Source organism: Streptomyces sp. NPDC029164, assembly GCF_055563995.1.
Window position 1 is genome coordinate 1 of sequence record NZ_JBVHWW010000010.1, and the last position, 113,029, is coordinate 113,029.

Below are 113,029 nucleotides of genomic sequence, written 5' to 3' on the forward strand. Positions count from 1 at the left end.
GAACACAACAAGGCCGATCTCTCCGACCCCCCGACACGTTCGGCGCCCGAGGAGACACCCCGGCGCGCGCCCGACCCCGGCACAACCGGCCCCCCGTACCCCCGGCCCGAGCGGCGCAGCCAACCGGCGGCGCAGCCAACCGGCCCCCGCACAGGCAGCGCCCAACCCAGCCCCGCCGGCGTTTGAGGCGCGGGGGCACGGGGGCAGCGCCCCCGCGACGGCGCCGCACGGGCCACGGAACGGCACGCCCGCCCCCCGCCAAGGCCAGCGCCTAGCGAACCGGCAGTACCGCCGACACCCTGAACCCACCCGCCTCCGTCGGCCCGGACACGAAAACCCCGCCCAGCCCGAGCACCCGCTCCCGCATCCCGACCAGCCCGTTCCCCCCGCTCGGCAGCCCGACCCCGTCCGCCTTCCCCTCGCACGGCCCGTTCTCCACCTGCATCGCCACCTCCCCGTCCCGATGCGCGAGCCGCACCACGACCCGCGCCCCCGGAGCGTGCTTGTGGCAGTTGGTCAGCGCCTCCTGCACCACGCGGTACGCCGTCTGCTCGACCTCCGCCGCGTACGCCGCCCCCTCGCCCTGGACCAGCATCTCCACGATCATCCCGGCCGCCCGCGACTGCCCGACCAGCACGTCCAGCTCGTCGAGCGAGGGCCCGTCCTCGGCGCCTCCCACGAGCGCGACCGAAGCCACCGGGACAGGGGCCACGGCGGCCGCACGCGCGGCGCCCGCCACCGCCACCGCCTGCTTGGGCGCGGCCCTGAGCACGCCGAGCATCTCGCGCAGTTCCGTCAGCGCCTGCCGCCCCATGTCACCCACCAGGGCGGCGTTCTTCGCCGCCCGCGCCGGGTCCTTGACCGCCACCGCCTCCAGCGCGGCCGCGTGCACCACCATCAGCGACACGCGGTGCGCGACCACGTCGTGCATCTCCCGCGCGATGCGGGTCCGCTCCTCCGTACGGGCCCACTCGGCCCGTTCCTCCGCCCGGTCCGCCAGCAGCGACAGCTCCCGCTCCAGCGAGTCCGCCCGCTCCTGCAGGCTCTCCATCAGCCGCCGCCGGGCCCCGATGTAGAGCCCGAGCAGCAACGGCGGCACGGTCAGCGCCACGGCGACGAACCCTGAGAGCGCGACCACGAGCTTCGGATCGGCCTCGACGTCCCCGCGGGTCTGCAGGTACATCACCACGAAGGTCGCGGCCAGCGACATCGAGGCCAGGGTGGCGATGATCCGCCGGGGCACCTCGGAGGAGGCGAGCGAGTACATCCCCACCACCGAGAGCAGGAACCCCATCGCGGCCGGGGCCACGGCGATGCCCACGAGCACCACGGCGATCGGCCAGCGCCGCCGCAGCACGAGCGTGGCCCCCACCACGAACCCGAACGCCACCCCGACCGCGGCCGGCAGCCCCGCCTCTCGGGCGAAGGTCACGCCCTCCCACGCGCACTCCACGGCCGACACCGCGGCGAGCGACACGTCCGCCACGGCATCCCGTCGCCGCGCCCACCACAACGGCGGCCCAGCGCGGCCTTCCACTTCCCCCGTACTGGTCATGCCGTCCAGCGTACGGGCGGCCTCCGCGGGGGCCCCGGCATTCCCCGCCTCCGAAACGGCGGACACGAGTACCGTCGCATTGAGGCCGGGTGGTACGGCATAGTAGGGACGGCCAGCTTGATCGGATCGCGGAATGGTCCGATTCGACCTGACTTACCATGATCCATCCCCTGTGGTGTAATTGGCAGCACTGAGGCTTTTGGTGCCTTATGTTCGGGTTCGAGTCCTGACAGGGGAGCTGCGCAGCCCCTCGGGTCCTGACCATCGGTCGGGACCCGCCTTCATGCCTGCTCCTTTACCCGCCTTCATTTCCGCTCCTTTACCCGCCCTCGTTTCGGCTCCTTTGCACCCCGGTATCCTTCACGGGTCCACCCCCGAAGCCGAAGGGCATCCCCGTGAGCGCCAACCGCCCGGCAGCCGTCGTCGTACTCGCAGCGGGTGAAGGCACCCGCATGAAGTCGGCCACTCCCAAGGTTCTGCACGAGATCTGCGGGCGCTCGCTCGTCGGTCACGTGGTCGCCGCCTCCCGTGAGCTGGACCCCTCCCACCTCGTCGTGGTCGTCGGGCACGCCCGGGAGCAGGTCACCGCGCACCTGGCCGGAATCGACGCCGGCGTCCGCACCGCCGTCCAGTACGAGCAGAACGGCACCGGGCACGCCGTCCGCATGGCCCTCGAAGAGCTCGGCGGCCCGGTCGACGGGACCGTGATCGTGGTCTGCGGCGACACCCCGCTGCTGACCGGCGAGACGCTGGCGCGGCTGGCGGCGACGCACGAGGCCGACGGCAACGCCGTCACCGTGCTCACCGCCGAGGTGCCGGACTCCACCGGCTACGGGCGGATCGTCCGGGACGCCGGCGGCGCCGTGACGGCCATCGTCGAACACAAGGACGCCACCGACGCCCAGCGGGCGATCCGTGAGATCAACTCCGGCGTCTTCGCCTTCGACGGCAGCCTGCTCGCCGACGCGCTCGGCAAGGTCCGTACCGACAACAGCCAGGGCGAGGAGTACCTCACCGACGTCCTCGGCATCCTGCGCGAGGCCGGGCACCGCGTCGGCGCGGCCGTCGGCAGCGACCACCGCCAGATCCTCGGGATCAACAACCGCGTCCAGCTGGCCGAGGCCCGCGCGCTGCTGAACGCGCGCCTGCTGGAGCAGGCCATGCTCGCGGGCGTGACGGTCGTCGACCCGGCGAGCACCTTCGTGGACGTGACCGTCACCTTCGGGCAGGACGCGCTCGTGCACCCCGGCACCCAGCTCCTGGGCGCCACGCACATCGCCGAGGGCGCCGAGGTCGGCCCGAACAGCCGGCTGAAGGACACCACGGTGGGCGCGGGCGCCCGGGTGGACAACACGGTCGCGGAGAGCGCGGTCGTGGGCCCGCAGGCAAGCGTGGGGCCGTTCGCGTACCTGCGTCCGGGCACGAACCTCGGCGCGAAGGCCAAGGCCGGCACGTACGTGGAGATGAAGAACGCGACGATCGGCGAGGGCACCAAGGTGCCGCACCTGTCGTACGTGGGCGACGCGACGATCGGCGAGTACACGAACATCGGCGCGGCCAGCGTCTTCGTGAACTACGACGGTGAGCACAAGCACCACACCACCGTCGGCTCACACTGCAAGACGGGGTCGGACAACATGTTTGTGGCTCCCGTCACGATCGGGGACGGCGCCTACACGGCGGCCGGATCCGTGATCACCAAGGATGTGCCGCCCGGTGCGCTGGCCGTGGCCCGTGGCCAACAGCGGAATATCGAGGGCTGGGTGGCCCGCAAGCGTCCGGGAAGCGCGTCCGCCACGGCGGCGCAGTCGGCGGCCTCGGAGGATTCCGAGCGCCACTGAGGTGAACTGACCGGAAACAGGTACGCCCGCGACGGCGTACCGTGATACGTGCACGCAATTCGGCTGGCTCACCGTGTGCGGGACGGACGCACATGGGGGCGAGCAGCTTCAACACGTCTGAGGAGACAGTGCTGTGACCGGGATCAAGACGACCGGCGAGAAGAAGCTGATGCTCTTCTCCGGCCGCGCCCACCCCGAGCTGGCCGAGGAGGTCGCGCACCAGCTGGGAGTCGGCCTCGTGCCGACCAAGGCTTTCGACTTCGCGAACGGTGAGATCTACGTTCGCTTCCAGGAGTCGGCTCGCGGCGCGGACTGCTTCCTGATCCAGAGCCACACGGCTCCGATCAATAAGTGGATCATGGAACAGCTGATCATGATCGATGCGCTGAAGCGCGCGTCGGCGCGCTCCATCACCGTGATCATCCCGTCCTACGGGTACGCCCGCCAGGACAAGAAGCACAAGGGCCGCGAGCCGATCTCGGCCCGCCTGGTCGCGGACCTGCTGAAGACCTCGGGTGCGGACCGCATCCTCACGGTCGACCTGCACACGGACCAGATCCAGGGCTTCTTCGACGGCCCGGTGGACCACCTTTCGGCCCTGAACGTCCTCGCGGACTACGTGGGCGCCAAGGTGGACCGCACCAAGCTGACGATCGTCTCCCCGGACGCCGGCCGCGTGCGCGTCGCCGACCGCTGGTGCGACCGCCTGGACGCGCCGCTGGCCATCGTGCACAAGCGCCGCGACAAGGACGTCGCCAACCAGGTGACCGTCCACGAGGTCGTCGGCGAGGTCAAGGGCCGCGTCTGCGTCCTGGTCGACGACATGATCGACACCGGCGGCACCATCTGCGCCGCGGCCGACGCGCTCTTCGCGCACGGCGCCGAGGACGTCATCGTGACGGCCACGCACGGCATCCTGTCGGGCCCGGCGGCCGACCGCCTGAAGAACTCCAAGGTCAGCGAGTTCGTGTTCACGAACACCCTGCCGGACCCGTCCGACCTGGAGCTCGACAAGATCACGGTGCTCTCGATCGCCCCGATGATCGCGCGCGCGGTGCGCGAGGTCTTCGAGGACGGTTCGGTCACGAGCCTCTTCGAGGAGCAGCAGTAACCGCTCCGCGGTAGATCCTTTTTGGTACGGCCTCCCCTGCCGGGTACACTCCACGAGTTGCTCGGCGAGGGAGGCCGTACCAGTTTCCGGTACGGATGCTCCGTTATCGACGCGCTCTTCGTAGCAGGCCGTTCCGGCCGGGTGACTCTGTCCGTTTTCCGTCACCCCACGAGGAGTGAGCATGTCCGAGATCAAGCTTTCCGCCAAGGTCCGCACCGACTTCGGCAAGGGCGCTGCCCGTCAGGCCCGTCGTGACGCCCTGACCCCCGCCGTCATCTACGGCCACGGCACCGACCCGAAGCACGTCAACGTCGACGCCCACGCCCTGCAGCTGGCGCTCCGCACGCCGAACGTCCTGATCTCCCTGGACATCGACGGCGCCGCCGAGCTGGTCATCCCGAAGGCCGTGCAGAAGCACCCGCTGAAGCGCTCGGTCTCCCACGTCGACTTCCTGATCGTCAAGAAGGGCGAGAAGGTCACCGTCGACGTCGCGATCGTCACCGAGGGCGACCTGGCCGCCGGCGGCAACATGCTGGAGACCCTCCAGAACACGATCTCCGTCGAGGCCGAGGCCACCCACATCCCGACCGAGGTCACCGTCTCCATCGCGGGCCTCGAGGCCGGCGCCACCATCCACGCCAAGGACCTGGTCCTCCCGGCGGGCACCACCCTGGCCGTCGACGGCGACATCGCCGTTCTGCAGGTCGTGGCCCCGCAGGCCGAGGAGCCGGCCGCCGAGGCCGCCGAGGGCACCGAGGCCTGAGCCTCGCCTTCCCCCCTCAGCAGTTGCTGACCGACCGCCGTCCGGCTCCACTGGAGCGGGACGGCGGTCGTCTTCGTTCAAGGCCTTAAGGAGCTTTTGATGTCGGACGACGCGGCACCCTGGCTGATCGTCGGCCTCGGCAACCCCGGACCGGAGTACGCGGGCAACCGCCACAACATCGGCTTCATGGTCGCCGACCTGCTGGCGGAGCGGATCGGCGGGAAGTTCAAGGCGCACAAGGCCCGGGCCCAGGTGGTCGAGGGCCGCATCGGCGCGCCGGGACCGGCGAACCGCCGGGTGGTGCTGGCGAAGCCGATGACGTACATGAACCTCTCCGGCGGCCCGGTGACGGCCCTGCGCGACTTCTACAAGGTGCCGCTGGACCGGATCGTCGCGATCCACGACGAGCTGGACATCGACTACCCGACGCTGCGCCTGAAGCTGGGCGGCGGGGACAACGGCCACAACGGCCTCAAGTCGATGACGAAGTCGATGGGCCCGGACTACCACCGGGTCCGCTGCGGCATCGGCCGGCCGCCGGGCCGGATGCAGGTCGCGGACTTCGTGCTGAAGGACTTCTCCTCCACGGAGCGCAAGGAGCTGGACTGGTTCGTGGACCGGGCCGCCGACTCGGTGGAGTGCCTCGTCCAGGAGGGCCTGGAGCGCGCGCAGTCCACGTACAACTCCTGACGGACGACTCCTGACGGACATGACGGAGCCCCCGCACCGGCCGGTGCGGGGGCTCCGTCATGTCCGGGTCCCGTGGCTCAGCCGGTGTTGCGCAGGCCCGCGGCCACGCCGTTCACGGTGAGCAGCAGGGCGCGGGCGAGGAGCGGGTCGGCCTCCTCGCCGCGGGCGGCGGCCGCGCGCTGGCGGGCCAGGAGGGAGACCTGGAGGTAGGAGATGGGGTCCAGGTAGGCGTCGCGGACGGCGAAGGTCTGCTGGAGGACCGGGTTGGAGTCCAGCAGGCGGCTGCCGCCGGTGATGCGCAGGACCTCGTTGACGGTGAGCTCGTGCTCGGCCTCGATGCGCGTGAAGACGTGCTTGAGGTGGTCGGGCACGAGGGTGTCGACGTAGTGGCGGGCGATCCGCAGGTCGGTCTTGGCCAGCGTCATCTCGACGTTGGACAGGAAGTTGCGGAAGAAGTGCCAGCGCTCGCCCATCTCGGTGAGGGCGTCCTGCTGTCCGGCCTCGCGCAGGGCCTTGAGGCCGGAGCCGACTCCGTACCAGCCGGGGACGATCTGGCGGGACTGGGTCCAGCCGAAGACCCACGGGATGGCGCGCAGGCCGTCGAGGCCGGCGCCCGAGTCGGGGCGGCGGGAGGGGCGGGAGCCCAGGTGGAGGTCGGCGAGCTGGTCGACGGGGGTCGCGGCGAAGAAGTACGACGGGAGGTCCGGGTCCTCGACGAGCGCGCGGTACGCGGCGTGGGCGGCGTCGGAGACGGTGTCCATGGCCGCGTCCCAGCGGGCGAGGGCCTCGTCGGACTGGCGGGGCGCGGTGTGCAGGGCGGAGGCCTGCAGGGTGGCCGCGACGGTCAGTTCGAGGTTCTCGCGGGCCAGCGACGGGACGAGGTACTTGTCGGAGATGACCTCGCCCTGCTCGGTGACCTTGATCTCGCCTTCGAGGGTGCCCCAGGGCTGGGCGAGGATCGCGTCGTGCGAGGGGCCGCCGCCGCGGCCGACGGTGCCGCCGCGGCCGTGGAAGAGGCGCAGGCGCACGCCGTAGCGGTGGGCCACGTCGCGCAGCCGGCGCTGGGCGCGGTGGATCTCCCACTGGCTGGTGGTGATGCCGCCGAACTTGCTGGAGTCGGAGTAGCCGAGCATGACCTCCTGGACGTCGCCGCGCAGGGAGACGAGGCGCCGGTAGGAGGGGTCGGCGAGCATCTCGTCGAGGATGACGTCGGCGGCGCGCAGCTCGTCGGTGGTCTCCAGGAGCGGGACGATGCCGATCTTGGCCCAGCCGCCGTGCAGGTCGATGAGGCCGGCCTCGCGGGCCAGCACCGCGGCGGCGAAGACGTCGTCGGCGCCCTGGCACATCGAGATGATGTACGACTCGATGACCTCGGGGCCGAACTTCTCGAAGGCGTCCTTGATGGCGAGGAAGACGCCGAGGGTCTTCTGCCCGGCGGCGTCGAGGGGCGCCGGGGTGGGGGCCAGCGGGCGGCGCGAGCGCAGTTCCTTGGCGAGGAGCTTGCCGCGGTAGTCGCGGGGCATGTCGGCGTAGCGCCAGGACTCCTCGCCGAGGCGGTCGAAGAGCTGGCCGAGCGCGTGGTGGTGGGCGTCGGCGTGCTCGCGTACGTCCATGGTGGCGAGCTGGAGGCCGAAGGCGGCCAGGGTGCGGATGGTGCGGTCCATGCGGCCGTCGGCGAAAAGGGCGCCGCGGTGTTCGCGCAGGGAGGTCTGGATGAGGGTGAGGTCGGTGAGCAGCTCGGCGGTGCCGAGGTAGTCGCGGCCTTCCTCGTGCGGGGTGCCCTTGGCGAGGCGCTCGCGGGTGTTGAGGAGCTTCTGCCGGATGCAGGTGGCCTTGAGGCGGTACGGCTCCTCGGCGTTCAGCCGCTTGTAGCGCGGGCTGATCTCGGGGAGGCGTTCCAGGTCGGCCTGGAGGGAGGCGAGGAGTTCCTCGGTGGCCCCGGTGTAGCGGATGGAGTTGGACAGCAGGCCGCGCAGGAAGTCGATGAGTTCGAGTGCGTCGGTGATGCCGTGCTCGTGCTGGAGGATCAGCACGTCGCGGGTGACGTCGGGGGTGACGTTGGGGTTGCCGTCGCGGTCGCCGCCGATCCAGGTGCCGAAGGTGAGCGGGCGGGTGCCGGCGGGCAGCTCGACGCCGACGCGCTGGAGCTCGGCGGCGAGGTCCTCCAGGACGTCGCCGACGGCGCCGGCGTGCAGCTCGTCGAGGTAGTAGATGGCGTTGCGGGCCTCGTCGGCGGGCTCGGGGCGGACCACGCGCAGTTCGTCGGTCTGCCAGACGAGGTCGATGTTCTCGGCGAGCCGCAGGTCGTGGCGGCGGCGGTCGCCGGCGCCGGTGACGGGCTCCTCCAGGAGGGCGGCGATGCGGCGCAGCTTGTTGAGGACGCTGCGGCGGGCCGCCTCGGTGGGGTGCGCGGTGAAGACGGGGCGGACGTTGAGGTTCTTGACCGTCTCGCGCAGGTGTTCGGGGTCGGCGTCCTTCAGCATGTCGGCGGTGCGGGCGAGGAGCCCGCCCTCGGCGGCACGGTGGGCGCGCAGCTCCTTGCCGCGGTGCACCTGCTCGGTGACGTTGGCGAGGTGGAAGTAGGTGGAGAAGGCGCGTACGAGCTTGGCGGCGGTCTCCAGGTCGGTGTCGCCGAGCAGCTCGGCGGCGGCCTCGCCGTCCGTGCGGGTGAGGGCGCGCACCTTTTCGACGAGGTCGAGGAGTTCCTGGCCCTCCTGGCGTACGAGGGTCTCCCCGAGGAGGTCGCCGAGGCGGCGGATGTCCGCGCGCAGCTCCGCGTTGGCGGTGGCGGCCGGGGTGACGGGGGCCTGGCCCTGGGGGGCCTGGTCAGCACTGCTCACAGGTGCGGCTCCTTGCAGTGTTCGAGCGCTACTGGGCGGTGGGCTGCCGGCCGCGCGCTCCGATGCCCCCGCGGACTGCGTCCGGGGGATCGTCGCTCCTGATGCGCAGCTCGGGCTGCCCGTGCGGACCGCGCTGTCCGACGGGACCAGGATAGGTGTCCCACGCGTGTGCCCGGGCAGACGTCTCACCAGGCGGCGCGCGCCCCGTCGGCGTGCGCGTCGTGAGCCCGGCCGCGCTCCTCTTGCCTCGGGACCCGGTTTTGCCATACTTACGATGCCGTAGGTTACGGGTCCGTAGGGTCCGCGACCGGGAGCCTGCCGACTTCTCTCACCCCCCAGGGGACACCCATGACCACCAGTCCCGATCTGATCGAGGGTGCCTCGGCATCCTCCGAGACAACTGCGCCGTCCGCGACTCTCGGCGGCGAGAACAAGCGGTCCATCGAGCAGATCGCTCTGCTGCTGTTCATCACCGTTCCCTTCGTGGCCCTGCTGGCTGCGATCCCGCTGGCGTGGGGCTGGGGGGTGAGCTGGCTGGACGTGGGCCTGATGGTCTTCATGTACTTCCTGGCCTGCCACGGGATCACCATCGGTTTCCACCGCTACTTCACGCACGGTTCCTTCAAGGCGAAGCGGCCGCTGCGGATCGCCCTGGCCGTGATGGGTTCGATGGCGGTGGAGGGGCCGCTGGTGCGCTGGGTGGCGGACCACCGCAAGCACCACAAGTACTCGGATCACGAGGGTGACCCGCATTCGCCGTGGCGGTTCGGTGAGACGCTGCCGGCGCTGATGAAGGGGCTGTGGTGGGCGCACATCGGCTGGCTCTTCGACGAGGAGCAGACCGATCAGCAGAAGTACGCCCCCGACCTGATCAAGGATTCGGCGATCCGGCGGATCTCGCGTGACTTCATCTTCTGGACGATGCTGTCGCTGGCGATCCCGCCGCTGGTCGGCGGCCTGGTGACGATGTCCTGGTGGGGCGCGTTCACGGCGTTCTTCTGGGGCTCGCTGGTGCGGGTCGCGCTGCTGCACCACGTGACGTGGTCGATCAACTCGATCTGTCACGCGGTGGGCAAGCGGCCGTTCAAGTCCCGGGACCGCAGCGGCAACGTGTGGTGGCTGGCGGTGCTCTCCTGCGGGGAGTCCTGGCACAACCTGCACCACGCCGATCCGACCTCGGCGCGCCACGGTGTGCTGCGCGGCCAGGTCGACTCCAGCGCGCGGCTGATCCGCTGGTGCGAGCAGCTGGGCTGGGCCACGGACGTGCGCTGGCCGTCGGCGGCCCGCATCGATGCCCGGCGCAGGGAAAGCGACGCGAAAGCGGCATGATGGGGGGCGTGGCGATCGACGGCGGTAATTCCAGCAGTGACAAGCCCCGGCGCGGCCGCCGGGTGCGGATGACGGGCGCGGAGCGGCGCCAGCAACTGCTGGACATCGGCCGGACCCTGTTCGCGGAGAAGGGCTTCGAAGGCACGTCGGTGGAGGAGATCGCGGCGAAGGCCGGGGTGTCCAAGCCGGTGGTGTACGAGCACTTCGGCGGCAAGGAGGGGCTGTACGCGGTGGTCGTGGACCGGGAGATGCGCCAGCTGCTGGACGGGGTGACGGGGGCGTTGACGGCCGGGCATCCGCGGGAGCTGCTGGAGCAGGCGGCGTTCGCGCTGCTGGACTACATCGAGTCGTACACGGACGGTTTCCGGATCCTGGTCCGGGACTCCCCCGTGGCGCAGTCGACCGGCACCTTCGCCTCGCTGATCAGTGACATCGCCACGCAGGTCGAGGACATCCTGGGTCTGGAGTTCAAGGCGCGGGGCTTTGATCCCAAGCTGGCACCGCTGTACGCGCAGGCGCTGGTCGGGATGGTGGCCCTGACCGGGCAGTGGTGGCTGGACGTCCGCAAGCCGAAGAAGGCGGAGGTGGCCGCGCACCTGGTCAACCTGGCCTGGCACGGGCTGGACGGCCTGGAGTCGAAGCCGCAGCTGGTGGGCCGTCGCAAGAGCTGAGCAGCGCGGCGCGTACGACGGCGCCCCGTCACCGGACACTCGGTGGCGGGGCGCCGTCGTGTGGTGCGGGCCGGGTCAGCCGCACTCTTCCAGGGCCTGCGGTTCCAGGGCGTGCTCTTCAAGGAATTCGAGCCGGTTGCCGACGGGGTCCTCGGAGTGGAAGCGGCGGTGGCCGGGCAGGTCGTCGTCCCAGACGACCTTGGCGCCCCGTTCCTCCAGTCTGTTCGCGTACGCCTCGATCCCGGTCACCCGCAGTCCGGGGTGGGCCTTGAGGGCGGGCCGGAAGTCCTCCTCGATGCCGAGGTGCAGCTGGACCGGCCCGGCGGCGAACCAGCAGCCCCCGCGCGTGGCGAGGACGGGCGGTTTGGGGATCTCGGTCATGCCGAGGACGTCGGTGTAGAAGGCGCGGAGCCGGTCCTCCGAGTCCGGCGGCGCGGCGAGTTGGACGTGGTCGACGGCGGTGAGCACGGTCAGGCCTCCTTGCGGGCGACGGCGAAGATCCGGCGGAACGGGAAGACGGTGCCGCGTGGCCCGCTCGGGTAGGCCACGCGCAGCCGGTCGCGGTATTCGGTGAGGAAGGCGTCCGCGGCGTCCTTGTCCTCGCCGAGGGCGGTGAGGACGGGCCGCAAGGCGGTGCCCTTGACCCAGTCGAGAACGGGGTCGGGGCCCTGGAGCAGTTGGTGGTAGGTGGTCTCCCAGACGTCGGCGGCACAGCCGAGCGCGGTGAACCGGGCAAGGTATTCGGCAGGTTCGAGGAGATGGATGTAGCGGGCGCCGTGGCCGGCGAGCCGGGACCGCCAGCGCGGGGTGTCGCACAGTTCGGCAAGCAGGGCGTGGCTGGGGGCGGTGAAGTTGCCGGGAATCTGGAAGGCGAAGGTGCCGCCGGGGCGCAGGCCGTTGATCCAGGCACCGAAGGAGCCGGCGTGGCCGGGGACCCACTGCAGGGCGGCGTTGGAGACGATCAGGTCGTAGGGCTCCTCGGGGAGCCAGCCGGCGAGGTCACCGTGGCGGAAGTCGAGGCTGCCGCCGCCGGTGGTGGGACCGGCGTGCTCCTGGGTGGCGCGGCGGAGCATCTCCGGGGAGAGGTCGAAGCCGGTGATGCGGGCGCCGGGCCAGCGGTCGGCGAGGAGCGCGGTGACATTGCCGGGGCCGCAGCCGAGGTCGGCGATGCGGGCGGGCCGGTTGGGGAGCTCGGGTATGCGGGTGAGGAGGTCGAGGAAGGGCCGTGTGCGGTGGCCTGCGTGCCGGAGGTACTGCTGGGGATCCCAAGTGGGAGCGGAGGGCGCGGTGGACGTGGGGGTCCCCGAGTGCGCGGTATCGGAATACATGTTCGAGCCTCCCTGCTGGCGGGGCGGTCGGAAGCGGAATCTGTTCCGGCCCCCTCCATGCCCCATGCTCGCGCGATTTATATCTCGATGTCAAGATACTTGTGGTCAAGATACTTGGTATGAAGAGACTTCACATCGACAGACCCCTTACACTGATCGGCATGGAGGACGAGGTCGACCGACTGGTGGCGGCATGGCGGCGGGAGCGCCCTGACCTCGACGTGGAACCGCTCGAGGTACTGAGCCGCGTCAGCAGGCTCGCGCGCCACCTCGACCGCGCCCGCCGGCTGGCCTTCTCCGAGCACGGCCTGGAGCCGTGGGAGTTCGACGTCCTGACGTCCCTGCGCCGGGCCGGCGCGCCCTACCAGCTCTCCCCCGGCCAGCTCCTGACCCAGACCCTGGTCACCTCCGGCACCATGACCAACCGCATCGACCGGCTCGCCAAGAAGGGCCTCGTCGAACGGCTCCCGGACCCCAGCGACCGCCGCGGGGTCCTGGTGCGGCTCACCCCCGAGGGCCGGGACCGTGCGGACCAGGCCCTCGCCGGGCTGCTGGCGCAGGAGCGGGCGATCCTGGCCCAGCTCTCGCAGAACCAGCGCGGTGATCTCGCCGGGCTGCTACGCCAGTTGACCGCTCCGTTCGACAACATCCCCGGCTAGGTCGGCCGGTCGTACGCCGGCCCGCCGGGCCAGCGCCACCGCCGCCAGCGTGGAGTGCACGCCGAGCTTGCCCAGGACGTTCTGCATGTGCGTGCGGACGGTGTGCGGGGACAGGAACAGGCGCGCGGCCACGTCCTTGCGGCCCAGTCCCGCCACCATGCAGCGCAACACCTCGTGCTCGCGCGGGGTGAGCGACTCCACGAGCCGTTCGCTGTCCGTGCGGTGCTTGCGCGCCGCGGTCAACTCCCGGAGCACTCCGGTCAGCAGCGCGGGCGGCAGGTGGGTCTCCTCGCGCAGCACCCCGCGGATGACGGCCAGCAGCCGCGAGAGCGAGCAGTCCTTCGCCACCCAGCCCGATGCCCCGGCCTGCAGCGCGTGCGCGGCCCGGCGGGGGTCGTCGCGCTCGGCGAGCACGACCGTACGGACCCCGGGGTGGGTCACCCGCACCCCGGCGACCAGCGCGATCCCGTCCGAACCGGGCGGCGGTGGCCCCGAGCCCGGCTCCCGCTGGGCGGGCACTGCCCCGGCGACCGCGCCGAGGTCGGCGTCGACCAGCAGGACGTCGAAGCGGCGGCCCTCGGCCACCGCGCGTTCGAGGCAGCGCAGGGCGGCGGGGCCGCTGCCGGCCGCGGACACGTCCACGTCCGGCTCGGCCGCGAGCGCGGCTGCGAGCGATTCGGCGAAGATGCGGTGATCGTCGACGACGAGAACCCGGATACGAACCACAAAACCCCCAAGGGTAGGGGAACGGACGACGGCGGGTACGGCGCCCGGACCGGGTGATCCGCAGCTGCCCCGGCCGCCGCCGTGACACCTCTGCACTACCCCGGACCGGACGTCGTACCCGACTTGTCTCGACCCCTGAATCAACACCGGCCCCCACCGGTGTCACGCATCAGCGTAGGGCCCAGCGCCGCTCACGGTTGGCCGAATAGCAGAAGTTTTCCCAGCGATTTTCCGGCGCAGGCGTTCTGAACCGCCTTTGTAGTGGCTTGAAATCACCTGTACCACCGGTCCGGATGGCGGCTTCCGTACCGGCGTGTGCCACGGGCAGTTGCACGGTGGGCAATTCACCCGGCGTGTGCACGCCGGGCGCCCGCGCACAGCGCCCGGCAGCAGCGCATGGCCCACACGCACGCGCCCCCCGCACCGGACAGGTGCGGGGGGCGCGCAGGACAGCGGTGTTCCGGGGGGATACCCGTGGGTCAGGCGGTGTGCGTGCGGGCGAAGTTCCACGCGTCCGAGATGATGCCGGTCAGGTCCGAGCGGCTCGGGGTCCAGCCGAGGCGCTCGTGCGCCGTGCGGGCGGAGGCGACCAGCATCGCGGGGTCGCCGGCCCGGCGCGGGGCGACGACCTCGGGGATCTCCCGGCCGGTGACCTTGCGGACCGTCTCGACGACCTCGCGGACCGAGAACCCGCTGCCGTTGCCCAGGTTGCAGATCAGGTGCTCCCCGCCGGCGGCGGCCTTCAGGGCGGCCAGGTGGGCCTCCGCCAGGTCGGCGACGTGGATGTAGTCGCGCACGCAGGTGCCGTCCGGGGTCGGGTAGTCCTCGCCGAACACCGAGATCGACTCGCGCTCGCCCAGCGCGACCTGGAGGACCAGCGGAATCAGGTGCGTCTCGGGCGTGTGCCGCTCGCCGAACTCGCCGTAGGCCCCGGCCACGTTGAAGTAGCGCAGGGACACCGCGGCCAGGCCGTGCGCCACGCACTCCCCCGCGATCATGTGGTCGACGGCCAGCTTCGAGGCACCGTACGGGTTGGTCGGCGCGGTCACCGAGGCCTCGGTGAGCAGGCCCTCCGTCGGCTCCCCGTAGGTGGCGGCGGTGGAGGAGAACACCAGCTTGCGCACGCCCGCCTCGCGCATCGCGCCGAGCAGGGCGAGCGTGCCGCCGACGTTGTTCTCCCAGTACTTGCCCGGGTTCACCACGGACTCGCCGACCTGCGAGGAGGCCGCGAAGTGCAGCACCGCCTCGTAGGAGGAGTCCAGGTGGCGGGCGGCGTCCTGGATGCGGCCCTCGATGAAGGCGGCGCCCGCCGGGACGCCGACGCGGAAGCCGGTGCTGAGGTCGTCGAGGACGGTGACCTCGTGGCCGGCCTCCAGGAGGTGGGCCGCGACCACGCTGCCGACGTATCCGGCGCCACCGGTTACCAGGTACTTGCTCACTCGCCTACTGCCTCTCGCGGGGGAGCACGCGCGGGAGCGTGCGCGTGCTAGGACACTGGCTTACCCGATTCGACGCCCGCGGGGAAATCGGCGGCCGCGGACGGCCGCACCGGCAGCGCCCGGTCCAGCAGGCCGGTACGGGCGGCCAGCGCGGCCGCCTCCAGCCGCGATCCCACGCCCAGCTTCATCAACACCCGCTGCACGTGCGTACGGGCGGTGCTCGGCGCGATCTCCATGCCCGCGGCGATCAGCCGGGTGTCCTCGCCCTCGGCGACCCGCACCAGCACCTCCACCTCGCGCGGGGTCAGCAGCCGCAGCAGCCGGCTGCCCTCGTCGTCGGGCTGGGCGGCCGGGTTCAGGAGCTCCGCGAACGCCCCCTGCAGCAGCTGCGGGGCGATCGCCACCTCGCCCGCCCGCGCCTTGGCCAGCGCCCGCTCCACGCCCTCGATGCGCTCGTCGTGGCGTACGTACCCGGAGGCTCCGGCGGCGAAGGCGGCCGCGATCCCGCGCGGGCTCGGCACCGGCCCGAGGACGACGACGGCGATCTGCGGGCGCTCCCGCTTGATGCGGGCCACGGGCTCGAAGACCCCGGCCTCGGCGGGGCTCGCCGTCCCGAACAGGCAGACCTCGGGGGCGCGTCCGATGACCAGCTCGGCGGCGCCCGCGGCCGGGGCCGCGGCCGCCAGGACCCGGTGGCCGCGCAGTTTCAGGGCAGAGGCCAGCGCCTCGGCCAGGAGCCGGTGCTCGTCGACCACCACGACCCGTACGCCCATTGCGGAACCCACCCCCCACCCTTCTGCCCCGGCAAGCTACACGCTTGTTCGACGGTGCGCGGGGGTTACCGCGCAGAAGCCCCCGGAAGGCGGACCTTCCGGGGGCTTCTGCGGCTCGGCGCGGCGCGCGGCACGTCGTGCGGGCGGATCAGCTCGCGGTGAAGGAGGTGAAGATGAACTCCGGGTCGGACGTGGCGGAGTACGGCTTCTTGACCGAGGTGCGGGCGAGGAACAGCTTGCCGTTGTGGTAGCGGTACTCGTGGAATTCGGGCGAGTAGGCCGTCTCGATGCGCTGGGTCGTCTTGTCCGACGGGTTCTCCATCAGGACGGTTTCCTTCATCGTCTTGCCGTCGATGCTGACGATCTGGCCGCCCTTGTCGTACGGGGGCTCCTTGTAGGCGATGACGTTCGACCCGTCCATGCGCAGCGGGTACAGCTTGTACCGCTCGCCCGCGTCGGCGCGGTCGGTGGTCTGCTTGCCGGTCTCCAGGTCGAAGGAGAGCAGCTCGTTGGTCTTGCCGTAGGCGTCCTTGCCCTGGTGCTCGTACGAGGGCAGGTAGAGCTTGCCGTTGCCGACGATCATCCCGGAGCACCGCTCGACCTCGGTGTGGCACTCACCGCCGAAGGTGCCGGAGGAGAGCGAGATGCGCGTCTTCAGCTGGCCCGCGTTGTCGATGACGAAGAGGTCGCTGACGCCGCTGGCGTTCTTGGCGGTCTTGCCGACGTCGGCGGAGACGATCAGGGGCTTGGTGGAGACGATGCCGGCGGTCTCGATGCCCGCGGAGAGCTTGTACGAGTACTGCGGCGCTCCGGTGTTCGGGTCGAGGGCCTGCGCGTACAGGGTCTGGTTGGAGCTCTGGCCGCACCTGCGGATGACGGCGAGGGCCTCGCCGCCGCCGTAGCCGACGTCGCGGCAGCCTTCGCCGTCGACCTTGGGCAGCCACAGGGACTTGCCGTCGGCGAGGCTCCAGGCGGCGCCGCCCGAGGGGCCGCCGGCGGCGACGGTCTGCCCGCTGACGGTGACCTCGTAGTAGGACGCGGGCTTGTCACCGCTGGTGGCGCCCTTGGCCTGGCCGGTCCAGAGGAGCTTGCCGGCGTTCATGTCGATGACGCCGACCTCGGTGCACGACGGGTACTTGACCTCCGGCGTGGGCTTCGTGGGCCGGAAGATCACCGCGGCCTTGTTGTCGGTGACGTGCCGGGACGCGCCGCAGAGCTCACCGGGGAGGGGAACCTCCCACTTCTTGCCGCCGTCGACGACGTTGTAGCCGACGATCTTGTACACGTCGGACTTGACGTAGGTGGAGTCGGTCAGCCAGGACCCGGGGACCTGGACCATCTCGTCCGGCGTCGGGCTCGGCTGGTTGACCAGCACCTTCGACTTGACGTTGGAGGGCACCTTCTCGCTGCCGCCCGCGCCGGGCTGGGACTTGTCCTCCCCCGGCTTGTCGGGACCGCTGTTCGCGGTGTCCGTCTTGCCGTCACCGTCACCGTCACCGTCGCCGGAGGCGTACCAGAGGCCGCCGCCGACGATGAGGACGATGGCCAGCAGGGCCGCGCCGACGATCATCAGCTGGGTGCGCTTGTCGTTGCCGCCGCCGGCCGGGCCCTGGGCGGCGGGCGCCGGGGCACCGGCCGAGCCGAAGGACGACGGGGCGCCGGGAGCACCGTAGGGCGGCGGGGTGCCGGGGGCGCCGAACGGCGGCGGGGTGCCGGGCTGCTGCGGGTAGCCGTAGCCGGGGCCGGTCTGCGGGTACCCGTACGCGGGCGGCGCGGCCGGCTGCTGCGCGGGCGCGGGCGGTCCGGCCGGCGGCGTGGGCGGTCCGGCGGGCGGGGCGGGGGGTCCGGCGGGCGGCGTGGGGGCGCCGAATCCGCCCGGCGGAGGGTCCTGCGGCGCGCCGAAGCCGCCGGAGGGCGGCTGGCTGGGGGGCGGCGGGGTACTCATGGGTTGCTCTTGCCTCTCACTGGGCTGCTCGTTGGACGCGTTGTCACTTGCCGAAGACCATCAGGAGCTTCTCGTCCGTGCCCTTGGCCTGCAGGCGGGAGGCGGAGATGAAGAACCGCCCGTCCACGTAGTCGAGCTTCGGGGTGCGGAAGGAGCTCTCGATCGGCGCGGCGGGGCCCGACGGGTGGCGCAGGAGTGCGGTGGGGGTGCCGCCGCCGGCCGGGATGGAGATGACCTCGCCGCCCTGTTCTTCCTCTGCCTTGCGGTAGGCGATCAGCTGGCCGTTGGCGGCCTTGAGCGGGGTGAGGGTGCGCTTGTCGCCGGCCGGGGTGCGCCACTTGGTCGTGCCGGTGGCCAGGTCGAAGGCGACGATCTCGTTGGCCTTGCCGGTCTGCGCCGCGGTGGGGAGGTAGAGGGTGCCCGCGTCGACGACGGCCGAGGCGCAGGTCGTCAGGGCCCGGAAGAGGCCGGTGTCACCGCAGCCGACGGCGAAGCTGCCCTCTCCGGCGAGGGTGGCGGTCTGCTTCCCGTCGGGTCCAAGGACCACGATGGAGCGCTGCTTGGCCTCCTCGTTGCCGATGTCGAGGACGAGCGGGTCGACCGAGTAGATGCTGGTGACCTTGTACTTCTTGGGGAGCCGGAAGGCCCAGCTCTTCTGGCCGGTGACGGGGTCGACCCCGTGGACCTCGGCGGAGGCGTCCGCGTCGCTGCAGGTGGCGAGGGCGATCATCTTGCCGTTGCCGGCTTCGTAGCCGTCGGGCTTGCAGCCGGTGCCCATGGCGCTGCCGAAGAGCTTGTCACCGTTGCTGATCTTGAAGGCGCTGGCGGTGCCGCCGCGGCTGACGGCGACGGTGTCGCCGGTCATGGCCAGGGTGGGGCTGGTGAAGATGTCGAAGAGCCCTTCCTTGGGCACCTCCTTCGACCAGACCTCCTTGCCGGTCTTGAGGTCGACCACGCGCATCTGGGTGCAGGAGGAGTTCTCCCCCTCGCCGTCGCGGTACATGACGACCGTCTTGCCTTCGGCGGTGGTGTCCCGGGCGACGGAGCAGATCGCGGCAGGGAAGGCGAGCGTCCACTTCTCCTTGCCGTCGGTGACCGAGTAGCCGTTGAGGGACTTCCAGACGCTCTTGACGACGGTGTCGCCGACGACCCACTGGGCCGCGGACTCGACGCCCATGCCGGGACCGTCGACCTTCGCGGTCTTGAACCAGAGGACCTTGTCCTCGCCCTGCTTGCGGCCGGAGTTGTAGTCGACCCCGTCACCGCCGGCGCCGTTGCCGTTGCCGTCGCCCTTGTCCACGGAGGGCGAGCCGGAGGGCTTGGCGTCGGTGGACTCCTGCGCGACGGGCGGCTTCGGGTCCTCGTCGGACCCGGAGAAGCCGAAGTAGCCGATCACGGCCACGGCGAGGACGGCCGCGGCGGCCGAGGCCGCGATCAGCGCGGTCCGCTTCTTCTTCGGCGGCAGGCCGGGGCCGCCGGGCGCACCGGGCATGCCGGGCATCCCGGGCGGCGGGTAGCCGTAACCCGGCGGCTGCTGCTGGACGGTGGGCGGCTGCTGCGCGTACGGGGCCTGCTGCGCGTACGGGTTCTCGCCCTGCGCCGGGTATCCGTACCCCGGCTGCGGCGGGCCGGGCAGGTGACCGTAACCGGAGTGAGTCGGTGGCTGGTTCGGCGGCTGGGGCGGCTCGGTCATCAGCGCACGCTTTCGGCTTCGGCGGGTCGGGAGGATGACCTTTCTATCACTGACGGCCCTCGAACACCGGGCCGGTCCGCCCCCTGTTCCCAAGGGAGGACCGGCCCGTGATGCCGTCGTTATCCCGCCAGTTGGCCCGGCCGGGTGAGGGGGGTCTAGGCCTCCTCGGCCAGCTCCAGCCAGCGCATCTCCAAATCGTCGCGGTCCGCGAGCAGTTCGCGCAGCTCCGCGTCGAGCTTGGCCACCTTGTCGTAGTCGGTGGAGTTCTCGGCGATCTGGGCGTGCAGGTTGCCCTCGCGGTCGGCGAGCTTGTTCAGCTGCCGCTCGATCTTCTGGAGTTCCTTCTTCGCGGCGCGGGAGTCCACCGAGGCGGCGGTCTTCGCCGCCGCGGCGGCGGTGGCCGGGACGGCCGCCGGGGCGGCCGCGTCGATCATCCTCCGGCGGCGCTCCAGGTACTCGTCCAGGCCCCGCGGCAGCATCCGCAGGCTCTCGTCGCCGAGCAGCGCCATCACCGTGTCGGTGGTGCGCTCGATGAAGAACCTGTCGTGGGAGATCACGATCATCGAGCCGGGCCAGCCGTCGAGGAGGTCCTCCAGCTGGGTCAGGGTCTCGATGTCGAGGTCGTTGGTGGGCTCGTCGAGGAAGAGGACGTTCGGCTCGTCCATCAGCAGGCGCAGGATCTGCAGCCGGCGCCGCTCACCGCCGGAGAGGTCGCCGACCGGCGTCCACTGCTTCTCCTTGGTGAAGCCGAACTGCTCGCACAGCTGGCCCGCCGTCATCTCGCGGCCCTTGCCGAGGTCGACGCGGTCACGGACGCGCTGCACGGCCTCCAGGACCCGCAGGGACGGGTCGAGTTCGCCGACCTCCTGCGAGAGGTAGGCCAGCTTGACGGTCTTGCCGACGGTGATCTTGCCTGCGGCGGGCTGTACGTCGCCCTGGGTCCGGGCGGCCTCGGCGAGCGCGCGCAGCAGGGAGGTCTTGCCGGCACCGTTGACGCCGACGAGGCCGACGCGGTCGCCCGGGCCCAGGTGCCAGGTGAGGTGCTTGAGCAGTTCCTTGGGGCCGGCGTGCACGCTGACGTCCTCGAGGTCGAAGACCGTCTTGCCGAGGCGGGCGTTGGCGAACCGCATCAGCTCGGACTTGTCGCGCGGCGGCGGCACGTCGGCGATCAGCTCGTTGGCGGCCTCGATGCGGTAGCGGGGCTTGGAGGTCCGCGCGGGGGCGCCGCGGCGCAGCCAGGCCAGCTCCTTGCGCATCAGGTTCTGCCGCTTGGACTCCTCGGTGGCGGCGATGCGGTCGCGCTCGGCGCGGGCGAAGACGTAGTCGCTGTAGCCGCCCTCGTACTCGTGCACGTCCCCGCGCTGCACGTCCCACATGCGGGTGCAGACCTGGTCGAGGAACCAGCGGTCGTGGGTGACGCAGACGAGCGCGGAGCGGCGGTCCTGGAGGTGCTGGGCCAGCCAGGAGATGCCCTCGACGTCGAGGTGGTTGGTGGGCTCGTCGAGGATCAGGAGGTCCTGGTCGGCGATGAGCAGCTTGGCGAGGGCGATGCGGCGGCGCTCGCCGCCGGAGAGCGGGCCGATGACGGTGTCGAGGCCCTGGCCGAAGCCGGGCAGGTCGAGGCCGCCGAAGAGTCCGGTGAGGACGTCACGGATCTTGGCGTTGCCGGCCCACTCGTGGTCGGCCATGTCCCGGATGATCTCGTGGCGGATGGTGGCCTTGGGATCGAGGGAGTCGTGCTGGGTGAGGACGCCCATGCGCAGGCCACCGGACTGGGTGACCCGGCCGGTGTCGGGCTCCTCCAGCTTGGCGAGCATGCGGATGAGGGTGGTCTTGCCGTCGCCGTTGCGGCCGACCACGCCGATCCGGTCCCCCTCGGACACGCCGAGGGAGATGCTGTCCAGCAGGGTACGTGTGCCGTACACCTTGCTGACTGCCTCGACATTGACCAGATTGACGGCCATCAGACGCGCTCCAGGTGGGGTACCCCCGGACGGACTCTGGGGGAGGGTGTGGATCAGCTGCCCAGCCTAACGCTCCGCGCCGGGGCTGACCGTTCCACGAGCAGGGCGCCCGCGAGGGCCATCCCGATGGCGACCGGAGCGGTGACCGGGAAGGCGATCAGGGTGGCGCTGTGGCCGTCGAGCAGACCGCCGAGTCCGGTCATGGACAGGCCCAGGATGCCGAGCAGGCACAGGGTGATGCCGAGGGCGGCGAGGAGGCCGCCGGCGCCGCCCGCCGTGCCGGTGCGCGACTCGGCGGGGGCGGCCGGGGCGGCCGGGGTGGCGGGCGTGGCGGGGGCGGCGGGGGTGGCCTCGAAGCGGCGGAACAGCGCGACGAAGCCGGCCGTCAGGGCGGCCGCCACCAGGATCCGTACGGGGACCTGCGCCCACCAGGCGGCGCCGGCCGGGGCCGGCAGGTCCAGGCCGAGGGCGAGCTGGGCCCCGTACACGCCGAGCATGGCGGTGAGGTGCCACAGGAAGGCGGTCATGGCCACGCCGTTGGCGGCGACCACCCCGCGCCAGACGCGGGGCCGGTCCAGCCAGGCGGCGGCGGGCCGGGCGAGCAGCTGGACGGCGCCGACGAGCCACATGCCGTGCGCGAGCAGGGCGAGGGTGGGCGGCGCCATGTTGGACACCTTCTCGCCGGGCATCCCGACCATGGACAGCGGGTACGGGCCGTACGCCACCAGGAGGACGGCCCCGGCCAGACCCGCGGCGGCGAGGAGGGCGGGCCGGCGGATCCGGCCGTCGGCGCGCAGGAAGCCGAGCTGGTGGACGGCGAGCCAGACGAGGGCGAAGTTCAGGAACTCGACGTAGGGCACGCCGAACGCGAAGCGCAGTACGTCGACCAGCGCGGCCGACCCGGCCAGCGCGGCGAAGGCGCCCCAGCCGTGGCGCTCGTGCAGCTTCAGCAGGGGCGGGGTGAAGGCGACCATCGCCAGGTAGATGCCGATGAACCACAGCGGCTGGGTGACCATCCGCAGCGCGGCCCCGGTCAGCCGGCCGTCGCCGTGCCCGGCGAGCTGCACGGCGAGCGCGGCGGCGGCCCACACCAGGACGAAGACGAGGGTCGGGCGCAGCAGCCGCCGGAGCCGGGCCCGGAGGAAGGCGGCGTAGACGGAGGCCGCGGGGGCGCTGCGGCGGGCCAGGGAGCGGTAGGACAGGGCGTGCGAGAACCCGCCGACGAAGAAGAACACCGGCATGACCTGCAGCCCCCAGGTGAGCACCTGAAGGCCGGGCACGAGGGCGAGCAGGTTCCCTATCCCGTCACCGCTGACGGCGGCCATCAGCCAGTGCCCGCCGATGACGGCGCCGAGCGAGGCGGCGCGCAACAGGTCGACGTACCGGTCCCGGCCGGGTGGGGTGGCGAGGGCGAGGTCGCGTGCGCTGGCTGTCATGGCACCACGGTCGCCCGCGCGGGCCGCCTCCCGACAGGGCGCGGATACTCAACTTCTGCCTGGGTACCGGTCCTCCGCGCGGGGGTTCGGGGGCCGGCCCCCGACAGCGGCCGCCGCAGGGTCAGGACGGCAGGACCGTGGCGCCCGGGGCCGGGCTGGACGCCACGCGGGTGGCCCGGCAGGTGCCCGAGGCGTCCAGCGCGGCAGCGACCTTGGCGGCCGACTCCTGGTCCGCGACCAGGAAGGCCGTCGTGGGGCCCGAGCCCGAGACCAGCGCGGCCAGCGCCCCACCCTCCACACCCGCGGCCAGCGTCCGCGCCAGCTGCGGCCGAAGAGAAAGCGCGGCCGCCTGAAGGTCATTGGCCAGCGCAGCGCCCAGCGCGTCCGGATCACCCGACGCCAGCGCCGCGAGAAGCGCCGGGGAGGCTTCGGGGGCCGGGACGTCCCGCTCGGCGGTGAGCCGGTCGAACTCGCGGAACACCGCCGGGGTGGACAGCCCCCCGTCGGCCACCGCGAACACCCAGTGGAACGCCCCGGCGGCCACCGGGGTCAGCAGCTCACCGCGGCCCGTGCCGAGCGCGGCCCCGCCGACGAGGCTGAAGGGGACGTCGCTGCCGAGCTCCGCGCAGATGTCGAGGAGTTCGGCGCGCGGGGTGTCCAGGCCCCACAGGGTGTCGCAGGCCAGCAGGGCCGCCGCACCGTCCGCGCTGCCGCCCGCCATGCCGCCCGCCACCGGGATGTTCTTCGCGATGTGGAGGTGGACGGCGGGCTCGATGCCGTGGCGGGCGGCGAGGACCTCGGCCGCCCGCGCCGCGAGGTTGGTGCGGTCCAGCGGGACCTGGTCGGCGTCGGGTCCCTCGCACGTCACCGTCAGCGTGTCGGCCGGGGTGGCCGTGACCTCGTCGAACAGGGACACGGCGAGGAAGACGTTGGCCAGGTCGTGGAAGCCGTCGGGCCGGGCCGCGCCCACCGCCAGCTGCACGTTGACCTTCGCGGGGACCCGTACGGTCACACCCGTCGTGCGCGCGCTCACAGTGCCGGCCTCTGCGCCGCGGGCTTGTGCTCGGCGATCGCGGCGAACTCCTCCACCGTCAGGGACTCGCCGCGCGCCTGCGGCGAGATGCCGGCGGCGACCAGCGCGGCCTCCGCGCCCGCCGCCGAGCCGGCCCAGCCGGCCAGCGCGGCGCGCAGCGTCTTGCGGCGCTGCGCGAACGCGGCGTCGACGACCGCGAAGACCTCCGCCTTCGTGGCGGTGGTCTTGATCGGTTCGGTGCGCCGCACCAGCGAGACGAGACCGGAGTCGACGTTCGGGGCGGGCCAGAAGACCTTGCGGCCGATGGCGCCGGCGCGCTTGACGTGTGCGTACCAGTTGGCCTTGACGGAGGGGACCCCGTAGACCTTGTTGCCGGGCTCGGCCGCCAGCCGGTCCGCGACCTCCGCCTGCACCATGACGAGGGTCCGCTCGATGGTGGGGAAGCGGTCGAGCATGGTCAGCAGGACGGGCACGGCCACGTTGTACGGCAGGTTCGCGACGAGCGCGGTCGGCGGCGGGCCGGGCAGTTCCGTCACGAGCATCGCGTCGGAGTGGACCAGCGCGAAGCGGTCCTTCTTCGCCGGCATGCGGGCCTCGATGGTGGCGGGCAGCGCCGCGGCCAGGATGTCGTCGATCTCGACCGCGACGACCCGGTCGGCGGCCTCCAGCAGCGCGAGCGTCAGCGAGCCCAGCCCCGGGCCGACCTCGACGACCACGTCGTCCGGCCGGACCTCGGCGGTCCGCACGATCCGACGGACCGTGTTGGCGTCGATGACGAAGTTCTGCCCCTTCTGCTTCGTCGGGCGTACGCCGAGTGCTGCGGCCAGCTCCCGGATGTCGGCCGGCCCGAGGAGGGCGTCGGGTGTGCCGGGGGTACTGGAGGAGGGGTTCTCGGGCTGCTGCTCTGCGGTGCTCACCGGTAAAGCCTACGGCCGCAGTGGGGCCAGGGGCTCGCCCCCCGCTGCACGTAGAGCTTCTTGGCCCGGTAGGTCTGTTCCGTGCCCGAGGCGTCCTGGGGGCGGCCGCTGCCGCCGAGGCCCTGCCAGGTGCGGACGTCGAACTGGTAGAGGCCGCCGTACGTTCCCGAGGCGTCGGTGGCCGAGGGGCGGCCGCCGGACTCGCACTGGGCGAGGGCCGCCCAGTTGAGGCCGTCGGCGCCGGCGACTGAGCTGGGCAGCGGTTTGGTGCCGACCTTGACGAGCTGGGTGACGGGCTCGCGGACGATCTCGTCGGCGATGGCGCGGGGCGTCTGGCGGACCCCGTTGACCGTGCGCAGGGTGTAGGTGACCCGGCGCGCCCCGGGCCGGCCGGCGCGTTCGACGACCTCGGTGCCGGCGAACAGGTCGGGGTCGTTGACCTTCTCGGTCTCGAACGGGATGCGTTCCTCGCGGACCTCTCGGGTGCCGGTGATGCGGAGCACGGTCACGGTCTGGCCGTCGCGCGGGAACGCGGTGGCGGGTACGGAGGTGGTGTCCTGGCCCTGGAGGGTGATGCCGGCCTGGTCGAGGGCCTCCTGGACGGTGGCGGCGTTGGTGCGGATGGTGCGTTCGCGGCCGTCGGCCATGAAGGTGACGCTGCGTTCGGTGCGCACGCTCAGGGCGAGGCCGGCGCGCGGGACGGGCGCGGTGCGGGGGGCGGAGAGGTAGGCGCCTTCGGCGCGGATGCCGAACTGGCGCAGCGCGCCTTCGACGGTGCGGGCGGTGGTCCACATCTGGCGGTGCTGCCCGTCGAGGCTCAGGCGCAGGGGGCGGCCGTAGCGGACGACGATCTCCTCGCCGTCTTCGAGGGGTTCGCCGGGGGCGGGGGCGACGAGGTCGTGGGGGCCGACGCCGAGGCCTTCGGCGGCGAGCAGTTCCTCGACGTCGTCGGCGAAGGTGTGCAGGTTCCTCGGGACTCCGTCCACGGTGAGCCGTACGGACTTGTCGGCGGCGACGAACGCGGTCGTGCCGCCGGCGAGGAAGGCGACGACCAGGGCCTGCGGAACGATCCGCCGCCAGTTCCCGCCGGGTGCGGCGGGGGCCCCGCGGGCGGCGCGGCGGCGGCCGGTGCCGGGCGGCGGGACCGGGGCGTCGGCGGGCGCGCCGCGGCCGCGGGCGCGCCGGCCGGTCCCGGGGACCGCCGGGGCGGCGGGGGCGGGTGCCACGGCGGCGCCGGCCGGGCTCGCGGCCCGGCGGCGGCCCGAGCCGGGGGCGGCCAAGGTGTCGGCCTCGGAGAGCCTGGCCCGGTCGGCGAGCTCGGCCAGCTCCTCCAGTGCGGCCAGCCCGGCCAGCCCGGCCGGTTCGGCGAGTTCGGCCGGTGTCCCGGCGCCGTGGAGGCCGGGGCCGGGGGCGGTGTCCGCGGCCCGGCGGCGGCGCCCCGCCCGCCGGCTGCCGGGGCGGGGGGCGGGGACCCCGGGGCCGGGGTCGGGGTCGGGGTCCCGCAGCGTGTCCCCGGGATCGCCCGTACCGGCCGTCCAGGCCTGGGGCTCGGCCCCGTACACCCCGGGGACGGGATCGCCACGGCGGTGACTGCCCTGCGTATCGCTCACGACGCTCGCTCCACTGGTGATCCGGCACCCCGGTTCGGGCACGGCACCCTAGCGGAGGAGTCGTCACGCTCCAAAGCCGCACGGACACTCAGCGTGTCGAACGGGGGTGGTGCGACGCCGGTGGATCACCCGTGGAAGGGCGGATTCAGTAGGCGAAGGCGCGTGCCGTGTTGGCGGCCAGCGCGGTGGCCATCGCGTCCTCGTCGATGCCGCGGACCGCGGCCATCGCCCGGACCGTCAGCGGAATGAGGTACGGCGCGTTGGGCCGTCCGCGGTACGGCGCCGGGGTCAGGTAGGGCGCGTCCGTCTCGACGAGTACGAGCTCCAGCGGGGCCACGGCCAGCGCTTCGCGCAGCGGGGCGGCGTTCTTGAAGGTGACGGTCCCGGCGAAGGACATGTAGTACCCGGCGGCGGCGCACTCGCGGGCCATGTCGGCGTCCCCGGAGTAGCAGTGGAAGACGGTCCGCTCCGGGGCGCCCTCCTCGCGCAGGACGCGCAGCACGTCCGCGTGGGCCTCGCGGTCGTGGATGACCAGCGCCTTGCCCTGCCGCTTGGCGATCTCGATGTGGGCGCGGAAGGAGCGCTCCTGCGCGGCCATCCCCTCCGGGCCGGTGCGGAAGTAGTCCAGCCCGGTCTCGCCGACCGCCTTCACGTGGTCGAGGGCGGCCAGCGCCTCGATCTCGGCGAGCGCCTCGTCGAGCGCGCCCTCGCCGGCGCCGGCCCGGGCGCCCTGCCGCGACCAGCCGTCGGGATCCCCGAGGACGATCCGGGGGGCTTCGTTCGGGTGAAGGGCGACGGCGGCGTGGACGTTCTCGTACGCGGCGGCGGTCTCGGCGGCCCACCGGGAGCCCTTCACGTCGCAGCCCACCTGGACGACGGTGCTCACGCCGACCGAGGCGGCCTTCGCGAGGCCCTCCTCGACGGTGCCCGCCTGCATGTCGAGGTGGGTGTGCGAGTCGGCCACCGCCACCCGGAGGGGTTCGGGCAGCGGGGGCAGTGCGTCCGTGGAAGCGGAGGAAGGGCTCATACGGCCGATCTTATGACCGGCGGAAGAAGCCCATCAGGCGGGAGAGCGGGCCCCGGCGCTCCTGGACCTGGTCGACGGCGACGGGTCCGGGGGAGTCGTGCGTGCCCTTGCGGGGCTTCGGGGTCCGGGGGACGTCCGCCCCGGCCGGCACCGGTCCGGCGATCCCGGGGGCGATGCGGTGGTGGTAGAGGTGGTCGATCATGCCGAGCACCGAGGAGACCTGGCCCGCGCGCATGATCCGTACGACGTGTCCGCCGCAGTTCATGCAGGTCGGGTTGGACAGGGGGGAGGGCACCCGCTCGCCGTTGACCGTGTACATGATGAACGGCTCGCCCCTGCCGTCCACGTGGTGCTCGATGGCGTACGCCTGCTCCCACGCGTATCCACACCTCATACAGGCGAAGGAGTAGGCCTCGTGCACGGTCTGCACGTCGGGGCGGGAGACGGCGGCGGGGACCGCGGCGGGGACGGGTACCGGGGTGTCAGCGATCTCACTCATGCCAGCTCCTCTTGTTCCACTGGTGCCACTGCCAGTGGACGCCTCTTCGGGCGGGAGCGCATCAGGTCCTGTCCAGTGTTGGACGGTCTTTGGGCGAGTCCATGCCCAAAGCGCCCGGTGCCCGGTCTGAGCTTTGCTTTTCAGGTTAGCTCTTTACCGACTTACGGCATCTTCTGTGCCGCATTCTTTGCCGCCACCACGGCGTCGAACACCTCGCGCTTGGGTACCCCGGCCTCGGCCGCGACCGCCGCGATGGCCTCCTTGCGCCGCTCCCCCGCCTCCTCGCGCACCTGCACCCGGCGCACCAGCTCCCCGGCGTCCACGTCTCCGGGTCCGGCGGCCGGGGCGCCCTCCACGACGACGGTGATCTCCCCGCGCACCCCCTCGGCGGCCCAGGCCGCGAGCTCGCCGAGCCCGCCGCGCTTGACCTCCTCGTACGTCTTCGTCAGCTCGCGGCAGACCGCGGCCCGCCGCTCGGCGCCGAAGACCTCGGCCATCGCGGCGAGGGTGTCGTCGAGCCGGTGCGGGGCCTCGAAGTAGACGAGGGTGCGCCGCTCGGCCTCGACTTCGCGCAGCCGGCCGAGGCGCTCGCCCGCCTTGCGCGGCAGGAACCCCTCGAAGCAGAACCGGTCCACGGGCAGCCCGGACAGGGCGAGCGCGGTGAGCACCGCGGACGGCCCGGGGACGGCGGTGACCCGAATGTCCTTCTCGACGGCGGCGGCGACCAGCCGGTAGCCGGGGTCGGAGACCGAGGGCATGCCGGCGTCGGTCACGAGCAGGACGCGCGCGCCGCCGGCCAGGGCCTCGACCAGCTCGGGGGTGCGCGCCGACTCGTTGCCCTCGAAGTACGACAGGACGCGCCCGGTGGTGTGCACGCCGAGGCCCTGGGTCAGCCGGCGCAGCCGCCGGGTGTCCTCGGCGGCGATCACGTCGGCCCGCTCCAGCTCGGCCGCCAGGCGCGGCGGGGCGTCGGCGAGGTCGCCGATGGGGGTGCCGGCGAGGACGAGCGTGCCCGTCGGGCCTTCGGCCGCGGCGGCGCTGGGAGTGGGCTGGGTACCGCGGGGCTGGTCGTTTGTCACCCGCCCATCCTCTCAGTCCCGCGCCCCGCCGCCCCCCGTCAGGCCCCGGCCACTGGGGCGCACACGGTTCTCTTCCCTACGATGTGCCGGTGACCAGTACCGCGACGCCGTCGCCCAGCCCCGCGGGGGCCCCTGCCGCCTCGCCGGTGGGGCGCGAAGAAGAGCCGCCCACCTGGCTGCGCCGGCTGCGCGGCTTCGGCTACGTGCCGGCCGCCGCCGCGTCGCCGCGCGCGGACGTCCGCACCCGGCTGGTGCCCCCGTACGCCAAGCCGTCCCGGCAGCTGTGGCTGACCTTCGGTCTGCCGCCGGAGGTGTGGGGGACCTGGCAGCGCATCGTCGGGTGGGTGGGGCCCCTGCTGGTGGCGCTGGTCGCCGGGGTGCTGCGGTTCGTGCACCTGGGCAGCCCGAAGGCGGTGATATTCGACGAGACGTATTACGCCAAGGACGCGTGGGCCACGGTCCGGCAGGGCTACGAGGCGAGCTGGCCCAAGGACATCGACTCGTCGATCCTCGCCAACCCGGACGGGGTCGCGCTGCCGGTGGATCCGGGCTACGTGGTGCACCCGCCCGTGGGCAAGTGGGTCATCGGGCTCGGTGAGTGGATGTTCGGCTTCACCCCCTTCGGCTGGCGGTTCATGACCGCCGTGCTCGGCACCCTGTCGGTGCTGATGCTGTGCCGGATCGGGCGGCGCCTGTTCCGCTCGACGTTCCTGGGCTGTCTGGCGGGCACGCTGCTCGCGGTGGACGGCCTGCACCTGGTGATGAGCCGCACCGCGCTGCTGGACCTGGTGCTGATGTTCTTCGTGCTCGCCGCGTTCGGGGCGCTGCTCATCGACCGGGACCGGGCCCGGCTCAGACTCGCGGACGCGCTGCCCGTCGATCCGGAGGGCCGGACCCGGCCCGACATGAAGATCGCCGAGACGCTGCGGCTGGGCTGGCGGCCGTACCGGATCCTGGCCGGGGTCTGCCTGGGCCTGGCCGCGGGGACGAAGTGGAACGGTTTCGTCGTCCTGGCCTTCTTCGGGGTCCTGACCGTGCTGTGGGACGCGGCCGCGCGCCGCACCGCGGGTGCGGGGGCCCCGTACGCGGCGATGCTGCGGCGCGACGCGCTGCCCGCGTTCGTGTCCACGGTGCCGGTGGCGATCGTGACGTACGTGGCCTCGTGGTCGGGCTGGATCTTCAGCCCGGCCAACGGCAAGGGCGGCTATCTGCGCGACTGGGCGGCCAAGAACGACCAGCACAGCGCGCTGTCGTTCCTGCCGGAGTGGCTGCGCAGCCTGTGGCACTACGAGACGGAGGTCTACCGGTTCCACGTCGGGCTGACCTCGGGGCACACCTACGAGTCGAACCCGTGGAGCTGGCTGGTCCTGGGCCGGCCCGTCTCCTATTTCTACGAGTCCCCCGCGCCCGGCACCGACGGCTGTCCGGCGACCGAGGCGGGCAAGTGCGCCCGCGAGGTGCTGGCGCTGGGCACCCCGCTGCTGTGGTGGGCGGGCTGCTTCGCGCTGCTGTACGTGCTGTGGCGGTGGTTCTTCCGCCGTGACTGGCGGGCGGGTGCGATCGCGTGCGCGGTGGCCGCGGGTCTGCTGCCCTGGTTCAACTACCAGGAGCGGACGATCTTCTACTTCTACGCGGTGGTCTTCGTCCCGTACCTGTGCCTGGCGGTGGCGATGATGATCGGCGCCCTGCTGGGCCCGGCCGGCTCGTCGGAGCGCCGGCGGGCACTGGGCGCGATCGGGGCGGGAGTGCTGGTCCTGCTGATCGTGTGGAACTTCATCTACTTCTGGCCGATCTACACGGGCCAGACCCTCCCCATGGACTCCTGGCGCGGCCGCATGTGGCTGGACACCTGGGTCTAGCAGGCGAAACGGCGGCCCCGACGCCCACCGGCGTCGGGGCCCTCGTCGTTGCTTCGGCGGTGTTACTTCGGGGCCACCTGGCAGGCGTTGGCCGCGTCCTCCTTGGAGACGCCGGCCTCGGTGAGGCTGGCGCTACAGCTGGTCTGGTTGCCGATCTGTCCCTCGTAGCAGGCCTGCCGGACATCGTCCGTGACCTGCACCTTCTTCTGTTCGAGGGACTGCTCGCAGGCCTTGCTGTCCGCGTGGGCAGCGGGGGCGACGAAGACGGCGCCGCCAACGGCGAGGGCGAGGCCGGCGAGGATGCCGGGGATACGGGCGGACGGACGCATGCGCTGCACCTGCTCTCTCGGTCGGTCGGTCGCGCGATCGGCGGGTGCGCCGGACCACGGGCGGGGGCGGCGGCGCAGGGCGGGCGCTGGGAGGGGCGACCGTACTTCGAACGCGGCGGTCACCCTCGCCCTTTCGACGCTAGAGCACGGCCCCGGGGCGCGCACTTCAGCTCAGGAGGGCCGCGATCCGGTCCGCGCTCCAGTGGCCGGCCGCGCCGGGGCAGCGGGCGAGGTAGCCGGCGACGGAGCGGGCGTCCCAGGCCCCGGACTCCAGCAGCCCGGCCGCCAGGTGCGTGACGTACGCGGCGGCGGGGCTGACCCACTCCACGTCGTGCATGGCCCAGGGGGCGGTGAAGGTGAGCACCGGGATGCCGTCGACGGCGCCGGAGCAGATCAGCGTCTCGTACCGGCCGGGTCCCAGCTCGTCGCGGCCGGTGCGCAGGACGCGGGTGAGGTCGACGTCCGCGCCGGCGCCGGGCTCCCGGTACATCTCCTGGGCGGCGATGTCGGAGAACTGCCGGGCGGTGACCAGGTGGGCCCGGCCGCGGATGCGGCCCGGCGCCGCCGGGTCGTAGAAACCGCGGCCGCCCGTCCACACGAGGGACTCGGTGGCGAAGTACAGGCTTCCGGGCAGTTCCACGGCCACCGAGCGGGCCGGCGCGCGCGGGTCGCGGCAGCCGGGCTGGCGGCGGGCACCGCCCGCGGGGGTGCCTCCGGCCAGGTAGCAGGCCAGCCGGCCCCGGTGCATGTTCGAGCCGTAGGAGGTGTACCAGATCCGCTCGGGAGGCGGTCCGCCGATGCGGAGCGCCTCCACTGCCGTGAGCCTCTTCGTGGTCATCAGTTCGTACAACGGTCTTCGCAGTCGCGATGTTCCGGTCCGGTAACAACGCCCGGAACGATCTGCTCCGCAGCGTAAGGTCCACGCCAAGGGTTCTTTGAACGCGTTCAGAGAACCGTGGCTCCTGGGGAGGGGACGCAGTGAACGGGGCAGCCAAGGGCGCCATCGTCGGCGGGGTGTTTCTCGCGATGCTCGGCGGCGCCGGGTACGGGGTGTACTCCCTGGTCGGGGACAGCGGCGACGGGAAGGACGGCGACACCTCCGTCCAGGCCGAGAAGGGCAGCGGGCCCGTCGGCGCGAAGGAGACCGCCGCGACCGCAAAGGCCTTCCTGGCCGCGTGGGCCGCCGGGGACGAGCGGGTGGCCGCCGAGCTGACGAACAACGCCGCGGCCGCGCAGACCGCCGTCGGAGACTTCAGGACCAAGGCGCACGTGTCCAAGGCCGTGATCACCCCCGGCCCGCCGAACGGCACCACCGTCCCCTTCAAGGTCGAGGCCGAGATCACGTACGAGGGCACCACCAAGCCGCTGGCCTACGACTCCCAGCTGACGGTGGTGCGCGGGGTGACCAGCGGGAAGCCGCTGGTCGACTGGCAGCCGTCGGTGATCCACCCGCAGCTCCAGAAGGACGAGAGGCTGCGCGCGGGCGCGGCGGCGAACCCGCCGGTCAAGGCCGTCGACCGCAACGGCGAGGAGCTGACCCCGGAGAAGTACCCCTCGCTGCGGCAGATCCTCGACGAGCTGCGCCAGAACTACGGCGGCAAGACGGGCGGCAGGGCGGGCGCGGAGGTGTGGATCGAGCCGGCCCTGAAGGAGTCCCCCAAGCGGACCCTGCTGACCCTGGTCGAGGGCGAGCCGAGCACCCTCAAGACGTACCTGGACGCGAAGGTGCAGGCGGCGGCCGAGCAGGCGGTCGCCAGGTACCCCGAGGCCTCGGTGGTCGCCGTCCAGCCGAGCAACGGGCACATCCTGGCCGTCGCCAACCACCGCACCGACGGCTTCAACGCGGCGATGCGGGGTGCCAGGGCGCCCGGCTCCACGATGAAGATCGTGACGGCGGCCATGCTGATCGACCGCGGGCTGGTCGCGGCCGACAAGCCGGCGCAGTGCACGAAGGACGTGCAGTGGGGCGGGCGCACCTTCCACAACCTGGACAACTTCGAGCTGCCGGGCGCGAACTTCGCGACGAGCTTCGCCAAGTCCTGCAACACCGCCTTCATCAAGCCGGTCGCGGTGGTGCGCGACGACGCCGCACTCTCGAAGGAGGCCAACCAGGTCTTCGGCATCGACCTGGACTGGAAGACGGGCATCAAGTCCGTCGACGGCACGGTCCCGACGGCGACGGGCGCGGAGGAGGCCGCCGGTTACATCGGGCAGGGCAAGATCACCATGAACCCGCTGAACATCGCGTCCGTCACCGCGACCGCGCGGACCGGCGTGTTCCGCCAGCCGCTGCTGGTCTCGCCGGAGCTCGACGGCCGGAAGATCGCGACGGCGGAGCGGCGGATGAAGCCCTCGGTGCAGCAGCAGCTGGTCTCGATGATGCGGCAGACGGCGACCGCCGGCACCGCCGAGAAGGTCATGCGGTCGGTCGGCGGCGACAAGGGCGCGAAAACGGGCTCGGCGGAGGTCGACGGCGCCGGCAACCCGGACAGCTGGTTCACGGGCTACAGCGGCGACGTGGCCGCGGCCGCGATGGTCGAGGGCGGCGGCCACGGCGGCGACACGGCGGGCCCGATCGTCGCCCAGGTCCTGAAGGCGGGCTGACCCGCATCGGGTGCGCCGCTCCCGGAGGCGAACTCGTCCGGTGCGCCGGGGCCGCCGTGGCCGACGTACGCGAGCGGCCGTCGGAGCCGTCAGAGGGCTGAGCGCAGGGAGCGGACCAGGGCCTGGGCGCGCGGGTCGGCGGTGACCGACTTGGCCAGGGCGTTGGTGACGTAGCCGAAGCCGATGCCGGCGTCCGGGTCCGCGAAGGCCAGGGAGCCGCCGCGGCCGGGGTGCCCGAACGAGGCCGGGGAGAGCAGCGGCGAGGCGGGGCTGTGCAGCATGTAGCCGGGGCCGAAGCGGGTGTTCACGACGAGCACCCGGTCCGGGCCCGAGGAGAGCTCGCGGCCGGCCAGCGCGGTGGTGGCCGGGGTGAAGATCCGCGCGCCGTCCTCGACCACGCCGATGGTGGCCCCGTAGAAGCGGGCCAGGGCGCGGGCCGTGCCGATGCCGTTCGAGGCGGGCAGTTCGGCGGCCCGGTAGGCGGGGTCGTTCTCGTCGGGCAGCGGGTCGATGGCGCGGAAGGCGCGGCGGGTGAGGGAGTCCGGGTCGGCGTAGGCCTCGGAAACGTTTCTGCGCGGCCGGGTCCTGAGCATGCCGGCGCTCTCCGGCGGGTCGACCGGGGCCACCCGGCCCACCCGGTGCGCCTCGGTCTCCGGCAGTCCGATCCAGAAGTCGACACCGAGCGGCTCGGTCATCTCCTCCGCCAGTACGGAGCCCAGCGTGCGGCCGGTCACCCGCAGCACCAGCTCGGACAGCAGCCAGCTGTAGGTCTGCGCGTGGTAGCCGTGCCCGGTGCCCGGCTCCCAGAAGGGCTGCTGCGCGGCGACGGCGTGCGCTCCGGACACCCCGTCCGCGGCCTCGGCGGCGGTCAGACCGCGGTCGATCACCGGGACGCCGGCCCGGTGCGCGAGGAGGTCGCGGACCAGGATCCGCTCCTTGCCGCCCGTCTTGAACTCCGGCCAGTACGAGCCCACCGGCGCGTCCAGGTCGAGCAGCCCGCGCTGGTGCAGCAGCAGCGGCACGGCGGCGGCCACGCCCTTGGTCGCGGAGCGGACGATCTGCGCGGTGTCCCGGGTCCAGCGCTCTGCGCCCTCGGCGCCCTCGGCGCCCTCCGCGTCCTTGGTGCCCTCGGCGTCCTTGGTGCCGCCCCACAGGTCGACGACCTTGCGTCCGTCGCGGTAGACGGCGACGGCCGCGCCGCGGTCCCCGAGCACCTCGAAATTGCGCACGAACGCGTCCCGGACGGGCTCGAAGCCCTCCGCCACCTCACCCTGGATGTCCACGAGCACGTCAACAACCTACGAGCGGGGCTTATGCCACCGAGACCGAGCGGGGGTCGAAGCCGAAGGGCAGCTCCAGCCGGTGGGCCCGCATCAGCTTCTCGTCGCACAGCACGTCCTGCGTGCGGCCGTCCGCCGCGATGGCCCCCTCGCTGAGGATCACCGAGCGCGGGCACAGTTCCAGCGCGTACGGCAGGTCGTGGGTCACCATCAGCACGGTCACGTCGAGCGAGCGCAGGATGTCCGCGAGCTCGCGGCGCGAGGCCGGGTCCAGATTGGACGAGGGCTCGTCCAGGACCAGGATCTCGGGCCGCATGGCCAGGACGGTCGCCACCGCGACCCGGCGGCGCTGCCCGAAGGACAGGTGGTGCGGGGGCCGGTCCGCGAAGTCCGCCATCCCGACCTGGTCCAGGGCGGCCCGGACCCGCTCGTCCAGCTCGGCGCCCCGCATTCCGGCCGCCGCCGGCCCGAAGGCCACGTCCTCGCGGACGGTCGGCATGAACAGCTGGTCGTCGGGGTCCTGGAAGACGATCCCGACCCGGCGCCGGATCTCGGCGAGGTTCCGCTTGTCCACGGGCAGCCCGGCGACGGTGACCGTGCCGACCCCGCCGCCCAGGATGCCGTTGAGGTGCAGCACCAGCGTGGTCTTGCCGGCGCCGTTGGGGCCGAGCAGGGCGACCCGCTCACCGCGCCCGACGGTCAGGTCCACGCCGAAGAGGGCCTGGTGTCCGTCGGGGTAGGCGTAGGCGAGACCGGAGACTTCGAGGGAAGGGGAGAGGTTCACAGCGTCCATCCCATCAGACAGACGGCGAGGGCCGTCACCGGGAGCACGGCCGCGTACGCCCACTGGGCGCGCGAGGCCGAGACCTCGTCGATCACCGGCATCGAGCCGGCGTAGCCGCGGCTGACCATCGCGAGGTAGACCCGCTCGCCGCGCTCGTAGGAGCGGATGAACAGCGCGCCGGCGGTCTTGGCCAGCACCCCCCAGTGGCGGATCCCGCTGGCCTCGAACCCGCGCGAGCGGCGGGCGATCGACATCCGGCGCAGCTCGTCGGTGACCACGTCGCCGTAGCGGATCATGAAGGAGGCGATCTGGACGAGCAGCGGCGGCAGCTTCAGCCGCTGCAGGCCCAGCAGCAGGGCCCGCAGCTCGGTCGTGGAGGCCAGCAGGACGGAGGCGGCCACCCCGAGCGAGCCCTTGGCGAGGACGTTCCAGGCGCCCCACAGGCCGGAGACGCTCAGCGACATGCCGAGCACCTCCACCCGCTCGCCCTCGGCGACGAAGGGCATGAGCACGGCGAAGGCGACGAACGGGATCTCGATCAGCAGCCTGCGCAGCAGGAAGCCGGCGGGGATCCGGGCCACGGCGGCGGCCGCCGCGATGAGGACGGCGTACAGGCCGAAGGCCCACACCGCCTCGCGGGGTGTGGACACGACGACCACGACGAAGGCGAAGGTCGCGGCGAGCTTGCAGTGCGGGGGCAGGTCGTGGACCGGCGTGTGCCCGTGCCGGTAGAGCTTGTGGGCGTGGCCGGCTCCCATGTCAGCCCGCCGAGACGGAGGTGGCGGTCAGCTCTTCGGTGCGGCGGCGGCGCACGGCCCAGAAGATGCCGGTGCCGGCGCCGACGGTCACGCCGACGCCGATGACCCCGGCGAGGCCGCCGGACAGGCGGGCGTCGTCGACGTTCTTGACGCCGTAGTCGGCGAGCGGGGAGCCGGCGGCGGCGTGGTCCTCGGCCTTCTCGTCGATGCCCTTGTCGGCGGCGACCTTCTCCAGGCCGTCGGGGCTGGCGGAGGCGTAGTAGGAGACGAACCCGGCGAGGACGAGCGCGGTGACCAGGCCGGTCGCCCACACCTTCTTGGTGGAGCGGGCGGCCACCGGGGTGGCGGCGGCCGCGGGGGCGTCGACGAGCTCGCCGCCGACGCGCAGCTTCAGCGGCGCGGTCAGCCCGCGGGCCCCGTGGACCAGGTCGGGCCGTACGGCGATCACGGCGCCCACGGTCGCGGCGGTGATGGCGGCTTCGCCGATGCCGATGAGCACGTGCACGCCGACCATGGCGGTGAGCACCTTGCCGATGGCCACGTCGGTGGTGCCGCCGATCGCGTAGACGGCGGTGAAGGCGGCGGCCGCGGCGGGGACCGAGAGCAGGGCCGCCACGAAGGCGGCGGCGGTCACCGAGCGGCGGGTGGGCGGCAGCACCTTGAGGAGGCCGCGGAAGATCGCGTAGGCGACCACGACGGTGACGACGCCCATGACGGTGATGTTCACGCCCAGGGCGGTCAGCCCGCCGTCGGCGAAGAGGATGCCCTGCATGAGCAGGACGACGGACACGCACAGCACACCGGTGTAGGGGCCGACGAGTATCGCGGCGAGGGCCCCGCCCAGCAGGTGGCCGCTGGTGCCGGCGGCGACCGGGAAGTTCAGCATCTGCACGGCGAAGATGAAGGCGGCGACCAGGCCGGCCAGCGGGGCGGTCCGCTCGTCGAGCTCGCGGCGGGCGCCGCGGAGGCTGAGGGCGACCGCGGCTCCGGCCGCCACTCCGGCGGCCACCGAGACGGGTGCGTTGATGAAACCGTCGGGCACATGCATGGAGTGGCTCCGCTTCCTTACGCCTTAACGCAGTCTTTAACCGTTCAAGAATAGTGCCCAGTTGCAAACCGTTGGCAAGAGCGCAGGCGTCACAAATACATCCGTGCGGTTTCGTCGGAATGTGCGAGGCTGGAGGGCAAACGGACGCAAATGTTCCGATTTCGAGGAGCCTGGTCGATGTCAGCCACCGCCGAGAATCCACCAGCCACCGTCACCGCGACCGTCACGGCGACCGCGACCGCCCCCACGTCCTCGACGACGACCCCGGTCGAGGAGCGGGTACGCGCCCGGGTGATCACGGACGATCCCCTCTACCGGACCATCCCGGTCGCCCTGCGCTTCGCCCCCGCGGAACCGCTGGCCGTACGGATCGTCTTCCCGGCCGATCTGTCACCCGAGGGCACCGACAACGAGTGGGTCTTCCCCCGCGCCCTGCTGGAGGCCGGCCTCCAGGCGCCGACCGGGACCGGAGACGTACGCATCTGGCCCTGCGGCCGCGTCCAGGCGATCGTCGAGTTCCACTCCCCCGAGGGTGTCGCCGTGATCCAGTTCGACATCGCCGCGCTGCGCCGCTTCCTGCGCCGTACGTACGCACCGGCCGCCGCCACCCGTAGGGCGTAGCGCCCGGGCACGAAACGGGCCCGGCCCCGCACCGCCCGGTGAGCAGGCGGTGCGGGGCCGGGACGTCCTGTCGGCCGGACGGTGGGAGGTCAGGCGTTGACCAGCTCGCGGTCCTTGTCCGGGCCCTCGGGAGACTGCGGGGCCTTCGAGAGGTGCTTGCGCAGGCTCTCGCCCTCCACGTCCACGTTCGGCAGCAGCCGGTCCAGCCACTTCGGCAGCCACCAGGCCTTGTGACCGAGCAGTGCGAGCACCGCCGGGACGATGGCCATGCGGACCACGAAGGCGTCGAAGAAGACGGCGACGGCCAGACCGAAGCCGATCATCTTGACCATCTGCTCGCTGGCTCCGATGAAGCCCGCGAACACCGCGATCATGATGACGGCGGCGGCCACGACGACCCGCGCGCTGTACTGGAAGCCGGTCACCACGGCCTGGCCCGGGCGCTCGCCGTGGACGTACGCCTCACGCATGCGGGTGACGAGGAAGACCTCGTAGTCCATGGCCAGACCGAAGACGACACCCACCATGAAGATCGGCATCATCGACATGATCGGGCCGGTCTGCTCCACGCCGAAGACCGAGCCGAGCCAGCCCCACTGGAAGACCGCGACGACCGCGCCGAGGGCGGCGACGACCGAGAGCAGGAAGCCGAGGGCCGCCTTGAGCGGGACCAGGATCGAGCGGAACACCAGCATCAGCAGCAGGAAGGCGAGGCCGACGACGAGTGCCAGGTAGGGCAGCAGCGCGTCGTTCATCTTCTGCGAGAAGTCGATGTTCATCGCGGTGGCGCCGGTGACCATGACGTCCTTGCCGCTGCCGTCGCGGATCTCGTGGACCAGGTCCTCGGTCTGCGTGGAGGACGGGCGGTCCTTCGGAACGACGGTGATCATCGAGGCGTCGCCGGCCTCGTTGGGCATCGGCGGCATGACCGCGGCCACGCCCTCCAGGCCCTTGATCCGGTCGACGGTGGAGTCGGCGAGGGCCTTGTCCCCGTCCACGACCACCATCAGCGGGCCGTTGAAGCCGGGGCCGAAGCCGTCGGACAGCATGTCGTACGCCTGGCGCTGGGTGGTGGAGACCGGCTGGGCGCCGTCGTCCGGCAGGCCCATCTCCAGCTTGCTCGCCGGGATGGCGATGACGCCGAGGCCGATCACACCGGCCAGCAGCACCATGACCGGGCGGCGCAGGACGAAGCGGGCCCAGCGGGTGCCGCCGTTGGCCTTCTTCTCGGCGCCGGCAGGCTTGCCCTTGCCGAACAGCCTGCTCTTCTCGCCGGCGGGCAGGACCTTCTTGCCCGCGAAACCGAGGATGGCCGGGACCAGGGTCAGGGCGACCAGGACCGCGATGACCACCGTGCCGGCGGCCGCGAAGCCCATCTTGCTCAGCATGGGGATGTTGACGACGGCCAGGCCCACGAGGGCGATGACCACGGTCAGACCGGCGAAGACAACGGCGGAGCCGGCGGTTCCGGCGGCCCGGCCGGCGGCCTCGTCCCGCTCGCGGCCCTCGGCGAGTTCCGCGCGGTAGCGGGAGACGATGAAGAGGGCGTAGTCGATGCCGACCGCGAGGCCGATCATCATCGCGAGGGTGGAGGTGGTGGAGCCGAGGTCCAGCACGTTGGCGAGCGCGGTGATGGAGGAGACGCCGATGCCCACGCCGATCAGGGCGGTCAGCAGCGGCAGCCCGGCCGCGATCAGCGAGCCGAAGGTGATCACGAGGACGATCGCGGCGACGAGGATGCCGATGATCTCGCCGGAGCCGGTCTCGGGGGCCGCCATCAGCGCGTCACCGCCGATCTGGACGTTCAGCCCGGCGGCCTTGGCCGCGTTGCCGGAGTCCTTCAGCGCCTCGCGGGTGTCGTCCTTCAGCTCCATGCCGCTGACGTCGTACTTGGCGCTGATGTAGGCGGTCGAGCCGTCCTGGCTCACGGCCTGCGCCTCGTACGGGTCGGCGACGGAGGAGATCTGCTCCGCGCCCGTTCCCGTCTTCAGGCCGGCGACGATCTTCTGGACCTCGGCCTTGGGGCCGGGGTCGGTGACCTTGGCGCCCTCGGGGGCCTTGATGACGATGCGGGCGGTGGCGCCGTCGGCGGCCATGCCCGGGAACTTCTTGTCCAGCAGGTCGAAGGCCTTCTGGGCCTCCGTGCCGGGTATCGAGAACGAGCCGGAGGTGGGGGCGCCGGCCGAGGCCGCGCCGAAGCCGGCGGCGAACAGCAGCGCCACCCAGAGGAGGGCGACGAGGCCGCGGCGCCGGAAGGCGCCCCTGCCGAGCCGGTAGAGGAAGGTAGCCACGTCGGTGGTTCTCCCGTTCAGGTCGTGGGATGGATCCGGATGGATCAGGGCGTAGAGAGCCGGCCCGACGACGAGAGCGGCGTGTCAGGAGCAGCAGGAAGCGGTGGAGCCGAAGGGGACGGGTGGATCAGACGCCGAGGGCGGGGAAGACCACGGCATCGATGAACTCACCGAGGAAGGCCCGGTCCACGGGACGGTCCTCGATCAGCGGAAGTGCGATGAACGCCCCGATGAGCATGTGCGGTACGAAGTCCAGGGCCGGACAGTCCGGGCGGATCTCGCCCCGGTCCACCGCGCGCTGGAGCATCGCCTGGAGACCGTTGATCTCCGGGTCGACCAGCAGGTCGCGCAGGGCCTTGTGGAGCTCCGGGCTCTCGTGGACGGCGTGGGCCAGACCCCGCATCAGCGCGGTGTCCTTGGCCATCTGCGCGTCGTCCGAGTGCTCCACCATGAGCGAGAAGTCCCCGCGCAGGCTGCCCGTGTCGATCTCCCGCAGCGAGACGGGCTGCGTGCATCGCAGGGCCTTGGCGACCAGTTCCGGCTTGCTCCCCCACTGGCGGTAGAGGGTGGCCTTGCTGGACTTCGTACGGGCGGCGACCGCGTCCATGGTCAGCGCCTCGTAGCCGACGTCACGCAGCAGGTCGAGGACCGCCTCGTGCAGTTCGGCCTGCCGTTCGGGGGTGATCCGGCTGCGCCGGGCCGCCATCGCCTCGGTCATCTCCGCCTCCCGTCCGAACGAAACCATTCCGTACGCTTAAGACGATACCCCCACCGCAAGCGAAACGAAACCGTTCCGTTTCGCTTTGTGGAGTGGCATGGATCACCTGTACGAGTTGCCAGGGCCCCTTGCCGCGGAAAGCATTGGGGGGTGAGTCACGACGTCGCGTACCTCCGGTTCCCGCACCTGCACGACGACCTCCTGTGCTTCGCCACCGAGGACGACCTATGGGTCGCCCCGCTGGTCCCCGACGGGCAGACGCCCGGCCGGGCCTGGCGCCTCACCGTCGACCGGACCCGGGTCAGCCACCCGCGGTTCTCCCCCGACGGCAAGCACATCGCGTTCACCACCTGGCGCAGCCTCGACCCCGAGATCCACCTCGCCCCCGTCGACGGCGGCCCCGCCCGCCAGCTGAGCCACTGGGGCGCCACCGACACCCGGGTCTGTGGCTGGGACCCCGACGGCAACATCCTGGCGGTCTCCTCCCGGGGACAGCCGTTCTCGTACTACTCCTGGGCGTACAAGCTGCCCACCGACGGCAGCCCCGGCGGGCGCCTGCCCTGGGGACCCGTCTCCGACATCCAGGTCGCCGACATCGACGGCGAGCACCGGACCCTGCTGCTCACCGGCAAGCCCCCGCACGAGCCCGCCGCCTGGAAGCGCTACCGCGGCGGGGCCACCGGCCGGCTGTGGCTGCACGGCAAGCAGCTGCTGGAGGACGTCGAGGGGCACCTGGACGCGCCGATGTTCGTGGGCGGCCGGATCGCCTTCCTCTCCGACCACGAGGGCATCGGCAACCTGTACTCCGTCCTGCCCGACGGCACCGGCCTGCGCCGCCACACCGACCACGAGGAGTTCTACGCCCGGCACGCCTCCAGCGACGGCTCCCGGATCGTCTACCAGTGCGCCGGCGAACTCTGGCTCGTCGAGTCCCTGGCCCCCGACGCCGTGCCGCGCCGGCTCCAGGTCCGCCTCGGCGGCCCCCGCGCGGGCCGGCGCACCTACCAGGCCTCGGCCGCCAGCAACGTCGACTCCCTCTCCGTGGACACCACCGGCCGGGCCAGCGCGGTCGTGGTGCGCGGCAGCCTGTACTGGCTGACCCACCGCGACGGGCCCGCCCGGACCATCGCCGACACCCCGGGCGTGCGCGTACGGCTGCCGGAGATGCTCGGCAGCGGCGGACAGGTCGCCTACGTCACCGACGCCGAGGGCGAGGACGCGATCGAGATCGCCTACCTGCCCCGGGCCTCCGGGGAACGCGAGCCGCGCCGGCTGGCCTCGGGCGAGCTGGGGCGCGTCACCGAGCTGCTCTCGGACCCGGACGGGGAGCGCCTCGCCATCGCCTCCAACGACGGGCGGCTGCTGCTCGTCAACGCGACGGAGGAGTCTGGGGGAGGGGAGGTCACCGAGCTGATCCGGTCCATCAACGGACCCGTCACCGACCTGGCCTTCTCCCCCGACGGAGCCTGGCTGACCTGGTCGCACCCGGGCATCGGCCGTTCGCTGCGGCAGATCAAGATGGCCCGCATCTCCGGCCCCGGCGCGCGCGTCATCGTCGACGTCACCAACGGCCGCTTCGAGGACGAGAACCCCGTCTTCACCCGGGACGGGCGCTACCTGGCCTTCCTGTCGTGGCGCGGTTTCGACCCGGTCTACGACGTGCACACCGGCGACCTGTCGTTCCCCCTGGGCTGCCGCCCGTACCTGGTGCCGCTGTCCTCCGCGACCCCCTCCCCCTTCGCGCTCTCCGCCGAGGGCCGGCCGGCGGCGGGGGGACTGGACCCGGTCGAAGGGGAATCGGGCGACGGCGACGGCTCCGTGACCGTGGAGGTCGAGGGGCTGGAGAGCCGGGTCACTCCCTTCCCGGTGTCCGCGTCCAAGTACTCGGCCCTGTACCCGGTGCACGGCGGCGGCCTGGTGTGGCTGCGCTGGCCGATCTCGGGCGCGCTCGGCGAGACCTTCGCCAACCCGAACGACATCAGCGGCAAGCCGACGCTGGAGCACTTCGACCTGACCAAGGCCCGCAAGACCGAACTGGCCTCGGGGCTGGACTGGTTCGCGGTCAGCGGCGACGGCACCCGGCTGGTGCTCAACGACGACGGCGACCTGCGCGCGGTCCCGGCGACCGAATCGGGCGACAGCGACTCGACGGTCTACCTGGACCTGCGGCGCATCCTGCACGAGGTGGACCCGGCGGCCGAGTGGCGCCAGGCCTTCGAGGAGGCCGGGCGGATCATCCGCGCCTACTTCTGGGAGCCGAAGATGTGCGGCATCGACTGGGACGGGGTGCTGAGCCAGTACCGCCCCCTGGTCGAACGGGTCGCCTCCCCCGACGAGTTCGCCGACCTGCTGCGCGAGGTCCTCGGCGAGCTCGGCACCTCGCACGCCTACGTCTCCCCCGCGCGCCGCAACGAAGGTCCCCCGCACTACCAGCGGGCGATCGGCCTGCTCGGCGCCAACCTCTATCCGAGGGACGGATCCTGGGTGATCGCCCGGATCCTGCCCGGCGAGTCCTCGGACTCCAAGGCCCGCTCCCCGCTGGCCGGCACCGGCATCCGCGAGGGCGCCGTGCTCACCCATGTGGACGGACGGCCCGTGGACCCGGTGGCCGGCCCCTATCCGCTGCTGTCGGCGGCGGGCGGGACCACGGTGGAGCTGACCTTCCAGCCCGCGGAGGGCGAGGGCCACGCCCGGCGGGTCGCCATCGTGCCGCTGATCGACGAACGGCCGCTGCGCTACCAGGACTGGGTGTCCAAACGGCGCGAGGTGGTCCGGGAGATCAGCGGCGGCCGGTGCGGCTACCTCCACATCCCCGACATGGGTGGCTCGGGCTGGGCGCAGTTCAACCGTGACCTGCGGATGGAGATGTCCCGGCCCGCGCTGATCGTGGACGTACGCGGCAACGCGGGCGGCCACATCAGCGAGCTGGTGGTCGAGAAGCTGACCCGTTCCATCCTCGGCTGGGACCTGACGCGTGACGCCCAGCCGGTCTCGTACGCCTCCAACGCGCCCCGCGGTCCGATCGTGGCGCTCGCCGACGAGGCGACCTCCTCGGACGGGGACATGATCACCGCGGCCTTCAAACTGCTGGGGCTGGGCCCGGTGGTGGGCCAGCGCACCTGGGGCGGGGTGGTCGGCATGACCGGCCGGCACACCCTCGGTGACGGCACGGTGATCACGGTGCCGATGAACGCCGCCTGGTTCCCGGAGTACGGGTGGTCGGTGGAGAACCACGGCGTGGAGCCGGACCTCGCGATCCTGCGCACCCCGCTCGACTGGGCGGAGGGGCGGCACGCCCAGCTCGACGACGCCGTGCACCTGGCACTGGAACTGCTGGAGCAGGACCCGGCCGCGGTGCCGCCCGGCTACACGGACGTGCCGGACCGGCGCCGTCCGAAGCTGCCGCCCCGGGAGTAGCCGGAGAGTAGCCGGAGCCGTCGACCCGGGAAGGCGGCCCGGGAAGGCGGCCCGGGAAGGGGACATGCGGAAGGGGCGCGATCCACACCATCGGGGATCGCGCCCCTTCGCAGGTCCTGCGGCAGTCGGTCAGGCGCCGGTTCTCAGGCGTCGAACTCGTCGCGCACGCGGTCCGCTTGCTCGTGCTGCGGCCTGCGCTTCGCCTTCTCCTGGACCTTGGCGGTGCGCTCGGTCGCCTCGTCCTTCGCGCCCTTGGCACCGTCCTGCGCGCGGTCCCTGAGCTCGTCGGCCTTGTCCTGGAACTGGTCCTTGATACCCATGCTGTTCACTCCATGAGGGGTGTTGGTGGTGGGGCCTCGACCAGACTTGCACGCGCGGGCAAAGCTCGCATTTCGATCAGTTACTCTGCGTGCGCTCCTTCTCGTCCGCGGCCCCGCCGGCTCCCACAAGTCCCTTGGAGACACCGGACAGCCGCGGCTCGAAGCGCTTCATCTCGCGCTGTCCGACCGTGGCGATGAGCCCGGGCAGGTAGCCGCGCATCCCCTGCATCCCGCGCAGCCACCACTGCGCGTACACGTGCGGGGAGCGCCGCTCGATGCCCGCGACGATCCGGTCCACGGCGGGGCCGAGCGGGTACGTGCGGTTCGACGGCCAGGGCAGCCGCCGACGCAGCTCCCGCATGACCTCGTCCTGGTCGGCCCCGCGCACCATGTCGGTGTCGGTCCAGGAGAGGTAGCCGACACCGACCTTGACGCCCTTGTAGCCGACCTCGGCGCGCAGGCAGTGCGCGAAGGCCTCGACGCCCGACTTGGAGGCGCAGTAGGCGGTCATCATCGGCGCCGGGGTGATCGCGGCGAGCGAGGCGATCTGCAGGAAGTAGCCGCGGCTCTCCGTCAGTACGGGCAGGAAGGCGCGGGCGGTGACGGCCCCGCCGATGAGGTTGACCTCGATGACCCGGCGCCAGGCGTCGGGGTCCGAGTCGGCGAACGGCCCGCCGGCGGCCACGCCCGCGTTGGCGACGACGATGTCGACCTTTCCGAAGCGCTGCTTGACCTCTTGCGCGACGCGGCCCATGGCCTCGTGGTCGGTGACGTCGGCGTACCAGTGGTCGCTGTCGGTGTGCAGCCGCTCGGAGACCTCTTTGAGGGCCTCCGGCTCCAGACCGACGAGGGCGATCCGCGCGCCGCGGGCGGAGAGCTTGCGGGCGAGCAGCTCGCCGACCCCGCGGGCGGCGCCGGTGACGACGGCGACCTGGCCTTCCAGACTCCTGCGAGCACTCACGGCGTCTTCTCCTTCTCGGTGGTGTGGAGATACAGCTCGGTCAGCTCCCGCACGGCCCGGGTGACGGCCTCGGGCGCCTCGACCGGGGTCATGTGCCCCATGCCGGTGAGCTCGGTGAGGCCCACGCAGTTCGGCAGCGCGGCGGCGAGCCCGCGGGCGTGCGCGATCGGGGTGAGCCGGTCGGCGGTGCCGCCGATGACGGCGGTGGGCACGGCGAGGCGGGCCACGTCGGCGTCGAGGTCCAGCCCGGCCAGCACCCGGGACCAGGCGTGGCGCACCCCGGTGGGGCAGGCGTGGACGATACGGGCGCACACCTCGACCTTGTCGGGCGCGGAACCGGGGCCCATCGTGGCGTACTTGAGGATCGTCCGGGCGACGGGCGTGACCGGCCCGAGGGGGGCGCGGGACCCCAGGACCGCGCCGGTGATACGGGTCCGGGCGCGCCCGGCGCGCACCGGCAGCACCTGCGCCTCCGCGACCAGCCGGGAGCTGCCGGTGCTGCACAGCAGCGCGGCCGCGGCGTGCTCGGCGAACTCCGGCCGGCCGGCGGCCGCCATGATCGTCATGCCGCCCATGGAGTGCCCGGCGACGACCGCGCGCTCCCCGGGGGCGAGCGTGGCGCCGAGCACCGCCACGAGGTCGTCGGCGAGGGCGGTGGTGCTGTGCAGCCGGGCGGCGGGGCTGCGCCCGTGGCCGCGCTGGTCGTAGGCGATGACCCGGTGGGTGGCGGCCAGGGCCCGTACCTGTGCGGCCCAGAACGCGGTGGAGCAGGTCCAGCCGTGCGCCAGCACCACGGCCGGCGCCCCCTCGTCCCCGTGCACCTCGACGTGCAGACGGGCCCCGTCGGCGGAGTCCGCGACGAGCTCCCGCCGCGCCGCGGGCGGCGAGTACCGCCCGGAGGTCACGTGCGTCAGCCGGCTCACGCGACCTCCTCCGCCGCTTCCGCCTCGCCGGCACCATCCAGCCCCGCCGGGGCGGCAGCCGCCACGGACACCGGGACCCGCTCGCGCTCCCGTACCCGTACGACCTCGTACTCCGCCAGATCGACGCTCCGCGTCTCCCGGCGGAACTCACCCGTCGTGCCCGGCCACACGGTCGTGTTGCGGCCCTGCGCGTCCAGGTACCAGCTGGTACAGCCGCCGGTGTTCCACACGGTCCGCTCCATGCGGGCCTGCACCTGCCGGTTCCACTGGTTGACGGCGGAGGGCCGGGCGCCGAGCGCGACCTTCCCGCCAAGGCTGCTCCCACCGAGGACGGCGAGCTGCCGCAGGTAATCGGCCATGTAGTTGAGCTGCGACTCGATCATCAGGATCATCGAGCTGTTCCCGAGCCCGGTGTTCGGCCCGATGATCGTCATCCAGTTGGGGAAGCCGGCCGCGGTCGCCCCGCGCAGCGCCTGCATCCCGTCCTTCCAGGCGTCCGCGAGGGTCTGTCCGTCCGCGCCGACCACCCGGTCGGCGATCGGCATGTCCGTGACGTGGAATCCGGTGCCGAAGATGATCGCGTCGACCTCGGTCTCGGTCCCGTCGGCGGCGACCAGCACCGAGCCGCGGATCTCCTTCAGGCCGGAGGCGACCAGGTCCACGTCGGGCCGGGCCAGGGCCGGGTAGTACTCGCTGGAGAGCAGGATCCGCTTGCAGCCGATCCGGTAGGACGGCGTCAGCTTGGCGCGCAGCGCCGGGTCCTTGATCGAGCGGGCCATGTTGGCCTTGGCCAGCGACTCGATCAGCCCGAGCTGGTTCGGCCGCTTGGTGAAGGCGCTGACCTGGAGCTCCCGGAGCCCCCACAGCAGCCCGCGGCGGGCCGCCCGGGTGAAGGGCAGCTGGCGGTGGAGCCAGCGCTCGACGGCGGTGATGGCCCGGTCGGTGCGGGGCATGACCCACGGCGGGGTCCGCTGGAAGAGGGTGAGGCGCTCCACCTCGGGGGCGATGGCGGGAACGATCTGGATGGCGGAGGCGCCGGTGCCGATCATGGCGACGCGCTTGCCGCGCAGGTCGTAGTCGTGGTCCCAGCGGGCGGAGTGGAAGACCTTGCCGGGGAACTCGGCGAGCCCGGGGACCTCCGGCGTCTTCGGGTCGGAGAGCGGCCCGGTCGCCGAGACGACGACGTCGGCGGTGAGGTGCCCGGAGGAGGTCTCGATCTCCCAGTGCAGCTCGTCGGCGTCCCAGCGCATCAACCGGACCTCGGAGTCCAGCCGGATGTGCGGGCGCAGCCCGAAGGTGTCGGCGACGTGCTCCAGGTAGGAGCGGATGGCCGGCTGGCCGGAGAAGGTGCGCGGCCAGTCCGGGTTGGGCGCGAAGGAGAAGGAGTACAGGTGCGAGGGGACGTCGCACGCGCAGCCCGGATAGCTGTTGTCGCGCCAGGTGCCGCCGACCGAGTCGGCCCGTTCCAGGACGACGAAGTCCGTGATCCCCTCGCGCCGCAGGCGTACGGCCGCGCCGAGCCCGCCGAAGCCCGACCCGATCACCGCCACCCGTACGTGCTCGCGTCCGCGCTCGTCCCTGCCGCCCATGCCCGCCGCCTTCCGCATCATCCGCAGATACCATCGGAACACTGCCAGCAATCACTGGCACAATCGGGAGGGTAGAGCAGCCCCGTACTCATGGGTAGGGGTCACGCAGGGAAAGTTACTGTCGGTACGCCATAAGGTGCGCCTGTGGCGAAGGATGAGACGACGGAAGCCAAGACGGAAGCCAAGACGGTGCGCGAGTACCGAACCGAGGAGCTGGCCGAAGCGGCCGGCATCCCGGTCCGCACCCTGCGCTTCTACCGCGAGCGCAAACTGCTCCCCCCGCCACGCCGCGAGGGGCGGATCGCCTGGTACGACGAGCACCACCTGGCCCGGCTGCGCACCATCGCCGCCCTGCTGGAGCGCGGGCACACGCTCGGCGGCATCGCCGAGCTGACCGCCGCCTTCGAGAGCGGCCGCGACGTGAGCCAGCTCGGCGAGCTGCTCGGCATCGGCTGGTCGGAGGAGACCCCGGTGCGGCTCACCCCGGAGGCGCTGGCCGACTACTTCGAGGGCGAGGTCACCCCGGAGAACCTGGCGGCCTCCCTGGACCTCGGCTACCTCGCCGTCGACGGCGACGCGATCGTCCACGTCAGCCGGCGGCTGCTGGACGTCTCCTCGGCCCTCGTCCGCGAGGGCGTCCCGCTGGCCGCGGTCCTGGAGACCGGGCGCCGCGTCCGCGAGCACGCGGACGCGATGGCGCTCCTGTTCACCGAGCTGATATCCACCCACATCTCGCCGTCACCGGACGCGCTCACCCGGCTGCGTCCGCTGGCGAAGAGCGTGGTCGAGGCCGAGCTGACGATGGCGATGGACCGCCTGCCGGCCTCCGCCGCCGGTCAGGAGCCCAGTTCGTAGACGACCGTCACGGGAGCGTGGTCCGACCAGCGCTCGGGGTGCGTCTCGGCCCGCTCCACGAAGGCCTTGACGGCCTTGGCGGCCAGCCCGGGCGTCGCCACCTGGAGGTCGATCCGCCAGCCGGCGTCGTTGTCGAAGGCGCGGCCCCGGTACGACCACCAGGAGTACGGGCCCTCGGTGTCGGGGTGCAGCTCGCGCACCACGTCCACGTACCCGGCCTCGGCGTACACCTTGCCGAGCCACTCCCGCTCCTCGGGCAGGAAGCCCGCGTTCTTCCGGTTCGTCTTCCAGTTCTTGAGGTCGGCTTCCTGGTGGCAGATGTTCCAGTCGCCGCAGACCACGACCTCGCGCCCGTCGGCGGCGGCCCGCACCTTCAGCGCGGCGAGGTACGTCAGGAACTCCCCCATGAACCGGTACTTCTCGTCCTGCCGCTCCGTCCCGGCCTCGCCCGACGGCAGGTAGAGGCTGGCCACGGTCACACCGGGGAGATCGATCTCGACGTACCGCCCGGCGGTGTCGAATTCCTCACTGCCGAATCCGATCCGCACCCGCTCGGGCGCCCGCCGCGTGTAGAGCGCGACCCCGGCCCGGCCCTTGACGGCGGCCGGCGCGAACACGGTGTGCCAGCCCGCGGGAGTCCGGACCTCCTCCGGAATCTGCGCTTCCTCGGCCCGCACCTCCTGGAGACAGACCACGTCGGCGTCGGATCCCTCGAGCCACGCCCCGAAGCCCTTCTTGGCGGCGGCCCGGATCCCATTCACATTCACGGACGTCACAGTGATCAAAACAAGCTCCCCACATCGCACAAAACGGGGGCAGCCTACCCGCCGGCCCCCCTGCCGGGCGTTCCCGTCTCACGGCGGACGCCGGGCCGCGGACCCGGCGGAAGCGTTCCGTACGATGTTCGGATGCCTCACCGGATCCAGCTCCGCACCGTGCCGTACGACCACCCGGACGCGGTCAAACTCAACGACCAGGTCCAGCTCGAGTACCGGGAGCGGTACGACGGCGAGGGCGATGCGACGTTCCTGGACCCGGCGATGTTCGCCCCGCCGCGCGGCCTGTACCTCCTGGCGTACGACGCCACGGGCGCCCCCGTGGCGAGCGGCGGCTGGCGCATCCAGGACGAGAACGACGAGGGCTACTCGGACGGCGACGCCGAACTCAAGCGCATGTACGTCGTCCCGGAAGCCCGCGGCCTGGGCCTGGCCCGCCGCATCCTGACGGCCCTGGAGACCGACGCCCGCGCGGCGGGCCGCCTCCGCATGGTCCTCGAAACGGGCGACCAGCAGCCGGAGGCGATAGCCCTCTACCTCTCCTCGGGCTACGCCCTGTCCCGCAAGTTCGGCCACTACCGCTTCCACGACTCCAGCCGCTGCATGACAAAGCCGCTGAAATAGCAGCCCCGCCGACGCTTGAGGCGCTCGCTCAGCCCCGCCGGCGCGAGGAGGCACTCTTCCAGCCCCGCCGGCGCTTGAGGCGCTCTTCCAGCCCCGCCGGCGTTTGAGGCACGGGGGTCTGGGGGCGGCGCCCCCAGCAGCCAAGCCGCAGGCGTCCTACCGCGGGAGCCAGACGGCGGCATCGGTCCCCCACCGCGACGGCCCCCGCTCCCACTCCCCGAAGGGACTGGCGGCGTGCCGCACCACCCCGTACCCCGACGGAGTCTCCCGCAGCCACGGCCCGGCCTCATACCCGCCACCCGCCCCCACCGCACGCGACAGATCCCGCACCAGCCACGACGCCGTCCCCGCCAGGGAGAACCGCAGCCACTGCCCACCCCCGCCCGCCAACGCCCTCAGCACACCCGCCGCCACCAGGTACCCCGTCCCGTGGTCCAGCGCCTGCGCGGGCAACACCCCGGGCACACCCCCGGCCCCCGCCCCCGCCCCCGCTCCCGCTCCCGCACAGCGCGCAGCGATCCCGTACCCGGCCTGCACCAGCGAGTCGAACCCCCGGCGCGCCGCCCACGGCCCCGTCCACCCCCACGCGCACAGCTCGGCCACCACCAGTCCCGGCCGCCGCTCCAGCAGATCCGCCGCCCCGAACCCGAGGCGTTCCAGCGCCCCCGGCCGGTACCCGCTCACCACCACGTCGGCCTCGGCCAGCAGCCCTTCGAAGACCGCCCGGTCCCCGGGCGACGTCAGGTCCAGCCGAGCCGACCGCTTCCCGAAGCCGGTGTCCGCGTACGCGTCGTCCGCCTCCGGCAGCCCCGGCGAGTCGATCCGCAGTACGTCCGCCCCCAGCAGCCCGAGCGTCCGCGTCGCGACGGGCCCGGCGATGACCCGCGTCAGGTCCAGCACCCGCACCCCCGTGGCGGGTCGACCTGACGGGGCCGCGCCGAGCGTCCGCCCCCGCGCGCCGGATGGCCGTACGCACTCCACCAGCGGCTGTGGCTCCCCGTACTCCCGCGTCACGGCGACGGCGAGTCCGCCCGCCCCGTAAGCGAGTTCCTGCACTTCGACGGCGGTCCGTCCCGCCACCGCTGCGCGCAGCGCCTCCGGTGTCGCGGACGGCAGCCCCAGCGCACGCACCAACGCGGCCCGGTGGTGCGGGTAGTTGGCGTGCGTACGGACCCATCCGTCGGCGGTCCGCCAGAACCCCGACAGCGGGGCGAAGGTCACCGGCGCGCGGCCTGCCACCCGCAGGTGCCGTTCGCTGACGAAGGCCGTCGCCACCGCGCCCTCGTCCACGACGAGGGGAGGCGCGTCCCCCGGCGCACCCCCGCCCCGCACAGCGGCGAGCTCGCCCGCCGCCAGTCCGCAGACGCTCACAGTGGCTCGCGCCAACTCCCGCACCGGCAGCGGGCCTTCTTCGAGGTCACCGGCTCCGCCGAAGCGGACTCGGCGGACGTGCTCCGGTGCTCCTCCGAGGGCCGCCCAGGCGCCCGCCGTCCCGCTGTCCCGTTCGTCACTGATCCCCATGAACCCATCATTTCCCACCTTCCGGGCCTGTGCCTCGATGTGGTTCACCCTCGGGAATTCATGCTGGCGCCAGGCGTTCCCGTAGTCATCGGGCTGCAGGCAGGATGATCACGCATGGCGCAAACCCGCTCCCCAGCGACCTCGCCGCGCTCGGCCGCGGTGTCCGCCAGCGCACCATCTACGAGCACACCGTCCGCTCCCACCAGCCCACGCTGGCCTACGTGGAGCAGATCTCGCGGGCGAGCGGTGAGGTCCGCACCCTGGACGAGGTGTTCGACCGGCTGACGAGGCGATCGCCGCGCGGCTCGGCATGAGCCCGCGCAGCGTCTCCAACCACATGCGCTGGGCGGCCGAACTGTTCGGCAGCCGCAGCCGCGCGCAGCTCGCGTACCTCATCGCCCGGAGCGGCTTCCTCGACGAGCGGGCCTCAACGGGCCGCTGAGGAGGGGCGCTTCGCCTTCCCTGAACCGAAAGGCACCACCGTGAAATACCGTGTCAACCTCGATCTCACCGCGGAACAGCGCGCCAGGCTCGACTCGGTGAACTGACCGAAGGCGAAAAGCCCGCCCGGTCGCATGACCGGACGGGCCCTTCGTGGTTTCCGGAGGTCCGTCAGGAGGTGAAGCAGCCGTTCAGGTCGGCGATCACATCGGCGGAACCGGTGTTGTTGTAGAAGGTCACCCGGCCGTCCACGACCGGGACGACCACCAGGTTGGAGACCGTCTGTCCGGCCGTGAAGTTGAGGTTCGACACGTTGGGACGCGGCACCCCGTGCGGCTGGACGATCAGGTGGCCGTCCTGCGTCGGACCGGTGACGGTGACGTTGAGGACCACCGCGGTGACCCCGGTCAGCGGTACGCCCTCGACGCCGGCGATCTGCAGGCTGACGACGCCGCCCTGGCCGACGGATCCGGCGCGGGCGCCGAGGCCGTAGCGGGTGTCGAGCAGCCGCACCGGCGAACCGGCCGAGAACGTCGACCCGGTGGCCGAGTAGTAGCCGGTGACGTCCGCGATCAGGTCTACGGAGCCCGAGTTGTTGCGCAGGTCCACCTTCCCGTTCACGACCGGCACGGTCACCAGGTTCGGGACGACCTGCCCGGCGGTGAAGTTGAGGTTCGACACCCCGGGGGCCGCCTGCCCGTTCGGGTAGACGGTGACGTGGCCGGCCTCGGTCGGACCGACTGCGGTCACGTTCATGACGACCGCGGTCACCCCGCTCGCGGGGACGCCCTTCACACCGGCCACCTGAAGCGTGACCACGCCGCCCGGACCGACCCGCGCCTTGGTGGCACCGGTGCCGTCGCGCGTGTCCAGGAACCGGGTGGGCGTGATCGGCGTCAGCGCGGAACCGGTGGCCGCCTTGTCGGTGTAGTAGCCGGTGACGTCCGCGATCAGGTCGACCGAACCGGCGTTGTTGCGCAGGTCCACCTTCCCGTTGACGACCGGCACGGTCACCAGGTTGGGCACGATCTGCCCCGCCGAGAAGTTGAGGTTCGACACCGCGGGCTTCGGCTTCCCGTTCGGGTAGACCATCACGTGGCCCGCCTCGGTCGGGTTGACGGCGGTCACGTTCATGACGACCGCGGTCACCCCGCTCGCGGGGACGCCCTTCACACCGGCCACCTGGAGCGTCACGACCCCACCGGGACCGACGCGTGCCTTGGTGGCCCCGGTGCCGTCACGCGTGTCCAGGAACCGCGACGGCGTGATCGGCACGAACCTGCTCTTGGCCGCGGTCGCCGCGGCCGTCACCGTGTACGCCTTGGGCAGGTAGCCGGGGGAGGGCACTCCCGGAGTGGACACGTAGCCGTCACGCGCGACGTCGTAGGTGCCGGGCGCCAGTCCGTTGGTGTCGACCAGTACGTCGAGCGCGGTGCCGTCGGCGTTCACGGAGAGCACCTTCATGACGGGCCTCGGATCGCCGCCCGTGTCACTGCGCACCAGGTGGAGCTTGGTGTCCAGGGTGAGCCCCGTGCCGTGCACCACGGCGTGGGTCCGGGTGCCGGCAGCGCCCGTCGCCGGGCTGATCGACGTGGGCACGGCCCCCGGCTGCGGGAGGGTGCACTCGGAGTCGCACAGGCCCTGCATGCTGTACTCCACGGGCGTGGCGCTGCGGCCGGCGCTCATCAGGAGTACGGCCTGGCCTGCCTCGGCGTTCCCGAGGGTCAGGCACCGGGCGCCGAACACGCCTGAGAACTGGGTGCACTGGAACTCGACGCCCGTACTCGTCCACTGAGCCGCACCGTGCAGGTTCAGGGACGGGTGCTCGCTGTTGGTCGTGCTGCTGTTTCCGGCGACCTTGAAGGCCTGACCGGGCTTCACGTCGACCACGCCGCAGTAGCCCGTCGAGGACTCGGAGAGCACTCCGCTACGCGCCGGGAAGCCCTTGACCGAAAGGGGGTTGGCCGTGCATTCCGGCACCCATCCGTCCGCCGTGCCGACCTGCCAGGTGTCCACGTTGGTGTGGATCGGCTTGTCCTGGTAGCCGGAGGCGAGCACGATCACGACGTACGACGCCGACCCGGTGACCCGGCAGGACAGGCCCCACTGACGGCAGGCGATCTTTCCGTTGGAGTCGACCGCCGTCAGCAGCGTCGACGGTGCGTACCGCGGGTCCGCGAGGGTCCGCGAACTCAGCCAGAACTTGTCCGTGGCGGCGCCGGTGACCCGGACGCAGCGGGCGTCCAGGGCCGAGGTCAGGTCGAAGGGGGTCGACTGGCCGGCGACCTTCGTCGAGGCGGGCGTGGTGCACTTCGCGGTCGGCGAGATGTCACGCCGGACGACCTTGTAGGTGTCCGTTCCCCAGCCGGTGAAGACGACCATGGCGGTGTACGGCACACCCGCGCTGAAAGCGCAGGTGGTGGTCGAGCTGCCGACGGTCGAGCACACGGTGGTGCCCGCGGGGTCGACGACCTGGATCGTGCCGTTCACCCTGTTCTGCTCGTTGGTGTAGTCGAGCATCTCGGCCGTGGAGTGCTTGTCGGCCGGCAGGCTCAGGCACTGCTGCCGTGCCTCGCCGCCGAGCGGGACCTCGGCTCCCCAGGACCCGTCGAACCCGGTCTGCGGCCAGGCGGCGCAGCCCGCGGCGTCGCCGGTCCGGTGGATGACCAGCCGGAACGCCTGGGACGCCGTGCCGCTCAGGACCGCGCGGAACGGGGCGGTGCCGGTCAGCTTGCAGACGGAGTACGCGTAGCCGTCCTGCTCGCACTGCTTGACGCCGGCGGCGTCGTAGACCGTGGAGGCGGCGGTGGTGCCCTCCTCGGCCGGCCGGTTGAGCAGGTAGAGGCCCTGCCCGCCGGCGGTCGGCAGGGTCAGGCAGAGCTGCTGCCCGGGGCCGCCGAAGGTGCCGGTGGCCGGACCGGCCACCAGGCCGTTGTCGTGGGTCGCGGTGCAGCCGCGGGTCTCCTTGGCGGAGTGGAACGCCATGCCGAACGCGGCGGCGTCGGTGCTCCGGGGGTCGACGGCCCAGGTGTGGTCACCGGGGGCCAGGTCGCAGGCGCCCTGCCCGCAGGCGGTGATCGCGGTGCCCTGGGCGTCGAACAGCGCGCCGTACGGAACGCTTCCGGAGGCGACCGGGGCGAACGTGTGGTGCGCGGCCTGCGCCACCCGCAGGGTGCGGCAGCGGGCCGTGGAGCTCAGGTCCGGGGCGGCCCCGAACGCCTGCGGTTCCACCACCGCGCAGCCCTCGGGCTTGGAGAGCCGGGCCACGGTGAGGTCGTAGTCCTCGGCGGTGCCGGAGCCCTGGAGCACCGACATCCGGAACGGCGCGGTACCGGTGAGCTTGCAGTCGAGGGTCTCGCCGCGGTGGCTGTCCGTGCTGCAGACCATCTTGCCGGTGGCGTCGTAGACGTCCTGACCCACCCGGTACGTGGACGCGTGGCTGCGCAGCACGTCGTTCGCGGCCAGGTCCAGCGTGTAGCAGTCGCCCGCCGAGCCGGCGGCCGGCGAGCCGTGGAACACGGTCGGGGCGCCGAGCTTGCGGTCGGCGGCGCCGACCGCCTTGCAGGCGGTGGCGGAGAGCAGCGGGACGTACGACACGGAGATGGCGTTCTCCGCACCGTAGGAGTCCGTGACCTCCAGCTTGTACGCGCCCGCCGTGCCGGTGGGGCAGCGCTGGGCGCCGCCGGCGGTGCCGGAACCGAGGACGTTCTCACAGGTGACCGCGGTGCCGTCCGGGGCCACCAGCGTGTAGTTGGCCCAGCGTTGGGTGACGACCTGGTAGAGGACGACGTCCTTCTGCTGCGGCAGCGCGAGCGTGAAGGAGGCGGTCTTGTACGGGTCGACCGTGCAGGTGACGGTCGTGTGCGGCGCGAGGGCCGCCGGGCAGGCCTCGGCGGCGTCGCTCTTGCCGAGCGCACGGACGGCGGCCTCGTGGTCGGCCTTCGGGTCCGCCTTCGGCGGGGCCTTGGGCCCGGCCGGCGCGGCGGGCTCCGCCTGCGCCGGGGCCCCGGCCCCGGGCGGCGCGGCCGCCGCGAAGGCGGATCCGGTCTGTCCGGTGAAGGCGGTCAGGACGGCGAGCAGCAACGCCCCGGAGACGACACCCGCGCGGGCGCCTCTCCCCCGCCTGTCCCGCGGTCTTCTGCCGATCGGCAGCAAGCTCATGAACCCCCCAGTCAACCCAGCCCGACCCCGGTGACCATCACGGGAGTTACGGGCAGGCGGAGTTTATCGACCAGTGGCTGAAGGGACGCAGGGGGTTTACCCGCCGGTACGGTCGGTCCCACCGGGAAAGCGCCGGAATGCAGAAGATCCCGCCCGATCTTGCGATCGGACGGGATCTTCATCGTCTGTGGGCTGTTCACGAGTACCCCTGACCAGGCACTCCGGAGGCGAATAAAGATCGCTTCCCAGACTGACGAAGATCGTTTCCCGCCCCAGCGACAGGTGTCCTCCGCTGTCAGAGGCAGAGGCGAGGATGTGCGGCATGACGAAGACCGGAGCGGACTACGCGTGGTTCGAAGACGACTTTCCAGACATCGCCGAGGCATACTGCTTCACTTTGGTGCGGGACCTCTCGCCTGCTGAGCTAGTGTCCCGGCTTGCGGGACGACCGGAAGCGCCCCTGCAGGGCATCGCCGCAGTCGTCGACGCCGCCTTCGCCCAGTACGACCTGGAGGATGGCGACCGTCAGATGGTCGCCATGACGACTGTGGGCGCCTGGACGCTGATGATCGAACCCAACGGGTACATCGGAGTCACCGAAGATCGAGCCTTGCCGGCCTCGGCCGGGGCGAGCTGGGTCTCTCACTTCGTCAACATCAATGCCGTCGGCACGTTCCTCTGGGCGGAGGACCAGGTCCTGCGACTCTGCTTCGACCCCATGTTCCCGGAGGATCGGTGGGGCACCGCACCGGACGAGCTGCTGGACGTCATGGTGCGGATCGGCTTCCACCTCGAGGACGAGACTCCGGAAACGGATCTGCCCTCACCAGCGGCCTTCGCTCTGGCAGAGCACCTGACCGGCGTGGCCATCAGTCCGGCGCTGCTCCAGGACACGACCTTCACCTGCGCCACTGTCCAGGTCCGATGACATCGCGCGACCACCCTCCCCGGGTCTGCCCTGTGAATGCGGTGTGGATGATGGCGCGGTGACGAACATCAGTGACGCCCACGTGAAGGTCCACTTCCGGATGGACGTAGATGAGGATGGCTGGCCGCCGGCAAGCGTCGAGAGCCTGTGGGCGGTGATCCTCGGCGACGGCACGGTGCGGCTGGACAACACGCCCTGGTTCGTACGCGGAGTCGCCAGCGGCGACATCATCAAGGTGGAGTGCGATGGCGACGGTGTTCTCTGGGCCGGGGAGACGGTCCGACCATCTCAGAACTGCACGATCCGGCTGATCGTGCTGAAGGACGACGGCTCAGCCGCCGCCCGGCAAAGCGTGCTGGAGGTCTTCCACCGCCTCGGCACGACCGGCGAGGGAATCGAGCAGTTCCGGATGGTGGCCCTGGATGTCCCACCTGAGGCGGACCTGCCGCGGATCCGCACGCTCTTGGAACACGGTGAAGCGAAGGAGTGGTGGCACTGGGAGGAAGGCTGTGTCACCGCTGCGTGGGAAGCCGCTGCTCCTGCCTGAGGGCAGCTGAGTTCCATCCCCAGCACGTGGCGGCCACGGGGCTGCACCCATGCCGCTTGTAATGAGTTGGTGCTCGAGCGGCTGCGCACGGCACGCTGTGGGCACGCGTCCTGACGAGGGCGGATGTGGATCCGCGCCGACGCGGCGGCCGAATGCCGCCTGATCTCCCGGGGGGCAGTGGTGAACGAACGGGACGTCCGGCTCAATGAACTCGCGCAGGGGCTGCGCCCCATGTCTGAAGGCATCAAGTGGTTCGACGACCTCGTCCCGGATGACCAGTCCGAGGTGCTGCTGTTCCTACGTCATCACTGTGCCCAGGCGCGCGCTGTCGCCGAGGATGCGCCAGAGAGCATCCGCCGTGCTGGGCTGCGCCAGACGCATACGCCCGCGGTATTGATCTCACGCGGCCGGATCGACGATCAACTGGGAAAGATCGCCGGTCTCACGCCTATCGACGAACGTCGAAAGGCGTTCCGGCTGCTGATCGCAGTCCTGGCGGTTGCCGACGAGCGGCGCCGCGAGCGCTTCTGCTCCCGCGGCTGCGGTCATTGGTGGCACAGACTACCCGTCGACGGCTGATTGGATCCGACCGCTCGGACGTGTTGCCACGACCGCGGGCTCCTGAACAACGTACGGTGCTACATCCACTTTGAGGGCTCCGGGGCGCCCGACGGCTGCTTTGGGACACCCCTGACCGCACCTCTCGCTGTGGGGCGGGGGCCGCCTATGATCCAAACCAGGGGAACAGGGGAGGATGGGCATGTCAGGAGACGCGAACAGCACCGGAACAAGGCTGAACGGCGTGGATGGTGTACCGGCTGGCCCCTTGGCTCCGGGAGGCGGGAGCGTATTCGGCTCGACGCCGGCGGAGAAGAAGGCAGCGGCAAACACCATCGAGACCGAGCTGGAGCCCAACACCAAGAAGGCTGCGGACGGTGCGAAGGACAACACGAGCGCGGCGGCAAGGAGCCTTGATGGCTGGGAGACAGCCTCCGGCCTGAAGAAGGTGACGGAGACCTGGGACCAACAAGCGAAGATGCTGATGGGACGCCTGAGCGCCGAAAAGGCCTCCCTGCGAGGGGCCTCGGGCCTATTCATGCAGAACGACGTGCGGACGGGTGACCAACTCCGCGCAGTGGGCCCGAAATCCAAGCTCGAGGGACTGTAGGGGGATCGGGCACGTGTTGACATACCAGGAAGTCATGACGACCGATCTCAGCGTCCTGACTACGGCTGCCGAAAAGTGGCAATCCATGGCCGCTGATCTGTCGAAGGTTGAAGAGCGCTACGGGGAGACGGTCCAGAAGATCACACTGGGCCAGAACTGGCTCGGGCTCAGCGTGGAAACGGCGCACACGAAGTTCGCAACAACTCGGCGCGAGTACAAGTCCGCGCAGACCGAAGCGAAAGCGGTGGCCAAACTGCTGACGGACGCGCATACCGGTTTCGCGGACCTGAAGAAAAAGGTCGAATCGGCGCGGGACGATGCGGTGGCCGCGGGCATGGCGGTATCGGCGGCGGGACGCGCCACCTTCGACTTCACACGGGTCCAGGACCCGGCGCAGGCGCGGACCCTGCGACGCGACCCGGACTTGAAGAGCGTCGAGGAGTCCTGGACCGCGCACATCGCCGCAGCGGTGCGGGCAGTGGACGAGCTCGATAAGGCGGTCAAACAGGCGCTCGAAGCCGTGGTCGTGGACGGAAACATCCTCGACGGCACCATCGGGGGGTTCAACGCCTCGGCCACTCCCGTCATCCCGCCGACGGGGTCGGCGCGGAGCGAGCAGAAGTTCACCGACGCCGAAAAGTGGATCTTCGATGAGATGAAGCGAAACGCAAAGTCGGACACGGTCGGGCAGATGCGGTCCCTGCTGGACAAACCCGAGTGGTACGAATTCGGGCGCAACTACGGTTCCGACATCAACGCAGCACTGACGATGTGGGGCGTGAAGGTGGCCCCGGGACAGGACTGGGACCACAAGCCGCAGCTCCAGGAACGGTACGACCTCCAAACGCTTGACGACTACTACTTCAAGCAGCCCGGAACGAACCGCGAAGTCTTCTACGACATCTACTCCAACGTCCACTACGGATACGTCGGCCGGGCAGCCGGCTTCGACGCGGACACCTTGATCAAGGGCGCCTCCCTTGGAGAAACGCTGCTCACCGGAGACGACGACCAAGGCGATCAGATCACGATGCGCATCGGCATCGACCTCTACGACAAGTACGGCGACAACCTGACCGAGGAACAGCTCCGGCAGGGAATCAACGACGCGATGGACCAGATGGAACAAGCGCAGCGCAACGGCGAGAACGTCCCGCAGGTCAGGAACCGGAAGTGACGCGGGGACAGTGGGGCTGTGCGGTCGCCCCCGTTGCCGGTCTGGCCACCGGTGTGCTCGGGGCGGTGCTGCTGGCAGCCGCCTGGCGTGCGTGCGACGTAGGGGTGAACGGCGCGGCCAATGGGCTTGCGCTGATCTTCTACGGAGCCTTGCTCGCGATCATGGCAGCTGTGTGGTGGGGGGTGTTCATCGGGTACGTCGGACGCTGGAACCTCACGGCCGCCCTCCTGGGCGGCACGGCCGGCGCGGCGGTCATGGTTTGGATCTTCGTGGCTCTCCTCCAGGTTCCCAACGGCTACCGCTGCTGACGAGTTCGCCCCCGACGCGGTGACGCGCCGAGCACGGCCACATCTACGGGTTCCGGAGAGACGGTCCGATCCTCGGAGAACTGCACGATCCGGCTGATCGTGTTGAAGGACGGCGGCTCGGCTGCCGCCCGGCAGAGCGTTCTGGAGATCTTCCACAAGCTCGGCACGACAGGCGAGGGCATCGAGCGGTACCGGATGGTGGCGCTGGATGTCCCACCGGAGGCGGACCTGCCGCGGATCCGCAAGCTCCTGGAACACGGTGCGGCGGAGGGCTGGTGGCACTGGGAGGAAGGGTGCGTCACCGCTGCCTGGAGGTCCATGGCCACGGACTGAGCGGCTGCGCGTGCTGGTGGAGGGCTGCCATGCCTCCGTCAGTGGCGCCGTGCATGATCGGGCACATGACACATGGTTCCCGGGACGCCCTTCGCTCCCTTGCCTTGCAGCATCTGTCGCCCGAGGATGCTGAGACGTGGATCGGTCTGCTTCGCCCTGGCGTGCGTCTTGAGGTAGCGACTGGCTGTGACGACGTGGTGGGTCGGCTCGGTGGCCTTCCAGCCTTGCCGGCTGCCTCGGAGTGGCCGGTGTGGGATGGGCATGGTCCGCTTTCCTTCATCGCCTCGATCGATTGTGCCGGGCTGCCGTCGGCTGCGCTGGACATCGACCTGCCCGAGGCGGGAACGCTGCTGTTCTTCTATTTCGACCGCCAGATGGACGACGGCGAAGCCCTCGTTCTTGCTGAGGACCGGGAGAGCTGGGCGGGCGCCCGTGTGCTCTATGTGGCAGCGGGTGAGGAGGTCGTGGAACATGGGACGCCCGCCGGAGTCGAGTCGTACCCGGTGGTGCCGCTGACCGCGCGCCTGGAGATGACGGCGGCCGAGCCCTGGCATTTCCGGATTCGGGACACATTCGCTCCAGGTGCCCCGCTCGGGAACCGGTACGACCACCCCGTCTGCTCTCAGGAGTTCCTCGACGCCCTGTGGGAGTTCGACGGCGAGGTCGGGCACCAGATCGGCGGCCATGCTCACTCCGTGCAGAACCCGGTGGAGATCGAGGTCGCGGAGGCAGTCCTGGACGGCGAGGTGTCCTGGGACGACCCGCGGCTGTCCGAAGAGGCGGGCGGTTGGGTGCTTCTGGCCCAGTTCGACAGCGAGGACGCTGCGGACATGATGTGGGGCGATGCCGGAGCGCTGTACTGGCTGATCCGTCCGGAGGACCTGGCAGAGCGGCGCGTTGAGCGGGCGATGTTCACCTGGCAGTGCAGCTGATGACCGCCAAACCTCCCGCCTGGGGAGTCCAGTACACGCTGAGCCTGCCGAGTGAGGACGCTGCCCGCACCGCTGCAACCGAGCTTTCCAGGATGGGGCACCGTCTGACGGCAGTGCGCGTCCACGATCACTTCCGGTCTGTTCCATCGAGCTTCTGGTACGGAAGACCGTCGATGGACCCGGAGCTGGAGGGGTGGTGGCAGGTCTTCTCTCTGGCCGTCTACAGCGGGTACGAGCGCATGGCTCTCGAGCCGTTCTTGCGCAGTGAACGGATTCGGGTGGCCCATGTGGCCCGTGCCCATGGCGGTTTTCAGCAGGGGTACAGCGAGGGGCATGCGGTGACCCTCGAAGGCGTCTTCGCGCGGGACGGTCTGGTTCGTGACCAGGCCGGCGCCGAGGTCCCCCTTCCCGCCCCCTTGCCTGAGGAACCCGTCAGGCCTCCGGCTGGTCCGTCGTGGAACCACGGCGGCCTCGGTGAACCTACCGCGGTGGTCCGGGCCGTGGTGGCGGCTGCGGAGCGGATCTACGGCGGGGCCGAGAACGCTCCGGAAGTCGCGACATGGCTGCTCGACGAAGAGTTCGCCTTCGGTGAGCCGTATGAGACGACGGGCGAGTTCCTCGGCGATCTCTCGAACGCGGTGGCCCATCAGGGGACATGCACCGACGCTACCGTCGAGGCGGTCCCGTTCCTTGCCGAGCTGGTCTGTGACGACAGCATCGCCGTCGGCAGCCGGTTGATGCTTCTCGACGACCTGTTGCGACTCGCAGTTTCGGGGCCATCTGCAGCCGTCTCACTGACCGACCGTACAGCTGCTCTCGGCGATGTGTGGCAGGAGTCTGCCGCCGAGTACCTGACACGGCGGGCCATCAGCAAGGAGCTACCCCAGGGTGGCCTGGGCCAACACGTTGGGGATCTGCGGGCATGCGAGGGAGCCGTCGATCAGCACGGCTCCCTGCCAGCTGCCCTGGATACCGCGGTCGGCTGCCTTGTAGTCCAGTGCGAGGCGGCACGGCATGGACGACAAGACCTTTCGCCAGCGGCTCGATGAACTGAAGCCGGTGATCGCTGAGAGGCTGCCCTACTTCCTCAAGCTCAAGCAGAACGCCGATGCCCGAGGCACCGTACGCCTGCAGTGCCCCGCCGCCGGCCCGTCCCCCTCGGTGAACTGTCCTCGCCGAGAACGCCTCCGGCCCGCAGGGCCGAGCACTTCCGGCCCCCCACAGACCGTGGTCCGGCTCGCGGATCGACGGTCCCGCGCCAGCCACCCGGCTGCCCGCCCGACCGTCCAACTCCCTGACGGCGAGTGGATCGACCCTCCGCGAAAGGACGGACTGCCCGCTGTCTGCGGCGCATCCGCGATCAGCGTGCCCGCAGACGCCGCCGGAGATCTGAAGACCGCCAAGTTCCGGCAGGACAGCCACTACCTCAGCCTGGCCTGGGAACGGATCTACAAGCCGATCCGCTCGCACAACGAGGGCCTCAACGGACGGCTCAAGGGCGCCGAGCTGAACATCGGAGAGCCCCTGCATCGCCGGGCTCCAGGGCAGGTCGCCCAGACGCTCCTGGTCGCCATCATGGTGACTGTCGGCAACCTCGACATCTTGGAGACCTGGCTCTACGAACGGACGGGCAGCCGGCTCTCCGACACCGAGTTCGAGTCCGTGCCAGCCCCGCCAGGTCTTGACCCACGCCACGTCCTGGCTCCGCTGGGCACTGGCCGACATCCGCCGGGCAACCTCTGATCGGTCAGCGACACAGCCAGACATCGTGATCACCAGCCCCGGGCAACCGGGGCCCCTTCGCATGCCCCCAGAACAGCCAGAAGCCTGCCGGAGGGGATGTGATCCGGTGCACGCCGCCATCCATCACCCCGAACAGGCATCGAACGACCCCGTAAACGACGAAGATCCCGCCCGATCTTGCGATCGGACGGGACCTCGCGAACGTTCCTGAGAGCTACTCAAGAAAGTCGTCTGTGGACCTGTGGGGATTTGAACCCCAGACCCCCTCGATGCGAACGAGGTGCGCTACCAGACTGCGCCACAGGCCCTTGCGACGTGTGAAACATTAGCATCCCCGCGCGGCTGCTCCAAAACGCGTTTCCCGGAGCGTCCGCGCAGGTCACCCATCACTCGTTGGCGGCGCGCGGGCGGTCGTCGCTCTCGTACTGGTCGAACAGCGGGGTGCGGCCGCCGGCCTGGCCGCGGGGGCGCGGGGTGGTCTGCGGCTTCGCCTCCGGCTTGGGCGCCGCGGGCTGGGCGCGCAGGCGGGGTTCCGTCGGCTCGGCCGTGCTGGAGCGGGTCGCGCTCCAGGCGTCCGGGGCCGCCGGGCCGGTGGCGCGCGGGGCGACCGGGGCCGTCACGTACGTCGGCAGCGGTACCGGGACCGGCTCCCAGCTGTCACCGCGGGCGGGGCCGCGCTCGCGTTCGCGCTGCTGGTCCACCCACTCGGCGTGGTCGGTCTGCTCGACGAGCGCGCGCCGCCCGGCCTCCTGCGGGGAGACCGGTGGCGCAGGGTCCGGTTCGGCGCCCGCGGGGGCGGTGTCCCCCTGGTCGCGGCGGCGCGGCCGGTTCTCGCGCAGGTGCCGCGCGGCCGCCTCGGCACGCCGCCGGTCCATCGTGAACTCGTAGCGCCGTCGCTCCTGGACCCGCAGGTGCACGATGTACGCGCTCAGCAGGAAGGCGGGCACCGCGGGGGCCCACAGGAAGCGCAGGCCGCCCACCGCCGCGACGATCGCGCCGAGCGTGAAGACCAGGAAGAGGAGCGCGGTGGTGCGCCGGCGGCGGGCGAGGACCTGGAGGCGCTGTTCGCGCCGGGCCCGCTCGGCGCGCTGCTCCCGCTCGTCGGCGGCCGGTCTCGGCTCCGCCCTGGTCGCGGGCACGACAACGGCCCGGGCGTCGGCGTCGACGGAATTCACCTTTTCCGTCGCGGCGTCCGGGTCCGCGTGGGGCTGGGGCCCCGCCTCCTCGTCACCGCGCTCACGCAGCCCCTTGGCGTAACGGCGCTCCATTCCCGCCCGGCCGGAAAGCAGCCGAATGGCAGTGGAGAAGCGTTCCGTCGGACGGGCCTCGTTCAGCTCGTCCTGCCTCCGGAGCCACATGGGCACCAAGTAGGCGGCCCAGGCCCCGACAATGACTGCGTAGATGAGGCCGCTGCTGCTCACACCTCACACCGTAGAGGGGCGCGGGCGGAGGGATCGGCCAATTGGGCCGGTGTGTCGCGCGATCTCGCTGATATCACGGACTTTTTTTGTGATTCTTCGGATCAGGTTATGGGCGAATCGGCGCCCGCCGCCCTGCCGCCCCATTAATTCGAACGGATATTCGGTTATCTATTTCGGGGGTGTCTTCGAGTGCCGGGCCCGGTGCCAGCGGCGCAGCAGCCCCTCCGGCACCTCCTCCACCGTGACCGCGTACACGAGGTGGTCGCGCCAGGCCCCGTCGATGTGCAGGTAGCGCGGCCGCAGTCCCTCCTCGCGCAGGCCCAGCTTCTCCACGACCCGCCGGCTCGGCCCGTTCTCGGGGCGGATGCACACCTCGATCCGGTGCAGGCCGACCTTCCCGAAGCAGTGGTCCACCGCCAGCGCGACCGCCGTGGGCATCACGCCGCGGCCCGCCACCTCGCGGTCCACCCAGTAGCCGACGTGCGCCGCGCACATCGAGCCCCAGGTGATCCCGGCGACCGTCAGCTGGCCCACCAGGCGGCCCTGGTACTCGATGACGAAGGGCAGCATCCGGCCCGCGTTCGCCTCCGCCCGCAGATGGCGGACCATCTGGCGGTACGTGGGCCGCTGTATCACCGGCCCCCACGGCGCGGGCGGCGGAATCGTCGCCTCCCACGGCCGGAGCCAGTCGCGGTTGCGCCGGTTGACCTCGCGCCAGGCCTTCTGGTCCCGCAGTCTTATCGGCCGGAGGGTCACGTCGCCGTCCGTGAGGACGACCGGCCAGGAGGGGCCGTTCAGCTCTCGCTCCCGGAGGGTCCCGCCGGTCTGGGGTGGTCGCCGCCCCGGATCTGGTCCACGGCGTGCGGAAGGATGCGGGAGAGGACGGCGAGGCCGTCGCGCACCCCGCCCGTCGAACCCGGGAGGTTGACGATGAGGGTGTGCCCGGCGACTCCCGCGAGGCCCCGGGACAGGGCCGCGGTCGGCACCTGCGCCAGGCCTTCGGCCCGGATCGCCTGCGGGATCCCGGGGATCTCGTAGTCCAGCACGCGCGCGGTGGCGTCCGGGGTGCGGTCCGTCGGCGAGATCCCGGTCCCGCCGGTGGTCAGGATGACGTCGTAGCCGCCGGCCACGCCCTCGCGCAGCGCCTGCTCGACGGGGTCGCCGTCCGGGACGACCCGCGGGCCGTCCACCGTGAAGCCGAGCTTCTCCAGCGCCTGCGCCAGCAGCGGGCCGCCCTTGTCGGCGTACACGCCCCGCGAGGCCCGGTTCGAGGCCGTGACGACGAGCGCCCGGCCCGTGGCGGCGGGTGCGGCTGCCGGTGCGGTGGCGGGTTCCGGGGTCTGCGGGACGTGGCCGACGTGGCTGTGCACCTCACCGCCGCGCGGGGCGTTCACGAGCGCGCCCAGTCGCCGGACTTGCCGCCGGTCTTCTCCTCCACCCGGACGTCCGTGATGACCGCGCCCTTGTCGACGGCCTTCACCATGTCGATCACGGTGAGGCCGGCGACCGCGACGGCGGTCAGCGCCTCCATCTCGACGCCCGTGCGGTCGGTCGTCTTCACGGTGGCGAGGATCTCGACGGCGTCGTCGGCGACCTTGAGGTCGACCTTCACGCCGGAGACCGCCAGCGGGTGGCAGAGCGGGATCAGGTCGGGGGTCTTCTTCGCCCCCATGATCCCGGCGATCCGCGCGGTGGCGAGGGCATCGCCCTTGGGGACGCCCTCGCCGCGCAGCAGCTCGATCACCCGGGGGGAGACCAGAACCCGTCCACTGGCCCGGGCCGTCCGGGTGGTGACGTCCTTCTCGGAGACGTCGACCATCCGGGCCGCGCCGGCCTCGTCGATGTGGGTCAGCCTGCTCTGCGTACTCATACTCTGCGCGTCGCTTCCGTCCGGGCCCCCGGGGGGCCTGTGTGGTGCAACACGCTACCCGCACCGGCCGCACTTCAGCCGAGCAGGACCACTTCCAGCTCGGTGCCGGGCTCCACCGAGGTGACGTCCTCCGGTACGACCATCAGCGAGTCGGCGTGCGCCAGCGCGGCGATCAGGTGGGACCCCGATCCGCCGACCGGGCTGACCGTTCCGCTCTCGGCGTCGTACTTGCCGCGCAGGAACTGGCGGCGGCCGGCCGGGGAGCCGAGCGCCTTGTCGGCCGTCAGCACCGCCCGGACGCTCGGCCGCCGGACCTCGGGCTCCGGCAGGCCCATCAGGGTGCGGATCGCGGGGCGCACGAACAGCTCGAAAGAGACGTACGAGGACACCGGGTTGCCGGGCAGGGCCAGCAGCGGGGTGTGGTCCGGGCCGATCGTGCCGAAGCCCTGCGGCTTGCCGGGCTGCATGGCGAGCTTGCGGAAGTCGATCCCGCCGCCCTCCACGTCCCCGGAGGTCTCGTCCCCCGAGCCGACGGAGGACAGCGCCTCCTTGACCACGTCGTACGCGCCGACGCTGACCCCGCCCGTGGTGACCAGCAGGTCGGCACGGATCAGCTGGTCCTCGATGGTGGCGCGCAGGATGTCGGCGTCGTCCGCGACGGCGCCGACGCGGTAGGCGATGGCGCCGGCGTCCCGCGCGGCCGCGGCGAGCGCGAAGCTGTTGGAGTCGTAGATCGTGCCCGAGGTGAGCGCCTCGCCGGGCTGGACCAGCTCGCTGCCGGTGGACAGGACCACCACGCGCGGCCGCGGCCGTACCCGTACGGTGCCGCGGCCGATGGCGGCCAGGAGGGCGATCTGCGGCGGCCCGAGGACGGTCCCGGCCGCCAGGGCCAGGTCGCCGGCCTGTACGTCGCTGCCGCGCGCGCGGACGTGCGCCCGCGCCTCGGCGGCGCGGTGCACCCGCACCTCGCCGCCCGCGTGTTCGGGGGCGGCGCTGGCCGGGGTCATCCCGGCGGCCGCGCCGCCGCCCGTGCCGCCGTCGGTCCACTCGACCGGTACGACGGCTTCCGCACCGGGCGGCAGCGGGGCGCCGGTCATGATGCGGGCGGCCTCGCCGGGGCCCACGGTGGGCAGCTCACCGCTGCCCGCCGCGACGTCCCCGATGACCGTCAGCACCGCGGGGAACTCCTCGCTCGCACCCTGGACGTCGGCCGTGCGGACGGCGTAGCCGTCCATGGAGCTGTTGTCGAAGGGCGGGAGGGCGACGGGCACGGTGACGTCCTCGACGAGGACACAGCCCTGGGCGTCCAGCAGCTGGAGCTCGATGGGCTCCAGCGGCCGGACGGCCGCGAGGACGTCCGCGAGGTGCTCGTCCACGGACCACAGACGGTGGCCGCCCGCCGGTCGTGGATGCTGCGGTGCGGAACTGCTCAAGGTGCTACATCTCCTCCGTGACGTAACGGTGAAGCCAGGTGCGGAACTCGGGGCCGAGGTCCTCGCGCTCGCACGCGAGGCGGACGATGGCCCGCAGGTAGTCACCGCGGTCCCCGGTGTCGTAGCGACGGCCCCGGAAGACCACGCCGTGCACCGGGCCGCCGACGCTCTCGTCGGCGGCAAGCTTCTGCAGGGCGTCGGTGAGCTGGATCTCCCCGCCGCGGCCCGGCTCGGTCTCCCGCAGTATGTCGAAGATCGCGGGGTTGAGGACGTAGCGTCCGATCACCGCGAAATTGCTGGGCGCGTCCTCGGGCTCCGGCTTCTCGACGAGGCCGGTGATGCGGACCACGTCCTGCTCGTCGGTGGCCTCGACGGCGGCGCAGCCGTAGAGGTGGACGCTGGCCGGGTCGACCTCCATGAGCGCGATGACGGTGCCGCCGGTGCGGGCGTGGATGTCGGCCATCTGGCGCAGCAGCGGGTCGCGCGGGTCGATGAGGTCGTCACCGAGCAGGACGGCGAAGGGCTCGCGGCCGACGTGCGGCTCGGCGCAGAGCACGGCGTGGCCGAGGCCCCGCGGGTCGCCCTGGCGGACGTAGTGCATGGTCGCGAGGTCGCTGGATTCCTGGACCTTCTTCAGGCGGTCGTCGTCGCCCTTGGCGATGAGGGCCGACTCCAGCTCGTAGTTCCGGTCGAAGTGGTCTTCCAGGGCACGCTTGTTACGCCCAGTGATCATGAGGACATCGTCGAGCCCGGCCGCGACGGCCTCCTCCACCACGTACTGGATGGCCGGCTTGTCCACAACCGGGAGCATTTCCTTCGGGGTCGCCTTGGTCGCCGGAAGGAAGCGGGTACCGAGGCCAGCGGCCGGAATCACGGCCTTTTTGATCACGGGGTGCAACATAGTCATGCCCCGAACGATAGTGGGTCCCGCCGAACGCCAGACGAGAGCGCAGTAGGTAGATCCACGTATGACCCGATTCGCAAGGATATTTGATTTCCTCGTGACCGAGAACCCGCCCACCGCGTCCGCCAAGGCCGGGCTGCGCCGCGAACTCCTCGCCGCCCGCCGCGCCTTGTCCCCCGAATCCTGCCGCACGGCGGCCGCCGCACTCGCCGTCCGGGCACTCGAACTGCCCGAACTGGCCGACGCGCAGACGGTGGCGGCGTACGTCTCCGTCGGCACCGAACCCGGCACCCGCACGCTCCTCGACGCCCTGCGCGCGGCCGGCAAGCGCGTGCTGCTGCCCCTGCTGCTGCCCGACAACGACCTCGACTGGGCGGCGTACGAAGGCCCGCAGGGCCTCGCCGAGGCCGCCCACGCCGGGAAGATGCGCCTGCTGGAGCCCACCGGGCCGGCGCTCGGACCCGACGCGGTCACCGCGGCCGACGCCGTGCTGCTGCCCGGGCTCGCGGTCGACGGGCGGGGCATGCGGCTCGGCCGCGGCGGAGGCTCGTACGACCGCGTGCTGGAGCGGCTGGAACGCGCCGGGGCCCGTCCCGCGCTGGTGGTGCTCCTCTACGACGACGAGGTGGTCGCACGGGTCCCGGAGGAACCGCACGACCACCCCGTACAAGCGGTGGCGACCCCGTCGGGGGTGCGCCGCTTCAGCTCATGAACCGGCCGGCTTGAGGGTCAGGGTGTCGACCGTGGCCTTCTCGACGGCGTCCTTGCCGAAGGGCCACTCCAGCAGCTCTCCCTTGGCCCACATCGTCGTCTGGTCCGTGTAGTGGGAGTTGTACGCGTGCCCCGAGGCGCCCGTCAGGTTGATCCAGCGGGACTTGTCGAGGTCGTTGAGGTTCACGACCATCCGCATCGACGGCACCCACGTGACCCCGTACCCGCTGGAGGCGTTCCAGCCGGTGGCGTTGACGGTGGCCTCGCCGCCGCCCAGGTTCCACGGGCCGCGGTTGAGGAGCCACTGCATGAAGCCGGGGCCCTCGGTGCCGATCGTCTGGTTCTTCAGGTTCAGCTGGTGCAGCCGGCCCCAGCTCCAGGTGGACTGGTCCTTGCCGAGCTTGGCGGTGAGCTCCCAGCGGGCGTCCTTCATGGCCCGGGCGAAGAGCTCGTCGCGGGTGGCGGTCGCGGGCTGGGTCAGGGTCCTGGGCGAGCTCCACCACTGCGACTTCTCGTCCTTGACCAGGCGGCGGACCACCTCGAACCAGCGGTCGCCGCCGTCCGGCTGCGCCGAGTCGGAACCGCGGGTGCCGCATTCGCGGACGGTCTTGGCGAGGTCGTCGGCGGGGCCGGTGCCGTTGCCGAGGACGTTCATGCAGCTGCCCTCGATCCGCAGCTCCTTGGGCATCTTGTCGCCGAAGGACAGCTTGAGGATGTTGCGCCAGACCGCGTTGAAGTAGGCCGCGGCCGCCGAGTCGGGCTCCTGGGTGTAGTTCCAGCCGTCCAGCAGCTTCTGCGCGGCGCGCACGCCCGGGTCGGAGACCTGGATCTTCGCCAGCATCGGGGTCAGCAGCGCGGCGATCTCACTGCTGTTGTCCATCTGCATGGTGCGCATGTCATCGGTCGAGATCTTCCCGCCGTCCTTGATCTTCGCCTCGATGAGGTCGTTGATCCGCTGGCTGCGGGCGCCGTAGCCCCAGTCGGTGGTCAGCAGGTACGGGTACTTGCCCGCGCCGGTCCCGCTCTCCACGACGGCCTGGTTGGCGGTGACGATGTAGCCGCGCGACGGGTTGGAGTCGAAGGGCATCTCGCTCTGCGGGATGTAACCGGCGTTGCCGTCCTTGCCGCCCTTCCAGGCGTACTTGGAGTCCCAGCCGGGGGCGGGCATCCGGCCGTCGCCCTGGCCGCGCATCGGGATGCGGCCCGGGGCCTGGTAGCCGATGTTGCCGTTGAGGCCCTTGTTGTCGGCGTAGATCAGGTTCTGCGAGGGCACGTCGAAGTCGGCGGCGGCCTTGCGGAAGTCGTCGAAGGTCTTGGCGCGGTTGAGCTTGAAGACCGAGTCCATGGTCTTGCCCGGGTCCAGCGCGGTCCAGCGCAGGGCGACGGCGTAACCGTCCCCGCGGTCGGGGGCGGAGCTGGCGACGGGGGCGCGGGTGCCGACCGTGGCGAGCTCCTCGCTGCGGTCGGAGACGAGCGGGCCGTTGTTGGTGGTGCGGACGGTGATCTTCTTGCTGTCGCCGCCCGCGACCTTGATGACCTCTTCACGGGTGGCGAAGGGGAGCACCTTGCCGTCGTAGACGTAGCCCTCCGGCTTGACCTGCTCCAGGAAGAGGTCGGTGACGTCGGCGCCGAGGTTGGTCATGCCCCAGGCGATGTCGGCGTTGTGGCCGATGACCACGCCGGGCATGCCGGAGAAGGTGTAGCCGGCCACGTCGTACTGGCACTGGGCCGAGACGGTGCGGCAGTGCAGGCCCATCTGGTACCAGACCGAGGGCAGCTGCGGGGACAGGTGCGGGTCGTTCGCGAGCAGCGGCTTGCCGGTGGTCGTGTACCTGCCCGAGACGACCCAGGAGTTCGAACCGATGCCGCTGCCGTTGGGGCCGAGGATCGCGGGGACCTTGTCCAGGGTGGCGGCGAGGGCGGTCAGCTGGTCGCGCAGGCCGACGGTCGCGCCCTGGGCGGTGACGTTGTCGGCGAGGCCGGTTCCCGTGGCCGTTCCGGTGCCGGCTCCCGTGGCGGCCTGGCCCGTGGAGGCCTGGGAGCCCAGGGCGGTGCCGCTGCCCGAGCCGGTGCCGTTGGAGCCGGTGCCCGTGGAGCCCGTCGAGCCGGAGGTCTGGGGCGCGTACTTGCCGCCCTCGACCTTTCCGCCCTCGACGATCGGCTTGTTGCGGTCGAAGGGGTACGGCGGGTACAGCTCGTCGATCTGCGCCTGCGAGAGCTTGCTCGCCATCAGCGCGCGGTCGATCTCGTCCTGCATGTTGCCGCGCAGGTCCCACGCCATCGCCTTGAGCCAGGCCACCGAGTCCACCGGCGACCACTGCTCGGGCTGGTAGTCGTCGCTCAGCTTGAGCGCCGCGTGCTCGACGGAGAGGTCCTTGCCGGACTTCCCCTTCAGGTACGCGTTGACCCCGTCGGCGTAGGCCTGCAGATACTTCTTGGTCTCGGGCGACAGCTTGTTCTCGTACTCGGCCTCGGCGACCTGGCGCCAGCCGAGCGTGCGCAGGAAGGCGTCGGTCTCGACCTGGCCGGAGCCGAACATCTCCGAGAGCCGCCCGGAGGTCATGTGGCGGCGTACGTCCATCTCCCAGAACCTGTCCTGGGCGTGCACGAAGCCCTGCGCGCGGAACAGGTCGTCGTCGTTGTCCGCGTAGAGCTGCGGAATGCCGTGGGCATCGCGCTTGACGTCGACGGTCCCGGTCAGGCCGGGCACCTTGAGGGAGCCGGTGGTCTGGGGGAAGGAGGCGCGCACGCTGTCCACGCCCCAGTACGCCCCGTAGCCGAGGCCCGCGAAGAGCGCCAGGACCAGTACGAGCACGATCAGACGGGCGCGTCGTCCCTTCTTCTTGGCGGGAGGAGCGGTTTCGTTGGCGGGCATCGCTGTCCTTAGAGGGGCAGGGTGGTCCTGGGAGTGCTGGGAGCAACCATAGGCGCAGGACCGCCTTCGTTGATCCTCCAGGGGTAGAGGTCCGAACGACAGGGGCGAACAGGCGTTTCACAATGTGGGTATCGCGTAAAGGGCGCGTCAAAGATTAGGTAAGGTAACGAACTACTTGCCGAACTTGTCGCCGGGAGGATCGATCCGCCGGGTGCATTGAGGAGGGCCGCCCGCTGACTGTCCACACGCTCAATGAGCTTCTGCTGGTCTGCTCGCTCGTACTGCTCGTCGCCGTGGCGGCGGTTCGCGTCTCGTCACGCAGCGGTCTGCCCAGCCTGCTCATCTACCTCGGCATAGGCGTCGCGATAGGCCAGGACGGCATAGGCAACGTCGTATTCGACAATGCCGAGCTGACCCAGGTCATCGGCTACGCCGCACTCGTGGTGATCCTCGCCGAGGGCGGTCTGGGCACGAAGTGGAAAGAGATCAAGCCGGCCCTGCCGGCGGCGATCGTCCTCTCCCTGGTGGGCGTCGCGGTCAGCGTGGGCGTGACGGCGGCGGGAGCGCATTACCTGGTCGGACTGGAATGGCGCCAAGCCCTCCTGATCGGCGCGGTCGTCTCCTCGACCGACGCGGCGGCCGTCTTCTCGGTGCTGCGCAAGGTCCCGCTGCCCGCCCGGATCACGGGCGTCCTGGAGGCCGAGTCCGGCTTCAACGACGCACCCGTCGTCATCCTGGTGGTGGCCTTCGCCGCCGTCGGCCCGGTGGACGAGTGGTACGTCCTGCTCGGCAAGATCGCGCTGGAGCTGGTCATCGGCGTCGCGATCGGCCTGACCGTGGGCTTCCTGGGCGCGTACGGCCTGCGGCACGTGGCACTGCCCGCCTCCGGCCTCTACCCGATCGCCGTCATGGCCATCGCCATCACGGCGTACGCGGCCGGCGCGATCGCGCACGGCTCCGGCTTCCTCGCGGTGTACCTGGCCGCGATGGTGCTCGGGAACGCGAAGCTCCCGCACTGGCCGGCCACCCGGGGGTTCGCGGACGGGCTCGGCTGGATCGCCCAGATCGGCATGTTCGTGCTGCTGGGCCTGCTGGTCACCCCGCACGAGCTGGTTCACGACTTCTGGCCCGCCGTGGTCATCGGGCTGGTGCTCACGATGGTGGCGCGGCCCCTGGAGGTCTTCATCAGCCTGCTGCCCTTCCGGATCCCGTGGCAGGAACAGGCCCTGATGTCGTGGGCGGGCCTGCGCGGCGCCGTGCCCATCATCCTGGCGACCATCCCGATGGTGACCGGGATCGAGGGCAGCGACCGCGTCTTCAACATCGTCTTCGTCCTGGTCGTCGTCTACACCCTGGTGCAGGGGCCGACCCTGCCCTGGCTGGCGCGCAAGCTGAACCTCGGGACGGGGGAGGAGAGCGCCGCCGACCTCGGCATCGAGTCGGCGCCGCTGGAGAAGCTGCGCGGGCACCTGCTCTCCTTCGAGATCCCGACGGCCTCGCGGATGCACGGCGTGGAGGTGAGCGAGCTGCGGCTGCCGCCCGGGGCCTCGGTCACGCTGGTGGTCCGGGACGCGAAGAGCTTCGTACCGCTGCCGTCGACCGTGCTGCGGCGCGGGGACGAGCTGCTGGTGGTGGCCACGGATCCGGTCCGGGACGCGGCCGAGGCACGGCTGCGCGCGGTGGCGCGGGGCGGCAAACTGGCGGGGTGGCTGGGGACGGGGAACGGGACCGGGCCGCGTTAGAGCGACGTTCTAATTCCGTATCTTCAGTGCGATCTGCCCGGTTTCATCCCCATTTCCCAACCTCCTGCGTGCGAAACTCCCGTTAATCGCAGGTGAAGACACAGGTTGTCAGCGCAATCACAGGGCGTGGTAGTGGGATCGCCTGTACGATGAAGGCACAACAGATCGAACCAACTCTGCCTGACGCAGAGCTGGCGCGACCGCAAAGCGGCCGTGGCTCCCTCCCGCAGTGGGCGCCCAGGTATCACTCGGTTCTGCGCAAGAGGACAGCTCTCGGGGCTCCCACATGTACGGGTGCGGCCGCTCACAAAGCGAAGCACCGTCCGCAGACGGGGACGCTCTACCAGGCAGCGGAAAGGCAAGGCCGTGACATCCGCGGTCACGACCGAAAACTCCGCCCGCCCCGGCTACGGACAGCTCCTGCGCACGCCCGGTGCCCTCGGCTTCGTACTTCCCGGCTTCGCAGCGCGCCTCCCCTTCGGAATGCTGACCATCAGCATCCTGCTGCTGGTCCAGCACACCACCGGTTCCTACGGCAGCGCCGGCATCGTCGCCGCCGTCACCGGCGTCTCGATGGCGCTCTCCGCCCCCCTGATGGGCATCTTCACCGACCGCTTCGGCCAGAGCGCCGTCCTGCTCCCCGTGGTCCTCACGCACGCCGCCGCCGTCAGCGGCCTGGCCGCACTCGCCCTGCTGGGCGCTCCGGTCTGGGCGCTGGCCGTCGCCGCCATCCCCACCGGCGCCTCGGTGCCGCAGGTCGGCCCGATGGTCCGGGCCCGCTGGGCCGCCAAGCTGGAGGGCTCGCCGCTGCTGCCCACGGCCGCCGCCTTCGAGTCCGTCACCGACGAGTTCACCTTCGTCGTCGGCCCGGTCCTCGCGACCGCCCTGTGCACCGGCGTCCACCCGGCGGCCGGCCTGGTCACCGAGGCCACGCTGACGCTGCTCGGCGGCCTGCTCTTCGCGGCCCGTCGCGCCACCCAGCCCAAGCCGCACGCCCCGTCGGCCACCGGTGAGAAGCGCGCCTTCGCACTGTCCTACCCGGGCCTGCGCGTCCTGATCTTCGCCTTCCTCGGGATCGGCGCCGTCTTCGGCGGCATGCAGGTCTCGCTCGCCGCCTTCTCCAACGAGATCGGCAACCCCGGGGCCAACGGCCTGCTCTACGGCGTCTTCGCCGCCGGCAACATGATCGCCGGCATCGCCATGGGCGCCGTCGCCTGGAAGATCGGCCCGCGTCGCCGGCTGATCCTGGGCTACATCGGCCTCACCGCCGCCGCGTCCGTCCTGTGGGCCGCCCACTCGATGATCCTGCTGGGCGCCCTCGGCCTGGTCGTGGGCCTGTTCATCGCCCCGGCGCTGATCACCGGCTACACGATGGTCGAGCAGCTGGTCCCGGCGGGCGCCCGGACCGAGGCCTTCACCTGGCTGACCGGTTCGATCGCCTTCGGTCAGGCCGTCGCGGTCACGCTGGCAGGCCGCCTGACGGACGCGCACGGTTCCTCGTACGGCTTCCTGGTGCCCCTGGCCGCCACCGCGCTCGCGCTGGCCACCCTGCTGGCGCTGCGCGGGAAGCTGGCCCCGAAGGCCCCGAGCCGGATCGTGCACTCGTCCGGGCCGGCGGCCGCGGCCACCGCTCCGGCCGCTGCTCCGGCCGCTGCTCCGGCCGCCGCTCCGGCCGTAACGGCGGGCCCGAACGCCTCCGCGCCGGCCGCCCGTAACCGGGTGAACGAGCGTGGGATGGGTCACCGCGTGCCGGTGACGGTGGACTGATCCGCCGGAATACGTCACCATGGAGCGTCGTTAGCACTCATTGAGTGAGAGTGCCAGGAGGAAATTCGTGCCGACCTACCAGTACCAGTGCACCGAGTGCGGTGAGGGCCTTGAGGCCGTGCAGAAGTTCACCGATGACGCGCTGACCGTGTGCCCGAGCTGCGACGGACGCCTGAAGAAGGTGTTCTCCGCGGTCGGCATCGTCTTCAAGGGCTCCGGTTTCTACCGGAACGACAGCCGTGGCGCTTCGTCGAGCAGCACCCCTGCCTCGAAGCCGGCGTCGAGCTCGTCCTCGTCCACGACGTCGACCGCCGCCGCGCCCGCCGCTTCGTCCTCCTCGTCGTCCTCGTCGTCCTCGAGCAGCAGCTCCACGTCGGCCGCCTGACCGTTTCACCCTGAGGCCCCGCCCGCCCTGACCGGGCAGCGGGGCCTTTGGCATGCCCGGTTAGGGTGGGCCGCATGGTGAACGCAGAGATCGGTGTCATCGGCGGTTCGGGCTTCTACTCCTTCCTGGAGGACGTCTCCGAGGTCCAGGTGGAGACCCCGTACGGACCCCCGAGCGACTCGCTGTACGTGGGTGAGCTGGCCGGCCGGCAGGTGGCCTTCCTCCCCCGGCACGGACGCAGCCACACCGTCCCGCCACACAAGATCAATTACCGGGCCAACCTGTGGGCCCTGCGCTCGGTCGGCGTCCGCCAGGTGCTGGGGCCGTGCGCGGTCGGCGGCCTGCGGACCGAGTACGGACCGGGCACGCTGCTCGTTCCCGACCAGCTGGTCGACCGTACGAAGTCCCGTGCGCAGACGTTCTTCGACGGGGAGCCGCTGCCGGACGGCTCGGTGCCGAACGTCGTGCACACCACCTTCGCCGACCCGTACTGCCCGGTGGGCCGGTCCGTGGCGATCGCGGCGGCCCGGGGCCGGGGCTGGGAACCGGTGGACGGCGGAACCATGGTCGTCATCGAGGGGCCGCGCTTCTCCACGCGGGCGGAGTCGCAGTGGCACGCCGCCGCGGGCTGGTCGGTCGTCGGGATGACCGGGCACCCGGAGGCGATCCTCGCGCGCGAGCTGGGGCTCTGCTACACCTCGATGGCCCTGGTCACGGACCTGGACGCGGGCGCCGAGACGGGTGAGGGCGTCTCCCACACCGAGGTCCTGAAGGTGTTCGGCGAGAACGTCGGCCGGCTGCGCGAGGTGCTCTTCGACGCGGTGGCGGCCCTGCCGGTGACGGAGTCCCGTGCCTGCCTGTGCACGCACGCGCACGACGGCTGGGACCTGGGCATCGAGCTGCCCTAGCCCCCCCCCGCGCCGCGGGCTCGCCGCAGCGTTGTCGGTGACGGCCCCTAACCTCCCCACATGGGAAATCGGGGCGGGATGGCCGTGGCGCATGCCACGGTGGCAGAGCTGCGGGAGTTCGCGGCCGGGGCCGGGTGCGCGGACGTCGACGGCGACGCAAACCTGGGCGGTGGCTGGTCGGCCGTGTACTACCCCGACCAGCCGGAGGGCGCCGCGGCAGCCCTGGCGCGGCGGACCGGGGCGCCGGTGCTCACGGTGGCCTACCTCGACAGCGATGTCGGCTTCGTCGAGGGCGCCACCTTCGCCGCGGGCCACTGGAAGGCGCTGCTCAACCGCAACACGGCCGAGGACTACGAGATACCCGTCGACCGGTTCCCCGTCGAGGCCGCCCTGGCGGGCGCGCTCGACTGGGCGGCCGCAGCCGGGCTGACCGCCGACCCGGACGGGATCCGGGCCGCTCTCACCGGCTCCGAGGCCTTCGCGGAGGACCTCACGAACCGGCTCCTCGGCGCGCTCGGGGTGGACCCCACCGCGCTGGGCGAGGAAAAGGCGTAGCCACTGCGGAGAGCGCGCAGCGAGTGCGGGTGTGCCGGCGCTCGTGTCGCCGGCTCCCGGCCGGGCGGCTCCCGGCCGGGCGGCTCCCGGCCGGGCGGCGGCCTCGACAATGACGGCGTGAACAATGACTTCCCCTTCGCCGACCGCGAGGTCATCGTCGCCCTCGACTTCGACGACCGCCGGGCCGCCGAGGAGCTCGTCGAGCGCCTCGGCCACGCGTGCGGCTTCTACAAGATCGGCTTGGAGCTGCTGACCGCCGCCGGCCCCGGGCTCGCACGGGACCTCGTCGAGCGGGGGCACGAGGTCTTCCTCGACCTGAAGCTCTTCGAGATCCCGAACTCCGTCGCCGGCGCCGTCCGGGCGGCCGGGGCCCTGGGCGCGTCCCTGGTGACCGTGCACGCCATGGGCGGTACGGGGATCATGGCCGCGGCGGTGGAGGCGGCTCGGGAGTTCCCGCGCCTGCGGGTGCTCGCGCTGACGGTGGTCACCAGCATGACCGCCGGCGACCTCGCCGACATCGGCATCGAGGCGGACACCGAGGAGCAGGTGCTGCGGCTGGCCCGGCTGGCGGTGGGCGCCGGATGCGACGGGGTGATCGCCTCGCCGCGGGAGGCCGGGGTGCTGCGCGCGCTGCTGGGTCCGGAGCGGCTGATCGTCACGCCGGGCGTGACCCTGGGGCCGGACGGGGCGACGGGCGGGCACGCGCGGCCGGGTACTCCCCGGGCCGCCTTCGCGGCCGGGGCCTCGCACGTCGTGGTGGGCCGGTCGATCGCGCGGGCCGCCGACCCGGGGGCCGCGCTGCGGCGGGCCCGGGGTGCCTGTTAACTCCTGCGGGTGAGGAGGTTGTCCACAGGCTGGGGATCGTCCACAGGCTCCGGCGGGATTCCCCGGGAGGCCGGATCGTGAGTGGTGTCCGGGCGACGGGTCCGGGCACAGCGACTCACTCGGTCTGGTGGTGTTCGTCATGTCCCGTTGTTCCACGGCTTCTTCGATTTCCTCCGCGTGTCCCCCCGCACGCCCGGTCCCGCCGTTCCCGCCGCTTCGCGTGGGGCGGGGCGGGGACCGGCTGCGCCGGGCCCTGCGGCGCAGGCGGCGGGCCGCCTCGGCCGCACTGGCCGTCGTGGCGGCGGCCCTGGCGGTGGGCGGGGCGCAGGCGCAGGCCTTCCGGGGCGCCGCGCCGCCGCCGGCCCGGGCCGTACAGGGTGGCGCACCGCCCGCGGCGGTGCGGATGGTGTCGGCCCCGGTGCGCATCGCGGACGCCGCGACGGTGCGGCTGCTGCGGCCCGGGGACCGGGTCGACGTGGTCGCGGCGGAGCGCGCCGGACCGACCAGGGTGGTGGCCGCGGGGGCCCGGGTCGCCGAAGTACCCCGTGACGAGCAGGGTGTCGGGGACGGTGGGGCGCTGGTGGTCCTGTCCGTGCCCCGGGACACCGCGCGGGATCTCGTGGGGGCGGGCGCCGTGACGCGGCTGGCGGTGACGCTGTGTTGATCCGCACACGCGGCCGGTCAATTCACCTTGACGTGGGGGGCGATTGGACACGGCGCGCCCGGACTGCCGTAGCTTTCGGAACCGTTGGCTCCGTGTTCGGCAGATGTGAAGAGAGGCTCAGTCGTGAGCGAGAAGAAGAAGGAGAGCGTGCTGGCAGGCTTCAAGGCCTTCCTGATGCGCGGCAACGTGGTCGACCTGGCGGTGGCCGTGGTCATCGGCGCCGCGTTCACGAACATCGTGAACTCTGTGGTCAAGGGGCTGATCAGCCCGGTGATCGGCGCGGTGGGCACGCAGAGCCTGGACGGCTACAAGTCCTGCCTCAAGAGCCCTTGCGGCGTCGGCCCGAACGGCCAGCCGACGGGTGTCGAGATCCTCTGGGGCTCGGTGCTGAACGCCACGCTGACCTTCCTGATCACCGCGGCGGTCGTGTACTTCCTCATGGTGCTGCCGATGGCGAAGTACCTGGCCAAGCAGGAGGCCCGCCGCAAGGCCCGGGAGGGCGTCCAGGAGCTCGTCGAGATCACCGAGCTGGAGGTCCTCAAGGAGATCCGGGACGAGCTGGTCGCGCAGCGCGCCAACGGCGGCGGCAGCGGCCGGTCGGGTACGCGCGACGCGTTCTGACCGGTGCTGCCGACCCTGTCGGCCCTGTCGGCCCTGTCGCACCGGCGGCCTCGGCCGGTCAGATGTGGTGCGGGGGCTTCTCGTCGAGGAAGCGGGCCAGGTCGGCCGCGCTTCCGCCGGCGGGCGGCCGCTCGCCCCAGCCCCGGTCGGTGTCGTCCGAGGACTGCCGGTCCAGCGGGTCGTCGAAGACCAGCTTCGGCTTCGGCCGGGGCCGGTCGGCCCCGGCGGCGGGGGCGGGACGCGAGGACTGCGGGTCGGAGGCGGGGGCGCTGCTCATGTCTCCAGGGTACGGCCGCCCCTGGCCGCGGCCCCGCTCAGCTGGGGGCCTCGGCGCCCTTGCGGGCGTAGAACCACCAGCACACCGCGAGGCAGCTGGCGTAGAAGCCTTCGCGCCGCCGATGCCGCACAGCGCGGCGATCGCGACCATCGTGCCGTACCGACGAGCTCATGGCATGGTCCTGAACTGCGAGAAGGGTGCTGACCTCCATCCGGGCTCCGGTCCCGGGGGCACCCCGGGGCAGAGGAGAAGGCGCTCAGGGCCACGGGACAAGATCCCGTCGTCCCCGGCGCGTTGGTCGCTGCCGCGCCCGCCGCCCGGGGCACACGGGCGGCGCCGGTAGCGCGTCCGGCCTGCCGGTGGCCGGTCCCTCTGGTCTCCTGGCCGGTATGGCCTACTCCCCCATGATCGCGCGCAGCCGCCACGAGGACCACCGCGCGGCCACCCCCCTGGAGCTGTTCTTCGACCTCTGCTTCGTCGTGGCGATCGCGCAGTGCGGGCAGCGCCTGGTGCACTCGCTGGCCGAGGGGCATCCCGTCACCGGGGTGATCGGCTACTTCTTCGTCTTCTTCGGCGTGTGGTGGGCGTGGATGAACTTCACGTGGTTCGCCTCCGCCTACGACTGCGACGACGTGCCGTACCGGATCGCGACCCTCGTCCAGATCGCCGGTGTCCTCGTCTACGCGGCCGGGGTGAGCCGGGCCTTCGACGGGAACGACTGGACCGTCGCCGTCGTCGGCTACATCATCATGCGCGTCGCGCTGACGGCGCAGTGGCTGCGGGCGGCCTCCGGGGAGACCGGCACGGCCCGCACGGCAGCCCTGAAGTACGCGACCGGGCTGGTGCTCTGCCAGTTCGGCTGGGTGGCGCTGCTGTTCGTCCCGAACGACTGGAAGCGGTGGCTGTTCCTGGTCGTGGCCGCCTGCGAGCTGCTCGTTCCGGTGATCGCCGAACGCGGGCACCAGACCCCCTGGCACGCCCACCACATCGTGGAGCGGTACGGCCTGTTCACCATCATCGTGCTCGGCGAGACGATCGCCGCGAGCACGGTCGCGGTCAAGTCGGCGCTCGACGAGCACGAGGCCCTCGACCTGCTGCTGCCCATCGCCGCGGGCGGGCTGCTGATCGTGTTCGCCGCGTGGTGGATCTACTTCGCCGTACCGATGCACGAGCACCTGAACTCCAACCGCGAGGCGATCCCGTGGGGGTACGGCCACCTGCTGATCTTCGCCTCGGGTGCGGCGATCGGCGCGGGCATCGAGGTCGCGGTGGAGCACGCGGTCCACAAGGCGCACGTCTCCCAGGTCGCCGCCAACGCGGCCGTGACCGTGCCGGCCGCACTGTTCCTGCTGATGGTGTGGCTGCTGCACTCGCGGCACTTCAAGCGCGGCCTCGCGGAGCAGCTGGTGCTGCCGGTCGCCGCGCTCGCCGTACTGGCCTGTATGTGGACGGGGCCGTACGCCGTGCTCTGGGCGGGCCTGGTGTCGACCGCGGCCGTGGCGGTCGGCGTGACCCTGTCGACACGGTCCAGCCGATTCGGCCCCGCCGGCGTTTGATGCGCGGGGTCTGGGGGCGGAGCCCCGGCAGACGGGCCGCGGCCCGGCCGTCACCCCCGCGCCCCCGTCACCGTTTCCAGGCCATGACACTCCCCCCACAACGCCCCGGCGAAGACCCCGGCAGGGAACTGGCCGAGCCCGGCTTCTGGCAGCGGCCCCCCGCCCACCGCCTCGCCGCCTTCGCCCGCCTGCGGGCCGTCGGCTCGCCCGTCTTCGTCCCCGAAGGGGCCGGGCACTGGGCCCTCGTGCGGCACGCCCAGGTTCAGGAGGCCAGTCGCCTCCCCAAGGTCTTCGCCAGCGCCCCCGGTGTGACCACTCCCGAACCGGCGCGCTGGGTGCGGGCGCTGTTCGGTGACTCGATGGTCAATCTGGACGGCCCCGACCACGCCCAGCTCCGCAAGATCGTCCAGCGGGCGTTCACGCCCCGCCTGCTGGCCGCGGCCGAGGAGGACATCCACGCGGTGGCGGCCCGCATCGTGGACGACGTGCTCGCCGACGAACCGGACGAGTTCGTCTCGGCGGTGGCCTCCCGGCTTCCCCTGGACGTCATCTGCAACATGATGGGCATCCCGGAGCACTACCGCGCCGAGATCGCCGACCGCGTCAACCACGCCTCCGAGAACATCGGCGTGGAGCGGGGCCTGACGGCCCGGCTGCGGATGCCCGGGCGCGGGCTGCGCGCGCTCGCCCGTATGCAGCGGATGGTGGCGGGCATCGGCCGGGAGCGGCGCAAGAACCCCACCGACGACCTGATCTCGGCCCTGGTCTGCGCGAACGTGGACGGCCAGGCCCTCGGGGCCCGCCAACTCGGGGCCTTCTTCTCCCTCTTGATGGTCGCCGGGGTGGAGACCACCCGCAATGCGATCACCCACGGGCTGACGCTGCTCACCGACCACCCGGACCAGCGCGACCTGCTGCTCTCGGACTTCGAGAAGTACGCGGACGGCGCGGTGGACGAGATGATCCGCCACTCGACGCCGATCATCCAGTTCCGCCGGACGGTGGCCGCCGAGCACACCATGGACGGGCACGTGTTCCGGCCGGGCGACAAGGTGGTGCTGTACTACGCGTCCGCCAACCGCGACGAGGCGGTCTTCCCCGATCCGGACGCCTTCGACATCACCCGCTCGCCCAATCCGCACCTGGGGTTCGGCGGCGGCGGCCCGCACTTCTGCCTGGGCGCGCACCTGGCCCGGGTGGAGATGAAGGCGCTCTTCCGCGAGTTGCTCACCCGGCCGGTCGGGCTGCGCGCGGTGGGTCTGCCGGACCTGGCCGGGTCGAACTTCGACAACCGGGTCCGTTCGCTCAAGTTCGCCTTCGAACGCCCCTGACGCCGCCCGGGAAGGAGCGGGACCGGCCACCGGGCAGGCTGGGAGCCCGGCGGCCGGAGCGGGTGGTGGCGGCACCCGGGACGCGGCTACTTCTGCAGGCGCCGCACGGCGAGGACGCAGTGGGCGCTGCCCGTGAGCACGGACTCGTCGCCCGCGAACGCCTGCAGGGTCTCCGCGTCGACCGGCTTGCCGGGGACCGCCTCGGGCCAGGCGCGCGTGGCGAACAGGAAGTAGGCCTGCCCGCTCTCGTCCGCGGCGGCGACCCACTCGTCGGGGGCGGTGCACTGCGCGTTCATCCCGGGCAGGGTGAGCGCGATCTGGTTGCCTTCCAGCAGGATCTGCACCGGGAAGGCGGCCGGGTTGCGGGTGCCGTCCATGACGACGTCGCCGATGGGCAGGCCGATCTCCTCCAGCAGCCCGCGGGCCGCCGCCTCGCCGGCCTCCCGGCCCTTGGGGCCGTCGCCGAGGGTGTAGGCGAGGAGGTACGGGATGTCGTGCGCCTCGGAAGGGTCGCCGATCCAGGCGAGCACCGAAAGGGTGCCGAGCTGGGACCGGTCGATTTCGGCTTGAGTAGAAGTCATGCGCCGCACCCTAGTGGTCCCGCCCCCAGGCCTTTCACGGCCTTTCACCCGGGCGGGCTAGACCTCCCAGAATCCCCCTCCGGAATTCGTCTGCATGTTCGCGTCCTGGTACTGGAGGCGCACAATGCGCGCGTTTTCCGGGATTTCGAACACCACCCATCCCTCGGCCCGCTCACCCACCTCCAGGGAATCGAAGACGAGTGGTTTGCCGGTGGTCAGCTCGCCGGTGGGCACCACCGGGTGGCGCTGCCCCGCGCTGTCGTGCGCCCACACGCGTCCGAGCGCCCCGTACGAGGCCCCGCCCACGTTGACGAAGGACATCCGGGCGGCCACCCAGCGCTTGCCGGCGGGCGGGGCGTAGTTCTTCTCGACGCTGATCGCCGGGTCCACGTACGCGGTCAGCACGGCTTGGAGGTGCCGGCCGACCTGCGCACCGTCCACCCGTACGGAGTCACCCACATGGGCGGCCTTCACGGCGGGCCGTTCGGGTGCCTCCCCGCCCGGCGCCCCGTCGTCCACCGGGACGGCGGGGGCCACGGCCGGGGCGAGCGCGGCTTCCCCGGGAGCGCTCTGGCAGGCCGTGGCACCGAAGAGGAGGAGCGGGAGGAGGGCGGCGGCGAGGACGGGCGTGTGGCGACGGGCGGCGGGCTGACGCATTCGGGATCCCTTCGGGGATGTATTTCGGTCAGTCTCACGCGCCCGAGCGGGCAATTGCACTCACCGACACGAGTGCGCACGGGGAGTGCGTGCGGCCGGTTGCGGCCAACTGCCAGCACAATGCGTTCCGGCGGATTCCCGTCACCCCGATCTCATCTGGAGGAAGAATGCGCATGTCCGGCCGCCGAATGGCACTGGCAGCCCTCTCCGCACTGGCCGCCACCACGGTATTCACCGTCCCGGCCGGGGCCACCGTTTTCAACCAGGGCATTTCCGTACACCCGCACGCTCACCTCGCGCAGGACGGCAGCGTCACCCTTTCCGGCAGCTACCACTGCGAGCAGGCGTCACCCGTGGGGGCGATGCAGATCAAGGCGACCCTCGTCCAGGACGGCATCCGGCTCAGCCTCGGCGCGGACGAGGTCGTCTGCGACGGCACGGAGCGCACGTGGGTCGCCCACGCGCCGGTCTCCTTCGTGCACGTGCAGCCGGGTCACGCGCGGGTCACCGGGGAGATCCAGGAGGTCCGGCTCTCCGGCTTCATGCCTCGATCGGTCACCACGGTCGCCCAGGACAGCAAGGACGTCGAGGTCCGCGAGGGGCACTGAGCCACCGCGCGACGACGGGCGCGTGGCACGCGCCCGCCCGGTAGCCGCCGCTGCCGGGGCCGGGCGCCCGGGGCCGCACACGCCCCGAACACCCGGCAGGGCCGGGACACCCGCCGCGCCCGGCACCGTCAGCGGCACTCCGGGGCGACGTCCGTCATCGACATGAAGGCCACCGAGCGGCACTCGGCGTCCGCGTGCGGACGCCCGGTCGTCCAGTCCACGACGGTCGGCGCTCCGGCCGCCAGCAGGACCAGGGCCAGGACTCCCGTCACGGCGGCCTTGCTCAGCCCGCGCACAACACGATCCGTTCCATGGACGGCATCATCACCCCACCTCCCGCACCCCACAACCCGGGGTGACCGGCCGCTCACTCCACGCTCCGCGGGCTGCCGCCGACGGTGAACTCGCACCACACCGCCTTGCCGTCGCCCCGGGACTCCACACCCCAGTGCGTGGCCAGCGCGTCCACCAGCAGCAGCCCGCGCCCCGTGGTGGCCGCCTCGCCCGGAGTGCGCCGGCGCGGCCACACGCTGGAGCGGTCCTTGACCCACAGCCGGATCCGCCGGACCGGTTCCGGCAGCACCTCCATGGTCAGCACCGCCCCGCCGTCGGTGTGCAGGAGGGCGTTGACCAGCAGCTCCCCGGCCGCCAGCTCCACGTCGTCGGCGAGTTCCGGCATGCCCCAGTCGCGCAGGGCCTGGCGCAGGGCGTAGCGGGCCTCCGAGAGGCCTTCGGGGTCGGCCTGGTGGACGTACTGGTGGATGCGCGGCGCCCGGCGGGTGCCCGGGTCGGGGGCCCGGCGCAGCACCAGCAGGGCCACGTCGTCGCCGGAGCCCCAGCGCTCCCAGAGCCGGTCCGAGAGGTGGTCGGCGAGTGCCTCGGGGGCCTGCGGGCCGCTGCGCACCGCCTGCGCCAGGGCCTCCATGCCCTGGGTGATGGTCGTGCCCGGCTCCTCCACCAGGCCGTCCGTGCACAGTACGAGGGTCTCCCCGGGGACCAGGTCGAGCCGGGTCTCGGGGAACTCCTCCTGCTCGAAGACCGAGGCCAGCCCCAGCGGCAGGCCGCCGCGCACGTTGGGCCAGCCGGTACGCCCGTCCGTGTGCCGGATCAGCGGTCCGAGATGGCCCGCGCGGACCGCCCGCACGCCTCCGGTCTCCAGGTCCACCTGCGCGTACATGCAGGTGGCGAAGCGCTCGGTGTCCAGTTCGGCGAGGAAGCGCGAGGCCCGCGCCAGCACCGTGGACGGCGGGTGGCCCTCCCCCGCGTACGCCCGCAGCGCGATCCGCAGCTGGCCCATGATGGCCGCCGCGTGCGTGTCGTGGCCCTGTACGTCGCCCACCACGATGCCGACGCGGTCGCGGGGCAGCGAGATCACGTCGTACCAGTCCCCGCCGACCTCCCGCCCGCTCCAGGCGGCGTGGTAGCGGACCGCGATCTCGCCGCCGGTGATGTCCGGAATCCGGCGCGGCAGCATGGCGGCCTGCAGGCCCGTCGCGAACTCCCGCTCCTGGTCGAAGAGGAGCGCCCGCTGGAGGGACTGCGCCACGATGCCGGCCAGGCCCAGGCAGAGGTTGCGCTCCTCCGGGCTGAACTCGCTGCGCCGCCGGTAGAAGAGGACCAGCCCGCCGATGGCCTTGGCCTGCGCGATCAGCGGCAGGTAGGCGGCCGCGTCGAACCGGATCCGGTTCAGGTAGTCCGCGAGGAGCGGGAACTCCCCGCCGAGCTCGGACAGCGAGGTGACGAAACGTGCCTGCCGGGTGAGCACCGCGTGCGACAGCGGCAGCGAACCGTCCAGCCGGGTGAACCGCCGCTCGCTGAGGATCTCCAGCGACTCCCCGCTCAGCGCGATGATCTTGATGGTGCCGCCCTCGACCAGCCCCAGGGCCAGCCCGTCCGCACCGAGACGCTCCAGCGCGCCCGCCCCGGTCAGCGCGGCCGTGACGTCGTCCACCGTCACCGCCCTCGACAGGGCCTCCGTGGTCCGCTGCACGATCGTCGTCTGCTGGGCGCGCGCCGCCTCCAGCTTGCGCAGCAGCGTCGCGTGGGCCAGCTCCGCCGTCGCGTCCCGGACGATCCCCACGATGCGCCGCGACCGCCCCTCGCCGTCCCGCAGGATCCGGCCCGAGGTGTGGGTCCACTGGTCGAGGCCGTCGCGCCTCTGCACCGTGAAGTACGCGCCGTACGTGTCCCCGCCGCTCTCCAGGACCCCCGCGATGGCCTCGGTCAGCCGGACCCCGTCCTCGGGCCGGATGTGCAGCGAGACCCCCTCCGGGGTGCCGTCGAACTCCTCCGGCCCCAGGTCGAAGACGGCCATCGCGGCCTCGTCCAGCTCCACCGTCCCGGCGTCCAGGTCCCACTCGAAGCTGCCCATGCCGTTCAGCGCGAGCCGCTCCCCCGGCGCGGTCACGGGGGCCCGCCGGACCGGCTCCGGTCCCTCGCGCTCCGCCGCTGCCACCTTCCACACCACCTAACGGCCGGGCCAGCACGGCTGCGAGATCAGCCGCTCCCACTCCTCGTCAGGATGCCCCGGAAGGGTGCGCCCGGCCTCCCGCCAGCGCTTGACGACCGAGAGGTAGATGGTGGCCTGGTCGGCGGCCGGGGCGCTCGCGTACGGCCCCCCGTACGGGCCCGCGTACGGAGCCGCGTGCGGGGCACGCTCGAACCCGCCGGCCCTGGCCGTCGTGGCGGGCTGTTCCGCGCGGCTGGCGGGAATGCGCACCCAGCCGCGGCCCTGTGCTCGCTCCGCGCTCATCACGGACCCCTCTCACCGCGGATCTCACCGCGGATACGTCGTCGGATGCCCTGGGGGTACCCCCGGAGGACGCCCGGGGCAAGCAGCCCTGTCGAACCGGGCGACACCGGTGGAGCCCGGCCGCGGACCCCGGGCGCCGAGGCTCTTGCGGACTCCTCTCACCAGTCTCCCCGCCGTGAAGCCCGCGCCGTGCACGAATCGCATGGAAGGGCCGAATGAGGGAGCCGTCAGCAGCCCCGCGAAGAACAGCCCGGGCCACGAGGACTCGAAGCAGGGGCTCAGCTCGGGCGCCCCGCTGTGCCCCACGGTCTCCAGCCCCGCCCGCAGCCCCGCGTCGAGCAGCTCCAGCCGGGCCAGGTCCGGGACGAAGCCGGTGGCCGCGATGACGTGCGCGACGTCGAGGACCACGGATTCCCCCGCCCGGCTGGACAGCCCGAGCCGGGTCCGCTCGCCCACCGCGACCGCCCGGTGCAGCCGGTGCCCGAGCAGGACGGGCACGCGCCGCTCGAAGCGGTCCCGCAGCCACCAGGCGCCCGCCGGGCCCAGCGCGGTCGCCGCGATCCGCTCCCGGGTGGGCGCGGGCAGCCGGCGCACCGCCCAGGGCAGCTCGGACCACACCCAGCTGCGCCAGCCGGTGCCGAGGCCGCTGTGCGGATCGCGCAGGGCGCGCAGCGCGGGCCGGTCCAGGGGCTGCGGGACGGTGTTCCAGTTCAGCCGGGTGCGCCGGGCGACCAGGCACGGCCGGGCGCCCTGCTCGGCCAGCAGGGCGGCGGTCTCCAGGGCTGCCTGCCCGGCCCCGAGCACGGCGACCTCGCGGCCGGCGAAGCGGGTCAGGTCGCGGTGGCCGCTGCTGTGCGAGTAGTGGGCGGGCGGGAGCTCGCGCAGCCCCTCGGGGTGGTGGACGAAGGGCATCACCCCGACCGCGAGGGCGACCGTACGGGCGAGCAGGGGCGGTCCCTCGGCGGTGCGGACGCGGAAGCCGTCGCCCTGCGGGGTCACCTCCGTGACGGTCACCTCCTCCACCTCCGGTGCGGCCTGCCGGGCGAACCACATCCCGTACGCACTGAACGTGCCGATCGGCAGCGGAGTGCCGTGTTCCGCGGCCAGTCCGCGCGTGGCGCAGTAATCGGCGAGGGTGTGCCGCCCGTCCGGCGCGGACAGGTTGGAGGACCAGGGCTCCGACTTCAGGTACATGCCGTCGGGCATGTGGTCGCGCCACGAGGCCATGGGCCGGCCCAGCAGCCGTACGCCGAGCCCCGCGCCGGCCGCGTGGGCGGCGATGGACAGCCCGTACGGGCCCGCGCCGATCACCACGAGATCGTCGATCCGCGTCACGGCCGCTCCTCCAGCTCGATGGTCACCGGCCCGGCCCGGCCCGGCCGGCCGCGCCGGTCGTGGTCAACGCGTCACCAGCTCGTCCGGCTCGGCCGACGCCTCCGGCGGGACGGGACGGGAGGCGGACCCGGCGGCCGGGGCGGAGGCGGGCGCGGGAGGGGGAGGGGGAGGGGGAGGGGGAGGGGGAGCGGCGGCCGGCTGCTCCCCGCGCTGGCGGGGCGTACGGACGACCGCGCGCGCCGTGCGGCGGCCCTGCGCCGGGACCCCGCGCAGGACCCGTACGCCCTTGCCCGCACCACGCCCGAGGAAGGCGCCGAGCATCGCCAGGAACGGCAGCAGGTCGTCGGCGGCGAACCAGGCCGTCTCGACCCCGCCGCCCCGCCCCGGCCGCACGGGCCGGCCCGCCGGCACCGGCCGCGCACCGGCCGCCGCGCCCTGCTGGTCCGCGGCTTGGCGGTCCGCGGCGCGGTCCGGGCCGGGCTCCGGCTCCGTCGCCCGCCCCGGGCCGGTCCGCTGGCCGGCGACCAGCGGCGGGACCTGCTCCGCGGCGCCGTCCGGCCGGCCGGCCGTCGCCGCCGCCGCTGCCGCTGCCGGACCGGCGGAACCCACCCCGTGCTCCGCCGCCCGGCGGCGCGGCAGCGCACCGCCCCGGACCGCCGCCAGCAGCGCGTAGTTCTCGGCGACGAACACCCGGCCCGGACCGCCCGAGGGCTGCGGGACCCGTTGGCCCGTCAGATCCAGGTACATCGCCTGGACCACGTCCAGTCCGGCCGCGTCCGTGAACAGCCGGAACTGCGCGCCCGGACGGGGGTTGAAGTCCACCAGCCGGAAACACCCCTGCTCGTCCCGGCGGAAGTCCAGGTCCAGGATCCCCTGGTAGCCCAGCCGTTCGGCGAGCCGCAGTGCCGCCGCCTCCACCGCCGGATCCGGCAGCCAGCGCCCCACCGCCGTCAGCCCCGTCCGCACCGGCCAGGACAGCTCCTTGCGGCCCGATCCCGCGAGCAGCGGACGCCCGCCCCGGGCGAAGGCGCCGTGGAAGAACCAGTCGGTGTCCGGACCCGCCGGCAGGAACCGCTGGAGCAGCAGCCGGCTGCCGGCCTCCGCGGAGCGTTCGTACAGCCGGCGCGCCTCTGCGGCGGTGTGCACCAGCGTGGTGCTCCGCAGCCCGTCGGCCCCGGTGGGCAGCAGCCAGGGCCGGCTCCACTTGGCGACCACCGGCAGGCCGAGCCGCCAGGCCGCCTCGGCGGCCTCGGCCCCGCTCGCCGGGATCACGGTCTCCGGGTGCGGGACGTCCCAGCGCGAACAGAGCCGCGACAGCTCGGCCTTGTCGGCCACCCGGGCGGGCAGGTTGTCGGGCTGATGGGGGATCCGGAACCGTTCGTACAGCATGGGCGCGACCCGGGACACGGCGATGGCGCTCAGGTCGTCCATGGCGATGAGCACGGCCTGACGGCCGATCCGATCCGACACCCCGGTCAGGCACTCCAGCAGCGCCTCGGGCGCCTCCGGGTCCAACCCGCCGGCCGGCCCGGCGTGCACGGCGCGCAGGTACCGCGAACGCCCCATGGGACCTCCCCCGGCCTCGACGACGGCATGGACCTCCACACCCGTGCGGCCAAGGGATCTGACGGCGCCGAGGGTTCCGTGGTGGAACGGATTCCGATCGAGTCTGAGCACTACGGCGGGCACATGGTTGAGATACGCGTGCATGGCAACGGTGTCTTTCACCTAGTCGGACCAAGCGGGGGTGGTGTGCACCTGCTAATGGCCTACGCGGCAGTCACCGGACAGGCCATTCGTCAGATCTGATGCCTAACGTCTTGGGAAGGCACACCGATTCAGGAAAGCTCGGGAGACGCCATGCCCAGACCACGCCGCCGACTGGCGAGCACCTGCATCGGTACGGTCACGGCCGGACTGCTCGCCACCGGAGCCGCGCTCGCGGCTCCCGGAGAGGACCGGTCCACGGGCTCCGACATCGCCATGGGCGCCTACCTCGACTTCGGGCCGCCCGGAGTGGCCCGGATCCCGCACCTGTCGAACTGGCTGGGCGGCAGGGAGATCCGGGTCGGACACACCTATCTCCCCGGTGACCAGTGGGCCGGCATCGAGGGCAGGGTCTCGTTCCTGGAGGACTGGGCCGAATGGCGCCAGGCCGAGGAGGACCGGATGTTCGTCCTCAACGTGCCCATGCAGGAACGGAACGAGGGCCGGGTGCCCGACTACGAGGTGGCACAGCTGATCAGGGAGGGCGCCGAGGGGGACTACGACCGGCACTTCAGGAAGCTCGCCCAGCGGCTGGTGTCGCTGGGCGTCCCGGACACGGTCATCGTGCTCGGCTGGGAGATGAACGGCGTCACCTACACCCACCGCTGTGCGCCCGACCCGGAGAACTGGAAGGCGTACTGGAGGCGCATCGTCACCACGATGCGCGCGGTGCCCGGACAGGAGTTCAAGTTCGACTTCGCCCCGAACCGGGGTACGGACGCGATCGGCTGGACGCGGTGCTACCCCGGCGACGACGTGGTCGACATCATCGGCATGGATTCGTACGACCAGGCTCCCGGCAAGACCTTCGACGACCAGATCACCCAGCCGTACGGGCTCCAGAAGCACGTCGACTTCGCGAAGGCGCACGGCAAGGAGATCTCGTACCCGGAGTGGGGGCTCTTCCGCCGCGGGGACAATCCGGAGTACGTGCGGCGCATGCTGAAGTGGATCGAGCAGCACAAGCCGCTCTACCACACCATCACCGACTACTGCCCGCACGGCGTGTGGCAGTGCAAGCAGAACCCGGAGTCCGCGAAGGTCTTCCGCGACGCGCTGACGCCCGAGCGGCCCGGCCCGGTCATCCCGACCCCGGTGGTGCCCACGCCCGTGGTCCCGACCCCGGTGGTCCCGACCCCCGTGGTACCCACGCCTGTCGTGCCCACGCCGTCGGTCCCGACGCCCCAGATCCCGACCCCGCAGATCCCGACCCCGCAGATCCCCACGCCCTCGGTCCCCACGCCCGGCATCCCGACCCCGCAGGTGCCGACCCCGCAGGTCCCGACGCCCGGGATCCCCAAGCCCTCGCCCGTGGCCCCCGGCCCCGTGACGCCGAGCCCCGAGGTCCCGCTGCCGGTGACCCCGAGCCCGCTCGTCCCCACGCCGGTCACCCCGAGCCCGGAGGTCCCCGCGCCCGTCAGCCCGAGCCCGGAGGTCCCGGCACCGGTCACCCCGGCACCCGTGACCCCGAAGCCCGAGGTCCCGCTGCCGGTCACGCCCAGTCCGCTCGTCCCGACCCCCGACGTCCCGAAGCCCTCGCCCGAGGTCCCGAGCCCCGAGGTCCCGGCCCAGTCGCCCTCGCCCTCGGTCCCGCCCGTCGTGCCCACGCCCGCCGTGCCGAAGCCCGAGCCCACGCCGCCGAAGCCCCTGCCGCAGCCGCAGCAGCCGCCGGTCAACAGCTCGCAGTGGTGCGTGCCGCTCAACTTCGGCGAGTGGCTCTCCAAGCTGGTCGGCAAGCAGTCGGTCTGCATCAGGCTCGACTGGGTCAAGGGCTCCGGCATCTGGCCCTTCTAGACGGGTCATCGCACCCGCAGTTCGTTGAGCCGCGCCCGCCAGTCCCTGGCGGCCGGCAACGCCTCCCGCAGGGCGTCCACCGCCCGCTCGCGCCCCGTCAGCTGCGACTCGTGCAGCCGCAGCAGGGGCGCGAGCGCGCTGGTGGCCAGCAGGAACCGCTGGTTCACGACCGTCTCGGGCCGCCAGTGGTTCTTGTACGGCTCGTTGCCGCGCAGGAAGCTCACCACCGGCCTGCCCTCGGCGAGCGCCCGCCCGGCCTCGTAGCGCAGCAGCAGCGTCGCCACGTCCACCTTCCGGGTCCGCAGGTCCGGGTCGGCCCCGTAGAGGTAGCCGCCGCTGAGTCCGGCCGACAGCAGCGTGACGTTGGCCGCCACCACCTTCCCGTCCAGCCGGAACTCCGTCAGCCGGCCCTCACCCGCCCGCACCATCCGCCGGGTGGCCCGGGTCAGGTGCTCGGCGAAGCGGGGCCTCAGGTGTTCGGGGGTCACCCCGCGGCCGCGCCACTGCTTCTCGTGCAGCCGCAGCAGGGTCCGTACGGCACGCGGCACTTCCTGCTCGGTGACCTCGTGCTCCTCGATCCCGGCCGCGTCGGTCTTGCGCAGCTTGGCCCGCACCCGCTGGGCGCCGGACGCCGGCATCCGCTTGACCAGCTCGTCGAAGGGCAGCGTGGGCAGCTCCATGCACGTGGAGTCGGCGAGCCGCGCGGAGACCCCGGGCCACTGCCGGTACAGCTCCTCGGCGGCCGCCCCGGGACGCACCTCCCGCAGGTCGACGACGGCCCGCCGGGCGGCCCGGTGCAGCCCGTGGGCCAGCGCCGGGACGACCTGCCCGGCTTGCTCCGCGGCCACGAGCACGTCGAAGTAGTCGGTGATGGGGCCGCCGAGCGGCACCAGCAGCGGCATCGGCCGGTGTACGAGCATCAGCGCGGCCGCGCCGACCAGTTCCTCGCCGCGCCGGACGAGGACGATCCGGAGCCGGCCGTCCTTCCCGTACGACAGCCACCAGGAGTGCAGCCAGGCGTGGCTCTGGAAGGGGGTGGCGGTGGGACAGCCGCGGAAGAGCCGGTTCCACGGCTCCTCCAGCGCGGCGAACTGCCGGGGGTCGCGGCACAGCGTCACCGACAGGGCCCCGGCGGAGCCCGAACTCATCGCACGGACTCCTTCTCCTTGGCCGAGGTGGGCTCACCCTGGGCGGGGAGCGAGGCGTACTCCTCGACGGGGGACGCCACCGCGGGCTCGGCCGGCGCCGCGGCCACCGCTCGGGCCGGGGCCTGGACCGCGGGCCCGTCCCCGTGCTCCTCGGAGCGCCGCGCACGGCCCGGCCGGGCGAGCAGCCACAGCCCGCCGAGCAGCCCGCCGGCGCACATGCCGACGGCCCCGCTGATGGCGGCGGACGGGGAGGCGGGCTCGGTCGGAGCCACGGCCTGGTTGAAGAGGAGCAGCTGGACCCCGGTGTTCTTGGCGGCCTGGTTGCTGCTGAGCGACAGGGCGTCGGCCACCGCGTTCGCGATGTCGGCGGCCTCGGACGGGCTCTTCGAGGTGCCCGTGATGGCGATCATCGGGGACTCGGGCGAGGTCTCGGCCCGTACCTGGGTGCGCAGCTGACGGGCGGTGATGCCCGCGCGGGGCTGGGCGTAGCCGAGGGTGGAGCTGCTGGTGGCGATCCGGGCGTACGCCTGCGCGAAGCCGAGGGCGGTGGCCGGCTCGGTGGTCTCGTCGGGCACGGCGACGACATAGCTGGTGGCGGCGTACTCGGGGGTCTTGAGCACCCCGTACGCCCCGCCCGCGGCCAGCCCGAGCACGGCGCACACGGGCAGTGGCCACCACGCGGGCGGCTTCGGCAGCCGCCGCCGCGACTTCCGCTCGGAGCGGTGGTCCGGCTTCCGCTCGGCGGCCTTCCGCTCCGACTTCTGCTCGGGCTTCTGCTCGGACTTCTGCTCGGACTTCTTGTCGGACTTCTTCTGATCGGTGGTATCGGCCATGAGCGTGCTCGCTTCCTGGGTGGAGGGTGGTTCGGGGAGGGGACGGTTCAGCCGGTTCCGGTCGGCTCCGCCGGACCCGGGCCCACCGGCTTGCGCCGGGCACCGACGACGGTTCCGGTGGCGGTTGCGGCGCCGGGCACGCGCTCGGGCACGGCCGCGCCCGGTACCGAAGGCTCGGCCCGCGACGGATCCGGGCCGGACGGATCAGGGCCCGGCGGACCCGACGGGCTCGGAGCGCCCGGAGCGCCCGGAGCGCTCGGAGTGACCGGAGTGACCGGAGTGACCGGGCCGCGGGCGGCCCCGGCGGTGCCCGGCGCGGCCGAGAGGGCGAGGTCGTACACGTCCAGCAGCTGCCGCGCGCTGCGGGCGATGTCGTAGCGGCGGACCACCGGCGGCGGGGGCAGCCGGCGCGCTCCCGCCTCCATGTGCCCGCGCAGCGCCGCGACCAGTTCCTCCGTGCCCGTGCCGATGCGGCGGGCCCCGGGGGCCTGGGCGGCCGGCAGGTCGTCGATGGCCGGGCAGGTCACGTGCAGGACGGGGAGTCCGGCGGCCAGCGCCTCCACGACCGCCAGCCCGAAGGCCTCCTCCCGCGACGGGGAGACGAAGACGTCCATGGCGGCCAGCAGCGCCGGGATGCCGGGGGTGCGGCCGTCCGCGCTGTCGCCCAGCGGGTCCCGCTCCCCCAGCAGGTGGATCCGGCTCTGCGCGCCGAGCTCGGCGGCCAGCCGGCGCAGCCCCGCCCGCTCCGGCCCGTCCCCGGCCAGCAGCAGGTGCGCCCCCGGCAGCGCGGCCACGGCCCGCACCAGGACGTCGAACCGCTTGCCCGGGACCAGCCGCCCGACCCCGCCGACGACGAAGGCACGTTCGGGCAGGCCGGTCCGGGCGCGGGTGGAGCGCCGGACGCCCTCCTCGAAACGGAAGCGGACGGCCTCGATCCCGTTGGGTACGACGTGTACCCGCGCGGCCGGCACCCCCCACCCCTCCAGCCGGGCGGCGACGGTGTCGGACACGGCCACGGTCGCCGCGCCGAGGCGTTCGGAGGCCAGGTACAGCGCCCGTACCCCGCCGGACAGCGGCCGGCCCTCGATCTCGCCCTCGCCGAGGGAGTGTTCGGTGGCCACGGTCGCCCGGGCGCCCGCGAGCCGGGCCGCGAGGCGCCCGTACACGCACGCCCGGTACAGGTGGGTGTGCACGAGGTCGTACTCGCCGCGCCGGATGAACCGCACCAGCCGCGGCAGCGCCCCCAGGTCCCGGTTGCCCCGCATCCCGAGGTGCACGACCCGGACCCCGTCGGCGCGCAGCCCCTCGGCCACCGGCCCGGGGTTGGTCAGCGTCAGCACGTCGCACTGCATCGGCATGTGCCTCAGCAGCAGCCGCAGTTGCTGTTCGGCGCCGCCGACGCCGAGGCCGGTGATGATGTGCAGGGCCTTCACCGGCGCACCGCCCGGCGACGCAGTTCCTGCGCCTGGTGGCGCAGCTGCTTGATCCGCAGCCGGGCGCCGCCGTCGGCCTGGCTGACGTGGGTGCGGGGCAGCGCGTGCGGGCCGGCGAGCCGCCCGGGGTCGATGGCGCAGGCGTACGCGTAACCGGCGGCGCGGGTGGCGTCGACGACCCGGGCATCGAGGTGCCCGTACGGGTAGCAGAACCCCTCGGGCAGGGTTCCGGTCAGCTCGCGCAGCAGGTCGCGGCTGCCGCGGAGCTCCTGCTGGAGGACGTCGTCGGGGGCCGCGGTGAGGTCCTGGTGGAGCAGCCCGTGCGAGCCGATCTCCTGTCCGGCGTCGGCGACTTCGCGGATGCCCTCGGCGGTGAGCAGGGACTTGCGCGGGCCCAGCGGGTCCCACGCGTTGTCCACGCCGAGCCGGCCGGGCAGCACGAAGAGGGTGGAGGTGAAGTCGTGGCGGCGCAGCAGCGGCAGCGCGTGGGTGAGGAAGTCGGTGTAGCCGTCGTCGAAGGTCAGCCCGACCAGCCCGGCGCCGCGGCCGGCCGCGCGGGCCCGGAGGAGTTCGCCGACCGAGACCCCGCGCAGTCCGCGGGAGCGCAGCCACAGCAGCTGGGCCTCCAGCGCCTGCGGGGTGACGGTGATCCCGTACGGGTCCTCGGCGGGGTCGGTGAACTCGGCGACCGAGTGGTACATCAGGACCCACGGCGAAGCGGTCCGGCGGGCGGGGACCACGGCGGCGGGGGCCGTGTCGATGTCAGCGGACATTGCGGAACCTCTGCGTGAACTGGGAGATCTGACCGGGCAGGGCGGTGACTTCGAGGGCGCGTATGGCCATGCCGGTGGCTCCGAACATGGCCGGGACCAGCAGGCAGCCGAGGGCGGCGCTGAGCATCGGGTCGGGGATCATCGGCCCGGCGATCCAGCCGGTGGCGCAGGCGGCGACGGCGGCCACGGCGAGCCGTCCGATGCTGACGGCGACCCCGCGGACCTGGATGGCGATGATCCGCGAGCCGAGCCCGGTGAGCAGCAGGGCGGCGGTGGTGGAGATGCCGGCGGCGTTGGCGGCGGCGATCCCGTAGGTGCCCCACCAGCCGACGGCGAAGGCTCCGGCCACGATGTTGACGAGCAGTCCGGCACCCATCGCGAACGCCGGGAACCAGGTGGGCCGGGCGGTCGAGAAGAAGGGCCGGGACAGTGCCCCGACGAGGCAGTGGCCGAGGAGTCCGAGTCCGTAGACCCGCATGACGGAGGCGGTGGCGAGGGTGTCCTGGTGGGTGAAGGCACCGCGTTCGAAGAGGACCTGGATGATCTGGGGCGCGTAGCCGATGACGAGGGCGGTGCCCATGAGGACGGCGAGCGAGGCCAGCGCGAGGTCCTGCTCGACGCGGCGCCGGGCCTTCTCCAGCTCCCCGCCGGCCATGGCCTGGGCGACGACGGGGAAGGTGACGGTGCAGATCATCAGGGAGAGCACCATCGGCATCTGCGCGACCTTCTGCGCGTAGTTGAGGTGCGAGATCGCCCCGGGCGGGAGCGAGGCGGCCAGGAACCGTTCGACGAGCACCTGCGACTGCCGGAAGACGGCGAAGAAGATCACCGGTGCGATGACCCCGAAGGCGATGAGGGTGGGGCGGTCGCGGTCGCGCTGGCTGCGCGGGGCCCTCTTGGCGCGGGGCGGTCCGAAGCCCACGTTCCGGATGAAGGCGGGCAGCTGGACGAGGACCATCAGCAGCCCGCCGACGGCGACGCCCGCGGCGGCCGCCCGCACGCCCCACACGGCGTTCAGAGCGACCATGGTGCCGATGATCCCGACGTTGTACGAGACGTAGATCGCGGCGGGCGGCACGAAGGAGCGGTGGGCCCGCAGCGCGGCGCTGAAGTATCCGGCGATGCCGAAGGAGATGACGGTCAGCGCCGTCATCCGGGTGCACTGGACGGCCAGTCCGGGGTCGGGCAGGCCGGGCGCGAGCACGGCGACGACCGCCGGCGCGGCCACGATGAGCAGGGAGGCGACGGCGGCCACGAACACGGCGAGCCGGGACAGGGTCGCCCCCACGAGCAGCCGTACGGGGTCCTGCGCGCGGGCCTCCTTGCGGGTGAGGCCGGCCCGGCTGGCGGCCCGCCGGGCCAGGGCGTGGCTGAACGCGGGCACCATCAGCAGCGCCATGGCGTCCTCGATGAGCAGCGTCGAGGCCATCTCGGGCACGGTCCAGGCGATCAGGAAGGCGTCGCTGTCGTGCCCGGCCCCGAAGAGGTGCGCGATGGTCTGGTCGCGGACGAGCCCGAACACCGCGCCGGCGGCGGTCAGCCCGGCGGTGACCGCGGCGGCCTTCGCCAGGAACCGCCCGAGCGGGGGACTCCCGCCGGGGGTGGCGGGGTCGGGGAGCTCGGCGGACCCGACCGTCCGGCTGCCGCGGGGGCCGGCGGAGCCGGCCTTCTGCCCCGCCTGCTTCGCCTGCCGGACCCGGCCGGACCGGCTCCCACCGGGGGCGGTGGGCACGGATGCCTCAGCGGCGCGCCGGACGTGGCCCAGCCTGCTGCCCGCGGGCGCCGCCTGGGCTTCGGGCGCGTCGGCGGAGCCGCTCGCGGCTCGCGCCGCCACCCGCACGCTGCGCTTGCCCGAGGCCCCGCCCGGATACCCGGCGGAGCCGAACAGGGGCTCCCGCACGGTGTGCTCACCACCCGGCAGGCCCCCGGTGACGAAACCCCGGTCCGCCGGAACCGGCACCGCGCCGTTGCGGCCGGGACGGCCGCCGGCGACGAACCGCGGGTCCGCCGGAACCGGCACGGCCGGATCCGCCGGGGTTGCCGGACGGGGCGCCGCCCCGTGGCGGTTGCGGCCCGGGCCGCCCCCGGCAGCAGAACCGGGGGCCGTCGGATCCGTCCCGCCGCCGGGTGCCCCGGCCACGGTCACGTTCCGTGCGTACCCGCTGGGCCCGCCGGACGCGCTGGACCCGCCGGACCCGAACAGGCCCTCCCGCACGGCCGGCTCACCGCCCGGCACGGCCTCCGCCGCGAACTCGGGGGACGCGGGGCTCGCCGCGCCCGCAGCCCCTGTCGGGCCCTGCCCCGTGTGGCGTCCGGCCGCGGGGCCGTTGGAGCCGGGGACCGTACCGGGCAGGACCGGGCCCCGGGCCGGGCCGGGGCCGCCCTGGGCGGCGGGGGCGCCGGCCGCACCGGACCCGGCCGCAAGGCCGTTCCGGCCCGGGAGGGCGCCGGCGGCGTTCCCGGGGGCCGCGGCCGGGCGGGATGTGCCGGCGGAGCCGGGGGCCGCCCGCGGGGGGCGGGAGTCCGGGGCGCCCGGGACACGGGCGTGGCCCGCCCCGGCCGGGGGGCCGGAGGCGGGCCGCCAAGGCGTGGTGTCCGTCACGGGCGGGCCGCAACCCCGGGGGCCCTACCCCGTGCGCCCGCACCGCCGACGGCCCCGGACACCGCGGCCGCCCCGCGGGGTGGACCCGCGTCCTGCGGGGAGGGCAGCGCCCACCAGGCCGCCAGGCCGATGATCACCCCGGTGAGGACCGTGGACGGCCCCCCGATGTCCGCGTACAGGAAGTCGGTCAGCTGCCACACGAACAGCCCGATCGCGATCAGCCCGCAGTCCCTCATGCCCTCGCCGGCGGCGAGCCTCCGGAGCCCCGCCACCAGCAGCGCGGCCCAGCCGCCCGCCAGCGCGATCAGCCCGATCAGGCCCTGCTCGCTCAGGATCAGCAGGTACATGTTGTGCGGGGAGAGCAGCGGCTGACGGAGGTAGGCCTGTCCCGCGCCCGCGGTGTCGCTGCCGGAGGAGAGCCCCAGCGAGGAGTGCCCGTCGCGGTTGGCCGGGAATCCCTTCAGCCCCACCCCCACCGCCGGCCGTTCGCGCCACATCGACTCGGCCGCGGCCCACATCGTGTAGCGGTCGGTCACCGACTGGTCGGGGGCACTGGAGACCTGGGTGATGGAGGTCAGCCGCTCGGCGACCATGTCGGAGCCGACACCGAGGCCGCCCACCAGGACCACCCCCGCCGCGGCGAGCGCGAGGAGCACCTTCAGCGCCCGCCGGATCCCGGCCAGCAGCATCACCAGTACCGCGGCGCCGGCGGTGGCGATCCACACGCCCCGGCTGAACGACAGCACCAGCGGCAGCACCAGCACCAGTGCCACGCCTCCGCCGATGCGCCGGACCCGCCGCGGCAGCCCGGGCGCCAGCCCGGCCGCGGTCGCCACGATCAGCCCGTACGCCACCACGGTGGCCATGCCCATGACGTCACCGGGGCCGAAGGTGCCCACGGCACGGACGTCCTGGCCCTGGTAGGAGGCCCCGGTGTGGGTGGCGTACTGCACGACCCCCACCGCGCCCTGCACCAGCGCCAGGACCACGAAGCACCCGGCGGCCAGCCGGAACTCCGCGGCATCGCGCACCAGCAGCACCACGGCCGCCGGGACGAGCACGAAGACCTGGAGGTAGCGCACGAAGCCCGGCAGGGCGGCGTACGGATCCCCCGCGGTCATCGTCGCGATCGCGAGGCCCACGGCCGGCGTGCCGAGCACGAGCACGCCCAGCGGGGTCAGCGCCCGCACCCGGCCGCGCAGCGCCTGCACCGCGCAGACGAACGCCAGCAGCAGCGAGGCGGCGTCGGCCGGGCCGACCTTCCCGGAGGCGGTCGCGTCCCCCGCCGGGAGCGGGGCGAGCAGGAACAGCACGGTCGCGGCGAGCGGCAGCAGCGGCCAGTGCCGGCGCAACAGGTCCGGCAGGCCGGGCAGGGCCCGGTGACCGGGGACGACGAGGCTCATCAGCTGCCCCCCAGCCGGAAGCGGAAGAAGGAGGCCGCGGTGCGGGCGAGGATCCACAGGTCCTGCCACAGCGACCAGGTGTCGATGTAGTGGTTGTCGAAGCGGGCCCGGTCCTCGATGGAGGTGTCCCCGCGCAGACCGTTGATCTGGGCGAGGCCGGTGATGCCGACGGGCATCCGGTGGCGGGCCTCGTAGCCGGGGTGGACGGTGGAGAACTTGGCGACGAAGAAGGGCCGTTCGGGGCGGGGGCCGACGAGGCTCATGTCGCCGCGCACGACGTTCCACAGCTGCGGCAGCTCGTCCAGCGAGGACTTGCGCAGGAAGGAGCCCACCGGGCTCATCCCGCGGTCGCCCGCGACGGTCCAGCGGGTGGCGGCCTCGTGCTCGTCGGCGCGCAGGGTACGGAACTTCAGCAGGGTGAAGGGGCGCCCGTACAGGCCGACCCGCTCCTGCCGGAAGATCACCCCCGGCCCGTCCCAGAGCCGTACGGCCAGCGCGCACAGCCCCATCACGGGTGCGGCGGCGATCAGCGCGACCAGCGCGAGCACCGAGTCGATGCCCCGCTTGGCCCAGCGCTCCAGCGGCCGGGCCGGGCGCGGCAGCAGCGGCTGCACTGCGTACCCCCACAGCTGGTCGGCGGGGTGCGCGAGGCGCATCCCGGTGACCTTGGCGGTGCCGGCCGGGTCGGCGAGCCACAGCCGGCAGCCGTGGTCGTGGAAGAGCCGGACCAGGGAGGCGGTGCGCTCGTCGGCCTCCGGCGGGCGGGTGAACACCGCGTGCCGGACGGAGTTCTGGATGACCGCGCGCCGGATGTCCTCGTGCGTGGCGAGGTAGGGCAGGGCGCCGCTGTCGGCCTCGGCACCGGCCGAGGTGTCGGCGAGTCCCACGGGGCGCAGCCCGAACTCGGGGCGGCCGTGCAGGGCGGCGGCCACCGCGCCCGCTCCGGCGCCGGGTCCGACGACGAGGGCGGAGGCGGGCCGGCGGACGGCCGCGCGGCGCTGGAGCTGGTTGACGAGGCCGCGTCCCGCGCAGGCCAGGAAGACCTGGAGGCAGACGGCGGTGAAGAGGACGTGCCAGCCCAGGGACCGGGCCGGGTCCGCGGCGGCCAGTACGGCGGCCGCCCCGCACCACAGGACGGCGGACCGGCCGGCCAGCGCGGGCAGTTCGAGGAGCGCGGAGGGCGCGAGCCGCGGCCGGTACAGCCCGGCCTGCGCGTGCAGCGCGGCGAGCAGCAGGGGCAGGGCGGCGACGGCCGGCACCGCCACCGGGGCCGGCAGCGCCGGTCCGGGCAGGGTGGTCGCGGTGAGTACGGCGGCCAGCGCGTCGGCGGTGAGCAGGGGCAGCACCCGGCTGCGGCGACGGACCCGCCGCGGGCGCAGGGCGGACCTGGCCTGGTCCGTCCTGGGCCCGCGCGGGGGGTGGATGGCGGTCGCGGAACGGCGGCCTGCCGCGTGTGGCGCGGGCGCGAAGGCGCTGCCGCCGGCGGGCCCCGTGCCGCCCTGCCCGGTGTGCCGGGCGGGTGCGCTGTCCATCGTCATCGGCTGATGCGCTCCTGGTTCAAGGGCCGGGGCCTGCCCAGCAGTTCGTGGTACAGGCCGGTGACCGCTTCCGTGGTCCGCCGCACGTCGAAGTCGGTCCGGGCGTGCTGCCGGGCCTGCTCTCCCAGTTCGGCGAGGAGCGGCGGCTCGGAGAGCAGCCGCCCCAGGGCCTTGGCCAGCGCCGTCGGGTCCTCCGGCGGCACCAGGCACAGGCGTCCCTGGCCGGGCGGCAGGCTCTCCCGGGCGCCGCTGACATCGGAGACCAGGACCGGCCGACCACAGGCCATGGCTTCTAGCGGGGCGAGCGCCATGCCTTCCCACCGCGACGGCAGTACAACGAGATCGGCGGCCCGAAGCCACGGTCGGATGTCGGCGGCGGCGCCGGCGAAGAGCACGCCGGGTGGGGCCGTTCGGCGCAGCCGTTCGGTGTCGGGGCCGTCGCCGACGAGGGCGAGGCGGGCTCCGGGGACGGTGCCCAGCAGCTCCGGCCAGGCCCGCAGCAGGATGTCCTGCCCCTTCTGGAGGCAGATCCGGCCCACGCAGACGGCGAGCGGACCCCCGTCCGCCAGGCCGCCCCGGAAGGCGTCGGGCAGCGGGAGTTCGGCGCGCGCCCGGGCCCGGTCCTGTTCGGGGTCCGGTCCGCCGGGGCGGAAGTGGTCCAGGTCCACGCCGTTGCGGATCACCGACCAGCGGGCGGTGATGCCCTCGGTCTCGCCCGCGCGGCGTTCGGCCTCGCTGACGCAGAGCACCCGGTCGGCCCAGCGGGCCCCGTACCGCTCCCAGCGCAGGGCGAGCGCGCCGGTGGCCCCGCCGACCGCGTCGAAGGACCAGGCGTGGGGCTGGAAGACGGTGGGCACGGTGCCGCGCGCGGCGAGCCGCCCGGCGAGTCCGGCCTTGGCGCTGTGGGCGTGCAGCACGTCGGGCCGCACCCGGCGGAGCAGCTGCCGGGCGCCGAGCAGTTCGGCGGGCAGCCGGGGGCCGGGGGCCCGCCCGGCCCGCCAGGTGAGCACCTCGGCGCCGGCGGAACGGGCGGCGGCGCCGAGGGTGCCGCCGGGCGGGCAGCCGACGACGGCGCGCAGGCCGTCGGCGGTCTGGGCGCGGACGAGGTCGGTGACGACCCTGGCCACACCGCCGTCGACGGGCTGTACGAGATGGAGGACGGTCGTGGGCTGTGCCGCCCGAGGTTGTGTGGGCACGTGGAGTGGTCTCCTACGTTCAGCGGCGCGCGTCTGTCTGAACGAAGAGCACACCGAGGAAATGACCCTGACTTTCGCCCGTGAACCTGAAGTTCAGGCTGCGGGCGCCCCCGGACAGGGCGGGACTCAGGTCGAAGACGTCCGCGTCATATCCGAGGTTATTCACATGTTCGGGCTGTCGCACGAACGACTGATCGCCGAATTCCGTGATCGTGGAATTCATAACATCATTAAAAGGATTTTCTCCGTCACTGAGGCTCACCCGGCGCCCACTGTCGGCCGTCACGGTGAGTGAGTCCCCGAGGGTGCCGCGGTCCCCGTCGTACGCGACCACCCCGACCCGGCCCGCGGACCCGGCCGGCGCGTCCAGGCCCTCGATCTCGACCGTTCCGTCCCCGGCGCGGGCGGCGAGCCCCTCGAAGCCGTCCCACAGCGAGATCCGGCGCACCGGCTCCCGCGGGTGCTCGTAGGCGACGACCAGCGTCCAGCCGCCCCAGGCCCCCACCTCGGAGTGGCCCATGGCGATGTTGAGCTGGGACACCGTCCACATGCCGGCGCCGCCCTTGCGGACGAGCGGGGTCACGTCGGCGGAGGCCTGGTAGGCATCGCTGCCCGCGTCCGTGCGGTGGCCCATCACCGTGTCGGCCAGGACCTCCTTGTACGCGCCGCCGGGCTCGGCGACCAGTACCCGGCCGTTGTCCTCCGGCGGCTTCTGCTCGCCCACCCGCAGGTTCCCGCCCCAGTAGAGGCGGGCGTACGAGACCTTCGCGCCCTGCGGGACCTTGAGCTCGGCGCGGGTGGAGTTGTAGGTGTCCGGGTCCTTGTCGACCTCGCTGTAGAACATCTCGAAGTCGCTGTTGACGCCGGCCGCGCCGCGCTTCACGTCGGCGCACGGCTCGGCCTGCGGGGACTCCTCCCTGCGGCAGCTGATGCCGGAATTGGAGGCCCGTACCAGCCCTCCGTGCTGCACGGCCTGGTAACGCTGGGTGAACGGAACGCGGGGCAGCTCCTTGGGGCCGGGTGCCGCCCACGCCACCGGGGCGGTCGCGGAAAGGGTGAGGCAGGACAGCAGACCGAGCGTGCCGAGGATTCTGCGGGAGGAACCCATGACCCTGTCTCCATTTTCGATCAAGGGGACAAAACAGGAGTGAACTTTGTCAGAAATCGGGCTGGAAATCACGCCGGACTCGCTCGTACGGCCTTTTGGGCGATGGCACGCACCCTCGGAACGGGCGGGTCGTTATCCGGGCACCATTGTTCGAACCGAAAGGAAATACGGGGATGAAGAAGAGGCTGGTGCGCGGCACCACCATCGCCGTCGCGGGCGCCGCCATGCTGATGGGCGGTGCGGGCCTCGCCTCCGCGCACGGCGGCGACGGTGCGACGGCCAACGGGGTCACCGCCGGGTCCCCCGGCGTCCTGAGCGGCAACCTGCTCCAGGTCCCCGTCGACGTCCCGGTGAACGCCTGCGGCCTCACCGTGAACGTGATCGCCCTGCTGAACCCCTCCTTCGGCAACACCTGCGTGAACGCCTGACCGTCAACCGCGCCGCCCGAAACGGCTGCATCCGGGTGAATGCACGCAACCCGAGCCGGGGCCGGTCCGTTGATCCGGGTGCTTCACTACCGGGCAATCCTGCAAAAAAGGGACGACAATGATCAAGAAGATGATGGCCTCGGCCGCGGTTGCCGCCTCGGTCGTGGGCATCGGTGCCGCCATGGCGCCGCAGGCGATGGCGGTCGGGAACGACAACGGCGTCACCACCGTCCAGGGCAACGGGGCCGCGCAGATCTACGGCAACCAGGCCACCTACGGCAACATGAGCCCGCAGATGGCGCTGATCCAGGGCTCGTTCAACAAGCCCTGCATCGCGCTCCCCGCGAAGGCCAACGTCCAGTCCGTCCTGGCCCTGCTCAACGTCGGCGTCCAGGACATCCCGGTCCTGTCCAGCCCGCAGAACCAGCAGTGCACCGAGAACTCCACCCAGGCCAAGGGCGACGAGGCCCTCTCGCACATCCTGGACAACATTCCGGTCCTGTCCGGCAACGTCTCCCAGGGCAGCTGACCGAGGCCCGCGCCAGCGAGGCCGTCGCACCTTCGGGTCGCGGCGGCCTCGCCGCATGTGAAGCCGGTCTTCGCGCTTCACCGCGCGAGGAATTCGCGACGCGACACAAATCCGCCGGCACCCCGAATTCACCCCGAGCATCGGAGTGAATTGCCGGCCACCCGCCGAAAATATGCGGTTTCTTTTCCCCTCGCCGCTCGTTGTTAATTCTGCAGTGGATACGCCTCTGCGGGAAGGATCGAAATCAAAATGACGTACAAGAAGGCAGTGGTGCTGGCCGCCGGCGCCCTGATGGCAGTCGGTGCAGCCTCCCCCGCCATGGCCGACGCGGACGCCGCGGGCAAGGCCGTGGGTTCCCCCGGCGTCCTGTCCGGCAACCTGCTGCAGGTGCCGGTGCACATCCCGGTCAACGTCTGCGGCAACACCGTGAACGTCATCGCGCTGCTGAACCCCGCGTTCGGCAACACCTGCGTCAACGCCTGACGAAGCGCCTGCCCGCAAGGGCGCACCTCCTCGGGGTGGCCTCGGAGTGCACGGCGGTGCACTCCGAGGCCACCTTCGATTCAGCACCGGCCGCAGCGCCGGTAGACAGGGAAGGACCCATGCGACAGGTACTGAGCCGACAGGTACTGGGCAAGGGGATGCTCACGGCGGCGGCCGCATCGAGTCTGCTGTCGATCGCGACCGGCGCGGCGTACGCGCACCCCGGGGCGACGGCCGAGGTCTCGCATTCGCCGGGTGTGCTGGCCGGCAACAGCGTCTCGGTACCGGTCACCTTCGCGCCGAACGTGTGCGGCAACAGCGTGGACGGCGGTGCGGCGCTCAACCCTGCGATGGGCAACACGTGCGCCACCTCGACCGGCTCGCGCGCCCACGACGGTTACGACTACGGGCGTCATCTCAGCCCCGAGAACGCCGAGGCCTTCGAGCGGTACCTCGACGAGCGCGGTGGCCGGCACGCGGTGCCCGGGCAGCGCCAGGAGTCGCGGCGCCACGAGGAAGCGCGGTACGAAGGACCTCGGCACGGGGAGGCGCGGCACGAGGCGTCCCGGCCCGACGAGCCCCGCCCCGCGGGCCCCCGGCACGCGAAGCCGCGCCACGAGGAGCCCCGGCACGAGGGCGGCTACGGCGGCCCCGGCAAGGAGGAGGGCGAGGAGGAGTGCGACGACCACCCCGAGTCCGCGCCGCCCGCGCCCGAGCACCACGCGCCCGGGCCCGAGGCGCCGCACCCGATGCCGGAGCCCGTGGAGGAGCAGCCCGCCCCGCTGCCCGCGCCGGAGCCGGTCCAGGAGGCGCCGCCCGCACCGCCCGCCGAGGAGACCCCCGCCCCCGAGGCCCCGGCACCGCAGGCTCCCGACGAGGAGGCCCCGCACACGCTGCCGGCTCCGGCCCCCGGCCCGGCGCCCGTCGTGGACGAGGCCCCCGAGCCCCGGCCGCCGCACGGCAGCCAGCCCGTGGAACACCCGGCTCCGGCGCCCGAGGTCGTACCTCCCGCGGACCAGCCGCCGGCCGCCCCCGCCGGTGACACCCCCGTCCACCTGCCCCCGGCCCCGGCTCCCGCGCCGGCTCCCGCGCCGGTCCCGGCGCAGGCTCCCGTTCCCGCGCCGGTTCCCGCTCCGGCGCACGTGAGTGCGCCCGCGCTGGCCGAGACCGGCGCGGGTCAGCCCGCGGCCGCGGCGGCCCTCGCCACGGCCCTCATCCTGGGCGGCGCCATTCTGTACCGGCGGTCCCGTATCTCCTGACGGGCAATACCGGTAATCAGAAGAAATAACGGCCGGAGAATCCCTCGTCGGATTCTCCGGCCGCTGTCATGAACCCGTTCCGCACCGCGCAGTCGTCCGCGTTTCCGCAGCGGCGGGGAATCGTTACCCAGGGCGAAAGCGGTGCGACGGTCGCCGCTGATGCCGCTGCCCACGAAAAGGAAGAGGATTTCGATAATGAAGCTCACGAAGGTCGCCGCTGTCGTCGCCGGCTCGGTCGCCGCCCTCGGCGCCTCCGCCCCCGCGTTCGCCGCCGACGCCCCGGCCGCGATGCCCCCCATGAGCCTGACCAGCGGGGCGACGGACGCGCTCAACGCCGTCGGGCCGTTCACCGAGTCGGCTCCGCAGACGGTGGGCAACGCGCTGGCCGAGCAGGGCGAGGGCGTGAACAAGGCCGTGGACACGGTCCAGCGGGTCAACAAGGTCCGCAACGAGGTGCCCGCCACCGTGCTCGGCCTCGCGAACGGCGCCACCCAGGCGTCCCCGCTGCTCGGCGGAGTGAAGCTCAACGGCGGCCAGGGCTGAACCGCCCGGGTTGAAACGCGTACCGACACGACTGTGGGCGCCACCGGCGAGGCCGGGGCGCCCACAGTCGGTCGTGCGGTGAACGTCAGTCGTTGAAGCAGTGGTTGCCGAACGCGGGGTTCAGCGCACCGATGACGTTCACGGTGTTGCCGCAGACGTTGACCGGGATGTGCACCGGCACCTGCAGCAGGTTGCCGGACAGGACGCCGGGGGAACCCACGGCCGCGCCCTCGGCCGACGAGTCGGCGGCGGCGGAGCCGGCGGCACCGGCCGCAGCGAGACCAGCGGTGGCCAGGACCAGGGCGGCCTTCTTGGCAGAGTTCATGGGAAGTGCACCTTCTGTTCGATGTTCTGCCCCGATCCGGGGCTCACACCGAGCGAAACGGTCCACCCTCCCATGACGACACGGCCAAGCGCACGAAGAGACCTGTTCGGCTTAATTGTCGTAACCATGCGGCAGGTTCCCGGTCGTTCCACGCCCTACGGCAGGGCGGGGAGGTCAGGGACGTCCGGGATCTCGGGGATCGCCGGAAGCTCCGGGACCGCGGGAAGTTCCGGAACCGCCGGAACCGCCGGAACCGCCGGGACCGCCGGAACCGCCGGGACCGCCGGAACCGCCGGGACCGCCGGGACCGCCGGGACCGCCGGTACTGCGGGGACCGCCGGGATCGCGGGCAGCTCGGGGATGAGACCGGACAGGTCGGGAAGCTCCAGGTCCGGAAGCTCCGGGAGCTTCGGCAGCTCGATCGGCGGCAGTGTCACCCCGGCCGGCAGCAGGCCCGTCACGGTCTTCAGGAGGTCCTGGAGGGTCTTGTTGAGACCGGCGAGCAAGTCGTCGATCGGACCGGCGGCTGCCGCGCGCCGCTCGATCTTGTCGACCTGCTGCTGGACGGAGGCCACCCGCCTGTTGACTGCCGCGGAGCCGTCACCGTCCGCGGCGCCCGCGGGGGCGGCCGCGCCGGACAGTATGACGACGGCGAGGGCCGACGGAACGAGGAGGCGGGCGCGGGACGGCTTCGTGCGGTGCATGAGCGTTCCTTCTGGTGGTGGCACACAAACGGACCCGAGCGATCCGCTTCCTCACCCACCGTGCGAACACCTCTTACGGAGCGCAACCGGAACCTGTGCCTATGCGGGCTGCGTACGGGCTTCGCGCACGCGTCCGCAGGCCACTCACCCGGGCCGGGGAAAAATTCGACACGCGCAGGCCGTTTGAGTGAAGGAGCGGAACCAACCCCCTGGCAGGGCAGTTGACCAGGGCGCTCCATCAGCGGGCACTCGTGCGACAAAAGGATCAAGATGTTCAAGAAGTTCCTGACCTCAGCCGCGGTCTCCGCCGTTGCCGTCGGCGCGGGCGCTGCCGCCGCGGCTCCGGCCATGGCCATCGGCAACGACGGCGGGGTCACCACCGTCAACGGCAACGGTGCCCAGCAGATCTACGGCAACCAGAAGACCCACGGCGACCTGAGCCCGCAGCTCGGCCTGATCCAGGGCACCCTGAACAAGCCCTGCATCGGCCTGCCGGCGAAGGTCAACGCCCAGTCGCTCCTCGCCTTCGTCAACGTCGGCGTCCAGGACATCCCGGTCCTGTCCAACCCGCAGAACCAGCAGTGCACCGAGAACTCCACCCAGGCCAAGGGCGACGAGCCGCTCTCGCACATCCTGGACAACATCCCGGTCCTGTCCGGCAACCTCTCCGCCGGCAGCTGATCTCCGCTCGCCGAAACCGACGAGGGCCCCGGCGGCGTCCAGCCACCGGGGCCCTCGCGCGTGCCGCGGCACGGCGTTCCGGCCGCGGTCAGCCGGTCCAGAAGTCCCACCACCGGGTGAGGACCAGCATCCCGATCACTCCGATGTGCAGGGCGGGCGGGGCCCAGCCGAACTCGGTGAAGAAGCCCCGCAGCGGGCCGGGGGCGGGCAGGACGCGCGTGCGGACGTTGTGCGCGGTGACCGCCCAGAACATCAGCAGGGTCGCCACCCAGGCCAGGCAGCACCACAGGCACAGCGCGTTGATCTCGTAGAGCGACTGGACCATCAGCCAGGTGCAGAAGCCGACGCCGAAGAGCGTGCCGGCGTTCAGTCCGAGCCAGAACCAGCCGCGGTAGCGGGCGCCGGCCAGCAGGCCCGCGCCGACGCAGACCACGACGGCGTACCCGGCCAGCCCGAGCATCGGGTTGGGGAAGCCGAAGGCGGCCGCCTGCTCGCTCTGCATCACGCTGCCGCACGAGACGACCGGGTTCAGGCTGCACGCCGGCTTGAAGTCCGGGTCCTCCAACAGGAGGAACTTGTCGAGGGTGATCACCCAGGAGGCCAGCAGCCCGGCCGCCCCGGTGAGGGCCAGCAGCCAGGCCAACCCCATGGGCGGGGTGTCCCGTTCGCCCTCGTGTCCACTGCGGGGCCGTTCCTGCTGGCGCGGGACGCCCAGTGTATTCGTTGCCATGTGGCCCATAGTCCCGCGCTCCCCCACAGAGCGGGCCTAACCATGCCCATCCATAAGCAAGTTGACCTGAAGGGGTGGCGGGAACCTCCGATGCTTCCCGGACGTTTTACCGAACCCCGGACGTGATGTCAGAGCCAGGGGTTACGTTGAGCTTCCGCGAAGTGACAAGCTGCGACGGCCTGGAGACCCACCTTGAGCGATCCGTACGAGACAACCGAGGCGCACCTCGACCGACTCCTCGGCCGCGCCCTCAACTCCTTCGACCTGCCCGACAGGTTGGTCGAGCGCCTCGGCACGGCGCTCGCCCACAGCTCTTCGCTCTACACCACCCATCACAGCCCGGCCACGGGTGTCTGGCGGGAGACCCACCGGCACACCTATCTGCTGGCCGACGGCGGTTCGGTCTCCCTGTGGGAGCTGACGTACCTGCCCGAGGGTGACCGCAGGGTCCGGCACGAGGTCTTCGCGAGCAAGGCGGAGACCTGCCTGGCGGTGTCCCGGCTGTTCGGAGAGGGCTCCGCCGGCGCCACCCCGGATCCGGTGCTGCTGCCGGGCGACGAGGAGCCGGAGAACGACGTGGCGGCGCTGAGCGCGCTGTTCGCCGCCTCGGCGCCGGCCCGGCGGCACCGGGAGTACGCGGCGGAGCAGTCCGCCGACCACGCCCGGCGGGTGCTGCGCCGCGCGGAGAACGGGGACCGGCCCGGCGAGCCGGTGGCGGCGTTACTGAGGACGGCGTACGCGCACCAGATCACTCAGGCGTTCGGCGGCCGGCAGTGCCTGTCGGACGGGCGGGACGCCGGCTTCAGCCTGTACGAGCACGCCTTCGTGCTGCTGGACGGGACCGAGGTCAGCCTCTGGGAGGTCGAGCACACGGCGACGCCCGACGGACGGCACATGTGCGAGGTGTACGAGAGCGAGGCGGCGGCGCGCGGAGCCATGGAGCACCGGGCCCGCGTGCGGTGACGCTCCCGCCGGGGTGGCGGGGTGAGACGGCCTGGTTTTCGGCGGCGGCGCGGCCTTCGCCGGCCATTGCCCCCGCCGCCCCACGCCCGTCGTCCGGCGCGTCCCACCCGGTACGGACTACGGGCCGGACGTGACCCAGGTCACGGGAACCCGCCCACGGATGCCGGACAGCCGACAGGTGTGACCACAGAGATGCGAACCCGGGTGCGATCCGGGGATCCGGACGCCTACGCGGAGCTGTTCGACAGCTACGCCCGCACCCTCTACAACCATGCCTTCCGGATGACCGGGGACTGGTCCGTCGCGGAGGACGTCATGTCGGCGGCCTTCCTGGAGGCGTGGCGGCTGCGCGGCACCGTCGACCCCGACGGCGGCTCCCTCCGGCCCTGGCTCCTGGGCATCACCACCAACGTCGCCCGCAACCACTGCCGCAGCAACCGGCGCTACCGGGCCGCCGCTGCCGCCGCCACGGCGGCCGCGGGTGCCGCGTCCGTGCCCGACCACGCCGACGAGGTGGCCGGCCGGCTGGACGACCGGCGGCACATCGCGGCCACGCTGGCGCAGTTGAGCGCGCTGCGCGGACCCGAGCGGGAGGTCCTCCTGCTGTGCCTGTGCGAGGGCCTGGAGTACGCCGAAGCCGCCCGGGTCCTCGGCATCCCGGTGGGAACCGTCCGTTCGCGGCTGTCCCGGGCCCGGACGAAGCTCCGCAAGCTCGCCGACGCGGAACTGAAGAAGAACGGACGGGAACTCGCGGCTCTGCCCCGACAGACATATGGCGACCGCACGAACGCGGTCCGGTCCGCACAGGAGGGAATCTGATGAACGCCGACCTTTCCGGACGCCACCCGGCCGGCCGGGAGGAGAACCCGCTCCTCCTGCCGTTCGCCGAACGGGAACTGCCCGCGGGCCGCCACCGGTTCCACAAGGAGCGCCTGATGGCCCAGATCCACGAAGACCTCCGAGCCGCCGACGCCGACGCCGGCGCCACCACCGCTCCCGCCCGCGCGGCCAGGGCGCGCAACCCGTTCCTGCGCCGTGCGTTCCTCGTGCCCGCCGCGGCCTTCGCC

The 113,029-nt window shown here is 72.4% G+C and carries 104 protein-coding genes, 2 tRNA genes and 2 pseudogenes (1 of these 108 cut by a window edge); 48 read left to right on the forward strand and 60 right to left on the reverse strand.

Translation table 11 applies throughout. The features are described from left to right. Positions 1-271 precede the first annotated feature (271 nt). Positions 272-1,555 (reverse strand): sensor histidine kinase, encoded by a 1,284-nt coding sequence (locus tag ACZ4VT_RS11710; protein ID WP_467948684.1) that lies wholly within the window; start codon positions 1,553-1,555, stop codon positions 272-274. A gap of 166 nt (positions 1,556-1,721) precedes the next feature. On the opposite strand from ACZ4VT_RS11710, the gene ACZ4VT_RS11715 reads away from it, so the two are divergent. From ACZ4VT_RS11715 to pth, 5 genes are all read left to right on the forward strand, one after another. Next, positions 1,722-1,793: transfer RNA gene (locus ACZ4VT_RS11715), tRNA-Gln, on the forward strand. Between the two features lie 157 nt (positions 1,794-1,950). Further along, complete coding sequence (glmU, locus tag ACZ4VT_RS11720) at positions 1,951-3,396, forward strand: bifunctional UDP-N-acetylglucosamine diphosphorylase/glucosamine-1-phosphate N-acetyltransferase GlmU (protein ID WP_467948686.1); 1,446 nt, start codon at positions 1,951-1,953, stop codon at positions 3,394-3,396. 133 nt (positions 3,397-3,529) lie between these two features. Continuing rightward, positions 3,530-4,507: a ribose-phosphate diphosphokinase gene (locus tag ACZ4VT_RS11725; RefSeq protein ID WP_030723354.1), complete on the forward strand. Its 978-nt coding sequence runs from the start codon at positions 3,530-3,532 to the stop codon at positions 4,505-4,507. 181 nt (positions 4,508-4,688) lie between these two features. Continuing rightward, positions 4,689-5,270 carry a 50S ribosomal protein L25/general stress protein Ctc gene (locus ACZ4VT_RS11730; protein ID WP_467948688.1) on the forward strand — a complete coding sequence of 194 codons (582 nt, stop codon included), beginning with the start codon at positions 4,689-4,691 and terminating at the stop codon, positions 5,268-5,270. 99 nt (positions 5,271-5,369) lie between these two features. Continuing rightward, a complete protein-coding gene (gene pth / locus ACZ4VT_RS11735) occupies positions 5,370-5,960 on the forward strand; it encodes an aminoacyl-tRNA hydrolase (RefSeq protein ID WP_467948690.1) in 591 nt (196 codons plus the stop codon). A 77-nt stretch (positions 5,961-6,037) separates the two neighbouring features. On the opposite strand, the gene ppc is transcribed toward pth, so the two are convergent. After that, positions 6,038-8,800: a phosphoenolpyruvate carboxylase gene (ppc, locus tag ACZ4VT_RS11740; RefSeq protein ID WP_467948692.1), complete on the reverse strand. Its 2,763-nt coding sequence runs from the start codon at positions 8,798-8,800 to the stop codon at positions 6,038-6,040. Between the two features lie 348 nt (positions 8,801-9,148). Here ppc and ACZ4VT_RS11745 point away from each other — a divergent pair, with 348 nt between their 5' ends. Both ACZ4VT_RS11745 and ACZ4VT_RS11750 read left to right on the forward strand, forming a co-directional pair. Next, positions 9,149-10,129 (forward strand): acyl-CoA desaturase, encoded by a 981-nt coding sequence (locus ACZ4VT_RS11745; RefSeq protein ID WP_467948694.1) that lies wholly within the window; start codon positions 9,149-9,151, stop codon positions 10,127-10,129. Beyond that, the gene (locus ACZ4VT_RS11750) at positions 10,126-10,800 is read left to right on the forward strand and encodes a TetR family transcriptional regulator (protein ID WP_030827526.1); all 675 of its coding nucleotides are present in this window, start codon (positions 10,126-10,128) and stop codon (positions 10,798-10,800) included. Before ACZ4VT_RS11745 ends, ACZ4VT_RS11750 begins: the two co-directional genes overlap by 4 nt. A gap of 75 nt (positions 10,801-10,875) precedes the next feature. On the opposite strand, the gene ACZ4VT_RS11755 is transcribed toward ACZ4VT_RS11750, so the two are convergent. Further along, positions 10,876-11,268: a VOC family protein gene (locus ACZ4VT_RS11755; protein ID WP_467948696.1), complete on the reverse strand. Its 393-nt coding sequence runs from the start codon at positions 11,266-11,268 to the stop codon at positions 10,876-10,878. A 2-nt stretch (positions 11,269-11,270) separates the two neighbouring features. Continuing rightward, entirely contained in the window at positions 11,271-12,128 is an 858-nt protein-coding gene (locus ACZ4VT_RS11760) for a trans-aconitate 2-methyltransferase (protein WP_467948698.1), read from the reverse strand. 161 nt (positions 12,129-12,289) lie between these two features. Here ACZ4VT_RS11760 and ACZ4VT_RS11765 point away from each other — a divergent pair, with 161 nt between their 5' ends. Continuing rightward, entirely contained in the window at positions 12,290-12,787 is a 498-nt protein-coding gene (locus ACZ4VT_RS11765) for a MarR family winged helix-turn-helix transcriptional regulator (RefSeq protein WP_030386194.1), read from the forward strand. Here the strand turns inward: ACZ4VT_RS11765 and ACZ4VT_RS11770 are convergent. The 13 genes from ACZ4VT_RS11770 to rsmI all read right to left on the reverse strand — a co-directional run bounded on the left by ACZ4VT_RS11770 (position 12,746) and on the right by rsmI (position 28,928). After that, complete coding sequence (locus ACZ4VT_RS11770; protein WP_362803025.1) at positions 12,746-13,513, reverse strand: response regulator transcription factor; 768 nt, start codon at positions 13,511-13,513, stop codon at positions 12,746-12,748. The two genes, ACZ4VT_RS11765 and ACZ4VT_RS11770, sit on opposite strands and share 42 nt — an antisense overlap. A gap of 479 nt (positions 13,514-13,992) precedes the next feature. Further along, positions 13,993-14,952, reverse strand: a complete 960-nt coding sequence (gene galE, locus ACZ4VT_RS11775) for a UDP-glucose 4-epimerase GalE (protein ID WP_467948700.1) — start codon at positions 14,950-14,952, stop codon at positions 13,993-13,995. 47 nt (positions 14,953-14,999) lie between these two features. Then, a complete protein-coding gene (locus ACZ4VT_RS11780) occupies positions 15,000-15,725 on the reverse strand; it encodes a response regulator transcription factor (protein ID WP_351298841.1) in 726 nt (241 codons plus the stop codon). A gap of 148 nt (positions 15,726-15,873) precedes the next feature. Next, positions 15,874-17,670, reverse strand: coding sequence for an outer membrane protein assembly factor BamB family protein (locus ACZ4VT_RS11785; protein ID WP_467948701.1), 1,797 nt, complete (start codon positions 17,668-17,670; stop codon positions 15,874-15,876). Between the two features lie 43 nt (positions 17,671-17,713). Then, positions 17,714-19,363, reverse strand: a complete 1,650-nt coding sequence (locus tag ACZ4VT_RS11790) for an outer membrane protein assembly factor BamB family protein (RefSeq protein WP_467948703.1) — start codon at positions 19,361-19,363, stop codon at positions 17,714-17,716. A 155-nt stretch (positions 19,364-19,518) separates the two neighbouring features. After that, positions 19,519-21,327 (reverse strand): ABC-F family ATP-binding cassette domain-containing protein, encoded by a 1,809-nt coding sequence (locus ACZ4VT_RS11795; protein WP_467948705.1) that lies wholly within the window; start codon positions 21,325-21,327, stop codon positions 19,519-19,521. A gap of 53 nt (positions 21,328-21,380) precedes the next feature. Beyond that, complete coding sequence (locus ACZ4VT_RS11800; RefSeq protein ID WP_467948707.1) at positions 21,381-22,763, reverse strand: acyltransferase family protein; 1,383 nt, start codon at positions 22,761-22,763, stop codon at positions 21,381-21,383. A gap of 121 nt (positions 22,764-22,884) precedes the next feature. Beyond that, positions 22,885-23,796, reverse strand: coding sequence for a 4-(cytidine 5'-diphospho)-2-C-methyl-D-erythritol kinase (locus tag ACZ4VT_RS11805; RefSeq protein WP_467948709.1), 912 nt, complete (start codon positions 23,794-23,796; stop codon positions 22,885-22,887). Next, positions 23,793-24,713, reverse strand: a complete 921-nt coding sequence (gene rsmA, locus ACZ4VT_RS11810; RefSeq protein ID WP_362803005.1) for a 16S rRNA (adenine(1518)-N(6)/adenine(1519)-N(6))-dimethyltransferase RsmA — start codon at positions 24,711-24,713, stop codon at positions 23,793-23,795. Before rsmA ends, ACZ4VT_RS11805 begins: the two co-directional genes overlap by 4 nt. After that, entirely contained in the window at positions 24,710-26,323 is a 1,614-nt protein-coding gene (locus ACZ4VT_RS11815; RefSeq protein WP_467948711.1) for a ubiquitin-like domain-containing protein, read from the reverse strand. Before ACZ4VT_RS11815 ends, rsmA begins: the two co-directional genes overlap by 4 nt. 145 nt (positions 26,324-26,468) lie before the next feature. Continuing rightward, positions 26,469-27,350 (reverse strand): TatD family hydrolase, encoded by an 882-nt coding sequence (locus ACZ4VT_RS11820; protein ID WP_467948713.1) that lies wholly within the window; start codon positions 27,348-27,350, stop codon positions 26,469-26,471. A gap of 10 nt (positions 27,351-27,360) precedes the next feature. Next, positions 27,361-27,849, reverse strand: coding sequence for a hypothetical protein (locus tag ACZ4VT_RS11825; protein WP_467948715.1), 489 nt, complete (start codon positions 27,847-27,849; stop codon positions 27,361-27,363). A 161-nt stretch (positions 27,850-28,010) separates the two neighbouring features. Beyond that, the gene (gene rsmI / locus ACZ4VT_RS11830) at positions 28,011-28,928 is read right to left on the reverse strand and encodes a 16S rRNA (cytidine(1402)-2'-O)-methyltransferase (protein WP_467948717.1); all 918 of its coding nucleotides are present in this window, start codon (positions 28,926-28,928) and stop codon (positions 28,011-28,013) included. 89 nt (positions 28,929-29,017) lie between these two features. Here rsmI and ACZ4VT_RS11835 point away from each other — a divergent pair, with 89 nt between their 5' ends. Beyond that, positions 29,018-30,787 (forward strand): dolichyl-phosphate-mannose--protein mannosyltransferase, encoded by a 1,770-nt coding sequence (locus tag ACZ4VT_RS11835; RefSeq protein ID WP_467948718.1) that lies wholly within the window; start codon positions 29,018-29,020, stop codon positions 30,785-30,787. 62 nt (positions 30,788-30,849) lie between these two features. Here the strand turns inward: ACZ4VT_RS11835 and ACZ4VT_RS11840 are convergent, their stop codons facing one another. Continuing rightward, positions 30,850-31,116 carry a hypothetical protein gene (locus ACZ4VT_RS11840; RefSeq protein WP_362802996.1) on the reverse strand — a complete coding sequence of 89 codons (267 nt, stop codon included), beginning with the start codon at positions 31,114-31,116 and terminating at the stop codon, positions 30,850-30,852. A 166-nt stretch (positions 31,117-31,282) separates the two neighbouring features. Continuing rightward, entirely contained in the window at positions 31,283-31,954 is a 672-nt protein-coding gene (locus ACZ4VT_RS11845) for a histone deacetylase (protein ID WP_467948720.1), read from the reverse strand. A gap of 140 nt (positions 31,955-32,094) precedes the next feature. Between ACZ4VT_RS11845 and ACZ4VT_RS11850 the strand changes: the two genes are divergently transcribed. Next, entirely contained in the window at positions 32,095-33,720 is a 1,626-nt protein-coding gene (locus ACZ4VT_RS11850) for a penicillin-binding transpeptidase domain-containing protein (RefSeq protein WP_467948722.1), read from the forward strand. Positions 33,721-33,809: 89 nt separating this feature from the next. Here ACZ4VT_RS11850 and ACZ4VT_RS11855 read toward each other — a convergent pair whose 3' ends face one another. Genes ACZ4VT_RS11855 through ACZ4VT_RS11870 form a run of 4 tightly spaced genes read right to left on the reverse strand, consistent with a single transcriptional unit; the run spans position 33,810 to position 37,590 of the window. Beyond that, positions 33,810-35,009 carry a serine hydrolase domain-containing protein gene (locus ACZ4VT_RS11855; RefSeq protein WP_467948724.1) on the reverse strand — a complete coding sequence of 400 codons (1,200 nt, stop codon included), beginning with the start codon at positions 35,007-35,009 and terminating at the stop codon, positions 33,810-33,812. Positions 35,010-35,031: 22 nt separating this feature from the next. Then, positions 35,032-35,793 carry an energy-coupling factor ABC transporter ATP-binding protein gene (locus ACZ4VT_RS11860; protein WP_467948726.1) on the reverse strand — a complete coding sequence of 254 codons (762 nt, stop codon included), beginning with the start codon at positions 35,791-35,793 and terminating at the stop codon, positions 35,032-35,034. Further along, complete coding sequence (gene cbiQ / locus ACZ4VT_RS11865) at positions 35,781-36,542, reverse strand: cobalt ECF transporter T component CbiQ (RefSeq protein WP_467948728.1); 762 nt, start codon at positions 36,540-36,542, stop codon at positions 35,781-35,783. Before cbiQ ends, ACZ4VT_RS11860 begins: the two co-directional genes overlap by 13 nt. A gap of 1 nt (position 36,543) precedes the next feature. Next, positions 36,544-37,590: an energy-coupling factor ABC transporter permease gene (locus ACZ4VT_RS11870; protein ID WP_467948730.1), complete on the reverse strand. Its 1,047-nt coding sequence runs from the start codon at positions 37,588-37,590 to the stop codon at positions 36,544-36,546. Between the two features lie 177 nt (positions 37,591-37,767). Here ACZ4VT_RS11870 and ACZ4VT_RS11875 point away from each other — a divergent pair, with 177 nt between their 5' ends. Beyond that, entirely contained in the window at positions 37,768-38,211 is a 444-nt protein-coding gene (locus ACZ4VT_RS11875; protein ID WP_467948731.1) for an SsgA family sporulation/cell division regulator, read from the forward strand. A gap of 89 nt (positions 38,212-38,300) precedes the next feature. Here the strand turns inward: ACZ4VT_RS11875 and ACZ4VT_RS11880 are convergent, their stop codons facing one another. Continuing rightward, complete coding sequence (locus ACZ4VT_RS11880) at positions 38,301-40,502, reverse strand: MMPL family transporter (RefSeq protein ID WP_467948733.1); 2,202 nt, start codon at positions 40,500-40,502, stop codon at positions 38,301-38,303. Between the two features lie 127 nt (positions 40,503-40,629). After that, positions 40,630-41,220: a TetR/AcrR family transcriptional regulator gene (locus tag ACZ4VT_RS11885; RefSeq protein WP_351288197.1), complete on the reverse strand. Its 591-nt coding sequence runs from the start codon at positions 41,218-41,220 to the stop codon at positions 40,630-40,632. Between the two features lie 150 nt (positions 41,221-41,370). On the opposite strand from ACZ4VT_RS11885, the gene ACZ4VT_RS11890 reads away from it, so the two are divergent. Continuing rightward, positions 41,371-44,637, forward strand: coding sequence for a S41 family peptidase (locus ACZ4VT_RS11890; RefSeq protein ID WP_467948736.1), 3,267 nt, complete (start codon positions 41,371-41,373; stop codon positions 44,635-44,637). A gap of 143 nt (positions 44,638-44,780) precedes the next feature. Here the strand turns inward: ACZ4VT_RS11890 and ACZ4VT_RS11895 are convergent, their stop codons facing one another. The 4 genes from ACZ4VT_RS11895 to ACZ4VT_RS11910 all read right to left on the reverse strand — a co-directional run bounded on the left by ACZ4VT_RS11895 (position 44,781) and on the right by ACZ4VT_RS11910 (position 48,430). Further along, positions 44,781-44,957: a hypothetical protein gene (locus ACZ4VT_RS11895; protein ID WP_467948738.1), complete on the reverse strand. Its 177-nt coding sequence runs from the start codon at positions 44,955-44,957 to the stop codon at positions 44,781-44,783. 76 nt (positions 44,958-45,033) lie between these two features. Next, positions 45,034-45,918, reverse strand: coding sequence for an SDR family oxidoreductase (locus ACZ4VT_RS11900; RefSeq protein WP_467948740.1), 885 nt, complete (start codon positions 45,916-45,918; stop codon positions 45,034-45,036). Beyond that, a complete protein-coding gene (locus tag ACZ4VT_RS11905) occupies positions 45,915-46,841 on the reverse strand; it encodes an alpha/beta fold hydrolase (RefSeq protein WP_467948742.1) in 927 nt (308 codons plus the stop codon). The genes ACZ4VT_RS11900 and ACZ4VT_RS11905 overlap by 4 nt, the downstream gene beginning before the upstream one ends. Next, positions 46,838-48,430 carry a flavin-containing monooxygenase gene (locus tag ACZ4VT_RS11910; protein WP_467948744.1) on the reverse strand — a complete coding sequence of 531 codons (1,593 nt, stop codon included), beginning with the start codon at positions 48,428-48,430 and terminating at the stop codon, positions 46,838-46,840. The genes ACZ4VT_RS11905 and ACZ4VT_RS11910 overlap by 4 nt, the downstream gene beginning before the upstream one ends. Before the next feature lie 144 nt (positions 48,431-48,574). Between ACZ4VT_RS11910 and ACZ4VT_RS11915 the strand changes: the two genes are divergently transcribed. Beyond that, the gene (locus tag ACZ4VT_RS11915; RefSeq protein ID WP_467948746.1) at positions 48,575-49,285 is read left to right on the forward strand and encodes a MerR family transcriptional regulator; all 711 of its coding nucleotides are present in this window, start codon (positions 48,575-48,577) and stop codon (positions 49,283-49,285) included. On the opposite strand, the gene ACZ4VT_RS11920 is transcribed toward ACZ4VT_RS11915, so the two are convergent. Continuing rightward, a complete protein-coding gene (locus tag ACZ4VT_RS11920) occupies positions 49,267-50,070 on the reverse strand; it encodes an exodeoxyribonuclease III (protein WP_467948748.1) in 804 nt (267 codons plus the stop codon). The genes ACZ4VT_RS11915 and ACZ4VT_RS11920 overlap by 19 nt on opposite strands. A 123-nt stretch (positions 50,071-50,193) precedes the next feature. Between ACZ4VT_RS11920 and ACZ4VT_RS11925 the strand changes: the two genes are divergently transcribed. Then, on the forward strand, positions 50,194-50,685 hold the full coding sequence (locus ACZ4VT_RS11925) for a GNAT family N-acetyltransferase (protein WP_467948750.1): 492 nt from the start codon (positions 50,194-50,196) through the stop codon (positions 50,683-50,685). A gap of 156 nt (positions 50,686-50,841) precedes the next feature. On the opposite strand, the gene ACZ4VT_RS11930 is transcribed toward ACZ4VT_RS11925, so the two are convergent. After that, positions 50,842-52,206, reverse strand: coding sequence for a CoA transferase (locus ACZ4VT_RS11930; RefSeq protein ID WP_467948752.1), 1,365 nt, complete (start codon positions 52,204-52,206; stop codon positions 50,842-50,844). Between the two features lie 104 nt (positions 52,207-52,310). Between ACZ4VT_RS11930 and ACZ4VT_RS11935 the strand changes: the two genes are divergently transcribed. Both ACZ4VT_RS11935 and ACZ4VT_RS11940 read left to right on the forward strand, forming a co-directional pair. Next, positions 52,311-52,520, forward strand: coding sequence for a hypothetical protein (locus ACZ4VT_RS11935; RefSeq protein ID WP_467948754.1), 210 nt, complete (start codon positions 52,311-52,313; stop codon positions 52,518-52,520). Then, positions 52,517-52,648, forward strand: coding sequence for a hypothetical protein (locus ACZ4VT_RS11940; protein WP_467948756.1), 132 nt, complete (start codon positions 52,517-52,519; stop codon positions 52,646-52,648). Before ACZ4VT_RS11935 ends, ACZ4VT_RS11940 begins: the two co-directional genes overlap by 4 nt. Positions 52,649-52,818: 170 nt before the next feature. Here ACZ4VT_RS11940 and ACZ4VT_RS11945 read toward each other — a convergent pair whose 3' ends face one another. Further along, positions 52,819-56,808 (reverse strand): hypothetical protein, encoded by a 3,990-nt coding sequence (locus ACZ4VT_RS11945; protein ID WP_467948757.1) that lies wholly within the window; start codon positions 56,806-56,808, stop codon positions 52,819-52,821. A gap of 322 nt (positions 56,809-57,130) precedes the next feature. On the opposite strand from ACZ4VT_RS11945, the gene ACZ4VT_RS11950 reads away from it, so the two are divergent. From ACZ4VT_RS11950 to ACZ4VT_RS11995, 10 genes and pseudogenes are all read left to right on the forward strand, one after another. Beyond that, positions 57,131-57,736, forward strand: coding sequence for a DUF6461 domain-containing protein (locus tag ACZ4VT_RS11950; RefSeq protein ID WP_467948759.1), 606 nt, complete (start codon positions 57,131-57,133; stop codon positions 57,734-57,736). Between the two features lie 58 nt (positions 57,737-57,794). Then, positions 57,795-58,283 (forward strand): DUF4265 domain-containing protein, encoded by a 489-nt coding sequence (locus ACZ4VT_RS11955; RefSeq protein ID WP_467948761.1) that lies wholly within the window; start codon positions 57,795-57,797, stop codon positions 58,281-58,283. A gap of 123 nt (positions 58,284-58,406) precedes the next feature. After that, the gene (locus tag ACZ4VT_RS11960) at positions 58,407-58,862 is read left to right on the forward strand and encodes a DUF5958 family protein (RefSeq protein WP_467948762.1); all 456 of its coding nucleotides are present in this window, start codon (positions 58,407-58,409) and stop codon (positions 58,860-58,862) included. A 181-nt stretch (positions 58,863-59,043) separates the two neighbouring features. Further along, positions 59,044-59,451 carry a hypothetical protein gene (locus ACZ4VT_RS11965; RefSeq protein WP_053679557.1) on the forward strand — a complete coding sequence of 136 codons (408 nt, stop codon included), beginning with the start codon at positions 59,044-59,046 and terminating at the stop codon, positions 59,449-59,451. A gap of 34 nt (positions 59,452-59,485) precedes the next feature. Continuing rightward, the gene (locus ACZ4VT_RS11970) at positions 59,486-60,628 is read left to right on the forward strand and encodes a polymorphic toxin type 44 domain-containing protein (RefSeq protein WP_398669132.1); all 1,143 of its coding nucleotides are present in this window, start codon (positions 59,486-59,488) and stop codon (positions 60,626-60,628) included. Beyond that, entirely contained in the window at positions 60,625-60,936 is a 312-nt protein-coding gene (locus tag ACZ4VT_RS11975; RefSeq protein ID WP_053679561.1) for a hypothetical protein, read from the forward strand. Before ACZ4VT_RS11970 ends, ACZ4VT_RS11975 begins: the two co-directional genes overlap by 4 nt. Positions 60,937-60,987: 51 nt before the next feature. Beyond that, positions 60,988-61,269: pseudogene (locus tag ACZ4VT_RS11980) on the forward strand (DUF4265 domain-containing protein); the annotation flags it as partial. 65 nt (positions 61,270-61,334) lie between these two features. Further along, positions 61,335-62,201, forward strand: coding sequence for a YwqG family protein (locus ACZ4VT_RS11985; protein WP_467948765.1), 867 nt, complete (start codon positions 61,335-61,337; stop codon positions 62,199-62,201). Continuing rightward, positions 62,201-63,250: a hypothetical protein gene (locus ACZ4VT_RS11990; protein ID WP_467948950.1), complete on the forward strand. Its 1,050-nt coding sequence runs from the start codon at positions 62,201-62,203 to the stop codon at positions 63,248-63,250. Before ACZ4VT_RS11985 ends, ACZ4VT_RS11990 begins: the two co-directional genes overlap by 1 nt. Next, the gene (locus tag ACZ4VT_RS11995; RefSeq protein ID WP_467948767.1) at positions 63,216-63,944 is read left to right on the forward strand and encodes a hypothetical protein; all 729 of its coding nucleotides are present in this window, start codon (positions 63,216-63,218) and stop codon (positions 63,942-63,944) included. Before ACZ4VT_RS11990 ends, ACZ4VT_RS11995 begins: the two co-directional genes overlap by 35 nt. A gap of 234 nt (positions 63,945-64,178) precedes the next feature. On the opposite strand, the gene ACZ4VT_RS12000 is transcribed toward ACZ4VT_RS11995, so the two are convergent. The 7 genes from ACZ4VT_RS12000 to galU all read right to left on the reverse strand — a co-directional run bounded on the left by ACZ4VT_RS12000 (position 64,179) and on the right by galU (position 69,575). Further along, a tRNA-Ala gene (locus ACZ4VT_RS12000) sits at positions 64,179-64,252 on the reverse strand. Positions 64,253-64,330: 78 nt separating this feature from the next. After that, positions 64,331-65,365, reverse strand: coding sequence for a divisome protein SepX/GlpR (gene sepX / locus ACZ4VT_RS12005; protein ID WP_467948769.1), 1,035 nt, complete (start codon positions 65,363-65,365; stop codon positions 64,331-64,333). Between the two features lie 168 nt (positions 65,366-65,533). After that, the gene (locus ACZ4VT_RS12010; protein WP_467948952.1) at positions 65,534-66,163 is read right to left on the reverse strand and encodes a GNAT family N-acetyltransferase; all 630 of its coding nucleotides are present in this window, start codon (positions 66,161-66,163) and stop codon (positions 65,534-65,536) included. Further along, positions 66,160-66,759, reverse strand: coding sequence for a MogA/MoaB family molybdenum cofactor biosynthesis protein (locus ACZ4VT_RS12015; RefSeq protein ID WP_467948771.1), 600 nt, complete (start codon positions 66,757-66,759; stop codon positions 66,160-66,162). The genes ACZ4VT_RS12010 and ACZ4VT_RS12015 overlap by 4 nt, the downstream gene beginning before the upstream one ends. Next, positions 66,756-67,235 (reverse strand): cyclic pyranopterin monophosphate synthase MoaC, encoded by a 480-nt coding sequence (gene moaC, locus ACZ4VT_RS12020; RefSeq protein ID WP_030706954.1) that lies wholly within the window; start codon positions 67,233-67,235, stop codon positions 66,756-66,758. Before moaC ends, ACZ4VT_RS12015 begins: the two co-directional genes overlap by 4 nt. A 74-nt stretch (positions 67,236-67,309) precedes the next feature. After that, on the reverse strand, positions 67,310-68,668 hold the full coding sequence (gene glp, locus ACZ4VT_RS12025) for a molybdotransferase-like divisome protein Glp (protein ID WP_467948773.1): 1,359 nt from the start codon (positions 68,666-68,668) through the stop codon (positions 67,310-67,312). Positions 68,669-68,672: 4 nt separating this feature from the next. Next, positions 68,673-69,575 (reverse strand): UTP--glucose-1-phosphate uridylyltransferase GalU, encoded by a 903-nt coding sequence (gene galU, locus ACZ4VT_RS12030; protein WP_362802931.1) that lies wholly within the window; start codon positions 69,573-69,575, stop codon positions 68,673-68,675. A gap of 61 nt (positions 69,576-69,636) precedes the next feature. Here galU and ACZ4VT_RS12035 point away from each other — a divergent pair, with 61 nt between their 5' ends. Beyond that, positions 69,637-70,284, forward strand: coding sequence for a 5-formyltetrahydrofolate cyclo-ligase (locus tag ACZ4VT_RS12035; protein ID WP_467948775.1), 648 nt, complete (start codon positions 69,637-69,639; stop codon positions 70,282-70,284). Here the strand turns inward: ACZ4VT_RS12035 and ACZ4VT_RS12040 are convergent. Beyond that, complete coding sequence (locus tag ACZ4VT_RS12040; protein WP_467948777.1) at positions 70,279-73,158, reverse strand: penicillin acylase family protein; 2,880 nt, start codon at positions 73,156-73,158, stop codon at positions 70,279-70,281. The genes ACZ4VT_RS12035 and ACZ4VT_RS12040 overlap by 6 nt on opposite strands. A gap of 215 nt (positions 73,159-73,373) precedes the next feature. Here ACZ4VT_RS12040 and ACZ4VT_RS12045 point away from each other — a divergent pair, with 215 nt between their 5' ends. The 8 genes from ACZ4VT_RS12045 to mscL all read left to right on the forward strand — a co-directional run bounded on the left by ACZ4VT_RS12045 (position 73,374) and on the right by mscL (position 80,625). Continuing rightward, positions 73,374-74,900 (forward strand): potassium/proton antiporter, encoded by a 1,527-nt coding sequence (locus ACZ4VT_RS12045; protein ID WP_467948954.1) that lies wholly within the window; start codon positions 73,374-73,376, stop codon positions 74,898-74,900. Between the two features lie 366 nt (positions 74,901-75,266). Further along, positions 75,267-76,667: an MFS transporter gene (locus tag ACZ4VT_RS12050; protein ID WP_467948779.1), complete on the forward strand. Its 1,401-nt coding sequence runs from the start codon at positions 75,267-75,269 to the stop codon at positions 76,665-76,667. Between the two features lie 67 nt (positions 76,668-76,734). Next, positions 76,735-77,052 (forward strand): FmdB family zinc ribbon protein, encoded by a 318-nt coding sequence (locus ACZ4VT_RS12055; RefSeq protein ID WP_467948781.1) that lies wholly within the window; start codon positions 76,735-76,737, stop codon positions 77,050-77,052. A 74-nt stretch (positions 77,053-77,126) separates the two neighbouring features. After that, a complete protein-coding gene (locus ACZ4VT_RS12060) occupies positions 77,127-77,960 on the forward strand; it encodes an S-methyl-5'-thioadenosine phosphorylase (protein WP_467948782.1) in 834 nt (277 codons plus the stop codon). 60 nt (positions 77,961-78,020) lie between these two features. Beyond that, positions 78,021-78,515 carry a hypothetical protein gene (locus ACZ4VT_RS12065; protein WP_467948784.1) on the forward strand — a complete coding sequence of 165 codons (495 nt, stop codon included), beginning with the start codon at positions 78,021-78,023 and terminating at the stop codon, positions 78,513-78,515. 117 nt (positions 78,516-78,632) lie between these two features. Next, positions 78,633-79,340 (forward strand): orotidine-5'-phosphate decarboxylase, encoded by a 708-nt coding sequence (pyrF, locus tag ACZ4VT_RS12070; protein ID WP_467948786.1) that lies wholly within the window; start codon positions 78,633-78,635, stop codon positions 79,338-79,340. Positions 79,341-79,560: 220 nt separating this feature from the next. After that, entirely contained in the window at positions 79,561-80,004 is a 444-nt protein-coding gene (locus tag ACZ4VT_RS12075) for a hypothetical protein (RefSeq protein WP_467948787.1), read from the forward strand. A 123-nt stretch (positions 80,005-80,127) separates the two neighbouring features. After that, on the forward strand, positions 80,128-80,625 hold the full coding sequence (gene mscL, locus ACZ4VT_RS12080; protein ID WP_467948789.1) for a large conductance mechanosensitive channel protein MscL: 498 nt from the start codon (positions 80,128-80,130) through the stop codon (positions 80,623-80,625). Positions 80,626-80,683: 58 nt separating this feature from the next. Here mscL and ACZ4VT_RS12085 read toward each other — a convergent pair whose 3' ends face one another. Next, on the reverse strand, positions 80,684-80,902 hold the full coding sequence (locus ACZ4VT_RS12085; RefSeq protein WP_351590758.1) for a hypothetical protein: 219 nt from the start codon (positions 80,900-80,902) through the stop codon (positions 80,684-80,686). A 389-nt stretch (positions 80,903-81,291) separates the two neighbouring features. Between ACZ4VT_RS12085 and ACZ4VT_RS12090 the strand changes: the two genes are divergently transcribed. Both ACZ4VT_RS12090 and ACZ4VT_RS12095 read left to right on the forward strand, forming a co-directional pair. Then, positions 81,292-82,458 (forward strand): low temperature requirement protein A, encoded by a 1,167-nt coding sequence (locus tag ACZ4VT_RS12090; protein WP_467948791.1) that lies wholly within the window; start codon positions 81,292-81,294, stop codon positions 82,456-82,458. A gap of 83 nt (positions 82,459-82,541) precedes the next feature. After that, the gene (locus ACZ4VT_RS12095) at positions 82,542-83,789 is read left to right on the forward strand and encodes a cytochrome P450 (protein ID WP_467948793.1); all 1,248 of its coding nucleotides are present in this window, start codon (positions 82,542-82,544) and stop codon (positions 83,787-83,789) included. An 86-nt stretch (positions 83,790-83,875) separates the two neighbouring features. Here ACZ4VT_RS12095 and ACZ4VT_RS12100 read toward each other — a convergent pair whose 3' ends face one another. Then, positions 83,876-84,370, reverse strand: coding sequence for a DUF5949 family protein (locus ACZ4VT_RS12100; RefSeq protein WP_362802893.1), 495 nt, complete (start codon positions 84,368-84,370; stop codon positions 83,876-83,878). A gap of 57 nt (positions 84,371-84,427) precedes the next feature. After that, positions 84,428-85,027 carry a DUF4352 domain-containing protein gene (locus ACZ4VT_RS12105; protein ID WP_467948795.1) on the reverse strand — a complete coding sequence of 200 codons (600 nt, stop codon included), beginning with the start codon at positions 85,025-85,027 and terminating at the stop codon, positions 84,428-84,430. 173 nt (positions 85,028-85,200) lie between these two features. Between ACZ4VT_RS12105 and ACZ4VT_RS12110 the strand changes: the two genes are divergently transcribed. Next, on the forward strand, positions 85,201-85,635 hold the full coding sequence (locus ACZ4VT_RS12110; protein WP_467948796.1) for a DUF6299 family protein: 435 nt from the start codon (positions 85,201-85,203) through the stop codon (positions 85,633-85,635). A gap of 128 nt (positions 85,636-85,763) precedes the next feature. Here the strand turns inward: ACZ4VT_RS12110 and ACZ4VT_RS12115 are convergent, their stop codons facing one another. From ACZ4VT_RS12115 to ACZ4VT_RS12135, 5 genes are all read right to left on the reverse strand, one after another. After that, positions 85,764-85,931, reverse strand: a complete 168-nt coding sequence (locus ACZ4VT_RS12115) for a hypothetical protein (RefSeq protein WP_327414479.1) — start codon at positions 85,929-85,931, stop codon at positions 85,764-85,766. Positions 85,932-86,002: 71 nt separating this feature from the next. Further along, a complete protein-coding gene (locus tag ACZ4VT_RS12120) occupies positions 86,003-88,090 on the reverse strand; it encodes a SpoIIE family protein phosphatase (RefSeq protein WP_467948798.1) in 2,088 nt (695 codons plus the stop codon). A 12-nt stretch (positions 88,091-88,102) separates the two neighbouring features. After that, the gene (locus ACZ4VT_RS12125) at positions 88,103-88,387 is read right to left on the reverse strand and encodes a hypothetical protein (protein WP_467948800.1); all 285 of its coding nucleotides are present in this window, start codon (positions 88,385-88,387) and stop codon (positions 88,103-88,105) included. Between the two features lie 24 nt (positions 88,388-88,411). Next, entirely contained in the window at positions 88,412-89,713 is a 1,302-nt protein-coding gene (locus ACZ4VT_RS12130) for an NAD(P)-binding domain-containing protein (protein ID WP_467948956.1), read from the reverse strand. A 72-nt stretch (positions 89,714-89,785) separates the two neighbouring features. Continuing rightward, positions 89,786-91,288 carry a carboxylate--amine ligase gene (locus ACZ4VT_RS12135; protein WP_467948801.1) on the reverse strand — a complete coding sequence of 501 codons (1,503 nt, stop codon included), beginning with the start codon at positions 91,286-91,288 and terminating at the stop codon, positions 89,786-89,788. 294 nt (positions 91,289-91,582) lie between these two features. On the opposite strand from ACZ4VT_RS12135, the pseudogene ACZ4VT_RS12140 reads away from it, so the two are divergent. Further along, positions 91,583-92,749 (forward strand): annotated as a pseudogene (locus ACZ4VT_RS12140) (glycoside hydrolase family 26 protein); the annotation flags it as partial. A gap of 539 nt (positions 92,750-93,288) precedes the next feature. Here the strand turns inward: ACZ4VT_RS12140 and ACZ4VT_RS12145 are convergent. From ACZ4VT_RS12145 to ACZ4VT_RS12185, 9 genes are all read right to left on the reverse strand, one after another. After that, the gene (locus tag ACZ4VT_RS12145; RefSeq protein WP_467948803.1) at positions 93,289-94,431 is read right to left on the reverse strand and encodes a GNAT family N-acetyltransferase; all 1,143 of its coding nucleotides are present in this window, start codon (positions 94,429-94,431) and stop codon (positions 93,289-93,291) included. After that, positions 94,428-95,264, reverse strand: a complete 837-nt coding sequence (locus tag ACZ4VT_RS12150) for a YveK family protein (protein ID WP_467948805.1) — start codon at positions 95,262-95,264, stop codon at positions 94,428-94,430. The genes ACZ4VT_RS12145 and ACZ4VT_RS12150 overlap by 4 nt, the downstream gene beginning before the upstream one ends. 47 nt (positions 95,265-95,311) lie before the next feature. After that, entirely contained in the window at positions 95,312-96,697 is a 1,386-nt protein-coding gene (locus ACZ4VT_RS12155; protein WP_467948807.1) for a glycosyltransferase, read from the reverse strand. Then, positions 96,694-97,470, reverse strand: coding sequence for a polysaccharide deacetylase family protein (locus tag ACZ4VT_RS12160; protein ID WP_467948809.1), 777 nt, complete (start codon positions 97,468-97,470; stop codon positions 96,694-96,696). Before ACZ4VT_RS12160 ends, ACZ4VT_RS12155 begins: the two co-directional genes overlap by 4 nt. Continuing rightward, positions 97,460-99,490, reverse strand: coding sequence for a murein biosynthesis integral membrane protein MurJ (murJ, locus tag ACZ4VT_RS12165; RefSeq protein ID WP_467948811.1), 2,031 nt, complete (start codon positions 99,488-99,490; stop codon positions 97,460-97,462). Before murJ ends, ACZ4VT_RS12160 begins: the two co-directional genes overlap by 11 nt. 578 nt (positions 99,491-100,068) lie before the next feature. Further along, positions 100,069-101,475, reverse strand: a complete 1,407-nt coding sequence (locus ACZ4VT_RS12170; RefSeq protein ID WP_467948813.1) for an O-antigen ligase family protein — start codon at positions 101,473-101,475, stop codon at positions 100,069-100,071. Then, entirely contained in the window at positions 101,475-103,013 is a 1,539-nt protein-coding gene (locus ACZ4VT_RS12175) for an exopolysaccharide biosynthesis polyprenyl glycosylphosphotransferase (protein WP_467948815.1), read from the reverse strand. The genes ACZ4VT_RS12170 and ACZ4VT_RS12175 overlap by 1 nt, the downstream gene beginning before the upstream one ends. After that, positions 103,010-104,209, reverse strand: coding sequence for a glycosyltransferase (locus ACZ4VT_RS12180; RefSeq protein ID WP_467948817.1), 1,200 nt, complete (start codon positions 104,207-104,209; stop codon positions 103,010-103,012). Before ACZ4VT_RS12180 ends, ACZ4VT_RS12175 begins: the two co-directional genes overlap by 4 nt. A 19-nt stretch (positions 104,210-104,228) precedes the next feature. Next, positions 104,229-105,317, reverse strand: coding sequence for a DUF3344 domain-containing protein (locus ACZ4VT_RS12185; RefSeq protein WP_467948819.1), 1,089 nt, complete (start codon positions 105,315-105,317; stop codon positions 104,229-104,231). A 173-nt stretch (positions 105,318-105,490) separates the two neighbouring features. On the opposite strand from ACZ4VT_RS12185, the gene ACZ4VT_RS12190 reads away from it, so the two are divergent. The 5 genes from ACZ4VT_RS12190 (at position 105,491) to ACZ4VT_RS12210 (ending at position 108,559) form a co-directional block, all read left to right on the forward strand. Further along, complete coding sequence (locus ACZ4VT_RS12190; RefSeq protein ID WP_467948821.1) at positions 105,491-105,745, forward strand: chaplin; 255 nt, start codon at positions 105,491-105,493, stop codon at positions 105,743-105,745. Between the two features lie 118 nt (positions 105,746-105,863). Then, the gene (locus ACZ4VT_RS12195) at positions 105,864-106,274 is read left to right on the forward strand and encodes a rodlin (protein WP_467948823.1); all 411 of its coding nucleotides are present in this window, start codon (positions 105,864-105,866) and stop codon (positions 106,272-106,274) included. Between the two features lie 249 nt (positions 106,275-106,523). Continuing rightward, entirely contained in the window at positions 106,524-106,757 is a 234-nt protein-coding gene (locus tag ACZ4VT_RS12200) for a chaplin (protein WP_365472707.1), read from the forward strand. 119 nt (positions 106,758-106,876) lie between these two features. After that, a complete protein-coding gene (locus tag ACZ4VT_RS12205; RefSeq protein WP_467948825.1) occupies positions 106,877-108,016 on the forward strand; it encodes a chaplin in 1,140 nt (379 codons plus the stop codon). Between the two features lie 195 nt (positions 108,017-108,211). Beyond that, positions 108,212-108,559: a hypothetical protein gene (locus tag ACZ4VT_RS12210; RefSeq protein WP_467948827.1), complete on the forward strand. Its 348-nt coding sequence runs from the start codon at positions 108,212-108,214 to the stop codon at positions 108,557-108,559. Between the two features lie 85 nt (positions 108,560-108,644). Here the strand turns inward: ACZ4VT_RS12210 and ACZ4VT_RS12215 are convergent, their stop codons facing one another. Together ACZ4VT_RS12215 and ACZ4VT_RS12220 are read right to left on the reverse strand one after the other, a co-directional pair. After that, complete coding sequence (locus tag ACZ4VT_RS12215; RefSeq protein WP_362855821.1) at positions 108,645-108,884, reverse strand: chaplin; 240 nt, start codon at positions 108,882-108,884, stop codon at positions 108,645-108,647. 155 nt (positions 108,885-109,039) lie between these two features. Further along, positions 109,040-109,588, reverse strand: a complete 549-nt coding sequence (locus tag ACZ4VT_RS12220) for a hypothetical protein (protein WP_467948829.1) — start codon at positions 109,586-109,588, stop codon at positions 109,040-109,042. 270 nt (positions 109,589-109,858) lie between these two features. Here ACZ4VT_RS12220 and ACZ4VT_RS12225 point away from each other — a divergent pair, with 270 nt between their 5' ends. After that, positions 109,859-110,269, forward strand: a complete 411-nt coding sequence (locus ACZ4VT_RS12225; protein WP_467948831.1) for a rodlin — start codon at positions 109,859-109,861, stop codon at positions 110,267-110,269. 88 nt (positions 110,270-110,357) lie between these two features. On the opposite strand, the gene ACZ4VT_RS12230 is transcribed toward ACZ4VT_RS12225, so the two are convergent. After that, positions 110,358-111,008: a vitamin K epoxide reductase family protein gene (locus ACZ4VT_RS12230; protein ID WP_467948832.1), complete on the reverse strand. Its 651-nt coding sequence runs from the start codon at positions 111,006-111,008 to the stop codon at positions 110,358-110,360. Between the two features lie 183 nt (positions 111,009-111,191). Here ACZ4VT_RS12230 and ACZ4VT_RS12235 point away from each other — a divergent pair, with 183 nt between their 5' ends. From ACZ4VT_RS12235 to ACZ4VT_RS12245, 3 genes are all read left to right on the forward strand, one after another. Then, complete coding sequence (locus tag ACZ4VT_RS12235) at positions 111,192-111,962, forward strand: DUF6227 family protein (protein WP_467948834.1); 771 nt, start codon at positions 111,192-111,194, stop codon at positions 111,960-111,962. A gap of 192 nt (positions 111,963-112,154) precedes the next feature. Beyond that, on the forward strand, positions 112,155-112,781 hold the full coding sequence (locus tag ACZ4VT_RS12240; protein ID WP_467948836.1) for an RNA polymerase sigma factor: 627 nt from the start codon (positions 112,155-112,157) through the stop codon (positions 112,779-112,781). After that, positions 112,781-113,029 carry the 5' end (the start) of a CU044_5270 family protein gene (locus ACZ4VT_RS12245; protein WP_467948838.1) on the forward strand. It continues 876 nt past the right edge of the window, so 249 of the gene's 1,125 nt are visible here — the first part of the coding sequence; the start codon lies at positions 112,781-112,783; its stop codon lies beyond the right edge, outside the window. Before ACZ4VT_RS12240 ends, ACZ4VT_RS12245 begins: the two co-directional genes overlap by 1 nt.

Coding starts and splice junctions, on each gene's coding strand:
- ACZ4VT_RS11825 (WP_467948715.1), bottom strand. CDS start 27,849: ATGAGTGAGATCGCTGACACCCCGGTACCCGTCCCCGCCGCGGTCCCC.
- ACZ4VT_RS12205 (WP_467948825.1), top strand. CDS start 106,877: ATGCGACAGGTACTGAGCCGACAGGTACTGGGCAAGGGGATGCTCACG.
- cbiQ (WP_467948728.1), bottom strand. CDS start 36,542: ATGGGAGCCGGCCACGCCCACAAGCTCTACCGGCACGGGCACACGCCG.
- ACZ4VT_RS11925 (WP_467948750.1), top strand. CDS start 50,194: ATGCCTCACCGGATCCAGCTCCGCACCGTGCCGTACGACCACCCGGAC.
- ACZ4VT_RS12040 (WP_467948777.1), bottom strand. CDS start 73,158: ATGCCCGCCAACGAAACCGCTCCTCCCGCCAAGAAGAAGGGACGACGC.
- ACZ4VT_RS11945 (WP_467948757.1), bottom strand. CDS start 56,808: ATGAGCTTGCTGCCGATCGGCAGAAGACCGCGGGACAGGCGGGGGAGA.
- ACZ4VT_RS11930 (WP_467948752.1), bottom strand. CDS start 52,206: ATGGGGATCAGTGACGAACGGGACAGCGGGACGGCGGGCGCCTGGGCG.
- ACZ4VT_RS12220 (WP_467948829.1), bottom strand. CDS start 109,588: ATGCACCGCACGAAGCCGTCCCGCGCCCGCCTCCTCGTTCCGTCGGCC.
- ACZ4VT_RS12195 (WP_467948823.1), top strand. CDS start 105,864: ATGATCAAGAAGATGATGGCCTCGGCCGCGGTTGCCGCCTCGGTCGTG.
- ACZ4VT_RS12230 (WP_467948832.1), bottom strand. CDS start 111,008: ATGGGCCACATGGCAACGAATACACTGGGCGTCCCGCGCCAGCAGGAA.
- ACZ4VT_RS12210 (WP_467948827.1), top strand. CDS start 108,212: ATGAAGCTCACGAAGGTCGCCGCTGTCGTCGCCGGCTCGGTCGCCGCC.
- ACZ4VT_RS12090 (WP_467948791.1), top strand. CDS start 81,292: ATGGCCTACTCCCCCATGATCGCGCGCAGCCGCCACGAGGACCACCGC.
- ACZ4VT_RS12100 (WP_362802893.1), bottom strand. CDS start 84,370: ATGACTTCTACTCAAGCCGAAATCGACCGGTCCCAGCTCGGCACCCTT.
- ACZ4VT_RS11895 (WP_467948738.1), bottom strand. CDS start 44,957: ATGGGTATCAAGGACCAGTTCCAGGACAAGGCCGACGAGCTCAGGGAC.
- ACZ4VT_RS12170 (WP_467948813.1), bottom strand. CDS start 101,475: ATGAGCCTCGTCGTCCCCGGTCACCGGGCCCTGCCCGGCCTGCCGGAC.
- ACZ4VT_RS11710 (WP_467948684.1), bottom strand. CDS start 1,555: ATGACCAGTACGGGGGAAGTGGAAGGCCGCGCTGGGCCGCCGTTGTGG.
- ACZ4VT_RS11750 (WP_030827526.1), top strand. CDS start 10,126: ATGATGGGGGGCGTGGCGATCGACGGCGGTAATTCCAGCAGTGACAAG.
- ACZ4VT_RS11875 (WP_467948731.1), top strand. CDS start 37,768: ATGTCAGCCACCGCCGAGAATCCACCAGCCACCGTCACCGCGACCGTC.
- ACZ4VT_RS11860 (WP_467948726.1), bottom strand. CDS start 35,793: ATGGACGCTGTGAACCTCTCCCCTTCCCTCGAAGTCTCCGGTCTCGCC.
- ACZ4VT_RS12185 (WP_467948819.1), bottom strand. CDS start 105,317: ATGGGTTCCTCCCGCAGAATCCTCGGCACGCTCGGTCTGCTGTCCTGC.
- ACZ4VT_RS12240 (WP_467948836.1), top strand. CDS start 112,155: ATGCGAACCCGGGTGCGATCCGGGGATCCGGACGCCTACGCGGAGCTG.
- ACZ4VT_RS11950 (WP_467948759.1), top strand. CDS start 57,131: ATGACGAAGACCGGAGCGGACTACGCGTGGTTCGAAGACGACTTTCCA.
- ACZ4VT_RS11730 (WP_467948688.1), top strand. CDS start 4,689: ATGTCCGAGATCAAGCTTTCCGCCAAGGTCCGCACCGACTTCGGCAAG.
- ACZ4VT_RS11885 (WP_351288197.1), bottom strand. CDS start 41,220: ATGACCGAGGCGATGGCGGCCCGGCGCAGCCGGATCACCCCCGAACGG.
- ACZ4VT_RS11765 (WP_030386194.1), top strand. CDS start 12,290: ATGGAGGACGAGGTCGACCGACTGGTGGCGGCATGGCGGCGGGAGCGC.
- ACZ4VT_RS12105 (WP_467948795.1), bottom strand. CDS start 85,027: ATGCGTCAGCCCGCCGCCCGTCGCCACACGCCCGTCCTCGCCGCCGCC.
- ACZ4VT_RS12110 (WP_467948796.1), top strand. CDS start 85,201: ATGTCCGGCCGCCGAATGGCACTGGCAGCCCTCTCCGCACTGGCCGCC.
- ACZ4VT_RS12215 (WP_362855821.1), bottom strand. CDS start 108,884: ATGAACTCTGCCAAGAAGGCCGCCCTGGTCCTGGCCACCGCTGGTCTC.
- ACZ4VT_RS11800 (WP_467948707.1), bottom strand. CDS start 22,763: ATGACAGCCAGCGCACGCGACCTCGCCCTCGCCACCCCACCCGGCCGG.
- ACZ4VT_RS11820 (WP_467948713.1), bottom strand. CDS start 27,350: ATGAGCCCTTCCTCCGCTTCCACGGACGCACTGCCCCCGCTGCCCGAA.
- ACZ4VT_RS11840 (WP_362802996.1), bottom strand. CDS start 31,116: ATGCGTCCGTCCGCCCGTATCCCCGGCATCCTCGCCGGCCTCGCCCTC.
- ACZ4VT_RS12190 (WP_467948821.1), top strand. CDS start 105,491: ATGAAGAAGAGGCTGGTGCGCGGCACCACCATCGCCGTCGCGGGCGCC.
- ACZ4VT_RS12085 (WP_351590758.1), bottom strand. CDS start 80,902: ATGAGCAGCGCCCCCGCCTCCGACCCGCAGTCCTCGCGTCCCGCCCCC.
- ACZ4VT_RS11965 (WP_053679557.1), top strand. CDS start 59,044: ATGTCAGGAGACGCGAACAGCACCGGAACAAGGCTGAACGGCGTGGAT.
- ACZ4VT_RS11935 (WP_467948754.1), top strand. CDS start 52,311: ATGATCACGCATGGCGCAAACCCGCTCCCCAGCGACCTCGCCGCGCTC.
- ACZ4VT_RS11785 (WP_467948701.1), bottom strand. CDS start 17,670: ATGAGTACCCCGCCGCCCCCCAGCCAGCCGCCCTCCGGCGGCTTCGGC.
- moaC (WP_030706954.1), bottom strand. CDS start 67,235: ATGAGTACGCAGAGCAGGCTGACCCACATCGACGAGGCCGGCGCGGCC.
- ACZ4VT_RS12135 (WP_467948801.1), bottom strand. CDS start 91,288: ATGGGGCGTTCGCGGTACCTGCGCGCCGTGCACGCCGGGCCGGCCGGC.
- ACZ4VT_RS11745 (WP_467948694.1), top strand. CDS start 9,149: ATGACCACCAGTCCCGATCTGATCGAGGGTGCCTCGGCATCCTCCGAG.
- ACZ4VT_RS11795 (WP_467948705.1), bottom strand. CDS start 21,327: ATGGCCGTCAATCTGGTCAATGTCGAGGCAGTCAGCAAGGTGTACGGC.
- ACZ4VT_RS11990 (WP_467948950.1), top strand. CDS start 62,201: ATGACCGCCAAACCTCCCGCCTGGGGAGTCCAGTACACGCTGAGCCTG.
- ACZ4VT_RS11960 (WP_467948762.1), top strand. CDS start 58,407: ATGTGGATCCGCGCCGACGCGGCGGCCGAATGCCGCCTGATCTCCCGG.
- ACZ4VT_RS11845 (WP_467948720.1), bottom strand. CDS start 31,954: ATGACCACGAAGAGGCTCACGGCAGTGGAGGCGCTCCGCATCGGCGGA.
- ACZ4VT_RS12160 (WP_467948809.1), bottom strand. CDS start 97,470: ATGTCCGCTGACATCGACACGGCCCCCGCCGCCGTGGTCCCCGCCCGC.
- ACZ4VT_RS12175 (WP_467948815.1), bottom strand. CDS start 103,013: ATGACGATGGACAGCGCACCCGCCCGGCACACCGGGCAGGGCGGCACG.
- galU (WP_362802931.1), bottom strand. CDS start 69,575: ATGACTATGTTGCACCCCGTGATCAAAAAGGCCGTGATTCCGGCCGCT.
- ACZ4VT_RS11995 (WP_467948767.1), top strand. CDS start 63,216: ATGGACGACAAGACCTTTCGCCAGCGGCTCGATGAACTGAAGCCGGTG.
- ACZ4VT_RS12095 (WP_467948793.1), top strand. CDS start 82,542: ATGACACTCCCCCCACAACGCCCCGGCGAAGACCCCGGCAGGGAACTG.
- ACZ4VT_RS11870 (WP_467948730.1), bottom strand. CDS start 37,590: ATGCATGTGCCCGACGGTTTCATCAACGCACCCGTCTCGGTGGCCGCC.
- ACZ4VT_RS12225 (WP_467948831.1), top strand. CDS start 109,859: ATGTTCAAGAAGTTCCTGACCTCAGCCGCGGTCTCCGCCGTTGCCGTC.
- pth (WP_467948690.1), top strand. CDS start 5,370: ATGTCGGACGACGCGGCACCCTGGCTGATCGTCGGCCTCGGCAACCCC.
- ACZ4VT_RS12060 (WP_467948782.1), top strand. CDS start 77,127: ATGGTGAACGCAGAGATCGGTGTCATCGGCGGTTCGGGCTTCTACTCC.
- ACZ4VT_RS12125 (WP_467948800.1), bottom strand. CDS start 88,387: ATGAGCGCGGAGCGAGCACAGGGCCGCGGCTGGGTGCGCATTCCCGCC.
- ACZ4VT_RS12150 (WP_467948805.1), bottom strand. CDS start 95,264: ATGGCCGATACCACCGATCAGAAGAAGTCCGACAAGAAGTCCGAGCAG.
- ACZ4VT_RS12065 (WP_467948784.1), top strand. CDS start 78,021: ATGGGAAATCGGGGCGGGATGGCCGTGGCGCATGCCACGGTGGCAGAG.
- ACZ4VT_RS11985 (WP_467948765.1), top strand. CDS start 61,335: ATGACACATGGTTCCCGGGACGCCCTTCGCTCCCTTGCCTTGCAGCAT.
- ACZ4VT_RS11940 (WP_467948756.1), top strand. CDS start 52,517: ATGAGCCCGCGCAGCGTCTCCAACCACATGCGCTGGGCGGCCGAACTG.
- ACZ4VT_RS12035 (WP_467948775.1), top strand. CDS start 69,637: ATGACCCGATTCGCAAGGATATTTGATTTCCTCGTGACCGAGAACCCG.
- ACZ4VT_RS12200 (WP_365472707.1), top strand. CDS start 106,524: ATGACGTACAAGAAGGCAGTGGTGCTGGCCGCCGGCGCCCTGATGGCA.
- ACZ4VT_RS11970 (WP_398669132.1), top strand. CDS start 59,486: ATGACGACCGATCTCAGCGTCCTGACTACGGCTGCCGAAAAGTGGCAA.
- ACZ4VT_RS11780 (WP_351298841.1), bottom strand. CDS start 15,725: ATGGGCGTACGGGTCGTGGTGGTCGACGAGCACCGGCTCCTGGCCGAG.
- ACZ4VT_RS11760 (WP_467948698.1), bottom strand. CDS start 12,128: ATGTATTCCGATACCGCGCACTCGGGGACCCCCACGTCCACCGCGCCC.
- ACZ4VT_RS11790 (WP_467948703.1), bottom strand. CDS start 19,363: ATGACCGAGCCGCCCCAGCCGCCGAACCAGCCACCGACTCACTCCGGT.
- ACZ4VT_RS11910 (WP_467948744.1), bottom strand. CDS start 48,430: ATGGGCGGCAGGGACGAGCGCGGACGCGAGCACGTACGGGTGGCGGTG.
- ACZ4VT_RS12145 (WP_467948803.1), bottom strand. CDS start 94,431: ATGAGTTCGGGCTCCGCCGGGGCCCTGTCGGTGACGCTGTGCCGCGAC.